Consider the following 109288-nt stretch of genomic DNA (forward strand, 5'->3'; position numbering starts at 1 on the left):
AACCAGTCGAACGACTCGGTCTGCAGAGCGAGAAGATCAGGAACTTCGAGGGGCTCCTGGATGCGCGCGAAAGAGACGCGACGGGGACCAGCGGGCACGGCGGAGGCGTTGAGCGAGGCTGCCAACAGTTGTCCTTCCGGAGGGCACGGACGGAATCGAACTGCGCGCACGCCAAACGCCCGGACCGAAATCCGGGGCGTCGAAGGGCGGCGCGAGGCAGCAGCATAACCCAACTGAGAAACGAATGTCCACACTTACTATAAGTGTCAACCTCGGTGCCGCCTTCAGCTTTTCACAGCAGGGCGCGCTCGTCAACTCCAAGCGCCCGTCGCCGCCGCCTGCGGCACCTGATCACCTGACGGAAGGGGCCCGGGTCCGCGCGGGTGGCGCGGGCCCGGGCCCGCGCGGTCAGCGTTCGCTGGAGGCCGCGCGGTAGTGCAGGTCCTGCACGTACGGCGTCGCGGTGATCGGGTACGGCGAGACCACCTTGGCCGCCGTCGCCGACCCCCTGGTGACGGTCGCCGACGCGGCCCCCGCCTTCAGCGGGAACGTCCTGGCCGACACGCCGGCGGGCGCGTCGTAGCTCTGCGTCGTGCCGCCGACGGTCACCGACACCTTGGCCGCCGCCGTCAGCATGGTGAGCACCTCGACGGTGTCACGCGCGGCCGTGCTGCCGCCGCGCAGCTTCATGAGCTTGGTCTGCGCGAAGGACGGCTGGGCCGCGACCGGCTGGACCCGGTGGGTCAGGTACGCCGCGTCGTTCGTGATCTTCGGGCAGCCGAGCTTGTGGCAGGTCAGGTAGTAGGCGTTGATGTCCAGGTACGTCCAGCCGGCGTTCCTGGACGGCGCGAACTGGGTGTTCTCGGAGTAGTCGTTCCAGGTGGTGAGCTGGACCCAGTCGGCCTTGCCGTCGATGGCGCCCTTCCACGTCGCCCGCAGGTTCTCGGTGTTGCCGGCCTCGTCGAAGACGCCCTGGTTGGGGCGTTCGTCCTGGATCGACACCGGCTGCATCCAGATCTTGCCCATGCCGTGCGCGCGGTCGATGTTGCCGCCCAGGGCGGCGTTGGCGGCGGGGTTGCGGTTGCCCCAGTTGGAGAAGCCGTAGCTGATCGAGGCGAAGGCGTCCCGGTACTTGTTGAAGTCGAGGAAGCAGGGCACCAGCGCGACCTTGACGCCGTGCTCGGTCTCCATCGTCTTCATCCAGGCCGCCCACCAGGCGGCGGTGCGCCCCTCGGCCTTGAACGGCGCCACCACCAATCGGTCGTCGGCCAGCCGGTAGACCGACGTCGAGGCGGCCAGCTTCGCCATCGCGGCGGCGAACGCGGCGCTGTCCACCGAGGCCAGGCCGTTCGTGTCCGGCATCAGCACGATCTTGAACCCGGGGTCCACGGCCTCGGCGGCCTTGATCAGGTTCTGCACCCGCGTCCAGTGGGCGCTGGTGATCGACAGGATGTCGACGGTGAAACCGTCCAGGCCGGCCGCGATGGCCTGCTTGACCTCGGTCTTGAAGTCGGCCAGCGCGTAGTCGCCGCTGATGGGGTCACGTCCGACCGGCCGGTCGCGCAGCAGGCCGCCGTAGGCGGCGTGCTTGCCGCTCTCGCCGTCCGGCTTGAGGTAGTTCCTGGCGTAGTAGTCGCCGGCCGGGGCCTGGTTGTCCAGCGACACCGGGTACGGCGTGAAGTAGTGCGCGAACACCTTCTTGGCCGACCCGCGCAGGGCCGCCTTCCCCGGCAGCACGAACGGCAGCGGCCCGTCGGTCTGGCCGCCGCCCTCGGTGTAGGTGACCGTGAGCTTCGGGCCGCGGTTCCCGGTCTCGCGCGAGGACATCAGCACGGTCGCGGTGGCGTCGCCGCCGGTGAGGGCGAAGGCGTACGTGCCGTCGCCCTCGACGGCGGCGGACACGTCCAGCTTGACCGTCGTCCCGGCGGTGAAACCGGTGTGCGAGGCGACGGGCGCGGCCCCGAACTCGGGGCGGGTGTTCCAGGTCGTGGCCGCCTCGGTCCAGGAACCCGTCACGGGACGGACCGACACGGTGGTGTCCGTCGTCCTGGCCGGGACGACGTCCAGGGTGACCTTGACGTCCTCGGCGTCCGCCGGGATCCCGGTGACCTTGAAGCGGGTCAGGCCGACCCGCTGGCCCGCGGCGGCGCTGCCGCACGCGGCTCCGCAGACGCTCATCCAGGTCGCGGTCGCGAAGCTCTTGGCCGGCTCGGCCTGGCTGATGAACACGTCCTCCGTGGCGGCGAACGTCACGGCGAGGGGTGCGGTGAGGGGTGCGACGGCGGACGCCTGCGCGGGCGCCGCCGCGCCGGCGGGCGCGGCCGCACCCGCCAGCGCGGTGAGCATCGCCACCGCGACCGGCAGGGCCCGATATCGGTTGAGCATGGAACTCCCTTGGCTTTCGGTACGCCTCCGCAGCAGCGGAGCCGCGTTGCATCGCCAACGATGGAGCAAGATCGAGTCCCCGGCCAGGACTTCCGGATAAATCCCCCATTTGGAACGATGCTATTTTCGGCCCCTCGGTATGTCATTGCGGTCAGACGGCCCGCCTCCGGAAGGTTCCCTGGCCGGGCATGGCGCGCAGGCCGCGACTCGGGCAAGATGGACCAGCCCTTTTCTGTCTCCGCTTGGCCTGCGCGCACGACCGGGTCGATGTCATCATGGGCACACGGTGTGTGATTTCGGGTAGGAGGGATCGATGTCCGAGCCTTCCCCCGGCGCTGCCGCAAGCTGGCCGATCAGCCGAGACCTCGCGGGGCTGCGGGAGCTCGTCCGCCGTCACGCGCTCCAGGCCGGGCTCGCCTCCCAGCGCGGTGACGACCTCGCGCTCGCCGCCAACGAGGCCGTCACCAACGTCCTCGATCACGCGGGCGGGGCCGGCTGGGTGCACATCTGGGCCGACGACGACTTCCTCACCGTCGACGTCGGCGACCACGCGGGCCGTCTGGGGCCCGACGCCTGCCCCGACGCCCGTCCCCAGATCGGGCCGGGCGGTTACGGCCTGTGGGTGATGCGCCGCCTCTGCGACGAGTTCGTCATCACCCAGACCGGCGCCTCCTCCCAGGTCCGCCTCCGCATGGCCCGCATCCGCCCCACCGGCCCCTGACCCGACAGCGGGCCGGGCGGGCGAGCGGCCGCCCCGGTCAGGCGGTCTCGCCCACGCTGCGCCGGTGCCATTCGGCCAGCTCGACCAGCAGCCCGTCGGCCGCGCCGCCGAACATCGCGGCCAGCTCCTCCGCGTCGTCGACCACCACCACGTGGTCCAGCAGGTCCGCGCGCAGCCGGGCCGCCCTCGGGTCGCCGGCGCCGTCCGGGTCGAAGGCGGTGGCGGCCAGGAACAGGCCGCCGACGCCGGCCAGCGCCGCGGTCTGCCGGGCCTGCGTGCCGAGCACCGTCGCCGCGTCGGCCGGTACGGCGGGCAGCGCCGGCCGCCCGTCGCGCAGCAGCAACGTCAGCGGACGGGCGGGCACCTGCTCCCCCGCCTCGCCCGCCGGCACGTGGGCGCTCCCGTCGGCGTGCCGCGCCGCGTGCCGGGGACGCCCCCAGGGCAGGCCGTCGGCCTCGTCCTGCGCACTCGCGCGCGTGAACAGGCCGCCGTCGGCGTCGACGACGAGGTCCCCAGGCTGCCACTGCTCGCCATCAAGCGGAATGTGCGCATTCGTCATGCCTGAACGCTACGCCCTGGTTGCGACAAATCTTCGTGGCGTGCGGAGGCGCGAGCTGGGCATCTGTCAGGACATGGCGCAGGCGCAGGATTGGGGCAGGCCGCGGGTGGCGGTGTCGAGCTGTCTGCTCGGCGAGCCGGTACGGCACAACGGCGGGCACAGCCGGGCCCGTTTCCTGACGCAGGAGCTGGCGCCGTTCGTGGACTGGGTGCCGATCTGCCCCGAGATGGAGATCGGCCTCGGCGCGCCCCGCGAGACGCTGCGCCTGGAGCGTTCGCCCACCGGCCCCCGCCTGATGACCCGGCAGAGCCGCCGCGACCTCACCGCGGCCATGGACGAGCTGGCCGCCGAACGTTCCCCGGCCCTGGCGGCCGACGGTTACGTGTTCAAGGCCAAGAGCCCGAGCTGCGGCATCCACGGCATCCCGCTGTACGCCGGTGACCACGCGGTGACCCGCGACAACCGGGGCCTGTTCGCCGACGCGGTGATCGAGGGCCACCCGCTGCTGCCCGTCGAGGACGAGGGGCGGCTCAACGACGCCGTCCTGCGGGAGGCGTTCGTCGAGCGCATCTTCGCCCACGCGCGGCTGCGCGAGCTGCTGGAGGGCGACTGGCGGCCGCGCGACCTGGTCGCCTTCCAGGCCCGGCACAAGATGCAGCTGCTGGCCCACTCCACCGAGGGCTACCGCGAGACCGGCCGCCTGGTCGCCGCCGCGGGCGTCCGGCCGCGCGAGGAGCTGGCCGAGGAGTACGGCACGGCGTTCCGGCGGGCGATGGCGGTCAAGGCGTCGATCGGGCGCAACGTCAACGTGCTGCAGCACTGCCTCGGCATGCTCGGCGACGAGCTCGACCCGGTGCGCCGCGCCGACCTGGTCGAGGTCATCGGCTCGTACGCGGCGCACCGGGTGGCGCTGAGCGTGCCGCTGACGTTGCTGCGCCACCACGCCCGCGGCGAGGCGGCCACCTACGTCCAGGACCAGACGTACTTCTCCCCCTACCCGGAGGAGCTGGGCCTGCGCAACCACGTGGTGTGACCCCGCCGCGCCGGACGGGCTGGCGCGGCGGGGACGCGCCTACGTGGGAGTGGGCTCGGTCGGCAGCGGGCCGTCCGGCTCAGGGGCGGCGGACGCGCGCGGCGGCACATGGTGCACCCGCGCCGAGCCGATTTCGAAGTACAGCCCCACCAGCGTCAGCTGCCCGGCCCTGACCTGCTCGTCGACCTTGCGGTAGGTCCGCAGGTTCTCCAGCTGCTGCTGGATGTTGAGCCGGCACAGCGCGTCGAGGGCGGCGTCCTCGGCGGAGGCATCGTGGCCGCCTTCGCCGAGCCGGTCGAGGCTGGGATGGCCGTGCCGGAGCCAGCGGCTCAGCTGCGGCAGGCCCTCGGTGGTCGCCGGGCCCTTCAGCAGCGCCGCCATCGCGCCGCAGCCGGAGTGGCCGCAGACGGTGATGGTGTGCACGCTCAGCACGCCGGTGGCGTACTCGATGGCGGCGGCCACCGAGTCGTCGTGCGGCTCGGAGCCGGCGCACGGCACCAGGTTGCCGATGTTGCGGACCGTGAACAGGTCGCCGGGCCCGCTGGAGGTGATCAGGCTGGGCACGACCCGCGAGTCGGCGCAGGTGATGAACAGGTGCGAGGGACGCTGCTGGGTGGCGAGCTGGGTGAAGATGGGCCGCAGCAGCGGGGCCGTGCGCTTGTGGAACTCGTCCGCGCCCTGGGCCAGGCGGCACTCGATCGCCGCCGTGGCCGACAGCGGACGGCCGCGGTGGGTCCACGGCAGCCACCAGCGGCCGGGCGCCTTGGGCGGGCTCTTGGCCGGGAACATGCGTCCGCCGCTGGCCGCCATCGTGTACCACTCGTCGTGCAGCTCGTCGATCGTGACGGTGCCGCCCAGGCGCTCGTGGTCCAGCCGCCAGGAGTGGATCGCGTCGAAGGCGGCGTTGTCCATGAAGTCGATGTTCAGGTCGAGGTCGACGGCGACGCCTGGCGGGATGGCGCGCAGCTCCTGGGTCAGCCGGGGCACGCCCAGGAAGGTGAGCGAGCCGGAGACCGTCGCGTGCATGACCCCGCCGGGTTCCTGCCGCTTGTCCACGGTCACCCGGGTCAGCCGCCGCAGCGCCAGCAGCGCGGCCAGCGCCAGCCCGGCCAGGACGCCCTCGGCCAGCCCGACCAGGATCACGCCGGACATGGTCATGACGTAGACGGGCACCTCGTTGTGGCCGTGGACCTTCCTGAGGTGACCGAGGCTGATGGTCTTGATGCCGATGAAGACCAGCAGCGCGGCCAGCGCCTCCATCGGGATCAGCTTGATCGTCCAGCCCAGGCAGAGGGCGAACAGCAGCACCCAGACGCCGTGCAGGATCGCCGACCAGCGGGTGCGGGCGCCCGCCTGGATGTTGGTGGTGCTGCGCACGATCACGCCGGCGACCGGGAGCCCGCCGAGCACGCCGCTCACCATGTTGGCCACGCCCTGGCCGGTCAGTTCGCGGTCGAGGTCGGAGCGGGGGCCGGTGTGCATGCTGTCGGTGGCCACGCAGCACAGCAGCGACTCCGCCCCGGCCACCAGCGCCACCAGCAGCACGCCCATGGCGATGTGCTGCCAGTCGCCGGCCGGCAGCACCGGCGGCGCCCACGCGGTGATCGCGCCGGACAGGTCGATGCGGGTGACGTTCCAGCCGAACACGGCGGCGGTGACGGCGGCGGCGAGCAGCGCGGCCAGCGGCGCGGGGATCATCCGGACGTGCTTGGGCATCCGGCTCCAGGCCAGCAGGACCGTGATGGTGAGGATGCCGACCATGACCTTGTGGCCGTGCAGGTCCATGATCTGGCTGGGCAGCTCGGCCAGGTTGGCCCACGGCGACTGCTCGGGGCTGCCGCCGAGGACGACGTGCAGCTGGGCGAGCGCGATGATGATGCCGACGCCGGCCAGCATGCCGTGGACGACCGCGGGCGAGACCGCGAGCGCGGCCCGCGCCGCCTTGAACGCGCCGAGCAGCACCTGCAGGCCGCCGGCCATGATCGTGATCAGGCAGGTGGCGCGCCAGCCGTAGGTCTGCACGAGACCGGCGATCACCACCGTCAGGCTCGCGGTCGGGCCGCTGACCTGCACCACCGAGCCGCCCAGCCGCCCGGCGACGATGCCGCCGACCGCGGCGGCGACGAGCCCGGCGGCCAGCGGCGCGCCCGCGGCCAGGGCGACGCCGAGTGAGAGTGGCACCGCGACGAGGAACACCACCAGCGATGCCGGCACATCGTGTCTGAGAGTACGCATGATGCTACTCTCCGTAGTTATATTCATGCGGCACACCTTAGTGCCAGATCAACCCCACGTCGGACGACGGTAAAACGCGCCGGACATGTCCCTGCTGTCCGGCACGCCGCCCTGCCGCTCCGCCCTACCGCGCGGCGTCCTCGCAACTCACGGTGACCAGGGCGAAGAACACGTGGGTGCGGGCGTCCTGGGAGACCACCGACTCGAACACCTCGCAGTCCGTGAACCCGCGGCTCAGCGCGTTGCGGCGGGCGTCGGACTCGGCGCCGGCGAGCGCGACGTTCTCGGCGAGGTCACGGCCGAAGCCGTCGAACAGCGTGCCCGTGGCGGCGGTGGCGGGCGTGGCGGCGCCCGCCAGGACGGCGGCCCCGGAACCGGCCAGGACCGCCGCGCACAGCACCGCCGGCAGCTTTCTTCTCAGGTACGTCATGATCTCCCCCTGGGTCGGGATGGGTGGGCCTGCACCCGTTGGGGCGTTCCAGGCCGTTCCATCCCGCGCCGTGGCTAGGAGGAGGCGCTGGGGATCTTCAGGGGGTCACGCGGGGCCTCGGCCTTGGCCTTGGCCATCTCCTCGCCCAGCTCCTGCAGCCGGTTGCGCCCCATGGACTCGCGCACCTGCGGGAACCACTCCTTCTCCTCCTCCTCGACGTGGTGGCGGACGTTCTCCATGAGCACCGTCATCTTGGCGTCGTAGCGCTCGTCGGCCGGGTCGAGGTCCTTCAGCTCCGACAACATCCAGACGACGACGTGGTGCTCCTCGACGCTCTCCAGGATGTGGTCGGTGGTGTCGGGGGTGCCCGAGCGGGCGGCCGGGTAGAAGATCTTCTCCTCGATGTAGGTGTGCGCGGTCAGCTCCTCGATGACCTGCGCGACGATCTTCTGCTTGGTCTTGTGGGCGTCCTGGCCCGCCTTCTCGAACTCCTTGAACAGCTTCTCCACGGTCTTGTGGTCCTCTTTGAGCAGCACGATCGCGTCCATGGACGGCCTCCCTGGGGTCGGGACGCCCGGCGGGACGAGGGATGCCGGGCGTCGGGTCCGCCCCAGGTACCCCGAGGTCAGGCGCTCACACCCGGCGCGCTCAGTGACGTTCCTGACGGGGCAGCACCACGTGGTTGACGATCACCTGGATGGCGGCGGCGACCGGGATGGCCAGCAGGGCGCCCACCACGCCGAGCAGGGCGCCGCCGATGAGGGCGGCCACGATCGTGGCGGCGGCCGGCACGTCCACGGACGACTTCATCACCTTGGGCGCGATCAGGTAGTTCTCGATCTGCTGGTAGACGACGAAGAAGATCAGGGTGGCGATGGCCACCGGGAGCGAGGCGAACAGCGCGACCAGCGTGGCGATGCCCGCGCCGATGAACGCGCCGATGAGCGGGATGAGGTCGGTGACGGCCACGATGATCGCCAGGGCCAGCGCGTACGGCACGCCCGCGATCGACAGGAAGACGAACGTGGTCACGCCCGCGATCAGCGAGATGATCAGGTTGCCGGCCACGTAGCCGCCGACCCGGTTGAGAATCTCGTCGCCGAGCAGCCGGGCCCGGTCCCTGCGGCTCCTCGGGATCAGCCGGTAGCCGGTGCGCGTGATGGAGCGCAGCGCGCCCAGGAAGTACAGGGTGAGGATGAGCACGGTCAGCGTGGAGAACACGGCGCTGACCACGATCGAGGCGATGCCGAGCAGCCCGCCGAACACCTGCCGGCCGAGGTCGCCGCTGGTCAGGTACGTCTGCAGCCGTTCCAGGAGCTGGTAGCGCTGGTCCAGGTCGCGGATCTGCGGGTTGTTCTGCAACTGCTGGATGTAGGTGGGCAGCTGCTCGGCGAACTGTCCCGCCTGCTCCGACAGCGCCGGGATGATCGCCATGGCGAACCCGGCGAACAGCACGATCACCGCCGTGAACACCGCGGTGATCGCCGCCCAGCGCGGCAGGCCGTGCTCCTCCAGCCATCGCACGGCGGGATCCAGGCCGACGGCCAGGAACAACGACACGATGATCAGCAGGAGCATCGAGGCGCTGGCGGTGAGCGCCTGGACCAGCAGCCAGGCGGTCAGCACGCCGAGCGCGGCGGTGAACCCGAAGACGAAGGGCGTGCTGCCGAACGGGCGTCCGGGCCTGCCGAAGGGCAGCCCCGTCGTCTCCGGGCGGGGGCCGGAGGCGTGGCCGTCGCGGGCGGCCGCGGACGCCGCGCCGGGTTCGCCCGGCGGGGCGGCGGAAGTGAACTGATCACCAGACATGGGGGCTCCTGAACCTGAGAAACCCCCTTCTCTGCCCGGCCGCGGCGCGGTCTATCGTCGCCGCCGCCCCTCGTGTCCCGGACGCGGCCGCCGGGCTGTGCGCGCCCGGCGATCAGGGCGCTGACCTGCGCCGTTTCGCCGTACCTGGCAGAAGGTAGGCCGCGCATCCCGGGGGCGGCGGGCGTCGCCAGGCAGCCGGGCGCGGCCGACCGGGTGGCCCGGTGGCGGGCCGAGCACGGCACCGATCCCGAGCACGCCGGTCTGAGCTTCTACCGCGACTCCGGCGGATAGGCGGGTCCGGCATGGGACCCGGTCAAGGGGGTACATCGTGGTTGCGGTCAACCCCCCGCAGGCGGCGCTCGTGCGAGCGGGCCCGCGCTGTGGCCTCGTCACCGGCCTCACACCACACGAAGGCGCGAACATGAGGACTTCACCACGGGGCCCGCGAGCGCTGCTGCTGCCCTTCCTGTCGGCCCTGTGCGTGCTGGCGCTGCTGCCGGCCTGCAACCCGGGGCAGCGGGAGTCGCCCCTTCCGCAGGGCACGGCCCGTGAGGGGCTGGTCGACGGGCAGGTGGGGGCGATGCGGCTGTTGCACGTCCACATCCTGGCCCCGTCCGTGGAACAGCAGAAGGCGGGCGACGACCTCGGCCTCTACCTGACGCTGGTCAACGAGAGCGACCAGCCCCAGAAGCTCGACGGCGTCAGCACCGTGCACGCCAGGAAGGTCGTCTACCGGGCGGGGCCGGGGGCGGCGCAGGAGGAGGTCAACGTGACCGTCCCGGCCCGCTCGACCGTCTCGCTGCAGGAGGGGCAGAGCCGTCCGCACCTGGAGATCCTCGACATCGACCGCCCGCTCGGGGCCACGCCGATCGACGTCACCTTCCGCCTGACCACCGGCACGACCACCCTGCGCATCCCGGTGCTGCCGCTGGAGCGGGGCGCCGGCACCCCCGTCCCCGGCCACAGCTGAGGCCACCGGAAGCGCGGACGGACGGCGGTCAGGAATCGAGAAGCGTCGTCCGGACCGGCGGAACTAGCGTGACCGGCATGGACATCACCATCCACTCCAGCTACCTCCCCCACGACGACCCGGACGCCTCCCTCGCCTTCTACCGCGACGCCCTCGGCTTCGAGGTGCGCGGCGACGTCGGCTACGACGGGAAACGCTGGATCACGGTCGGCCCCGCGGGCCAGCCCGGCACGTCGATCGTGCTCCAGCCACCGGTCGCCGACGGCTGCGGCATCACCGAGGACGAGCGCCGCACCATCGTCGAGATGATGGCCAAGGGCACCTTCGCCGGCATCAACCTGTCGACCGACGACCTCGACGCCGTCTTCGACCGGCTGGCGGCGAACGGCGCGGAGATCGTCCAGGAGCCGGCCGAGCAGCCGTACGGGGTGCGCGACTGCGCCGTGCGGGACCCGGCGGGCAACCTGATCCGCATCAACCAGCGGCTCTGAGCCGGGCAAGGTCAGGGGCGGGCCGGGTCGAGGAACCGGCGCGCGCCGCGCAGCCTGGTGCGCAGCAGCCGCTGGGTGGCGGCGCAGTCGAGGCGCACGTCGAGCGGGCCGGGCACGCCCGAGTCCGCGCGCCGGCCCGCCGGGAGCCGGGCCGGGTCGAGGCCGTCGCGGCGGGCGACGAGCACGCCCAGCTCGTACCGGCTCACCGCGTCGGCCCCGGCGACGTGGCGGACGCCGGGCGGCCCTGCGGCGGCCAGCTCCAGCAGCGCCGCGGCGAGGTCGGCGACGTGCACCGGGCAGCGCACGTCGTCGGTGAACAGCACGCCCTGCCTCGTGCCGGTGGCCAGGGCGTGCACCAGCGCCTCGTGCGACGAGCCGCCGTCGCCGAGGATCAGCGACGTCCTGGCGATCACCGCGTCCGGCGCGACCGCGGCCACGACGGTCTCGGCGGCCGCCTTGGCCGCGCCGTACGGGGTGATCGGGTCGGGGAGGCACGTCTCGTCGTAGCGGACCGCCGCGCCGGAGAAGACCGTGTCGCTGGAGACGTGCACCAGGCGGCCGCCCGCCGCGGCGGCGGCCAGGGCGACGTTCGCGGCCCCGGTGGCCGTGGTCGCCCAGTCGTGCTGCCGGAAGGCGGCGTTGACGACCGCCGCCGGCCGGACCGCGGCGACCAGCTCCTCGACGTCGGCGCGCCGGCGCACGTCGAGCGGCGACCAGGTGACGCCGGCCGCCTCCCCCGGGCGGGTGTGGCAGGTCGCGGTCACCTCGTGCCCGGCCGCCACGCCCTGCCGGACGAGTTCGGCGCCCAGGAAGCCGCTGCCGCCGACGACGAGCAGCCTCATGCGGACGTGCCGCCGACGTAGGCCGCCAGGTGCTGGCCGGTCAGGGTGGAGCGGGCGGCGACGAGGTCGGCGGGGGTGCCCTCGAAGACGACCCGGCCGCCGTCGTGACCGGCTCCGGGGCCGAGGTCGACGATCCAGTCGGCGTGCGCCATGACCGCCTGGTGGTGCTCGATGACGATCACCGACTTGCCGCCGTCGACCAGCCGGTCGAGCAGGCCGAGCAGCTGCTCGACGTCGGCGAGGTGCAGGCCGGTGGTGGGCTCGTCGAGCACGTAGACGTCGCCGCTCTTCTCGGCCATCTGGGTGGCCAGCTTGAGCCGCTGCCGCTCGCCGCCGGACAGCGTGGTGAGCGGCTGGCCGAGGCTGAGGTAGCCGAGCCCGACGTCGGCGAGCCGGCCGAGGATGGCGTGCGCGGCCGGGGTGCGCGCCTCGCCCGCGCCGAAGAACTCCTCGGCCTCGGTCACCGGCATCGCCAGCACCTCGCTGATGTTCCGGCCGCCCAGGCGGTACTCCAGCACCTCGGCCTGGAAGCGCCTGCCCTCGCACTCGTCGCAGACGGTGGCGACGCCGGCCATCACGCCCAGGTCGGTGTAGAGGACGCCGGCGCCGTTGCAATTGGGGCAGGCGCCCTCGGAGTTGGCGCTGAACAGGGCCGGCTTGACGCCGTTGGCCTTGGCGAACGCCTTGCGGATGGGGTCGAGCAGGCCGGTGTAGGTCGCCGGGTTGCTCCGCCGCGAGCCGCGGATCGGGCTCTGGTCGATCGACACCACGCCCGCGCCGGCCGGTATGGACCCGTGCACGAGCGAGCTCTTGCCGGAGCCGGCCACGCCGGTGACGACGACCAGCACCCCGAGCGGGATGTCGACGTCCACGTCACGGAGATTGTGCTTGTTCGCCCCGCGGATCTCCAGGGCGCCGGTGGGCTTGCGCACGTCGTCCTTCAGCCGGGCCCGGTCGTCGAGGTGGCGGCCGGTGACGGTGCCGCTGGCCCGCAGCCCCTCGACGGTGCCCTCGAAGCAGACCGTGCCGCCCTCCGTGCCGGCGCCGGGGCCGAGATCCACGACGTGGTCGGCGATGGCGATGGCCTCCGGCTTGTGCTCGACGACGAGCACGGTGTTGCCCTTGTCGCGCAGCCTGACCAGCAGGCCGTTCATCCGCTGGATGTCGTGGGGGTGCAGGCCGATGGTGGGCTCGTCGAAGACGTAGGTGGTGTCGGTGAGCGAGGAGCCGAGGTGGCGGATCATCTTGACGCGCTGCGCCTCGCCGCCCGACAGCGTGCCGGCCGGCCGGTCGAGCGACAGGTAGCCCAGCCCGATCTCGACGAAGGAGTCGAGCGTACGGCCCAGTGTGGTCAGCAGCGGCGCCACGGACGGCTGGTCGAGGCCGCGGATCCACTCGGCCAGGTCGGTGATCTGCATCCGGCACGCGTCGGCGATGCTGACGCCGTCGATCTTCGAGGACCGGGCCTCCGGGCTGAGCCGGGTGCCGTCGCACTCGGGGCAGGTGGTGAAGGTGACCGCCCGCTCGACGAAGGCGCGGATGTGCGGCTGCATGCCCTCCTTGTCCTTCGACAGGAAGGTTTTCTGGATCTTCGGGATCAGGCCCTCGTAGGTGAGGTTGACGCCCTCGACCTTGACCTTGGTCGGCTCCCGATGGAGGAAGTCCCGCATCTCCTGCTCGGTGAAGTCGCGGATCGGCTTGTGGGGGTCGAGCAGCCCCGACTCGGCGTAGACGCGCACGGTCCAGAAGCTGTCGGACTTCCAGCCGGGGATGGTGAACGCGCCGCCGGCCAGCGACTTGGAGTCGTCGTAGAGCTGGGTGAGGTCGATGTCGGAGACCGTGCCGCGGCCCTCGCAGTTGGGGCACATGCCGCCCAGGCGGGTGAAGCTCTGCCGGACCGTCTTGCTGGAGCCGCGCTCGACGGTGATCGCGCCGCTGGCGCGGACCGAGGGCACGTTGAAGGAGTAGGCGTTGGGCGAGCCGATGTGCGGCCGGCCGAGCCGGCTGAACAGGATGCGCAGCATGGCGTTGGCGTCGGTGGCGGTGCCGACGGTGGAGCGGGGGTCGGCGCCCATCCGCTGCTGGTCGACGATGATCGCGGTGGTCAGCCCCTCCAGGACGTCGACCTCGGGCCGCGCCAGCGTCGGCATGAACCCCTGGACGAACGTGCTGTAGGTCTCGTTGATCAGCCGCTGCGACTCGGCGGCGATGGTGGCGAACACCAGCGAGCTCTTGCCCGAGCCGGACACGCCGGTGAACACCGTCAGCCGGCGCTTGGGGAGCTCGACGCTGATGTCCTTGAGGTTGTTCTCGCGCGCGCCGTGGACGCGGATCAGATCGTGGCTGTCGGCGATCTGCCGCTCGGGCGGCGTGTGCGTGCTCATCGTCTCTCCATCTCTCGCGCGGGCCCCCGTAGGCGTCGCCGGGCCGAATCCGGCCGGCCACGAGGGTACGGCCTCACGTTAATGCCGGTCGCGGGGTGGATGCTTCTCCGATCCTGACCGGGTGGGCGCCAGCCCCCGCGCCAGCACGTCGAACGCCAGGTCGAGCGCCGCGACGTGGTCGGGAAGCACGTCGGCGGCCCGTTCCCCGGCCAGTTGGCGGGCCGCGGTGGCCAGGAAGGCCGAGCGGAAGGCGCCGACGAGCAGCGCCGCGGTCAACCGGCCGGGCAGCCCCTCGCCGGACTCGTCGATCAGGGCCGCGAGCACGGCCTCCAGCTCGTCGGCGATCTCCCTGGCGCGCGCCCGCAGCGCCGCGGAGCCGGCCACCACCCGGAAGAAGTGCACGAACCGGTCGTCGACCCCGCCGAGCGGGTGGCCCTCGCGCGCGTGCCGGACCAGCATGTCCCGCAGCGCGGACAGCACCGGCTCGCCCGCCCGGCGGCCCCGGACGGTGCCGGTGACCAGGTCGACCAGCTCGGGGACGCGGTCGAAGAAGATGTCCTCCTTGCGGGGGAAGTAGTTGAACACCGTCACCTTGGAGACGTCCGCCGCCTCGGCGATCTCGCCGATGGTCACCTCGTCGAAGCCGCGTTCGTAGAACAACATCGAGCCGTGGTCGGAGATGCGCCTGCGGGTCTCGGCCTTCTTGCGTTCGCGGAGCGATGGAGTCTCTTTCACGAAAAAAGTGTATCGCACTTAAAATTTAGTCGGGTATAGTTTTCGCCATGGACTACGACGTGATCATTTCCGGTGGTGGCCCCGTCGGCCTGATGCTCGCCTGCGAGCTGCGGCTGCACGACGTGCGCGTGGCGGTGCTGGAGCGGCTGACCGACATCGACCAGACGGTCAAGGCCGGCTCGATCAACACGCCCACCGCCGAGGCCTTCTACCGGCGCGGGCTGCTCCCGGTGCTGGAGGAGGCCCAGGCCGAGACCATGAAGGCCTTCCAGGCGTTCATGGCCCAGCGGGGCGGAGCGGCGGCGGCCGGGCAGCCCAAGATGTCGGCCTTCGCCGGGCATTTCGCCGGGCTGTGGCTGCTGACCGACCGGGTGGACGAGAGCGACCCCGACTTCGCCGACCGCGGGCCGGCCGCCCGCCTGAGCGGCATCCGGCAGCAGGACATCGAGCGGGTGCTCGGCGAACGGGCCGCCGAGCTCGGCGCGGACGTGCTGCGCGGCGTGGAGCTGACCGGCTTCGAGCCCTCCGCCGACGGAGTGGTCGTGCGGGCGGGCGAGCGGGAGTTCCGCTGCGGCTGGCTGGTGGGCTGCGACGGCGGCCGCAGCACCGTGCGCCGCCTGGCCGGCTTCGACTTCCCCGGCACGCCCCCGCAGATCACCGGCCACCAGGCCGTCGTGACGATGGAGGGCGCCGAAGGGCTCGGCACCGGCTGGACGCACACCGACACCGGCACCTACGCCAATGGGCCGACCCCCGGCCGCATCCTGACCGTGGAGTTCGACGGGCCGCCGGAGGACCGCACCGCGCCGGTCACCGCCGAGGAGCTGCAGGCCAGCCTGCGGGCCGTCTCCGGCGTGGACGTCACCATCACCGGCGTCAAGACGGCCACCCGCTTCACCGACAACGCCCGCCAGGCCACCACCTACCGGCTCGGCCGGGTCCTGCTGGCCGGCGACGCGGCGCACGTCCACTCGCCCTTCGGCGGTCAGGGGCTCAACCTGGGCATCGGCGACGCCGTCAACCTCGGCTGGAAGCTGGCCGCCGTCGTCCGGGGCCGCTCGCCCGAGGCGCTGCTGGACACCTACACCGCCGAGCGCCACCCCATCGGCGCGTGGGTGCTCGACTGGACCCGCGCCCAGGTGGAGCTCATGCGGCCCGAGGCCCGTTCCCGGGCGCTGCGGGCCGTCGTGTCCGACCTGATCGACACCACCGCGGGCACCACGTACTTCGTCAAGCGGCTCTCCGGCGTCTGGCACCGCTACGAGTTGCCCGGCGGCCACCCGCTGGTCGGCCGGAGCGTCCCCGACCTGGAGCTGGCCGACGGCACCCGGGTCGGCGACCACCTGCACGAGGGGCGCGGGCTGCTGCTGGACCTCGGGGCCGGTCTGGCGGCCGACCCGCGGGTGCCGGTGCTGGCGGCCAAGCCGGTGGACGTCCGGGACTTCGGCGGCCTGCTGGTCCGGCCGGACGGCGTCGTCGCCTGGGCCGGCGACGCGCCGGACGCCGCGCTGGAGGAGGCGCTGGCCGCCTGGTTCTGACGGCGCCCTACTCGCCGGCCGCCCAGTCCTGGTACGTGGTCCGGCCCAGGGTGGCGTCGTCGCCGGGCACCAGCGACCGCTCGGTCAGCTCGCTGCCGAAGTAGCGGGCGTGCTCGTCGGTGACCACCTCGCGCGGGTCGCCGAGGCCGGCCAGCGCGTCGCGGAAGAACTCGTCCATCCGGTACTGCTCGGGGCCGGCGACCTCGGTCCTGCCGTTCAGGGGCGTCCCGAGCGCGACCCGGGCGAGCGCCGCCGCGACGTCGTCCCCCGCGACGGGCCGGAACAGCACCGGCGCGATGCGCACCGCGCCGTCGGCGGCCGACTCGTCGGCGATGCCCCGCACGAACTCGAAGAACTGCGTCGCGTGCACCAGCGAGTACGGCAGGCCCGACTTCTCGATCAGCCGCTCCTGGGCGATCTTGGCGGCGAAGTAGCCGTTGTCGGGCATGCGCTCGGTGCCCACGACCGACAGCGCGACGTGGTGGCCGACGCCCGCCGCCGCCTCGGCGGCCAGCAGGTTGCGGGTGGAGGTCTCGAAGAACTCCAGCACCGCGCTCCGCTCGAACGACGGCGAGTTGGAGACGTCCACCACGACCCGCGCCCCCTCCAGGGCCTCGGCCAGCCCCTCCCCCGTGAGGGTGTCGACGCCGGTGCTCGGGGACGCGGCGACCGCCTCGTGCCCCTCTCCGGCCAGCCTGCGCACGAGCTTCGACCCGATCAGGCCGGTCCCGCCGACCACGACAACCTTCATGACGACCTCCCTCATCGCCCGGAGCACCTCGTGTGCCGTCCGGTCGCCGGCTGATGTCATGTCCAGCCGGCGGCCCGGCGGCACCCGTCGTGACGCCTCCATTACCCGGCGATGTCCTGTCATGTCCGTACGGCCGGGGCGGCGAGGAGGGCGGCCCGCGCCCGCGGTCAGTCGTGCGCGGGCGGCAGCACGCCGGCGACCAGGGCGCGCAGGGCGGCCAGGGCCGCGCCGGCGTCGACGCGCTCGGGGGCGACCAGCCACTGCTGGTGGATGCCGATGCCGGCGCCGATGAGCGCGACGGCCAGCGGCTCGACCGGCAGGCCCGGCGGCAGCGGCAGGCGTTCGAGCCAGCGCCTGCAGTGGTCGCGCAGCGTGTCGTGGATCTCGACGTAGCGGTCGCGGATGGGCGAGCCGGGCTCCAGCGCCTCGACCAGCAGGGTGACGAAGAGCTTGGTGGTCGGCAGGGCGAGCATCGCGCCGACGCCCTGGTCGAACGGCCCGAAGTCCGGCTCGCCCTCGGGGGCGTCGGTGAGGCCGTCGCGCACCCTGGCCACCGACCGTTCGAGCACGGCCAGCAGCAGGCCCTCCTTGCCGCCGAAGTGCCACGGGATGGACCCGCGGCTGATGCCCGACCGGGCGGCCACGTCGTGGAACGTGGTCTGCCGGTAGCCCTTCTCGGCGAACAGCTCGGCCGCCGCGTTGAGGATGAGCTCGCGGCTCTCGTTGCTGGTCTGTTCCCGTCGCGTTGTCACGCCACCTCCTCTGTGCTATCAATCGTATTCTATGTTGACCAACACAGAGGAGAGTCCCGTGCACGTCGCCATGATCGCCACGCACTACCCGCACGCCGCGCACCGGGAGGAGTTCGTCGAGCGGGTGCGCAAGGTGGCCGAGGCGTTCCGGAGCACGCCCGGCTGCCTGTCGGCGGAGTGCTGGCTGTCGGCGGAGGCGGTGGTGTCCATCGTGCGCTGGGAGTCGGACGAGGCGTTCGCCGCGTCGCTGGCCGCGCTCGGCGCCGCCGACGTCGACGTGGCCTTCGACGAGCGCGAGGCCCGGCCGCGCGAGATCGTCCGGCTGGCCGCCGCCTGAGGTCAGTAGCCCGAGGGACGGACCAGCCCCGTCTCGTACGCGAAGACCGCCGCCTGGGTGCGGTCGCGCAGCCCGAGCTTGACCAGGATCCGGCTCACGTGGGTCTTGACCGTCTGCTCGGCGATCACCAGGCGCTCGGCGATCTCGGCGTTCGACAGGCCCTGCGCGATCAGCGCCAGCACCTCGGTCTCGCGCTCGGTCAGGTCGCCCACGCGCTCCTTGAGCGGCGCCCGCGGCGCGCGGCTCACCCGGGCGAACTCGGCGATCAGGCGCTTGGTGACGTTCGGGGCCAGCAGCGCGTCGCCGGTCGCCACCACCCGCACCGCGTGGGCCAGCTCGGCCGCCGAGGCGTCCTTGAGCAGGAAGCCGGACGCCCCGGCGCGCAGCGCCTCGTAGACGTAGTCGTCGAGGTCGAACGTGGTCAGCACGAGCACCTTCGCCGACGCGTCCGGACGGGCGGCGATCCGCCGGGTGGCCTCGATGCCGCCGAGCTCGGGCATGCGCACGTCCATGAGGACGACGTCGGGGTCCAGCTCGGCGACCTTGGCGACGGCGTCGAGCCCGTTGACCGCCTGGCCCACGACCTCGATGCCGGGCTCGGCGTTGAGCAGCACGGTGAAGCCCTGGCGGACCATGACCTGGTCGTCGGCGATGAGCACGCGGATGCTCGTCATGAGGTGGCCTGGACGCCTTTCTGCGAGTCGACCGGCAGGAACACGCTGACCTCGTAGCCGCCGTCCGGCGTGGGCCCGGCGACGAGGTCGCCGCCCAGCATGGCGGCGCGCTCGCGCATGCCGAGCAGCCCGTGCCCGGCGCCCGGCGAGGGCCGCGCCGGCCTGGCGGGCGGCTCGTTGACGACCCGGATCGCCAGGGCGCCGGGCCGGTACGTCAGCCGGACCGCCACCGCCGCGCCGGGGGCGTGCCGCATGGCGTTGCTGAGCGCCTCCTGCACGATCCGGTACGCCGACAGCTCCACCCCCGGCGACAGCGGGCGCGCCCGCCCGGCGATCTCGGCGGTGAGCGTGACGCCCGCGCCGCGCACGTTGGCCAGCAGCTCCTCCAGCCGGTCGAGCGTGGGCTGCGGCGCGTCGGCCGGCTGGTCCTGCGCGCGCAGCACGCCCAGGACCCGGCGCAGCTCGGTCAGCGCCTCGACGGCGTTCTCCCGGATGCCGGCCAGGTTCTCCCTCAGCTCCTGCGGCGGGTCGTCCACCAGGTGCGGCGCGACCTGGGCCTGGATGGAGATCACCGACATGTGGTGGGCGACGACGTCGTGCAGCTCGCGGGCGATCCTGCTGCGCTCCTCCAGCAGCGTGCGGCGGGCCCGTTCCTCGGCCGTCAGCTCCTCCTGGGCCTCCAGCCGGGTACGGGTCGTCCTCAGCTGGCGCACCCCGGCCCCGACGGCGACCGCGACCGCGTCGGCCAGCAGGGCGGTGGCGCCCAGCCCGCCCCCGTTGGCCTCCGGCATGAGCACCACGATCGCCACCACGGTCAGCGTGGTGATCGCCAGCGCCTTGACGGCGACCCCCGGGCGTACCCGCAGCGCCAGCAGGAACAGCACGCCGGCCTGCAGGGCGACGCCCGAGCCCGTCCACGGGAAGGCGGTCGGGTCGGCGTGCGGGAAGGGCCGCCGCTCGAACGTCTCGGGATGCACCGTCCAGGGGAGGCTCAGGTGCTCCGACACGTACACCATGCCCGACCGCGCCCCGGCGACCACGAGGACGATCGTCGCCCACCAGGCGGCCAGCGGGCGCCACATCGCCAGCACCATGGCCGCCGCCATGGCCATGGCCAGCAGCGGGACGGTCGGGTCGATGCCCTCCCCGCCCGGGTACAGGCCCATGGCCAGCGCGTACAGGGCGACGGCGACGTGCGGGAGCCGGGACAGGGCGCGCGGGCCGCCCATCCGCGGCAGGGGGTCGGGGGCCATGGTCCCCAGGTCCGCGCCCAGCCTGGCGAGGGCCTTGCGCAGCCTGCTCATCCGCCCTCGCCCACGTTCGTACTGTCCTGGCTTGCACCCTTGGTCCAGCTTACGGGGGAGCCGGTCACGATCCGCGCGAGGTTCGCCAGCGCCGTCGATCCGGCCGCCAGGTAGTCGCTGTGGCCGCCGCCGCCCGCGTCGAACACCCGCGCCCCGAACCCGGGCGCGACCGGGTCCGCGCCCAGCCCCAGGGTGCCGGACGGCAGCTCGACGGACGCGTGCGGCAGCCGGCCGACCCAGTCCCCGGCCGTGCGCGCGGCCCACACCGGCGTCCGGGTGCGCAGCGCCGCGGCGTCGGCCACGCCCGCCCCGGGGCTGCCGAACAGGACGAGGGCGGCCACGTCCAGCCCCGGCGCGGCCCGGCCGCACACCGCCGAGCCGTAGGAGTGGCACAGCAGCGAGACGCGCGCGCCGGGGCGGAGGGCGCGCAGCTCGTCCAGGAAGGCGCGCAGGGCGGGGGCGGCCCGGTCGGCGCGGTCGAGGGTCAGCGCCTGGAGGCTCACGCTGCTCGGGGTGGCGTACCCGAGCCAGGCGATCACGGCCGACCGGTCGCCCAGCGCGGCGCTCAGGCGCATCGAGCCGCCGCGCAGCAGGCCGTACTTGTCGAGGGTGATGCCCGCGCCCGGGACCAGCACGGCGATCCGGGCGGCGGTGGCCAGGTCGCCGAACACCTCGACGGCCCGGCCGGCGTCGCGGCCGTCGAAGGACAGGAACCGGCGGGCGGGGTCGGCCATCTCGCGCAGCGCGGCGGCCCGGCGCCGGTGGCCGTGCCGGACGGCGTCGCGCCCGGCCGCCAGGATCGCCGCGCGCCCGGCGGCGTACCGCCCGGCGAGCCCGGACGGCGGCGCGACGCCGGGGACGGGCGCCGCCACCTCCCCCGACACGCACGCCGCCGGGCCCGCCACCGAGGCGGCGACGAGCGTGGCGAGCAGGAGGCGGCGGCCGCGGTTGCCCATGGGAACCCTTCCGACGGGGGGACGGTTCCCCCGACGCTACGGATCGCCCCCGGTCGCGCGCCTCCCGCTGCGGAGCTCACTTCCCGCGTAGCTCCCAGGTACTACGGGACGTACGCCGGCCCTCCCCCATGCCCCATGGGACGTACGTCGGCCTTCCCCAGGTCCTGCGGGACGTACGTCAGCGCTCTCCCAGGTCCTGCGGGCCGTGCGTCGCGCCCTCACCGGGCAGGTGCAGACGGCGGCCCCGCCAGCGGGCGCGCAGCCAGCGGTCGTGGCTGGCCACCACGATCGCGCCGGGACCGTCCGCGGCCAGGGCGGCCTCCAACTCGTCGGCCAGGCCCGGAGACAGGTGGTTGGTGGGCTCGTCGAGCAGCAGCACGTCGGGAGGGTCGGCGATCAGCAGCGCCAGCGCGAGTCGGCGGCGCTGGCCGACGGACAGTTCCCCCACGCGCAGGTTCGCGTCGCGGGCGCGGATCAGGCCGAGCGAGCGCAGCGGCACGGCCTCGGCGCGCTCCGGCCCGAGGGCCTGCTCGTAGGTCTCCCGGACCGTGCGGCCGGGGTGCTCGAACGTCGTGTCCTGGGGCAGCAGGCCGACGGTCAGCCCCGGCCGCGACCGTACCTGCCCGGCCGGCTCCAGGTCGCCGGACAGGACCGCGAGGAGGGTGGACTTGCCCGCGCCGTTCGGGCCGGTGACCAGCAGGCGGTCCCCTTCCCGCAGGTCGAGCCGGTCGAGCGCGAGCCGCCCCGCCACCCGGACGTCCCGCGCCGACACCAACGACCCGCCACCCCGGCCCACCGCGCCGCCACGGTCCACTGCCGGACCTTCAAGGGGAGGGACGGCCGCGTCGCCGCAGTCTCTGTCCGGACCTTCAAGAGGAGGGACGGCCGCGTCGTCACGGTCCCCCTTCGGGCCTTCGAGGGGAGGGAGGGGGGCGGTGAGGCGGGGGCGCAGGCGCAGTGGGGGCGGCGGGGCGGGGACCTGCTCGCGTTCCAGCTCGGCCAGCCGGCGCGCGGCCTCGCGCACCCGCCGGGAGATCTGCTGCTGCACCCGCCCGGCGCGGTGGCCGTAGCCCATCTTCTCGTTGTCGCGGCGCAACCTGTCCTGCGCCACCCGCCGCGCGGTCACCGCGACGGCGCGGCGCAGCTCGTCCAGTTCCTCCTGCTCGGCCGCGTGTCGCCGCTCCCAGCGTTCGCGCTCGGCGCGTTTCCCGGTCAGGTACGCGCTGTAGCCCCCGCCGTACCGGACGGGGCCGTCCACGGCGGGGTCGAGGTCGAGCAGGTCCGTGCAGACCGCGTCGAGGAAGGCCCGGTCGTGGCTGGCCACGACGACCACGCCGGTCATGCCGCGCAATTCCTCCTCCACGAAGACGGCGGCGTCGTCGTCGAGATGGTTGGTGGGCTCGTCGAGCAGGAGCGCGGCAGGCCGCCTGATCAGCAGCGCCGCCAGGGCGAGCCGGCCGCGCTGCCCGCCGGACAACGAGCCGAGCGCCCGCGTCCCCGGCACGCCGCCCAGGCCCAGCCGGTCGAGGACGATCTCCGCCCGCCGGTCGGCGTCCCAGGACTCGTGCTGCTGCGCCAGGTCGAGCCGGGCCCCGTACGCTTCGAGCAGCACGGCGTCCTCCGGCGACCCGGCCAGCTCGCGGGTGAGCCGGTCGAGCTCGGCCAGGTCCGTGCGCGCCTCGCGCAGGGCGTCGTCGAGCACGTCGGCGAGCGTGTCGCCAGCCGCGAACGGCAGCTCCTGGTGCAGGAAGCCCAGGTCGGCGGGGCGGACGACGGTCCCGGAGTCGGGCTCGTCCACGCCGGCCAGCAGGCGCAGCAACGTGGACTTGCCCGCGCCGTTCTCGCCGATGAGCCCGATCCGGCGGCCGGGGGCGACGGTGAGCGAGAGGCCGTCGAGCACGCGCCGCGTGCCCAGCGTCCGGACGAGATCGTGGGCCAGCAGGACGTCGCCGGCCGGCGGGCAGGGGTTGGAGAGCATGTGAACCTCGGAGGAGGGCGCGGGCGCGCCGAAGCCGCCCGGTGAAGGGGACAGGGTTTCGGGGAACGACGAAACGGCCCACGTCGGCGGCGCTCACATGCGCACGCCGGGGCCGATCACCCTCCGGTGTCACCCGGAGATGTCGTCGTCACCTGCCATGTCCGGTCTCCTGGCCGTAGATCACAAACGTTCCCACCGTAGCCTATCCCCGTACCGCGCGCCCTGTTCCGCGTCGGGCGCAACGCCGTCCGTAGGCTGCCGTTACGGCGTGAGCACGATCTTGCCGTGGGTGTGCCGACGTTCCAGCTCGCCGAAGGCGTCCCGGACCCGCTCCAGCGGGTACACGCGGGCGATCGGCACCTCCAGCTCGCCCCGCGCGGCGAGCCGGGCCAGCTCCCCGACCACGACCGCGCAGGCGGCCGCGCCTTCCCCATACGTCCGCGCGCCGACCCTGGCCGCGCCCGCCCAGTCGCAGATCGTGTCGATCCGGTCGGGCCGCACGCCCAGCTCGACCGCCAGATCGACGTAGCCGTCCCCGTAGGTGTCGATGAACGCGTCCACCTTCCCGCCGGTGGCCGACCGGATCCGCTCGGCCACGCCCTCCCCGTACGCGACCGGCACCACGCCGTGCCCCCGCAGCCAGGCGTGGTTGGCCTCGCTCGCCAGCCCGACCACCATCGCCCCCCGCCGCCGCGCGAGCTGCACGGCGATGGACCCGACGCCGCCCGCCGCCCCGGACACCACCACCGTCTCCCCCGGCCCGGGATCGACCGCGAACACCGTGGCGTACGCCGTCGTGCCGGCCACGTACAACGACCCGGCCACCTCCCAGGGCAGCCCCGCGGGCCGCAGGGTCAGCGCCACGTCGTCGGCCACGACGAACTCCGCGTGGCTCGCCCTGCGATGGGTGAAGCCGAGCACCTCGTCGCCCACCGCGAACCCGCGCACCTCCGGACCGGCCGCCACCACCACGCCGGCCAGATCGCTGCCCTGCCCGGACGGGAACGTCGCCGGCCAGCGCCCGTGCCGCGCCCCCTGGCGGATCATCGTCTCGCCGGGCTGGATCCCGGCCGCCCGCACCTCGACCAGCACCTGACCGGGCCCCGGCGCCGGACGCTCGACCTCCTCCACCCGCAGGACGTCGATCCCGCCGTACTCGTGGAACCGCACAGCCTTCATCGCGTGATCACCCTCCTCGTCCGGACCGGCCCTTCGCGCGGCCGCAGCCCACCCTGCCGCTCCCGCGCCGGCGGCGGAACGGACCGCTCTTCCCAGGACCGCTCTTCCCGGGACCGCCGATCCCAGGAAGCGGCTTGACTTCAAGCGCACTTGAAGCCGCAGGATCCCGCACATGACCAAGAACCAGACGACAGGCCGTACCGGCGAGGAGACCGACGCGCTCATCGCCCTCCTCGACCTCGCGGACCACCTGCCCGGGGCGGCCGAGCTGCGGGCGCGTTCCTACGAGTTGCTCGGCCTCGCGCCGCGGGCGGCGGTGGCCGACGTCGGCTGCGGCTCCGGCCGCGCGGCGGCGGAGCTGGCCGGGCTGGGCGCGCGGGCGATCGGCGTCGACCCCGACGAGCGGATGATCGGCGTGGCGGCCGGACGGTGGCCCGCCGCCGAGTTCCGGGTGGCGGAGGCGTACGCGCTGCCGTTCGCCGACGGCGAGTTGCACGGCTATCGCGCCGAGAAGGTGTACCACGTCCTGGACGACCCGGCCCGCGCCGTGGCCGAGGCGCGGCGGGTGCTCGCGCCCGGCGGGCGGATCGTGCTGCTCGGGCAGGACTGGGACACCATCGTCATCGACTCCGGCGACGCCGCGCTCACCCGCCGGATCGTGCACGCCCGCGCCGACCTCGTCAGGTCGCCTCGCGTCGTCCGCCGCACCCGCAACCTGCTGCTGGACGCCGGCTTCACCGACGTCACCGTCGAGGTGCACACCAGCGTCGTCACCGACGCGACGATGGTGCCCGTGCTGGCCGACCTGGCGGGGAAGGCGCGTTCGGCCGGGGCGGTCGGCGCGGCGGAGGCCGAGGGCTGGCTCGCCGAGCAGCGGGAACGGGCGCGGGCCGGGCGGCTGTTCCTCGCCCTGCCGCTGTTCGTGACCGCGGCCACGCGTTAGGCCCCAAGGGGCAGAGCCGGGCCGGGGCCGGGGCCGGGTCAGCGGCGGGGCGGGGCGAAGGCGGCGAGCTCGCCGCTTTCGTGCCGTTCGAGCAGGGCCTCGGCGCCGTGCTCAAGGGCGCGGGCCGCGTCCGCCGCGCGCGGGAGCATCGTGCTCTCGTACGCGGCCACGGCCTCGGCCACCGTGGCGGAGCCGGCCAGCGCGAGGGCGAGCTCGCAGGCGTCGAGCATGGCCAGGTTGGCGCCCACGCCGAGCGGCGGCATGAGGTGGGCGGCGTCGCCGAGCAGGGTCACGCTGGACGACCGCGCCCACACGTGCGGCACGGGCAGCGCGAACAGCGGGCGATCGACGTACGGCCCGTCGTTGCGGGTGATCATCCCGAGCAGCTCCGGCGACCAGCCGGAGAACGCGTCGAGCAGCCGGGCGCGGATCCCGGCGGTGTCGCCGGCGCTCAGGCCGCTCGCGGCGATCCACCCGGCGGGCAGGCGCTGGATGACGTAGACGCGGATGTGGTCGCCGCCGTTGCGCTGGGCGAACAGGGCGCGGTCGCCGTCGGCCGCGGTGGCGCCGCCCTGTCCGACGAGCGCGGCGAGGGCAGGGTGGGCGTTTTCGACGTCGTGGAACCACGCCTCCAGGAAGGTGACCCCGGTGTAGCGCGGCGCCGCGGCCGAGACCGCCGGGCGCACCCGGGAGAACGCGCCGTCGGCCCCGATGACCAGGTCCGCCTCGACGGACGTGCCGTCGCGGAAGTGCACCCGGCGCGGGCCGCCGGGCGGGCCGGTGACCTGCCCGACGGCGGCGCCCCACCGCACGGTCCCGGGCTCCAGCGAGCCGAGCAGCAGGTCGCGCAGCACACCGCGGTCGATCTCCGGTTTGAAGAGCTCGCCCGCGGCCGGGACGTGGTGGTCGAGCAGCCGTCCGGACGGGTCGAGCAGCCGCATCTCCTGCCCTTCCGGGCGGGCCAGCCGGAAGAAGTCGTCGAGCAGGCCGGCCTCGCGCAGGGCGGCCTGGCCGTCGTCGGCGTGCAGGTCGAGGGTGCCGCCCTGGTCGCGGGCCCGCGGGTGGGCGTCGCGGTCGTGGACGGTCACGGGGATGCCGTGCCGTTGCAGGACGCGGGCGCAGGTGAGCCCGCCGGGGCCCGCTCCGACGACGTGGATCCGCGCGGTGGCGGGTGCGGGTGAGCGCATGACTGGACCTCTCGTTCGTGATCAGGGTTGGGTACGGCGAGCGCCGCCGCTCCAGCGAAGCAGAACGAGTACAAAAGTGCAACCGGTCAACTAATTCATTGGTGCCACCTTTTGATAGGATGGCGGCATGGACACGCCACCCGTCGCCGGCCGCCGCGAACGCAAGAAGGCCGCCACCCGCCGAGCCATCGCCGACGCCGCCCTGCGCCTGTTCCTGGAGCACGGCTACGACCGGGTGAGCGTCAGGGACGTCGCCGAGGCGGCCGACGTGTCCACCACCACGCTGTTCAAGCACTTCCCCGGCAAAGAGGCGCTGGTCTTCGACGAGGAGGCCGACCGGGAGGCGGAGCTGGTCGCGGCGGTGCGCGGGCGTCCGGAGGGGCAGAGCGTCGTCGAGGCGCTGCGCGGGCACGTGCTGGCGTCCTGGCCGCAGGTCGCGGCCCATCCGCTGCGGGCGGGGTTCACCGAGCTGGTGGAGTCCACGCCGGCGCTGCTGGAGTACTACGAACGGATGTGGACCCGGCACGCCGCCGCCCTCGGCACGGCCATCGCCGAGGACGCGGGCGTGGCCCCGGACGACGTCGCCTGCCACGCGCTCGCCCGGTTCGTCCTGCAGACGCCGGCGCTCACGCGGGGGCGGCAGGACCTTCGCGGGGCCGTCGAGCAGGTCTTCGACCTCCTCGCGCACGGCTGGCGCCCGCCGCGCTAGCGACCGGCGCCGGCCCGCGCCCTCAGACGGTCCGGGACGACCGCCCGCCGTCGATCCCCCACGACACGATCCTGACGGGCGTGATCACGATGACCTCCTGCGAGAAGTACGGCACCGGCGGCTCGTGGTCGGCCAGGGCCACCGCCGTGCCCCGGATCTCGATGCCGCGCACCACCCACGGGTCGACCGAGGCCAGGTCGTCCACGACGAGGGCGACGGTGCTGCCCCGCTGGACGTTCCGGAACTTCTTGGAGGCGCCCATCGCGTGCCCGCCGATGGTGATCGTGCCCGTGGCGGCGTCCACGAAGAAGCCGACGGGGTTGTTCTGCACGTCTCCGGAGGGGGAGACGGTGGCCAGCCGGCCGAGGTGCTGTCCGGCCAGGTAGTCGAGCTCTGCCTGCGTGAAAATCATGCGGGGAAGTATGCAACCTTGACACCGGCGTCACCCCAAACGCACCCATTCCATCAGTTCGAGTCCGGGACGATGTGCCAGCATTCGGCCATGAGCGACGACGACCTGATCGAGTTACGGCGCGAGATCCACCGCCACCCCGAACCGGCCGGCCAGGAGCGGCGCACCGCGGCCCTGGTGGCGGCGGCGCTGCGGGAGGCGGGCCTGGAGGTCCGGACCGGCGTCGGCGGCCACGGCGTGGTCGCGATCCTGGACGCCGGCGACGGCCCCGCGATCGGCTACCGGGCCGACCTGGACGCGGTCGCCGTGCCCGGCGGCGCCGACCACCTGTGCGGGCACGACGTGCACACCGCGATCGGCGTGGGCGTCGCGCGGGCCCTGGCCCGCGAGCGGCCCCCGGGCCGGGCGGTCTTCTTCTTCCAGCCCGCCGAGGAGACCTGCGAGGGCGCCCGCGCCATGATCGGCGACGGGGCCATGACCCCGGTCCCGCCGCGCGAGGTGTACGCCCTGCACTGCGCGCCCCTGCCCACCGGAACGTTCGCGGTGGCCCCGGGCTTCGGGCACCCCGGCCAGGACGTCTTCCGCATCGAGGGCCTGTCGCCGGCGGAGGCCCGGCGGTTCGAGGCGCTGGTCGCGGGCCTGTCGACGGTGACGCCGCCGGCCACCCCGGAGGAGATGGCACAGCTGGAGGCCGACCTGCAGACCCCGGACGGCCCCCTGGCGACCTTCGTGTACGCCCAGGTCCACCGCGAGCACGACGCCGTGCAGGGATGGGTCCGGGCCTGGCCGGACAGCCGGTACGACGACATCCGCGCGTTGCTGCGCGCCGAGGCCGGGTCCCGCCTGCGGTTCGTCGACCATCACCCGTCGTCGGTCAACTCTCCGGAGCACGCCAGGGCCGGCGCGCGGCACCTGGACGCCCTGCTGCTGCACGCGTCCTATCCGTTCAACGGGGAGGATTTCGGGCTGTTCCTGGAGCGGGCGCCGGGGGCGATGTTCTTCTTCGGCGTGGGCGAGCAGGGCGTGCCGCACGACCCGGACTTCGTGCCGGACGAGCGGGCGATCGCCCTCGGCGTCGAGGCGATGGCCGGGTTCCTGCGCGCCCGCGGCGAGGCGCTCTGACGTTCCCCGGCCCGTCCCCCGGCCCGGCGGATCGGGCGTGGGACGGGCCGGGGACGGGCGGGTCAGCGGCGGGACAGCCGCAGCGGGAAGGTGCCGGGCCCGACGCCGCCGAGCGTGGTGGTGTAGGCCGCGAGGTACCGGTCCAGGTACGGCGAGCGGTCACCCTGGGTGGGCACGTCGTGCCGCGTGGCCAGCAGGTCCAGGCTCAGCCGCGCGCCGGAGACCCTGATCGTGTTGCCCGAGGGCACGTCCAGCCAGCCGTTGGACTCGATGGTGCCGATCTGCACGCCCAGCCGGTGGCCCGGCTCGAAGGTCCAGTCGGCCGACTTCAGGTCGAACGCGACCGGGCCAGGGCGCTCCAGCAGCGCCACGTTCTCGTCGAACATCGTCGCCCTGCCGTCGGGGGCGACGTCCCACAGGCGGACCATGACGTTGCCGTTCGCGCTCGCGTCGAGCCTGATCCGCGGCGTGCCGGTGAGCCTGAGCCGCTCGGCGGCGGGCGTGGACCAGGTCCAGAAGCTGCCCGAGGCGGCCGCGCTCTGCCTGGCCGAGCTCTTCTCGGCGGTGGAGAGCGGTTCGAGCGGCGGCGCGTGCTCCATGTCCCAGCGGCCGGAGGGGGCGGTGGTCGCCGTCGCCGCGGCGCCGCCGCCGTCGTCCAGGTACGCGCCGGCCGACAGCCGGGCCTCGTACGACGTCGTGACCACCGGCCAGGTCGGCTGGGCGCGCCACCCGCCGAGACTGTCCTCGATCGCGTACGCCGGGTCGACCGCCGAGGGGCGCACGCCGCGCAGGTACTGGTCGTAGAACCGCATCACCTCGTCGAACCAGCCGGCTCGTCCCTGCAGCAGCCGGCCCTGGGCGTCGGTGTCGTTGCCGCGCACGTGCTCCCACTGGCCGAGCCAGCCGCGTTCGCGCCCGCGGTGGTTGTCCAGGTAGACCTCCATGTCCTCGGGCTTGGTGTTGGGCTCGATGAAGCCCTGGGTGACCAGCAGCGGCGTGCTGGTGCCGGCCGCCCGGTCGGCCAGATTGCGCGCCCGCCAGTACGCCGAGCGCAGGTCGGGATTGTTGTTGTTGGTGATGTTGTCGGACAGGCAGGCGGGGTGGGCGGTCTCGTACTGGGCGTTCGCCTTGTACCGGTCGCTGTCGCCGGCCATCGGCGCCATCGTCGCGATCGAGTTGTACGCCTCCGGCGTGCCCGTGACGTTGGGCCGCGGGACCTTGTTGCTGAACAGGTAGTTGTACATGTTCCAGACCGGCTCCTGGGCGACGACCGCCTTCAGGCTCGGCAGCCTGAGGTTGTTGCCGACCAGGCCGGTGACCGCGTCGTACGACTTGCCGTACATGCCGACCTTGCCGGTCGACCAGGGCTGGGCCGCCGACCACTCGACGGCGGCCCGCACGTCGGCCTGCTCGCCCGGCCCGACCCAGTCGAGGCAGCCGGTGCTGCCGCCGAAGCCGCGCAGGTCGACCATCACGAAGGTGTAGCCGCGGGCCATCAGCCCGGCGCCGTCCACGAAGTCGCGGAACCGCGCCGACGGCCCGACCTGGTCCCATCCCTCCGGGCCGGTCTGCCCGGCGTGGGCGAAGTAGGGGCCGACCGAGACGATCACCGGCGTCCGCGCGCCGGCCGGCAGGTGCGCCGGGCGCAGCACGTCGGCGTGCAGCTCGACGCCGCTGCCGTCGGCGGAGGGGAAGTACGCCTCCGACCACGCGGCGCCCGCGGGGACGCGGGGGTTCTCCTCGTGCGTCACCCCCGAGGTCGTGGTCCGGACCGTGCTCCCAGCCGTGCTCCCAGCCGTGCTCCCAGCCGTGCTCCCAGCCGTGCTCCCAGCCGTGCTCCCAGCCGTGGTCCGGGCCGAGGCGGGCGGGCCGCCCGCGGCGAGGGTGGTGATCGTGACCAGGACGCCGGCCGCCACAGTGGCCGTCGCCTTCCCGCGGATGTTCATCGACTCTCCCCGTGCATAGGTGTGCCGGCGGCGTCCGAACGAGCGTGCATCACTCATATGCCAGCGGGCCCGCCCAGGCAAGCCCCGCCACACCCGTCCGGGAGGTCAGCGGGGGCAGCGGCGGGTCAGGCGCATGCGGATGTCGTGCTCGGCCCAGAGCACGAAACGTTCGACGGGCGTCACGGGATGGTCCTCGACCGGCTCGAAGGCGAACCTGGTGAGCAGCACGGCGAGCACCAGCTCGGCCTCGACCATGGCCAGGCTCGCGCCCTCGCAGCCGCGCGGCCCGAGGCCGAAGGGGAGGTAGGCGTAGCGGTGGCGGGCGGCCTGCTCCTCGGGGGTGAAGCGGTCGGGCCGGAAGGCGTGCGGGTCCGGCCAGTGGCGGGGGTCGAGGTGCACGGCCCAGAAGGGGTAGAAGATCGTGGTGCCGGCCGGGACGTGGTGGCCGTCCAGGGTGAGGTCCTCGGTGGTCTCGCGGGCGCCGTACGGGCCGGGCGGGTACAGCCGCATCGACTCCTTGAGCGCCATCTCCAGGTACGGCAGGCGCCGCAGGTCGGCGTATTCGGGGGCGGCGCGGTCGCCCAGCACGTCGTCCAGCTCGGCGGCCACCCGCGTGGCCGGGCCGGGGTTGCGCGCGAGCAGGTGCAGGGTCCAGGAGACGGCCACGCCCGTGGTGTGGTGGGCGGCGAGCATGATCATGAGTACGGTGTCCCTGATCCGGGCGGGCGACATGTCCGCCCGCGCCAGGGCGGCGACCAGCTCGCTCCCGCCGCGGGCCAGCACCCCGTCCACGACCTCGCGCAGGTACGCCAGCGCCCGGTCGCCGCGCGCGAGGTCGTCGTCGCGCTCATAGCGGCGGCCCAGGTGGACGGTCAGCACGGTCTCGAACGCGCTCACCACCCGCGCCGGGTCGGCGAGGCCGCCGCCCAGGGCGTACTGGGCGATCATGCGCAGGGACAGCTCGCTCAGGTCCTGCTGGAGCGCCACCGGGCCGTCGGCGGCGCGGCGCTCCCAGCGGTCGGCCAGCTCGGTGGCCAGGGTGACGAAGCCGGCGAAGTGCGCCTCGTGCGAGCGGCGGCCGGCGAGCACCGAGAGCAGGACCCGGCGGAAGGGGCCGTGCTCGTCGGCGGGGAGCGTCTGCAGGTTGCCGGCCTCGCACAGGGGGGCCAGGAACGCGAAGAGCTCGTCGGGGCGTGCGTCGATCGCGGCCGTGGCCTCCAGCAGCACGGGGTCGGCCACCGAGATCGCGGCCGGCGCGCCGGGGAGCTGGAGGCGCACCAGCGGGCCGTACCGCTCGTGCAGCCGCAGCTGGTAGGTGTGCAGGCCGCCGGCGGCCGCGACGGCGCTCAGCCCGCCGTCCGCCGCGGGAGGAGGGCCGGGGATGTCACGCATCCGGCCACCGTCTCGCGGACGCGCCCGCCCGGCAAGTGTCCCGGACCGGCCGCGGTCACCTTTCTCCGCTTCGCCGCGTCAGCAGAATGAGGACGCCACTTTGAGAGGAAGTATCGCTATGACTCCCCATGACCTGCTGGCTGACCGGTTCGAGGGGCATCGTCCCCGTCTGAAGGCGGTCGCCTACCGCATGCTCGGCTCGCTGACCGAGGCCGAGGACGCGGTCCAGGAGGCGTGGCTGCGGCTGGCGCGCTCGGACTCGGGCGACATCGCCGACCTGGGCGCTTGGCTGACCACCGTGGTGAGCCGGGTCTGCCTGGACGTCCTGCGCGCCCGCAAGGCCCTGCGGGAGGAGCCGCTGGAGGCGCGGCTGCCGGACCCGGTGGTCGGACGGGCCGAGGCCGCCGACCCGGCCGCGGGCCCCGAGCAGGAGGCGCTGCTGGCCGACTCGGTGGGCCTGGCGCTGCTGGTCGTGCTGGAGTCGTTGTCGCCGGCCGAGCGGCTGGCGTTCGTGCTGCACGACATGTTCGGCCTGCCGTTCGAGCAGATCGCGCCCATCGTGGAGCGCACGCCGGTGGCGGCCAAGAAGCTGGCCAGCCGGGCGCGTCAGCGGGTGCGCGGCGCGGCCCCGACCCCCGATCCCGACCTCGCCGGTCAGCGGCGGGTGGTGGAGGCGTTCCTGGCCGCGGCCCGCGAGGGCGACTTCGGCGCGCTGCTGGCCGTCCTCGATCCGGACGTGGTGCTGCGCGCCGACCGCGGCCTGCTCACCGGCGGCATGAAGGTCGTCCGCGGCGCCGCGGACGTGGCCGGTCAGGCGGTCGCCTTCCGCCGCTCGCCCATCGGCGCGGTGGCCCGTCCGGCGCTCGTCAACGGTCTGGCGGGCCTGGTCAACACCGTCGAGGGCAGGCTGTACTCGGTCATGAGCTTCACCGTCAGCGACGGCCGGATCGCCGCGATCGACATCCTGGCCGACCCCGACCGGCTGGCCGCGCTCGACCTCACGCCCCTGGAGCGCCGATCGCCGGACGGTGATTGACGAAGGTCGCCGCGGTGCTGCACGATCGGTCGCGCGGGGTCGTCCACCGGCCGCCACCTACGAAGGGTTCGCTGATGACGCTCGCCTCCCGGCTCGGCCACGCCCCCGACGACCGGCTGCTCATCGTCAACGCCGACGACTACGGCATGAGCCGGTCGGCCAACCTCGGCATCACCTCCCTCCTGCGGGCCGGGGCGATCAGCTCGGCCACGGTGATGACGCCCTGCCCGTGGGCGCCGCAGGCCGCCGCCGAGGCCGCGGGTTTCGACGTCGGGGTGCACCTGACGCTGACCAGCGAGTGGGAGGGTTACCGCTGGGGTCCGGTCACCCGCGACCGGCCCGTCCCCACGCTGGTGGACGAGACCGGCCACTTCTTCCGCGACTGCGCCTCCTTCGAACGGTCCGCCGACCCCGGCGAGGTCCGCGTCGAGATCGTCAACCAGATCCGCAAGGCCGTCGCGCTCGGCCTGGACCCCTCGCACGCCGACAACCACATGGGCAGCCTGTACGGCCTGGCCACCGGCCGCCACTTCCTGGACGTCGTCCTGCCGGTGTGCGCCGAGTTCGGCCTGCCCTTCCGCCTGCCCCGCTCGCTGGAGGGGACCGGCGCGCCGGAGGAGCTGGAGCCCGTGGCGCGGGCCCTGGCCGCGATGGCCGACGAGGCCGGGGTGGTCATCCTCGACCGCCTGTGGTCGCTGCCCTTCCAGCAGGCCGACGGCGAGGACTACGACTCGCTCAAGAAGGACATGATCGGGCTGCTGGGCTCGCTGCGGCCGGGCGTGACGGAGATCTACATCCATCCCTTCGAGGACACCGACGAGCTGCGCGCCATCATGCCGGGCGCGGCCAAGCGCGGCTGGGAGCTGGCCCTGTTCACCGACCCCGACGTCCGGGAGGTCCTGGACGCCGAGGACGTCAAGCTGATCGGCTGGCTCGACCTGCGGGCCGCGCAGCGCGGCGAACGCCCGTGACCTCGGGCCGCTATCCGGGCCCGGTCGGCACCAGGTAGCGGCGTTTGCGCTCGGTGAGGTCGAGGAGCCGGCCGCCGTTGGCCTCGATGACCCGCCGGGAGGCGGTGTTCGTCCGGTCGCACATGACCAGGGCGGGGTCGACGCCCAGCCGCCAGGCGATCGGCAGCGCCGCGGCCAGCATCGCCGTCGCGTGGCCCAGACGGCGGGCGCCCGGGCGCACGTCGTAGCCGATGTGGCCGCCGAGCCGCTCCAGCTCCGGGGTGAGCCGGTGGCGGACGGCCAGCCTGCCGAGGAACCGGTCGCCGTCGGCCCACCACAGCGTGGTCATCGGCACGAACCCCGCGCGCACGCCCGCCTGGGTGCGCTCGCCCAGCAGCCGCCGGACGTAGGCCGCGAAGGCCGCCGGATCGGTCAGCGCCGCGGGATCGACGTCCTGGACGAACCACGGGACCGGGAAGTCGCGGTCGGCCCGGAACTCGGCCATCGCCTCCAGGAACGACGTCCGCAACCCGGGCGTGGGATCGACGAGGGTCGGCATGCCGACCATGATGCCCGATGGCCGGTCAGGACGGGCGGGGTGTCCTCGCGGTGGCGCGGTCGAAGAGTTCGGCGAGTTCGTCGGCGCAGTGGTCGGGGTCGAGGCCTCCGGCGACCCGGTCGGCCACCGCGTCGATGCCGGCGCGCAGGGACGTGGCCATCAGGACGCTGTCGAACGTCCGGAACGCGCCGCTGCGCTGTCCGTCGTCGAACAGGGCGACCAGCCTGGCGATGGCGGCGTCCCGCTCGCCGCCCCCCACGGGCGCGCGGTTGAACGCGATCTGCTGGACCGCGCGCACGTGGGCCGGATGGGCGGCGATGAAGGCGATGTTCGCCCTGATGAACGCCTCCAGCTGGGCACGGGCTCCGGACGCGGCCTCGATCGCCGGCCGCATGAAGGCGGCCGCGTCGGAGACGACCTGCCGGACGACGGCCTCGAAGAGCTGCTCCTTGGTGGAGAAGTGGTAGGAGATCAGCCTCTTGCTGCTGAGCCCGGCATGGTGGCAGATGGCCTCGAACGTGGTCTCCGGGTAACCCCGCTCGGCGAGCACGGCGATCGCGGCCGAGGCGATCTGGGCCTTGCGGGCCTCGGTGGCCGCCTGACGGGTTCCGGAGCTCTCCATGTCAGCCCAGCTTGCCACGCTTCGGGAACGCCGCACGCACGGCACGGCGGTTGACGACGACCGCGACGGCGGCGACCAGGACGCCGACCACGGCCTGCTCGGCCTTCATCCACAGCGGGTAGCCGCTGTCCGGCGCGAGGAGGATGAGCACGACGCCGATGGGCGCGGCGACGGAGACGAACCGGATGCGCACGTAGGCGGCCCGCCTGCCGCGGGCGGCCTGCCCGGCGAGGGAGACGAGCCAGGCGGAGGCGGCGGCGACGGCGGCGGCGCGCAGCCACACCACCCAGTTGCCGCCGACGACGGCGGCCACGCCGAGCGTGGCGATCGACAGGAGCAGCACGGCGGCGAAGAGGATCCGGACGAGCCGCCAGACCTGATTGTTATCCATGAGGATAAATTTACACGCTCGGATAAAAAACTGCGCGGGATCCGCCGGGGAAAACTCATTGCCGCCGGCCGGGCGGGGCGGCCACGATCGATCATGACCGTGACCCGCGAGGTGCTCGCCTCCTACGCACAGGATCTGGAGCACGACCGGCTGCGCGAGGGGCGCGGCCGCCTGGAGTTCTGGCGCACCCAGGACGTGCTGCGCCGCACGCTGCCGCCGCCCCCCGCCCGGGTCCTCGACGTGGGCGGCGGCACCGGCGTGCACGCCGAATGGCTGCCGACCGTCGCCCATCGGCCCGGCTGAGTTTTCTTACACGCCCTTGATCTCCAAAGGTTCATAGTACTAGGAGCCTAGATAAATGGAGGAAAGGGTGATCGACTTCTATCTGGACGCCCGGTCCGGCGTGTCGCCGTACCTGCAGCTGGTCCAGCAGGTGCGGCACGCGCTGCGCCTGGGCCTGCTGCGCGAGGGCGACCGGCTGCCCACGGTCAAGGAGGTCGTCGCCGCGCTGGCGATCAACCCCAACACCGTGCTGAAGGCCTACCGCGAGCTGGAGCACGAGGGGCTGGCGGCGGCCCGGCCGGGGGTCGGCACGTTCGTCACCAGGACGCTGGCCGACGCCTCCCTGGCCGCGCACGGGCCGCTCCGCCAGGACCTGCGCCGCTGGCTGGCCAAGGCCCGCCTGGCCGGGCTGGACGACGAGAGCATCGAGGCGCTGTTCATGAGCACCTTCCGGGCCGCGGCGCGGCGGGACACGGCATGAGCGGCGTCCTGACCGCCCAGGGGCTGGGCAGGAGGTACGGCAGGCGCTGGGCCCTGCGCGACTGCGCGCTCGACGTGCCGGCCGGTCACGTCGTCGGGCTGGTCGGCCCCAACGGGGTCGGCAAGACCACGCTGCTGAAGCTGGCCGGCGGTCAGCTCAGGCCGTCCGAGGGCAGCATCGCGGTGCTCGGCGGGAACCCGCCGGACGCGCCGGGACAGCGGGCCAGGATCGGGTTCGTCGCCCAGGACGCCCCCGTCTACGCCGGGCTGAGCGTGGCCGACCACTTACGCCTCGGCGCGCGGCTCAACCCCGGCTGGGACGCCGCGCTCGCCGACGACCGCGTCAGGCGGCTCGGCCTCGACCCCGGGCAGCGGGCGGGCAGGTTGTCGGGCGGCCAGCGCGCCCAGCTCGCGCTCACCATGGGCCTGGCCAAGCGGCCCGAGCTGCTGCTCCTGGACGAGCCGGTCGCCGCGCTCGACCCGCTGGCCCGCCGCGAGTTCCTCCAGGGCCTGATGGAGGCCGTCGCCGAGCAGGAGCTGAGCGTGGTGCTCTCCTCCCACCTGGTCGCCGACCTCGAACGCACCTGCGACCACGTGGTCGTGCTGGTCGACTCGCGGGTGCGGGTCGCCGGCGAGGTCGAGGAGCTGCTGGCCACCCACCACCGGCTCACCGGGCCGCGCCGCGACCCCGGCCGGCTCCCCGGCGAGCAGCAGGTGATCTCCGCGCGCCACACCGACCGGCAGAGCACCCTGATCGTCCGCACGGACGCGCCGATCCACGACCCCGCCTGGACGGTCACCCCGCTCAGCCTGGAGGACCTGGTGCTGGCCTACATGGAGCGGCCGGCCGCCGCCCGTCCGCTCGCTCTGGAGGTGCAGCGATGATCTGGCTGACCTGGCGCCAGTTCCGCGCCGCCGCCGCGATGACGGCCGGGGCGCTCGCCGTGCTCGCCGCCGTCCTGGCCGTGACCGGGCCGGAGCTGGCCGGCGACTACTCCGCCGGCATCGCCGGCTGCGCCGCGAACGGCGACTGCGGGCGCTTCTTCGACCGGTTCTTCGACGAGCACCAGACCTCCTTCCTGGCCGTCACGCTCGTCGTGCTGGTCCTGCCGGCCCTGGTCGGGCTCTTCTGGGGGGCGCCGCTGATCACCCGCGAGCTGGAGAGCGGCACCCACCTGCTGGTGTGGAACCAGAGCATCACCCGCAGCCGGTGGCTGGCCGTCAAGCTCGGGCTCGTCGGGCTGGCCGCGATGGCCGCCGCCGGGCTGTGCAGCCTCGTGGTGACCTGGTGGTCCGGCCCGCTGGACAGGTCGGCCGCGCCGGGGTTCGGGCTGATGGACCCGCTGGTGTTCGGGGCGCGCGGGGTCGTCCCGATGGGGTACGCGGCCTTCGCGTTCGTCCTGGGCGTGACCGTCGGCATGCTGGTCCGCCGTACGCTGCCGGCGATGGCGATCACGCTGGCCGTCTTCGCCGCGCTCCAGATCGCCGTGCCGCTGCTGGTCAGGCCCCACCTGCTGCCGCCGGTCAGCGCGTCGTTCGAGCTCGGCCGCGACAACGTCGACGACTTCCTCGTGCCCGGCGGCGGCGCCGGCCCCGGCGCGCACGTGATGCTGGCCCCGGCGATCCCCGGCCGTCCGGGGGCGTGGGTGCTGTCCGGCGAGCTCGTGGACGGCTCCGGGCGCGTGCTCGGCGACGAGGGCGCCGGCGTCCTCGTCCCGGTGTCCCTGACCTCGGGACCCTGCGGGACGTCCGCGATGCGGGAACCGGGCGAGGGCGCCATGAGCGCGTGCCTGGTCGAGGTCAACCGGCTGGGGTACCGGCAGCGGGCGGTTTACCAGCCCTTCGAGCGCTTCTGGCCGTTCCAGTGGATCGAGACCGGGCTCTACGCCCTGCTCGCCCTCGGCCTGACGGCGTTCTGCTTCGACCGGCTCAGAAGGAGGCTGTCATGAGGGGTGGGACGCTGGCGGCGGGGCTCGTCCTGGTCCTGGCGACGGCCTGCGCCGCGCAGACGCCGCCGCGCGCCCGGCCCGGCGGCGCGTCCGCGGCCGCCCCGGCCTTGTGCGCGCCGCCGCAGGGCGGCGCTCCCCCCGGCGCGGAACGGCCGACGACGATCGACGTGGTGGGGCAGGCGTACCGGTGCGTCCTCGCCCGTTACTACGGCGCCGCCGCGCTGGACGGCCGGACGCTGCTCACCGCCGGGTTCGCCGCCTTCGTCCGGGAACTCAACCGGGCCGGCCACGACCTGCCCGAGGCCACGATGCCGGCGCTGACCGGCGACAGGACGGCCGACTGGGCCGCGTTCGAGGCGGCCTACCGGCGGGTCGCCGACCGGCTGCCGCGCGACGACGCCCTGCGCGCCCGGCTGGCCGCCGCCACCCTGGAGGCGATCGTGACCGCGCTCGGCGACGACCACGCCCGCTGGGAGCACGGCAGACCACGCCCGCCCGGCGCCTACGACGGCGACCAGTACGGCCTGGGCCTCAGGGCCAGCGCCCGCCCGGCCGACGCCCCCGGGACGGCGCTGCCGCCGCTGTTCGTGACCGCCGTGCCCGGCGGACCGGCGCGGGCCGCCGGAGTGCGCCCCGGCGACGTCATCGAGTCGGTCGACGGCTCGGCGCCCTTCGTCGGCGCGCAGGTCACCCCGGCCGTCGTCGCCGCGCTCCACCCGCGCTACCCGCAGGCCGCCCCGGTCCGGCTGCGGCTGCTGCGTCCCGACACCGGCCGCCGCCGCACCGTGACGCTGAAGCCCCGCCTGTTCCAGCCCGATCCGGACACCCTGCCGGTCGTGGCGGCCGGCCTGCTCGCCGGGGACGTCGCGCACGTGCGGATGAGCGGCTTCGCGCCCGACTCCGCCGACCGGGTGCTGCGGGCGATCGCCCGGCTGCGGACCGGCAGGACGCTCGCCGGGGTCGTGCTGGACCTGCGCGGCAACGGCGGCGGCAGCCCCGAGGAGGTGAACCGGCTGCTGGGCGGCTTCGCGCACGGCGCGGTGACCGCCTACCAGTGCGCCGCGGACGGCTCGTGCGAGACCATGCGGACCGAGGACACCGTCCCGCTGGTCGGGCTGCCGCTGGTGGTGCTGACCGACCGGGGGTGCGCCTCGGCGTGCGAGCACTTCAGCGCCGCCGTCAAGGACCTGCGGCTCGGCCGGCTGGTCGGGACGCGGACGGCCGGGGCGGTGTCGGGGCCGGCGCAGCCGTACGCGCTGGGCGACAACACCGTTCTCGCGTTCCCGTCCAGGCATCACCTGGCGCCGGGACGCGAGGTGATCGACCGGGTCGGCGTGCCGCCCGACGTGCACGTGCCGCTGACCCCGCGCGACGCCGCCGCCGGGCGCGACCCGGCCCTGGCCGCGGCGCTGAACCTGCTGCACCCCTGACCATTCCCGTGCCGACGAGGACGGACCATCTCATGAGCCATGCCGTCGTACCGAAGCCGATCATCCGCGCCGTGTCGACCCTCCTGACCGTGTCGTGCCTGCTGTCGGCGTGCGCCGCGCCCGCGCCGCCGAGGGCCGCCGCCGCCCGCCCGTCGGCCACGACCGCCACGCCCGCCGCTCCCCCGGCGCTGCCCCCGCCGACCGGCGGCCGGCCGGTCGGCGCCACCGTCCTGTACCTGAAGGACGCCTCCCGCGCCGACCCGTGGGCGCCCGAGGCGAAGGCCAGGGAGCTGATGGTCACCCTGTGGTACCCGGCGCGGACGCGGACGGGCGCCCCCGCGCCCTACATGTCGGCCAAGGAGTCCGAGCTGACGCTGAAGGGCAAGCGGGTGACCGGCGCGCCCTCCGACGTGCTGAGCAAGGTGCGGACCAACGCCCGCACCGGCGCCGAGCCCGCCGGACGGGCGGGCGGCCTGCCCCTGGTGGTGCTCTCCCCCGGCTTCACCCTGCCGCGCGGCACGCTGACCGCCCTCGCCGAGGACCTGGCCTCGCACGGGTACGTCGTGGCCGGTGTCGACCACGCCTACGAGAACTACGCCACGACCTTCCCGGACGGGCGGATCGCGACGTGCGTGGCCTGCGACAGCGACACCGACCCCGGGTTCGGGCCGAGGGTGACCGCGGTGCGCGCGGCCGACGTCTCCTTCGTGCTCGACCGGCTGACCGGCCCGGACCCGGCGTGGCCGGGCGCGCGGCTGATCGACCGGAGGAGGATCGCGATGGCGGGGCACTCGATCGGCGGGGCCGCGGCGGTGGAGGCCATGCTGAAGGACCGCCGGATCCGCGCCGGCCTCGACATGGACGGCACCACGTACGCCCGGATCCCCAGGGGCGGGCTGTCGCGGCCGTTCCTGTTCCTGGGGTCGGCGGGCCACCCGCCGGGCGGGCGCGACACCTCCTGGGACCGCGACTGGAAGCTGCTGTCCGGCTGGAAGCGGTGGCTCACCCTGCCCGGCGCGGACCACCAGGCCTTCACCGATGTGCCGCTGCTGGCCCGGGCGCTCGGCCTGGGCGCGCCGGGCTCCCTTGACGCGGCGCGGCCCACGCAGATCGTCCGCGCGTACGTCCGGGCCTTCCTCGACCTGCACCTGCGCGGCAGGCCGCAACCGTTGCTGGACGGGCCGTCGGCGCGCTACCCGGAGGTGCGGTTCTGCGTGCCCGGGAGGAAGGACTGCCGGTGACCGCCCGGCCGGGAGCCCGTGGTCAGGTGAGGCGGTCGAGCAGGTCGTCGAGCGTCCCGGCGAGGGCCTGCGAGCTGGCCGGGGTGAACCAGGTGGTGCGGACGCGTTCGTTGCTGCCGTTCGGGGTCTCGTGGTCGGCCGCGAGCCGCGCCAGCGAACGGCTCTCGTCGCCCAGGGCCCGCCCGAGCCCCTGGAACAGGCCGCGGACGTAGCCCTCCGCCACCTCGGGCGGCACGCCGTGCCCGGCGGCCCACGTGCTGAGCGTGGCCAGGTAGGACAGGTGGGTGGTGAGCGTGGCGGTCAGCGCGGAGAAGACGTTGAAGGCCGCCTCGTCCTCGGCCGCGAGCACGCCGCCCAGCCGTTCGAACAGGGCGTCGGTCACCGGGTGGGACGGCCAGGTCACCGTGACGGAGTCGCGGTCGCGGACGGCGGGCAGGGGAATGGCGCGCACCAGGGTGGCGCCGGTGTCCAGGAGCTTGCGCAGCTCCTCGACGGCGACGCCGGCCATCACGTTGACCACGATCGTGTCGTCGGCCACGCGCAGGCCGGCCAGCGCGTCGTGCCGGTCCGGCGGGCGCACGGCGATGACGACCAGCTCGGCGCGGTCCACCACCTCCTGGTTGGAGGCGCACACGTGCACGTCGGCGTAGCGCTGCGACAGCTCCGCCGCCGCGCGAGCGCCCCGCGGGGAGAGGAACACCTGGGGACGCTCGCCGGGCCCCTCGCACAGGCCCGTCACGATGGCCCGGCCGATCTCGCCCACCCCGATGACCCCGATCCGCTGCACCAAGTCTTCCTCCCGCTCCGTGGTCGTCCGTACTACAGCAGTCTGTACCGTTACTTCGGTTGCTGGCGGGATTCAGCGCGGAGACCTGCGTCCATAGCGTTGTCCTCATGAGCGATCCGTACAGAATTGACACATATGAGCGGCCGGCGCACAGCCCGCGGACCCGGCGGCGGCGACCGGTGTCGCGCGCCCTCCTGTGGATCATGGCGGTGTGCGGCGCGTCGGTGAACGTGGCGGCCAACCTCGTCATGCGGGGCGATCTGACCGCCCTCGGGCTGGCGTCGGGCGTGGTGGGCGTGGCGGGCATCGCCGGGCTGCTGATCCTGCGCTTCGCCGGCGGCCGGTCGTGAGCGCGGTCGTGCGGCCCGTCATGGAGGCGGTCGTCACGCTGGAGCGGGTGAGCAAGACCTACGGTGACGTGGTCGCCCTCGACGACGTCTCGCTGGCCTTCCCGCGCGGCCGGTTCGTGGCCGTGATGGGGCCGTCTGGCTCGGGGAAGAGCACCCTCCTGCAGGCCGCCGCGGCCCTGGAGCCGCCGACGTCCGGCGAGATCACCATCTGCGGCGTCGAGGTCACCCGCATGTCGGAGACCCGGCGCACGGAGTGGCGCAGGAAGCACCTGGGCTACGTGTTCCAGTCCTACAACCTGCTGCCCACCGTGACCGTCGAGGACAACGTCACGCTGCCGTTGCGGATGGCCGGGGTGCGCCCGGACCGGGCCTGGCTCGGCGAGCTGGTCGACCGGATGGGCCTGCGCGACCGGATGCGGCACCTGCCCACGGAGTTGTCGGGCGGCCAGCAGCAGCGGGCGGCGATCGTCCGGGCCCTGGCCGCGCGCCCGGACGTGGTGTTCGCCGACGAACCCACCGGCGCCCTCGACCTGCGCAGCGCCGCCCATGTGCTGGACCTGCTGCGCGAGCTGGTCGACGACCTGGGCCAGACCGTCGTCATGGTCACCCACGACCCGGCCGCCGCGGCCCGCGCGCACGACACCGTGCTCATGGCCGACGGGCGGGTCCTCGACGTCCTGCCCGCCCCGACCGCCGAGGACCTGGCCGTACGGCTGGCGCGGCTGAGCGCGGAGCGGGTCGCATGATCAGGCTCGCGCTGGCGCTCGCCAAGGCGGGCGGGCTGGTCGTGGTGTTCGCGGCGGTGCTGGGCGGGATGGCGCTGGTGACCGGGACCGGGGTGCTGGTGGACTCGGCCTTCCGGGCGCAGCCGCCCCTGCGGCTGTCGGGCGCGGACGTGCTGGTCTCGGCCCGGCAGACGATCCCGCTGAAGGAGGAGCCGGACATCGCGCTGCCCGAACGCGCCAGGATCCCCGGCTCGCTGGTCGCCTCCGCGTCCGGGGTGCCCGGCGTGGCGGCCGTGGCCGGCGACCTCGCCTTTCCCGCCGCCGTCGGGTCCGGGACGGCCGGGCGGACCGCCGACCCGGCCACCGCCGGGCACGGCTGGTCGTCCCTCGCGCTGAGCGGCCGCATCACCGCCGGACGGGCGCCGCGCGCCGCCGACGAGATCGCGGTGAGCGGCGCGCGGGTCGGCGACCGGCTGCGGCTGACGGCGGCCGGCACGCCGGGCACCTACCGGGTGAGCGCCGTGGTGGACGCCCCCGGCGTGTACTTCACCGACGCCGTCGCCACCGCCCTGGCCGCCAGGACGGCGGGCCGGGCGCGGACGGTGGACCTCGTCGCGGTCCGCGCGGCGCCCGGCGTCTCCCCCGAGACGCTGGCCGCCCGGCTGAAGGCCCGCCTGGGCGACGGCTACACGTACGCCACGGGCCGGGACCGGGCCGACGCGGAGTCGCCGGGCGCGGCGGCCGGCCGCGGGCTGCTGCTGGTCCTGCCCTCCTCGATCGGCGGGATCAGCCTGCTGGTGGTCGGGTTCGTGGTGGGCGGCGGCCTGGCGCTGTCGGTCAACCGGCAGCGCCGCGACCTCGCCCTGCTGCGCGCGGCCGGCGCGACGCCGCGTCAGGTGCGCAGGCTGGTGGCCGTCCAGGCCGCGGCGGCGGCGCTGCCGGCCGTGCCGTTCGGGGCCGCGCTCGGCTACTTCCTGGCCGCCCGCTTCGGCGAGCTGCTGGCCGGGATCGGGCTGGTGCGCGCGGACCAGCCGCTGGTGTACGGGCCGCTGCCGGCCGTGGCCGCGACGCTGCTGCTGCTCGGCGTCACGCGGGTGGCCGCGTGGGCGGGGTCGCTGCGGATCTCGCGCATGCCGGTGGTCTCCGGGCTGCCCGAGCCGCGCACGCCGTCGCCGGCGCGGACCCGGGCGGGGCTGCTGCTCATGCTCGGCGCGCTGGCGCTGTCCGTGACGCCGCTGTTCATGCGGGGCGAGGCGGGCATGATCGGTCCGGGCATCGCGTCGATCGTCGCGGTGATCGGCCTGGCGCTGGCCGGTCCGCGGCTGGTGCAGGGTGTGGCCAGGGCGGTGGCCGGGTCGCGGCTCATGACGCGGCTGCCCGGCCCGCTGTGGCTGGCGGTGCACAACTCCCACGGGTACGCGCTGCGCACCGCCGGGGCCGTGGCCGCCCTCGGCATGGTCCTCACGCTCGGCCTCAGCGTGGTGCTCTCCCAGACCACGATGGAGCGGGCGCGCGCCGACGAGGTCGCTTCGGGCCTGCGCGGTCTCGTCACGATCACCGCTCCGGAGCTCGGCGGCGTCCCGCGCGACCTGCTGGCCGACGTGCGGTCGCGGACGAAGGCGGCGGGCATGGCGATGACGACCGTGGTCACCGAGCCGCTGCTGACCGGCGACAGCCCCGCCCTGATGCCCACGCCCGCCATGGCGCTCGGCCCGGACGCCGAGGGCCTGGTCGACCTGGACCTCGCCGACGGCGGCCTGTCCGGCCTCAAGGGCGCGGCCGTCGCCGTGGAAGAGGGTCTGGGCCAGGTGGGCCGGACCATGGACCTGATCATGGGCGACGGCGCGCGGGTGCGGGCGCGGGTGGCCGCCACCTACCGGCGCGGCCTCGGGTTCGGCCCGATCGTGGTCTCCCGCGACCTGGCCGCCGCGCACACGACGACCGGCCTGGACAGCGCGGTGCTGGCCCGTCCTGCCGACTTCGGCGACCTCGCGCGCCGCCCCGGGCTGCACTTCGACAGCCGCGCCGCGGGACCGCAGGCCGCCATGGCCTCGGCCCAGACGCTGGTGAACGTGGCCGTGCTCGCCGTGCTGCTGGGCTACGTGCTGGTGTCGGTCGCCAACCGGCTGGTGGCGACGACGACCGCGCGCCGGGAGGAGTTCGCCGGGCTGCGCGCGATCGGCCTGACCCGGCGTCAGCTCAGGCGGGTGGTGCGCTGGGAGGCGCTGCTCGTGGGCGCCGGGGCGTCGCTGTCGGGGCTGGTGCTGTCGGCGGTGCCGCTGGTGCTGCTGAGCGTGGGCTTCCTGGCCCGCCCGCTGCCTGCCGGGCCGTTGTGGCTGGTCCCGGCCTCTATCCTGGCAGTGATGACGATTGTGTCCCTCGCCATGGAGCTACCCGCCCGGAAGATCATGACGTGACGTGAAAGCTCTGTGGCGGTTCGTTCGGTATCACTTGATGGTGTTCGCGTCGGCCCTGGCGGCGATGGTCTGGCTGGCGGTGCTCGTCGCGGGCGTCCTGCTCGTCCCGGTGGGCGGGGTGGGGCTCGTCCTGGTGCCGCGCATGACGGCGGTGCTCCACCGGTGGACCGAGTGGCAGCGCGCGCAGGCCGGCGCGGTGCTGGGGGTCGCCGTGCCGGCGCGTCCGGTGCCGCCCGCCGTGACCGGGGTGCGCGACCAGTGGCGGCAGCTCCTCATGGGCACGCGGGCCAGGCGTGACCTGCGCTGGACGGCGCTGCACGTCGTCGTGGGCCTGCCCGCCGCGCTGGCCGCGCTCGGGGTGGCCGGGCTGCTGGTGAACCCCGTGCTGGAGGCCCCGCTGTGGTGGTTGTTCCCCGCGGACGACCCGCTGCGGCTGCTGGTGGCCCTCCCGGTCACCGGATGGGAGCAGGCGATCGGCATGGGCGTCGCACAGGTCGTCCTGGCCGCGCCGCTGGCCTGGTTGGCGCTGCCGCGGCTGGCCCGGCTGCACGCCCACGCCTGCCTGGCCGCGCTCGCCCCCTCGGAGGCCGACCGGCTGGCCGAGAGGGTCGGCGAGCTGACCGAGAGCAGGTCGAACGTCCTCGACGCGCACGCCGCCGAGCTGCGCCGCATCGAGCGCGACCTGCACGACGGCACCCAGGCCCGGCTGGTCGCCATCGCGATGCGGCTGGCCATGGCCCGCGAGGCGCTCGACGACGACGGCGGGCCCGTCGGCCGGCTGCTGAAGGACGCGCACGAGGGCGCCGAGGAGGCGATGACCGAGTTGCGGCAGGTGATCCGCACGATGTACCCGCCCGTCCTGGCCGACAGAGGGCTGGCCGGCGCGGTGGCCGCCGTGACGGCCAAGGCCGGCCTGCCCGTCGAGACGGACGTGAGCGGCCTCGGCGCCGTGCCCGCCGCGGTCGAGACGGCGGCCTACTTCATCGTGGCCGAGGCGGTCACGAACGCCACCAAGCACAGCGGCGCCGGCCACGTCACCGTACGGCTGGCGTCCGGACGCGTGCTGCGCATCGAGGTCTGCGACGACGGCAAGGGCGGCGTGGACGAGAGCCGCGGCACCGGCGTCACCGGCATCCGCAGGAGGGCCGCCGCGCTCGACGGTACCTTGTCCATCGACAGCCCTCCCGGAGGGCCCACCCGTCTCGTCGTGGAGCTGCCGTGCGCGTCGTGATCGCCGAGGACAACGTCCTGCTGTCCACGGGGCTGGAACTGCTCCTGAACAGCAAGGACATCGAGGTGGCCGCGGTCGTGCCGGACGCCGGCGCCCTGCTGGACGCCGTCACCGAGCACCGGCCCGACCTGGTGATCGCCGACGTGCGGCTGCCGCCGTCGTTCCGCGACGAGGGGATCAGGGCCGCCGTCGCCCTCCGGCGCGCCGACCCCGCCCTGCCCATCCTGGTCCTGTCCCAGTACGTCGAGCGCATCTACGCCCGCGAACTGCTGGCGCACGGCTCCGGCGGCGTCGGCTACCTGCTGAAGGACCGGGTCAGCCGGGTGAGCCAGTTCGTCGAGGACGTCCGCCGGGTGGCCGCGGGCGGCACGGTCATGGACCCCGAGGTCATCGCCCAGCTCATGGTCGGGCGGGGCCACGGCCTGGACAGCCTCACCGGCCGGGAGCGGGAAGTGTTGTCCTGGATGGCCCAGGGCCTGAGCAACACCGAGATCGGCGAACGGCTGACGATCACCGACAACGCGGTGCACAAGCACATCGGCAGCATCTTCGCCAAGCTCGGCCTGGCCGTCTCGGACGGCGGCCACCGCCGGGTCATGGCCGTGCTCACCTTCCTCGACGACCAGTGACCCGCCTCCCCTACGCCGGGCCCAGGCGGGCGCGGACGGCCGCGTCCACGTCGGGCGGCAGGGGGCCCTTGCCGGCGGCGGCGACGTTGGCCCGCAGGTGTTCCGGCCGGGCCGAGCCGACGATCACCGAGTGCAGCTCCGGATGTCCGAGGATGAACCGGAGCAGCAGTTCGGTCACCGGCGCGCCGTCCGCCAGCTCCTCCAGGCGGGCGGCGGCGAGCCGGGCGTGGCGCTGCGCCAGCGGCCGGCGCACCGGCTCCGGCACGGCCTCGGGCGGCGGCGCGAGCGAGCGGGCCACCGCCCCGCGGGCGACCGTGCCCGCCCCGCTCGCCGCGGCGGCCCCGAGCAGCCCTTCGTGGGAGCGGTCGAGCGCCGAGTAGGGCAGCAGGAACACGTCGAACGCGCCCGTCGCGATGTGCTCGGGAAGGTGCGGCAGCTCCCCCGACATGCCGGTGAAGCGGATCAGGCCCTCGTCCTGGAGTTCCCGCATCCCGGCGATGGTGTCCTCGGCCGCCATCACCGAGACGCTCGGGCTGAGGTGCACCATCAGGACGTCGAGATGGCCGGTGCGCATCCGGCGCAGGCTCCGCTCGACGCCCGCGCGCACGTTCGCCCTCGTGTAGTCGTGCGCGGGGTCGCCGTCGGCGAGGGGGCAGCCGCACTTGCCCGCCAGGACGAACTCGTCGCGGCGGTGCGCGATCCAGCGGCCGATGTGCTCCTCGGCGTCGCCGTAGTCGGGCGCGGTGTCGATGAGGTTCACGCCGGCGTCGAGGGCCTCGTTCAGCACGGCGCGGGCCGCGTCGTCGGACACCGGCGGGCCCCAGGCGCGGGGGCCGCGCAGTTCCATGGCGCCGTAGCCGAGGCGGCTCACGCGCAGGCCGGTGCGGCCGAGCGTGGTGGTGGGGAGCGTCATGTCAGTGCTTCGCGTAGTGGCCGGCGACGGCGGCGAAGGCGGCCTTGGGGTCCCAGGGCAGGCCGGGGTAGGCGGCGCCGGAGCGGTCCTCGTAGACCTTGACGACGCCGTAGCTGGCCAGGTCCAGGTCGTCGCGGGGGTCGCCGTCGGGACGGTGCGGGTGGTCGCGCAGGGCGAAGGTGAAGACGAAGGTGCTGTCCACGCCGGCGGCGTCGAAGACCTCCAGCAGTTCGCGCACGTACGCGGCCTGGCCCTCCTCGTCGCGGACGTGCTCGCCGGTCAGCCGGACGGGCTCGCGGGTGCCCGGGGCGTACTCGACGATCTCCAGGCCGAGCGCGCCCCGGTCTCCCGCGCCGCGGTAGGTCGCCGAGCCGAACTCGGTGATCGCGACCGGCCTGCCCTCCGCGACGAGGCTGCGCACGCCCTGCTCGAACACGTCCACGATCTCGGCCGACCGGTAGAGGTCCACGGAGACGAGGTCGAACGGCGTCCAGTCGACGCCTTCGAGCGGCACGGAGGCGTAGGTCACCCGGCCGCCGAACCGCTCGCGCACGACGGCCACCGCCCGCCCGAGGAAGTCGTTGACCCGCGTGCGCACGCCGCCGACCAGCTCGCGCACCCGGTCCGGACGGCTCAGCAGGGCGACCCGCTCGTCGATGTCGTCCCCGGGCAGGAAGCCCTTGCTCATCAGGCACAGCTCGGCTCCGGTGACGAAGACCACCTCGGCGCCGCGCCGCCTGAGCCGTTCGGCGCGCTCGGCGCAGTCGGCGAACAGCGCCAGCATCTCCTCCTCGGTCAGCTCCAGCGGGTAGGGCGAGAACCAGACCTCCAGCCCGAGGTCGGCGGCATGACTGGCGGCGATCTCCAGGCGGTCGGGGTCGCCGCCCATGACGCGGACGGCCGTGCAGTGCAGGTCGTCCCGGATGACGCGCATCTCGCGCGCCACCACGTCGGGGTCGAACCCCGGGTGACCGATCGTCCCGTTGACGACGAAACCGGTGTCGTAACTGATGCCCTTGGCACGCATGGGTGTTCCTTCCAGCCTTACGGTACTGACCGTACCTTAGCCTATATGAGGTACGGTCAGTACCCTCAGACCGAGGAGGGTGGCGATGGCCGAGGCAGGCGGGCGGACACGGCGGCGCGGGGTGGCGCTGGAGGAGGCGATCCTGAGCGCGGCGGCCGACGAGCTCACCGAGTCGGGCTTCGCCGGGCTGACCATGGACAAGGTCGCCGCCCGCGCCGGCACCAACAAGAACGCCATCTACCGCCGCTGGCCGGGCCGCCTGGCCCTCGGCGTCGCCGCCTACAAACGGCTGGCCACGACGGTCTCGCCGCCCGACACCGGCGAGCTGCGCGGCGACGCCCTGGAGCTGCTGCGCCGGGCCAACCGCTACTGGAGCTCGCCGCTCGGCGCGATCCTGCGCGACCTGATCGCCGCCGCGGGCGGCGCCGCCGAGCTGCTGGCCGAGCTCCAGGAGCAGTCGGACGACGCGGTGGCCGCGCCCTGGCTGGCCGTCCTGGAACGGGCGGTGGCCCGCGGCGAGGCCGCCCCCGAGTCGCTGCGCCCGAGGGTCGCCACGGTGGCCATCGTGCTGCTGCGCAACGAGTTCGTGGTGCGGGGGGCGCCCAGCGCGCCAGACGACGTCCTCGTGGAGATCGTGGACGAGGTCTTCCTGCCGCTGGTCCGGCGGGGTCAGGACGCCTGAGGCCGGCTCACCAGAGCCGGTCGATCTCCCCCGGGTGGAGCTCGACGCGCGCGTGGTGGAACGACAGCCGGTGCGCCCGGCCGTGGGGTGAGGGGAAGTCGCCCATCGTGACCTTGTCGAACCCGGGCAGGTCGCTGGGGAAGGGCGCCTGCGGGGTGCCGCCGACCAGCACCGCGCCGGGGATCGCCGACCAGCCGGCGCTCTCGTAGAAGCCCTGGAGCGGCCGGTCGCAGGTGAACAGGGCGACGTCGAAGCCCGCGTCGGCGATGGCCGCGCGCGCGGCGCCCACCAGGCGGCGGCCGTGCCCCCGGCCGCGGGCGGCCTTCCTGGTCACCACGGTGCTCAGGCCCGCGGCGCGGAACCGGTGTCCGCCATGGGTGAGGGTCTTGGACAGGATGTCCAGGGCGGCCAGGACCGTGCCCTCGTCGCGCCCGTCGCCCTCGTCCCGCCCGTCGCCCTCGTCGCCCTCGTCGAGGAGGAGCATGGTGCGGGGGGCGAGGGCGGGGTCGTGCGCGGGGCCGCCGCCGTCGGGCGCGGGGAAGTCGTGGCCGGGCCAGGCCTCCCGTTGCAGGTCGCGCACCTGGGCCAGCAGGTCCGTGGGCACGTCCGACTCGGGGAACGACCTGATGGGCATGGTTCCCGAGTGTGCCGCGCGACGGCTCTCCGGGCAAACGGGGGCCGGTCGGACGGGTCAGGGGTGGGTGGCGGGCGAGGGGCGGTTGTCGTCGTCCTGGCCGCCGGGCGTGGCCGCCAGGATGTCGGTCAGGACCGCCAGGATGCGTTCGGCGTCGGTGAGCAGGCTGCCGCTCAGCGCCCAGCCGGCCGGGTGGGCGACCTCGCCCTTCTGGATCTCCGTCGTCATCTGGTCGTGGATGCGGCTCGCCTGCGCCTCCGCCCGGCCGAGCAGGGTGCGGGCCCTTCCGAGGTCCGGGTCGCGGCGTACGGTGGCGGTCAGGGCGTCGCCCAGCACGTCCAGGAGGTCGGCGTAGTCGCGGGCGTAGTCGGGGCTGACGTCGGTCGAGGGCCCGTCGTGGTGTTCCAGGTGGGCCAGGGCGTGCACGATCGTGTGCACGTGCGCGGCCAGCATGGTCAGCCGGCGCAGCACCTGCTCGTGGTCCTGGGCGGCCGTGACCGGGTGGAGGCTGTGGCGCAGGTTGTAGCGGCGGCTCTCGGCGCCGTCGGCCACGGCGGCGGCCGCGTCGGCCAGGTGCTCGTCCAGCCGGACGGCCTGGCGTTCCCAGTCGGGCAGCGCCGAGAGGTTCCACTCGTCCCGTAAGCCCTCGGCGACGGAGGTCAGCAGCGCGGCCGTCTCGCGGGCCAGGCGGCGCACGGCCGCATCGGGCCGGTCGCGGTACAGCGGCGGCCACAGCACGCTGTTGACCAGCGCCCCGCTCAGCGCGCCGATGGCCGTGGCCAGCACGTACGCCAGCAGGTAGCGCTCCTGGGAGGCCGCGGCGAAGGAGAGCAGCAGCACGGCGGTGGTGGCGACGTCGGAGCCGTGGTTGCCCATGCGGTGCCAGCGGGCGGCGACCAGCGCGGGCGGCACGACCAGGACCAGGCTGAGCACGCCCAGGCCGAGCAGGTGCCCGATGCTGCCGGCCAGGATGACCCCGGCGCCGACCGCGGCGACCCGGCGCAGGCCGTTGGTGAGCGTGCGGTACACGGTGGCGTGCACCATGATCACCGCGGTGGCGGGGGCGATCCAGGTGGCGCCGAGCGCCAGCAGCCGGCTGGCCGTCAGCCAGGCCAGCACCGCCGCCAGCGTCGCCTTGGCGATCTGCAACGCCTGCAACCGCTGGTACGACCCCGGCTTGGCCAGCCCGGCGGCCTGCCCGCGCACGTACGACAGCTCACGCTTGACGGCCGCGGACAACCGGCCACTCCAGCCACGCCACATGACGTGACATTTACCCACATTTAGGGCAAGCCGCAAGATCTTCCCCGCCGGAGGGCCCGCCCGCGCCGGCATGAGAGGATCACGGGCCATGGAGATCATCGACAGCGGCCGGTTCGAGCCCGCCCCGGACGGTTCCGCCAACTTCGCCGAGCACCTGAGCGTGCCCGCGCTCAGCTTCGGCACGTACTCCATCCCGGCCGGCGCCGTCGACGGCCAGTCGCCGCACGCCGAGGACGAGATCTACGTCGTCACCAGCGGGCGCGCCTCCTTCACCTCGGGCGGCGTCACCGTCGAGGTGGGCCCCGGCACCACCCTGTTCGTCCCGGCCCGCGAGGAGCACCGCTTCCACGACGTCACCGAGGACCTGGTGACGCTGGTGTTCTTCGGGCCCGCCTACAGCGGCGTCCCCGCGTCCTGACGCCCCCGGCCGTCAGGCGCGCGAACTCGTGGGCCGCGAGCGCGCCACGAGCGCGCCGCGCTGAGGAGACTGGAGGGCGGGGGCGGCCGGCCGGCCGTCCCGTCGCGTGACCGTCGCCCACCGTTGCCGCCCGGCCCTGACGAGATGAGAGCCCTCATGACTGTCACCCCCGCCCAGCTGCGCGACCTCGCGCGCCGCGCTCAGGACCTCGCCGCCGAGGTGCGCTCGCTGTGCGACACCGAGCCCGCCGGATCCCCCGAGGGCGACCAGCTCCGGGCCGCGCGGCACGCCGCCGACTGGCTGGACCGGGGCGGCGAGGACCTGCAACGGGCGGCCGGCGACCTGGCCCGGCTGCGGGCGCAGCGCGAGCAGGTCTGCGGCATGCCGTGGGGCGTCTGCCCCGAGCACGGCAACACCCTGTCCTACCGGGCCGACGTCACCGAGTGCCGGGTCTGCCACCGCACCTGGCCGCAGGACCGGGCCGGCCGGCCCTGCCAGGAGCTGGTCCGGTGGAAGGTGACCGACCAGGCCGGGACGGTGACCAGGATGTGCGACGGGCACGTGCTCGGCGCCCGCGCCGTGCTGCACGGGGCCACGTTCACCCGGCTTGATGCCGAGGGCGCCCAGGCCTGAACCTGCCCGACAGCACGGTGGCGCTGTTGATCACCGAGACGTGGCTGTAGGCCTGCGGGAAGTTGCCGACCTGCCGGTGGTGCACGGTGTCGTACTCCTCCGACAGCAGGCCGACGTCGTTGCGCAGGCCGAGCAGCCGTTCGAACAGCTCGGTGGCCCGGCGCCGGCGGCCGGTCGCGGCCAGGGCGTCGGCCAGCCAGAAGGAGCAGGCCAGGAAGGTGCCCTCGCCGCCGGGCAGGCCGTCGATGTCCTCGTCCTCGGCCCGGTAGCGCAGGACGAGACCGTCGTGGACGAGGTCGCGGGCGATCGCGTCCACGGTGCCGACGACGCGCGGGTCGTCGGGCGGCAGGAAGCCGAGGCGCGGGATGAGCAGCAGGGCCGCGTCCAGGCCGGTCGAGCCGTAGTACTGGGTGAAGGTGTTGCGTTCGGCGTCGTAGCCGTGGGCGCAGACGTCCTGGTGGATGCGTTCGCGCAGGGCGCGCCAGCGGCCGACCGGGCCGTCGCGGCCGAACGCCTCGACGGCCTGGATCATGCGGTCGGCCGCGACCCAGGCCAGCACCTTGGAGTGCACGAACTGGCGGCGCGGCCCCCGGGTCTCCCACAGCCCGTTGTCGGGCCGGTCCCAGATGCCTTCGAGGTAGTTCATCAGGGCGTTCTGGACGTCCCAGGCCTCGTCGTCGATGGCCAGGCCGGACCGGCGGGCCAGGTGCAGGCAGTCGAGGGTCTCGCCGTAGACGTCGAGCTGGAACTGGCCGGAGGCGGCGTTGCCGACGCGTACCGGCTGGGATCCCTCGTAGCCCGACAGCCAGTCGGCGGTCCATTCGGCGATGCGCCGGCCGCCCTCGACGGTGTACATGATCTGCAGGTCGGCGGGGTGCCCGGCGACGGCCCGCAGCAGCCATTCGCGCCAGGCGCGCGCCTCGGCGTCGTAGCCGGCGGTCATCATGGCCTGGAGGGTGAAGCTGGCGTCGCGCAGCCAGCAGTAGCGGTAGTCCCAGTTGCGCGGGCCGCCCAGCCGCTCGGGCAGCGAGGTGGTGGCGGCGGCGACGAGCCCGCCGGTGGGGGCGTAGGTGAGGGCCTTGAGGGTGAGCAGGCTCGTGCGGACGGCCTCGTCGTAGTCCCCCTGGTAGCCGCACCGGCGGGCCCACTCGCGCCACAGCCGTTCGGTGTCGGCCAGGGCCTCGGGCGGGTCGACCGGTTCCGGGCGCGGCAGCCACGACTGCTGCCAGGTCAGCGCGAACGGCACCCGCTGCCCCTCCCCCACCGTGAAGGAGGCGGTGGTGCGGTGCCGGTCGGCGTCCGGGCACAGCTCGACGGGGGTGCGCAGCCAGGTGGCGTCGCCGCCGGCGACCGCGGCCAGCACGCCGGGCTCGTAGCGCAGCCAGGGGACGTCGTGGCCGTAGTCGAAGCGCAGCACCAGTTCCATGGTCATCTCGACCCGGCCGCGCACGCCCTCGACGATCCGCACCACGTCGGGGGCCTCGCCGCGGGGCGGCATGAAGTCCACCACCCGGACGCTGCCGCCGGGGCCGTCCCAGGTGGTCTCCAAGATGAGGGTGCCCTCGCGGTAGCCGCGGGAGGTGGCCCGGCCGCCGCCGGCGGGGGCCAGCAGCCAGCGTCCGGCGGACGGGCCGTCGAGCAGCGCGGCGAAGCAGGCGGGCGAGTCGAAGCGGGGCAGGCACAACCAGTCGATCGAGCCGTCGCGGCCGACGAGCGCGGCGGTGTGCATGTCGCCGATCAGGGCGTAGTCCTCGATCCGCATCGGCGCCCGCTCCTTCCGTCAGGCCACGCGGTGGGGTTCGGCGGCGGCGGCGCGCAGCTCCAGCCCGTGGCCGGGGGCGTCGGGCCGGGGGCGGGCCAGGCCGCCGGAGGGGTCGGCGGCGCCGTCGAACAGCTCGGCCTCGATGCGCTGGTGGTCGTGGAACCATTCGACGTGGCGCAGGTTGGCGGTGCTCGCGGCGGCCGGGAGGTGCAGGTTGGGCGCGCAGTGGGCGGACACCTGCAGGTTGTGGCCCGCGGCGATCGCGGCGGCGGCGAACCAGCCGGTGTAGCCGCCGCAGCGGGTGGCGTCGGCCTGGAGGCAGTCGACGGCCTGGGCCTGGCACATGCGAGTGAAGTAGGCGGGGTCGCAGCCGTACTCGCCGGCGGTGACGTCGGGGGCGGCCCGCTCGCGGACGAGCCGCAGGCCCGGCAGGTCGTCGGAGGAGACGGGCTCCTCGAACCAGGTCACGTCGTGCTCGCGCATGCGCGCGGCCAGGCGGACGGCCTGTTTGGCGGTGTAGCCGCCGTTGGCGTCGACGTACAGCTCGGCCCGGTCGCCGATGACGCGGCGGGCCAGGGCCACGCGGTGCAGGTCGCGGTCGGGCTGGGTGCCGGACGACTCGCCGATCTTGATCTTGACGCGGCCGATGCCCCGCTCGTGGACCCAGTGGGCGAGCTGGGCGGTGGTGGCCTCGTCGTCGTAGGTGGTGAAGCCGCCCGAGCCGTACAGCGGGACCTCGGGCCGGGCGGCGCCGAACAGGCGGGTCAGCGGCAGGCCGAGCAGGCGCGCCTTGAGGTCCCACAGCGCCACGTCGGCGGCCGAGACGGCGTAGCCGGCGACGCCGGGACGGCCCGCGTTGCGCACCTGCCGGACCATCGCGGCGTGCAGGGCGGGGATGTCGGCGGCGTCCGCGCCGGTCAGGACGCCGGCCAGCAGCTCGGTGACGACCGAGGCGGCGGCGGCCGGGGCGTAGGTCCAGCCGGTGCCGGTGACGCCCGCGGCGGTCAGGGTGACGACGACCATGGTGGTGGACCGCCAGGCCAGCGTGCCGTCGCCTTCCGGCTGGTCGGTGGGGATGCGGTAGGCGGCGGCCCCGACGTTCTCGATCGTGCTCATGACATCCCTGGCCCTACCCGGTGGCTCCCGGTATGACGCATCGGCCCCCGTTCAAGCAACCTGAATTGCCTGTCCCGGGGCGGACGCCTAGGGTGGCTGGAATGTCAGTCAAGGAGCCCGCGGACGCGCTCGCCGCCGTGGTCGCGCTGCGTCGCCTGGCCGACCAGCTGGAGGACGCCGCCGTGGAGCAGGCGATGCGGGCGGGCTGGAGCTGGCCGCAGGTGGCCGAGGCGCTCGGCGTCACCCGCCAGGCGGTCCACAAGAAGCACGCCAAGCGGCTCATCGCGGCCGGGGTCGAGCTGAGGAGGCGGGCATGAGCGGCGCGTTCGACCGCTACCTGCACGACGTGCTGATCCGGGGGGAGGCCGAGGCGCGCGCGGAGAGCTCCCCCACGATCGAGGCCCACCACGTGCTGCTGGCCATGGCGGCGCCGCAGGACACCGCGGCGCGGGCGATCCTCGCCGAGGCCGGGCTCGACCAGGCGGGGGTGCGGGCGGCGTTGCGGCGGGAGTTCGAGCACAGCCTCGCCGCGGCCGGGGTGTCGGCGGCCGCCTTCGACCTGCGTTCGACGCCCGACCCCGAGCGGCGTCCGCAGCTCGGGGCGTCGGTCAGGCTGGCGATCGAGCGGCTGGCCGCCGCCCATCGCAAGAAGGACCTGCGGCCGGTCCACGTGCTGCTCGGCGTCCTGCAGGCCGAGGTGGGCACGGTCCCGCGGGCGCTGGCCCTGGCGGGGATCGACCGCGCCGCGCTGGCCGAGCGCGCCCGCGCCGCCCTGTAGATCCGGCGCGGATCTTTTTCCTCCCGGCGATGTCGATCCGGGCCCCCGCCCTTCGTGTAGAGGGCAGAAGGAGGCATGACGACATGACCGAGACGAAGACATTGGTGACCGGGCTGTGCGTGGGCGAGTCGCCGCGCTGGCACGAGGGCAGGCTGTGGTTCTCCCACTGGGGGGTGCAGGAGATCGTCGCCGTCACCCCGGACGGCGAGCGCGAGGTGGTCGCCCGCGGCCCGAAGCCCGCCGGGTTCTGCCTCGGCCGGCTGCCCGACGGCCGCCTGCTGGTGACCGGCGAGCACGAGCTGCTGCGCGTGGAGCCGGACGGCACGACGTCCGTCCACGCCGACCTGGGCGCGCTGCCGGCCGGGCCGAACGAGGTCGTCGTGGACGGCCGCGGCCGGATCTACGTGAACTGCGTCGGCTTCGACTTCGGCCGGGCCGACTTCGCGCCCGGCGTGATCGCCCTGGTCGGCCCCGGCGGCGAGGCCCGGGTGGTCGCCGAGGACCTGTACTTCCCCAACGGGATGGTGGTGACCCCGGACGGCTCCACGCTGATCGTCGCCGAGTCCTGGACGCGGCGGCTGACGGCGTTCGACATCGACGCGGACGGCGGGCTGTCCGGCCGCCGGGTGTGGGCGCCCATCGGCGGCGACGGCATCTGCATGGACGCCGAGGGCGCGATCTGGACCCAGGTGGACGACGAACAGGGGTCCGCCTGCGTACGGGTGCGCGAGGGCGGCGAGGTGACCGATCGGATCGACCTCGACCGGGCCTGTTTCGCCGCCGCGCTCGGCGGCCCGGACGGCCGGACGTTGTTCATGACCGTCGCGGTGTTCCCGGGCGTCGAGCGGATGGCGGAGATGTTCGCCGGCCGGACGGGCGAGGTCAGGACGGCCGACGTGGCCGTCCCCGGGCTCGTCTGAGCCAGTGGGGCGGGGGCCCGCGCCGTCAGCCGAACTCGGCCTGGAACAGGTCGGTGCAGGTCCCCAGGAAGTCGCCCCAGTCGCCGTTCACGTTGGCGACCAGGGCGTGGCTGCCCTGCCGGTCGCCCATCGCGTACGTCATCGACCCCTGGATGTAGCCGCCCCCGCCCCAGAGCGTGACGCCGGACGGGAACCGCTGGGAGTAGACGCCGAGCCCGTACCGGGCGCCGGGCACCCAGCCGGCGCCTTCCGTGGGCACGGTGGTGAACATCTCCTTCTGCTGGGCGGGCGGGAGCAGCCGCCCGCCCAGCAGGGCGGCCAGGAAGCGGTGGAGGTCGGCCGTGGTCGAGACCATGCCGCCGGCGGCCCAGGCCCATGACAGGTCGGCGTCGGTCACGTCGTGGCGGACGGTCTCCTGGCCGGTCTCGTCCTGGCCGGAGTAGTGGCGGGCGTGCGGGTCGCGCAGCCCTTCGCCGGCCGCGGGCAGGTACGTCCCGGTCAGCCCCAGCGGGGCCGCGACGCGGCGGTCGATCTGCTCGGCGAGCGTCGAGCCGGACGCCGCCTCGACGATCATCCCGGCCAGGTTGTAGTTGACCTTGGAGTAGACGAACCGCTCGCCCGGCTCCCCGGCGGGCGGGGTCTCCTGGCCGGGGATCGCGTCCGGCAGACCGCTGGTGTGGTTGAGCAGCAGCCGCGGGGTGATGCGGGCGGCGTCGGCGCCGGGGAAGTACTCCTCGACGACACCCGGCAGCCAGGTGGTCACCGGGGCGTCCATGGCCAGGTCGCCGTCGGCCGCCAGGCCCAGCACGACGGTCCCGACGAACGCCTTGGTGAAGCTGCCGATGCGGAAGTGCTCCCCGGGCCCGCGGGGGCGGCCGGTCTCCAGGTCGGCCACGCCCGCGGCGCCGAACCACGGCGGGTCGTCGCCGTCCCGGACCTCGGCCACGACGCCGGGCCCCCGGTCGCCGGCCACCAGCCGGTCGAGCACCTGCCGCAACCTCGGACGATCGGCGTGAATCATGGACATGCTGCCTCCAGCGACACGAAACGGATCCGCGAACGCGAGCAACCGTAGTTGACTATTCTGCAAGTAGTCAACTACGGTTGCTTATCGAGGCGTGCGGCGGGCGGGGTCAGGCGTCGCGGCGGGCCGAGGCGATCAGGCGCATCAGTGCGGCGTGCAGGTCCTGGAGCTCGTCGAGGTCCATGCCGAGCCGGGCGACGATGGCCGGCGGGATCTTCTCCGCCTCGGCCCTGAGCTGCCGCCCGGCGGGCGTCAGCGTGACGGCCAGGGCGCGCTCGTCCTTGCTGTTACGCTCGCGGTGGACGTAGCCCAGCGCCTCCAGCCGCTTGAGCAGCGGGGACAACGTGCCGGGGTCGAGTTGCAGGAGCTCGCCCAGTTCCTTGACCGACAGCGGCTCGTGCTGCCAGAGGGCCAGCATCACCAAGTACTGGGGGTGGGTCAGCCCGAAGGGTTGCAGCAGCGGCCGATAGAGGCCGATCACGCTGCGCGAGGCGATGCTGAGGGCGAAGCACACCTGCCGGTCGAGCGCCAGCAGGTCTGTCGCCTCTGTCACAGGCTCCATGCGTGTACGCCTCCGATGCCGTCTGGTAACTTACTTTGTGTACAAACTAATAGCCTGCAAATCGATGCCACACAAATCGTACCCGTGGCCGGGCCGCCGAAAGAGGGACACCTCATGTTTCACCGCAAGCCGCTGGAGGAGCGCATCGCCGAGCGTCAGGCCAAGCTGCCTCCGCTGAAGGAGGGCAAGCACTTCGAGCACGGCCCGGCCAAGTTCGTGTTCGTCACGCTGCTGGTCGTGGTGGTGGTCACGCACCTCGTCGGCCTGGCCATCGTCATGCACTTCGCCTGATCTGCCGGGAACATCCCGGCGGCGGCCGCCGTTACATCCTCGTGGCCGGTGTGCCCAGTGTCCCCGGGCCTCACCTATCGCCTTCGCGGACTACCGTTCGGCTGGAGCCGCGTTGTGCCCCTCGCCGAGAGGCGACACGCACACCGGTGCCCACGCGTTGAGGGCCCCCCGCCCGTCCCGGCGGGGGGCCCTCGCGCGTGTCCAGGACCGGGCGACCCGGCTCAGGCACGCGGCCAGGGACGGCCGGCCAGGCGTTCGATGTCGGTGTTGAAGCGCCTGAGGTAGGCGGCGAAGGCGGCGACGTCCTCCGGCGACCAGTCGGCCATCACCTTCTCCAGGCCGCGCACGTTCCGCTCGCGCTCCTCGGTGAGGCTGCGCTCGCCCTCCGCGGTGAGGCGGAACTTGCGGGCGATGCCGCCCTCGGGGTCGGGGATGCGTTCGACCAGGCCGGCGCGCAGGAGGGCCGAGGTGTGCCGGTTGAGGGTGGAGACGTCCAGGCCGAAGGCGTCGCTGAGCTGCCCGATGGACATCGGGCCCGAGCCGTGCAGCCGCCGCAGCAGGAGGTGGGCACTGCGGTCGTAGTGCCGGTGCCGGCCGAGCAACATCGTCTCGAACTCGATGAGATGTGTGGGCTTTTCCATCCCAATCCCCCCTTTCGCGAGATATGTGCACCTTACATGAATTGTGTACTTAACACATGATGTGTAGCGTGCACATCCTTCGACGACGGGAGAACAACGTGGGGGGCTCCACATCCACCGCCCGCCCCGGCGGCATCGTCAGCGTGATGGCGGTGGCCGGCATCGTCGCCTCGCTCATGCAGACCCTGGTCGTGCCGCTGATCGGCGAGCTGCCGCGGCTGCTGCGCAGCACCGCCTCCGACGCCTCCTGGGTGATCACCGCCACCCTGCTGGCCGGCGCGGTCGCCACGCCGGTCACCGGACGCCTCGGCGACCTGTACGGCAAGCGCCGCATGATGCTCGTCTGCACCGCGCCGCTGATCGCCGGGTCGGTGATCTGCTCGCTGGCCGGGTCGCTCGCCCCCATGATCGTCGGACGCGGGTTACAGGGCATGGGCATGGGCCTGATCCCGCTCGGCATCAGCGCCCTGCGCGACCTGCTGCCGCCCGACCGGCTCGGCCCCTCGATCGCGCTGATGAGCTCGTCCATGGGCATCGGCGGGGCCCTCGGCCTGCCGATCTCGGCCGCGGTCGCCGAGTACGCGAGCTGGCGGGTGCTGTTCTGGGGCTCGGCCGTGCTGAGCGTGCTGATCGCGGTGCTGATCCGGGTGCTGGTGCCGCCCACTCCCCCGCTGCCCCGCGAGGGCGCGGCCGGGCGGCTGGACGTGCCGGGCGCGCTCGGCCTCGGCGCGGGGCTGGTGTGCCTGCTGCTGGGGGTCTCCAAGGGCGCCGACTGGGGATGGGCGAGCGGCACCACGCTCGGGCTGCTCGGCGCTGCCGCGCTGGTCCTGCCGGCATGGGCCCTGTGGGAGCTGCGCGCCGCGGAGCCGCTGGTGGACCTGCGAGTGACCGCCCGGCGGCAGGTGCTGCTGACCAACCTCGCCTCCATCATGGTCGGCTTCTCGATGTACGCCCAGGCGCTGATCGTCATGCAGATCCTCCAGCTCCCCGCGGCCACCGGCTACGGGCTGGGCCAGTCGATGCTGGCCGCCGGCCTGTGGATGGCCCCCTCCGGCCTGATGATGATGGTGGTCTCGCCGCTCGGCGCCCGGCTGTCGGCCGCCCGCGGCCCGAAGGTCACCCTGATCGCCGGGAGCCTGGTCATGGCGCTCGGCTACGGCTCCTCCATGGGCCTGCTGGGGTCGGCCTGGGGCATGCTGGTCGTCACCTGCGTGTGCAGCCTCGGCGTCGGCCTGGCCTACGGGGCGATGCCCGCCCTCATCATGGGCGCGGTGCCCCGGTCGGAGACGGCCGCGGCCAACAGCTTCAACACCCTGATGCGCTCGATCGGGACGACGGTCTCGGCGGCGGTCGTCGGCGTGGTCCTGTCGCAGCTGACGATCCGGCTGGGCGCGCACACGCTGCCGTCGGAGGCCGGCTTCCGTACCGGGATGCTGGTCGGCTGCGGGGCTGCGCTGGCCGCGGCGGCCGTCACCATGGCGCTGCCCGGCCGTCGCGGCGGCCGGACGGCCGGGGACGAGGCCACCGCGTCCGTCTCGCCCGCCCGGCGGTGACGTCGCGGGAGCCTCTTGGCTTCCTACACTTTTGGTAGGAAAATCAGGCAATACCGGTTCTCGTCACTGGGAGGCTGACGGTGCCCTTGCCCGATTTCCTGATCGCGGGAGTGCCCAAAGCGGGGACGACGGCGCTGCACACCGCGCTGCACCCGCACCCCGACCTGTTCCTGTCGCCCATCAAGGAGCCGAAGTTCTTCCTCACCGACGGGCCACCGCCCGGACGGGGCGGACCGGGCGACGCCGAGACCTACCGGGAACACGTCTGGCGGCGCGCGGACTACGAGGCGCTGTTCGCCGCCGCTCCCCCCGGCACCCGCGCCGGCGAGTCCACCCCCTTCTACCTGTACGACCTGGACGCCCAGCGCCGCATCCGGGAGACGATCCCGCACGTCCGGCTCATCGTGAGCCTGCGGGACCCGGTCGAGCGCGCCCACTCCAACTGGACCCACCTGTGGTCGGCCGGTCTGGAGCCGATCGGCGACCTCGTCCGCGCCTGCGAGGCCGAGCCGGAGCGCATCGCGGCCGGCTGGGCGCACTTCTGGCACTACACCGCCCTCGGCCGGTACGGCGGGCAGCTCGCCCACCTGTTCACCCTGTTCCCCCGCGACCAGGTGCTCATCTTCCGTTACCGGGACATCGTGGACCGTCCGGCCGAGACCCTGGACCGCATCTGCGGCTTCCTCGGCGTGCGGCAGGGGCTGCTCACCGGCGTCCCGAGGGAGAACGTGACCGCGCACCCGGACCCCGGCGCGCGGCACGCGTTGCTGTCCACCCTGCGCCGCGCCCTTCCCGCGGCCCTGTCCGGGCCGCTGGAGCGGCTGCTCCAGCGGCGCGGCCGGGCGCGGCGGCCGCTGGAGTGGGCGCAGCGGCAGCGGCTGATCCCCTACTTCGCGGCGGACGTCGAGCTGCTCCAGCAGGTCACCGGCGAGGACTTCAGCGACTGGCTGCGGCCGCGGGAACGTTCGGGCGGGCTGGTCGGCAGCCGGCCACCCGGCCAGCGCCAGGCCAGAAACGGCCGCGCCCCCTGACCACGGGCCCCCCACCACGGACCCCTGACCGCGCCCCCTGACCGCGCCCCCTGACCGCGCCCCCTGACCGCGGCGCCGCACCGGGACGGGCCCGGCCGGCGAGCGGGCCGGTCAGTGGGGCGGGCGGAGTTCCGTGCGCAGGTCGTGGGCGCCGTCGGCGCGCGTGTACTCGTAGTAGAGGCGCAGGCCGCCGTCCGGCAGGTCGACGAAGGTGAGGTAGCGCAGGCCGCCGCCGTGGTGCGGCGACATCGCGGCGGGCCGGTCGCCCAGGGCGGCCAGCGCGTCGGGGTCGGCGCCCACGGCCACGCCGGTGCGCTCCTCGTAGTTCTCCTCCGCGCTGCCGCGGCCGTCGTAGAAGGCCACGACCCGGTCGCCGTCGAAGCGCACGGCGCTGATCCGGACGCCGCGGGCGTCCCACAGGCCGGGGCGGCCGGTCAGGGCGGTGCCGTGCCAGGTCCAGTCCAGGCCGTCGGCGCTGGTGGCGTAGTCGGTCACCATCCGGTCGGCCTCGTCGGGGTCGGCCAGCGGGTGGCAGGAGGCCCACAGGTGCCACACGTCGCCGCGCCGCACGATCACGGTGTCCTTGACCCCGGTCTTGGGGTCGCCGGGCAGCACCGTCGTACGGGTGCGCGGGTCGAACGCGGCGGGATCGGCGGCCTCGACGACCTCCACCCGCCAGTGCTTGGTGCCGGGCGTGGCGCAGCTCAGGTACAGCCGCCAGCGTCCCTGCGGGGTGCGGACCAGCGCAGGCCGCTCCAGCGACTCGGCGTCCATCTCCTCGCGGGTGATCGTGGTCAGCGGCTCGAAACGCTCGCCGTCGGACGAGCGGGCGACGACGACCGCGTAGCCGCGGCCCTCGCCGACCGGGCGGCGCAGGCGGTAGGCGAGGTAGATCAGCCCGTCCGCGGCGACGGCGCTCGGCGCCCCGGCCCAGTGGCCGTGCGCCGGGACCGGCGGCTCGACCGCCACGACGGCGCGGCCGGGATCGGGGAGCAGGGCGTTCTCGTCGATCGACATGGAACCGAGGCTAGGCCAGGACGTGGAGCCGGACATGGCTGCTTACCTCTCCTTGGGATTATCCTTATTACCTATAGACTTTATGGGGTTATGGCCGTCCGCCGCATGCCCGGCACGCCGGAAGTGCGGGCGCGTTTTCGCGACGCCGGGCGCGCAGCGACCCCTCCGGTGGCCGGCGTCCCACGCATATGCTGGTCCGATGCCCACCCCTGAGTTCGTCCTCGCGCTGCGCGAGAAGATCGGCACCGAGCCGCTGTGGTTGTCCGGGGTGACCGCGGTCGTGCTGCACGAGGACCAGGTGCTGCTGGTCCGCCGGAGCGACACCGGCGCCTGGACGCCCGTGACCGGCATCATCGACCCGGGCGAGCAGCCGGCCGACGCCGCGTTGCGCGAGGTGGCCGAGGAGACCGGAGTGCGGGCCGTCGCGGAACGGCTGGCCCTGGTGCACGTCACGCGCGAGGTCACCTACCCCAACGGCGACCGGGCCCGCTACCTCGACCTGGTGTTCCGCTGCCGCTGGCGGTCCGGCGACCCCCATCCGGCCGACGGCGAGAACAGCGAGGCCCGCTGGTTCCCCCTGCGGGAGCTGCCGGACCTGAACGCCGACATGCGCGCCCGCCTCGACGCCGCCCTCGGCGACGCCCCGGCCGCCCGCTTCCACACCACCGACCACTGACCGCGCCCCCCATCCCTGACTGCGGGCCCTTCACCGCGCGGCCCTTAACTGCGCGCCCCCTCATCGCGCGCCACCTCATCGCGTGACCCCTCACCGCGCGGCCATGGGCCGGCCCGGCGTGGCGGGTGCGCTGCCCCGCGATCTATGGTGGGGGCCGGATGCGGAAGGATCGGGCCCATGGCGGGAAAGACCATCGTCCTGACCGGCGCCAGCGACGGCATCGGCCGTGCCGCGGCACGCGCCCTGCGACAGCGGGGCGACGAGGTCGTCCTCGTCGGCCGGTCGGCCGGCAAGACCGCGGCGCTGGCGAAGGAGCTCGCGGCCGACCACCACGTGGCCGACTTCGCGCGCCTGTCAGAGGTACGCGACCTGGCGGCCACCCTGCTCGACCGCCACCCGGCCATCGACGTGCTGGTCAACAACGCCGGGGCCATCATGGGCTCGCGCACCACCACGCCCGACGGCCACGAGGCGACCTTCCAGATCAACCACCTGGCACCGTTCCTGCTGACCACGCTGCTGCTGCCCCGGCTGCTGACCGCCGGCGGCACGGTCGTCACCACGTCCAGCCTGCTCAACACCCGCGCCCGGCTCGACCTCGACGACCTCGACGCGGTGCGCCGCTACTCGGGCAACCGGGCGTACGCCAACTCCAAGCTGGCCAACATCCTGTTCACCCGCGAGCTCCAGCGCCGCCACGACGCGGACGGCCTGGCCGCGGCCTCCTTCCATCCCGGCGTGGTGGCCACCAACTTCTCCGGCGGCGGCGACAGCGCGGCGCGGCTGCTCTACCACACGCCGCTGAAGCGGTTCCTGCTCACGCCGGAGCAGGGCGCCGACACCCTGGTCTGGCTGGCCACCTCGCGGCCGGGCGCCGACTGGGCCCCCGGCGGCCACTACGAGAAGCGCCGACCTTCGGCCGTCCACCGCCTGGCGGACGACCCCGGCCTGGCACGCCGCCTGTGGGAGCGCAGCCAAGCGCTCGTCGAGCTCGCCTGACCGGTCCCACGGCCGCGGGTGTGAGTGGTGGGCGGCGGAGGGCCGACCCCGTCATGCCGGTGTTAGGTCGGTGGCGGCATCCTGGAGTTCCCGAAAGGAGACAGATGCCGCCACGTCCCAGGCTGCCCGCACGTACGGTCCGGCTGCGCTTCACCCTCCTGTACGGCGGGCTGTTCCTGGCCTCCGGCGCGGGCCTGCTGGTCCTGGTCAACCTCGTCGGCATGCCGCTGTCGCGGACCGTGCCGGTGCCGGGCCGGCCCGGCGGCCGGCCGGCCCCGGCCGCCGCCGAGGAATACATCGCCCTGCTCCAGGCCCAGCTCGCCGACGTGCACGCCACGCAGTCGCGTCAGCTCCTGGCCGGGTCGGTGCTCGCGCTGGCCGTCATGGCCGTGGTGTCGATCGTGCTCGGCCGGGTGGTCGCGGGCCGGGTGCTGCGCCCGCTGCGCACGATCACCGCCGCCACCCGCCGCATCTCCGCCGACAACCTGCACGAACGCCTGGCCGTGCCGGGCCCGGCCGACGAGGTCAAGGACCTGGCCGACACCATCGACGGGCTGCTCGCCCGCCTGGAGGGCGCCTTCGCCGCGCAGCGCCGGTTCGTCGCCGACGCCTCGCACGAGCTGCGCACCCCGCTGGCCACCATGCGGGCGCGGCTGGACGTGGCCGTGGCGAAGCCGGAGCCCGTACCGGCCCAGACGCTGGCGCTGGCCGACCGGCTGCGCACCGACCTCGACCAGGTCGACCGGCTCCTGGAGGGCCTGCTCGCACTGGCCCGCGCCCAGCACGGCAGCCTGCCCGACGCCGCCGCGATCATCCTCGGCGACCTGGTGCGGCACACCCTGGACGCCCGCGCCACCGACCTCGCGGCCCGTCGCCTCGCCCTGGACGACGAGGGCGTCGCTGAGGGAGTGCGGACGCGGGGCAGCGTCGCGCTGGTCACGCGTATGGTGCACAACCTCGTCGACAACGCGATCGTCCACAACCAGGACGGCGGCTGGATCAGGGTCGAGGCCGCGGCCGACGGCCGGTGGGCACGCCTGGTCGTGGAGTCCGGCGGGGGCCGGCTCGACCCCGAACAGGTGGCGCGGCTGGCGCGGCCGTTCCAGCGGCTCGGCGCGGACCGCACCGGGTCGGCGGACGGCTCGGGGCTCGGCCTGTCGATCGTCGCGGCCGTCGCACAGGCGCACGGCGGCGCCCTCGACCTCGCGGCCCGCCCCGAGGGCGGGCTGCGCGCCACCGTGCGGCTGCCGGCATGAGGGTGCTGGTGGTGGAGGACGCGCGGGCGCTGGCCGCCGTGCTCGCCGAGGGTCTGCGCGACCAGGGCATGGCCGTCGACGTCGCCCACGACGGACTGGAGGCGGCGGCCAAGCTCGACCTCGCCCCCTACGACGTGGTGCTGCTCGACCGCGACCTGCCGGGCATCCACGGCGACACCCTCTGCCAGATGCTCACCGACCAGGACGAACGCCCCATGGTCCTGATGCTGACCGCGGCCGGCTCGCCCGGCGACCGGGTGAGCGGGCTGACCCTGGGCGCCGACGACTACCTGGCCAAGCCCTTCCACTTCCCGGAGCTGGTGCTGCGGGTGAGGGCGCTGGCGCGCCGCCGTCCCGGCGCCCGGCCGCGCACGTTGCGCGGGGCCGGGATCGAGCTCGACCCGCTGCGGCACACCGTCACCCGGGACGGCCGTCCGCTGGAGCTGTCGGTCAAGGAGTTCGCCGTGCTGGAGGCGCTGCTGCGCGCGTCGCCCGGCTTCCTGAGCACCGAGGCCCTGCTCGAACAGGTCTGGGACGAGCACGCCGACCCGTTCACCAACACCGTGACCGTCACCGTCGGCCGCCTGCGCCGCAAGCTGGGCGAACCGCCGGTGATCAGCACCCGGCCGGGCGTGGGGTACCGGATCGGGTAGCGGGGCCGTCCGGTGCTCCCAGGTGATCTTCACCGGCGGGGGTGCAAGGTCAGACCAGGGGCTGATGCGCGGCGGGGTTCCGTCTGCGATCGTGAGGGCGTGAGGGCGTGAGGGCGTGAGGGCGGCTGGGGGCGCACCCTGGCGGTGATCGTCCGCGCGACGGGGCCGGTCCGCCCCTGGTGAACAGGCAGGAGGAGACGCCGTGATCAGATTCGGCTATGCCGACACCCCGTTCGGCCAGATCCACCACGCCTCGTGCGGCACGGGCGAGCCGGTGCTCCTGCTGCACCAGACCCCCCGCTCATGGGACGAATACCGCGAAGTGCTCCCCCTGCTCGGCCGCACCCGGCGGGCCATCGCCATGGACACGCTCGGCTTCGGCAACTCCGCCCGCCCGCCCGAGCACTCGATCGAGACCTACGCCGCCGGCGTGTTAGCCCTGATGGACGCCCTCGGCCTGCCGCGAGCCGCCGTGGCCGGGCACCACACGGGCGGCGTCATCGCGGTCGAGACGGCGGCGCGCGCGCCCGACCGCGTCACCGCCCTGGTGCTGTCCTCCACGCCGATGGTCGACCCCGACGGGCGGCGGCGTCGTGCGGGCCATCCCTCCATCGACGCCGTGCGCGAGCAGTCCGACGGCTCCCATCTGGGCGAGTTGTGGAGCCGGCGGGCCCCCTACTACCCGTGGCCGCTGCTGAGCCGGTTCGTCCGCGACGCGCTGACGGTCCTGCCGGAGGTGGAGCGCGGGCACGAGGCGGTGGCCGCGTACCGGATGGAGGAGCGGGTCGGGCTGGTCCGCTGTCCGGTGCTGGTCGTCGGAGCCACCGACGACCCCTTCGCCTTCCCCGAGCTCGAACGCCTGGCCGCCGCCCTTCCCCACAGCACCCAGGCCGTGGTCAAGGGCGGCGTGATCCCGCTGGAGCACCAGGCGGCGGAGTTCGCGGCGCTCGTGGCGGACTTCCTCGACGGCCCGGCCCGCGAGACCGGCTGAGGCGGCCCCGGTCAGGCGGGAGTCACCCACTCGACGAACTGGATGACGATCCCGTTGGGGTCGGTCACCTGGAACAGGCGCTCACCCCAGGGCTCCTCGCGCAGCGGCATGGTGATCTCGACGCCCGCGTCACGCAGCAGCTTCTCCTGCCCGTCCAGGCCGCCGTCCAGGGTGAAGGCCAGGATGAGACCGGAGGCATGCTGGTCGCGCTGCTCCGGCGGCAGGACTTCGATGCCGCGGGCGAGCAGCACGATGTCCATCGCGTCGGCGCGGGTGAGCGAGGCGAACCCGTCCGCGGCGACCCGGACGGTGTAGCCCAGGTGTTCGGTGAAGAACGCCTGGGAGGCGGCGACGTCGGCAACGGTGAGCGAGACGGTGGACGTGGTGATCTGCAAGAAGGTCTCCAAGAGGGATGAGAACGGCTGAACGAAACACGAGCCGCCGGTTAGGACGGCCCTGCCTGCGTCGACCACGACGGCCGACGACCCCAGCGGACGTGGCCCGCCATAGACGGCGTCGGTGGACGGCGTCGGCGCTGAACGTGGTCAGGGTGAGGGACGGTCGTCGCGGGAGGGGGGTCAGTGAGCGCGGCGGCGGGGGAGGTTGCGGGTCACTTGCGGGTCCTGCCATCCCCGTGCGCCATGGTCGACGGACGGTCTGCGGACTCCGCCGCCCGGGAGGGAAGAGTGCTGCGACTTGCGTTCGCGGCCCTCCGACGCCCCGAGGTCGATCTTGAAAGCTACAGCCGGGAAGAGCTTGAGTTCCAAGCAGGTTCTCCTTTTCGTTCGTCGGTCGTAAACTTACGACGGGTGTAAATATAGCCCGAGGATTCGAGGGGTGTCAACGTAAAAATACGACGAGGGTAAGATTCCTTCATGGCTCACGAGACCTCGCCCGCACCCGGCCTCCGCGAATCCAAGAAGCAGGAGACCCGGCAGCTCATCTCCGACCACGCCACCAGGCTGTTCATCGCCCAAGGGTTCGAGCAGACCACCATCGCCGAGATCGCCACCGCCGCCCGCATCGCCAAGAAGACGGTGACCAACTACTTCCCGCGCAAGGAGGACCTGGCCTTCGACCATCAGGAGGCGTTCACGTCCGCCCTGGCCGACGCCGTCGCCGCCCGCGGTCCCGGCGAATCGGCCCTGTCCGCTCTACGACGTGCCTTCCTGGCCTCCGTCGCGGCTCAGGACCCGGTGGCGGGGTTCTCCGGACCGGAGTTCGCCCGCATGATCGCCGACAGCCCCACCCTGACGTCCTGCCTGCGCGGCCTGCACGACCAGCGCGAACAGCACCTCGCCCGGGCCCTCGCCGACGCCACCGGCACGACGGCAGACGACATCACCGTCCAGACCGCCGCCGGGCTGCTGGGAACCGTGCACCGGGTGCTGTTCCAGCGCATCCACGAGCTCACCCTGGCGGGCCTGCCCAACGACCGCATCGCCGACACGATCGCCCCCGACGCCACTCGCGCCTTCGACCTCCTAGAACCCGCACTCTCCAACTACGCCCCCGCCTGAAGACCCGCCTGAGTCTCAGAAGGCCGCCTCCCCAGTTCCGGTAGGCCGCCCCTGGTCTCAGGAGCCGCAGAGTCCTGGGCAGCGCCGCCGAGGTCAGAGCTGGCCCGAGCCTCGTGGGCGGCCCCCAGAATCCGCCACCCACTTAGGGGCCGCCCGTTCAGGAGCCGCTGGCCGCTCAGGGGTCGTCCCAGTGTCAGGAGTCCTCCGGGTCGGGGGCCAGCGGTGGGGTGGGTGGGAGGTGCCAGGTCGTCAGGAAGGCTTTGGCCAGGGCGCAGGCGCCGGCGTACGGGCCCTCGGCATGGGACAGGGCGGCGGCGGTGATCTCCGCGACACGGTTCTCGACCAGGTGGCCGACCTCGTCCGCGGTGGAGACCGTTCCCGCCCGTTCGGCGAGGTAGCCGATCGTGGCACCCGCGCCGCAGACGAAGTCCGCCAGCGTCACCACACCCCGCTCCCCCAGCGTCCGCAGCCCCCGCGCGGTGTAGGGCACGTTCGCGGCCGGCGCGACCAGGCCGGCCCGCACCGTCGCCGCCCGCCGCGCCGACAGGACACCGGTCCGCGCCCCGGGAACCAGCACGTCGGCGGGCGCCTCGTACAACGCCTCGGGTGGCAGCACGGGCAGGCCGAGCCGGGTCACGCAGGCGTCGCCGTACTCGGCGCGCAGTTCCTCCAGGGCCGCGACGTCCAGGCCGGCGGGGTCGCTGACGCATCCGTGCAAGGTGGACAGGGCGACCAGGCGCGCGCCGCGCCGCGCCGCCTCGCGCACGACGGCGCTGCCCACCTTGCCGAAGCCCTCCACCGCCAGCGTCCGCCCGGCCAGGCCGCCGAGCGCCGTCGCGGCGGCCACGACCACGCCCAGCCCGGTGACGACGGTGTCCACCAGCTCGCCGCCGGCCTCCTCATGCATGATCGAGTCGGCCCGGTACCCGGGCAGCGGCGCGAAGTCCTGCGTCCGCGTGCCCAGGTCCGAGGAGGTGAGGAAGGTGCCCTTCTCGACCAGCGGCGCGACCTCCTGGCAGAAGCGCGCCACCGTGCCCGCCCGGTCGGCCGGCGAGGCCCGGAGCACCGCCTTGGCCCCGCCGATCCGCTCGCCGAGCACGGCCAGCTTGTACGTCATCGCCCGAGCCAGCAGCCCCGCCTCCTCGCGGGTGACGTCCGGCGCCAGCCGGGTGCCGCCCGCGCTGACCGGGCAGTCCAGGTCGAAGGCGATGCAGCCGTCCACCGAGACGAGTTCCATGATCCTCATCCGCGCTCCCCGCGTCCGTGCGAACCGTGCCTGCCGCCCAATCTCTGCGCCGCCCGGCCGCCTGTCCATGGGTCACCGCCGATCGGAATGGGCGCCCGGAACGCACTCCAGCGCCCGGGCCCTTGGCCATGGGTCAGCCCTGGCCGGGAAGCCCGGACGCCTGTCCGGGGTCAGGGAGCGTTGTATCCCAAGGTGTACGGACCGGTGCCGGAGTAGGAGTGCACCCGGTAGCGGTAGTAACCGGCCGCGCCGGTGTAGGTGAGCGTCTCGTCGGCTCCCGACCCGGCGCTCTGCGCGACCGTCGCCCACGTGGACCCGTTCCAGCGCTGCAGGTACAGGTCGAAGTCGGCGCCGGACGGGCCGTCCAGGCACGCCTGGTGCGGGCCGGTGACGGTGGTCTGCAGATACCCGCCGTCGGGCTGGTACTGCTCCGCCCCGGAGGCCAGCGTCCCGGACTTGGTGGTCTCGTAGCCGGAGCAGCCGCCCGCGACGGCCACGGAAAGGGCGAAGGCGACCGTGTGCGTGGCGGCGGGGCCGGTGGCGGTGACCGTGATCGTGTACATGCCGCCGGGCGTCTGCGCGGAGGTGGAGACCGTCATGACGGACGTGCCGCCCGACTGGACGGTGGGCGGCGCGAACGTCGCGGCGGCCCCCGCCGGCAGCCCGGCGGCGGCGAACTGCATCTGCTGGGGCCCGCCGCGCGTGACGGCGGTGGAGATGGTGCTCGTGGTCGACCCGCCCGGCGTGACGCCGCCGCTCGTGGGCGAGAGCGAGATGGCGAAGTCGTCGCCGCCGCCGTTCGGCGGGGTGTTGTCGATCATGCCGGAGATCTCGTTGTACACCTCGGTGATGCGCGTCCCCCAGTTGGGGCAGCCGCCGAGGTGGTGCAGCGCGATCACCTTGTGGCTGGAGGCGGCGATCACCGGGGAGCCGGAGTTGCCGCCGGAGGTGTCGCAGCGGTAGCCGGTGTTGACGCCCGACGACACCACGTCGATCTTGCAGGCCGCGCCGCCCTGCGTGTCCTCGTACAGGGACAGGCGCTTGGGCAGGGTGTCGCCGTGGCCGGGGATGTAGATGCGCTCCCCCGCCACCGGGGGACGCGGATCGAGGTACAGGGTGCCGAACTGCTGGATCGCGGCGAAGTCGGCGACGCTGAAGAGCGTGTAGTCGAGCGCTTCGAGTGCGCTGGTCTTCAGGAACTGGCCGCCGCCGACCTTCGTCCCGGCGCCCGGGTTGTCGCCGCCGCAGGTGGCGCAGTCGTAGTCGAACTGGAACTCGCTGGCGCTCAGGTCAGCGGCGCTCTCCATGCAGTGGTGGTTGGTCAGCATGCGGTTGGTGTTGCCGACCCGCCAGGCCGTGCAGTAGCCGAGGCCGTTGAGCAGCTGGCGGGCCACGGCGCGGCTGCGGGCGTACTCGGTGGGGTTGCTGTCCTTGTAGCAGACCACGTCCCGCCGCGCGTCGGTGCCGCAGACGCTGAACGTCCGCGGCGTCAGGGCCGCGGCCTCCTGGGTGGTGTAGCCGCGGAAGTACCGGTCGATGCGCACGCCGAAGCCCTGCCGGGCCAGCCGGACGGCGTTGCGCGGCCCGGACGCGTGCAGGGTGACCACGGCCGTGTCGCCGTCCACGGAGAGCGCGGCGAAGCCGGGGACGCCGTGCAGCGTGTACCCGGAGCCGGTCGGGTAGCGCCCGCGGGTGGGGTCGCCGTAGTAGGTGTGGGTCTCGCGGCCGTCCGGCGAGGCGACGGTGACGTAGTCGCCGGGCACGAGGGTGAGCGCGGCGAAGTGCACCTTGACGTACCGGGAGCCGGGCCGGGTGACGCGCGTGCTCCAGCTCCGTCCGGCGGCGCCGTAGGGCAGGGACAGGTCGGCGAGCACCTCCTCGCCTGCCGGGGAGACCCGGCTGTCGAGCTGCGCGTGCAGGGGCGCGGCGGCGGGGGCCTGCGCGAGGGCGGGGGCCGGGGTCGCCGGCGCGACGACGGCCAGCGCGGCGATCAACGCCGTGGCCGCCGCTCTCCATCGGGAAGGACTCATGCGGGGGACACCTCCACGTGAGGGGTGACCGAAGCAGGCCGCCGGTCGCCGGGAGCCGGGCCCGGTCCGGGCGCGTAGGCCGCGCCGGCCAGGGGCCGGCGGAGCCGGCGAACAGGCGGCCCGCCGTGGTGGGGGGTGGGCAGAGGGTAACTCCGCCTCCCATCCGTACCGTTATCGGTAGCGATACCGATATTTCGGGTTATCGGGTGGAAAGCTCCAGCGCGTCACATCAGACAGCCCTCCCCGAGCCGGCTGATGTACAAAATCATTGACATCATGTCCGCCTTCTTTTACGTTCATCATGTCTACTTTCTTTGACATGGAGACCTGCCTTGAAGGCCATCACCCGGCACGTCTACGGCCCCCCGGCCCTCACCGACCTCGACCGTCCCGCCCCCGGCCCCGGCGAAGCGCTCCTGCGCGTGCACGCCGCCTGCCTCGACCACGGCGTCTGGCACCTCGGCGCCGGGCTGCCCTACCCCGTCCGCCTCGCCACCGGGCTGCGCCGCCCCCGCTCGCCCCTCCTCGGCCGCGACGTCGCCGGGACCGTCGAGGCCGTCGGCCCGGGGGTCACCGGTCTGGCGGCCGGCGACGAGGTCTTCGGCGTCTGCGACGGCGCGCTCGCCGAGCACGCCGTCGCCCGCGCGGACCGTCTCGTCCCCAGGCCGGCCGGTCTGTCGTCCGAGGCCGCCGCCGCCGTCCCGACCAGCGGGCTGACCGCGCTCCAGGCGCTGCGCGACCACGCCCGCCTGCGCCCCGGGCAGCGCGTGCTGGTCATCGGCGCGGGCGGCGGGGTGGGGACGTTCGCCGTCCAGCTCGCCAAGGCGCAGGGCGCGCACGTCACGGGCGTCTGCGGCCCCGGCAAGGGCGACCTCGTCCGCTCACTCGGCGCGGACGAGGTCGTCGACTACACCCGCGAGGAGCCGGCCACCGGCCGCCACGACGTCGTCCTCGACACCGCGGGCAACCGTCCCCTGCGGGACCTGCGGCGGATGCTCACCCGCCGGGGCACGCTCGTGATCGTCGGCGGCGAGAACGCCTCCGGCCGCTGGCTGCACGGCACCGGCCGCCAGCTCCGGGCGACGGCGCTGTCGCCGTTCGTCCGGCAGACCCTGCGCGCCCCGATCACCCGGACCGATCCGGCGGACCTGCGCCACCTGGCCGGCCTCGCCGCGACCGGCGAGCTCACCCCCGTGGTCGGCAGGACGTTCGAGCTGGCCGGCTTCCCCGACGCGATGGATCACCTGCGGGCGGGCCACGTGACCGGCAAGGTCGTCATCGTCATGCCCGGCCCGAGGTAGGTCACCAGTCGCCGGCCTCGACGCGGGTGTTGCGCAGCGGTTCGCCCGCGCCCCCGGCGGGCGCGGCCCACAACACCGCGTTGGCCAGGATCCGCCGCACGCCCGGCTGGTGGAAGACCGGGTAGTTCTGGTCGCCGGGGCTGAAGTAGAAGACGCGTCCCTTGCCGCGCCGGTAGCAGCAGCCGCTGCGGAACACCTCGCCCCCGGAGAAGGAGCTGACGAACACCAGCTCGTCGGGCGCCGGGACGCCGAACGGCTCGCCGTAGGTCTCCTGCTCGGGGATGACCAGCGGCTGGGGCACGCCCGCGGCGATCGGGTGGGCCGGCTCCACCGTCCAGACCAGCTCGCGGTCGGCGCTGTCGCGCCAGTTGACCGTGCAGGTGGTGCCCATGAGGGCGCGGAAGACCTTGGAGTAGTGGCCCGAGTGCAGCACCAGCAGGCCCATCCCGGCCCAGACGCGCTCGCACACCCGCGCCACGACCTCGTCGTCCACCTCCTCGTGCGCCGCGTGCCCCCACCAGGTGAGCACGTCGGTGCCGGCCAGCGTCGCGGCGTCGAGGCCGTGCTCGGGGTCCTGCAACGTCGCGGTGCGCACGCGCACCCGCTCCCCCAGGTGCTCGCGCAGGCCGCCGGCGACCGCGCCGTGCATGCCCTCGGGGTAGCGGCGGCGCACCTCCTCCTCCTGCTGCTCGTGTACGTTCTCGCCCCAGACGGTCACGTTGATGCTCACGCGCGATGTTCTCCCTCCGGACCTGCCGCACCTGCCGTCCGGTCCTTACCCGCCCGCCCGCCGGTTCCGCCTCCGATGGGCGGGCGGAAAATGTCTCGCGGGAGGAAGGACGGTTTGGGTAGGTTCGCCAGTGACCATGGAAGTCATGCGAAGCCGCGCGCCCGACGGCCCTCCTGTCGAGATCGCCTGCGACGAGTCCGGCGCGGAGGGCGAGAAGCTCGTCGGCGGCAACACCGACGTGTTCGCCCACGCCGGCGTCTCCCTCGACGTGGCCGCCGCGGCCGACTGCGTGCGCGAGCTGCGCCTCAGGGCGCCCTCACCGGTCACCGAGTTCAAGGCCGAGCACGTGCTGCGCGAGAAGAACCGGGCCACCCTGGTCTGGCTGCTCGGCCCGTCGGGCCCCATCCTCGGACGGGCCTGCGTGCACCTGACCGACAAGGCGTACTTCGCCGTCAGCAAGGTGACCGACCTGCTCGCCGGCCACCACTCCAGCCTCGGCCTCGACCGGCACGAACGCTCGGCCGCCCTGGCGGCCACCCTCTACCAGGAGGGCCGCCACGCCTTCGGCCCCGCCCGCTGGACGGCCTTCCTCGACGCCTTCAACCACCTGCTGCGCGCCAGGAACGGCCGCGGCCCCGAGATCTCCGCCGAGTCGGCCTTCGCGCTGGTCGCCGACCTGCGCACCACCCCCGGCCCGGCCGGCGAGATCATGGACGAGCTGTGGGCCGCCCGGCCGCTCGTGGACGCCTTCACCACCCGCCTGCTCGACGCCCCGCACGTCTTCCCCGCGCTCGACCCGCTGATCCCGGCCATCGCGCACGCGGTCGCCCACTGGGGCGCGGGCGGCCGGCCCGTCTCGGTGGTGCACGACCGGCAGACGACGCTGACCGAGGAGCGCATCGAGCGGCTGCGGCTGCTGCTGGCCCGCCCGGACGGCCCCGCCGGCCCGTTGGTGCTGACCAGCCTGACGCTGGTCGCCTCGCACCTGGACCCCCGCGTCCAGGTGGCCGACATCGTCGCCGGAGTGGCGCGCAAGATCGCCTCCGAGGAGCTCAACGGCCGCGGCGACCCCGAGCTGACCGGCCTGCTCCGCCCGTACGTGGACCTCGCGTCGGTCTGGCCGGACGAGCGCAGCCGGGCCGCGCTGATCGCGGGTCAGCCGAGCCAGGCGCGCGCCTCGGCGGCGGCCTCCGGGTCGAGCACCGGCTGGGAGTAGACCTCGATCAGCGTGCGCATCAGCAGGCGCTCGCCCTCCGGCGTGGACAGGTCGGCGCCCATGCCGCGGCAGACGTGCGGGTACAGGACCGTGACCGACAGCGCCATCGCGGCCATCACCGCCGCCCGCGCCCGCGGCGGCACGTCGGGCGGATCGGCGCGGTCCTGGTCGGCGGCGGCCAGCCAGCGCTCGCCGAGCCGGGTCATCTCGTCGAACAGCGGCGCGGCCCAGCCCTCGGTCAGCGCCCGCGCCAGATAGGCGCGGTAGGGGCCGAGCGCGGCCACCGGGTTGAAGCCGGCCGGCGGACGGCCGGCGGCCTCGGCGTTGAGCCGGCGCACCGTCTTCATCAGGTGCTCGTCGCACGCCTCGCGCAGCGCCTGCTTGGAGCCGAAGTGGTGGCGGACCAGGCCGAGCGAGACCCCCGCCGACTCGGCGATGTCGCGGATCGTGGCCCGCTCGAACCCGTGCTCGCCGATGTGCCGGATCGCCGCGTCGCGGATGCGGGCCCGCGCGGTGAGGTCCTCAGGGTCCTGGACGGTTGTCATCACACCACCGATTCGTACAGCGGACTGTTCACCGGACAAGCATCCTATACCGGCGTACAGCCCCGCCCGGCCCCGGTCGCGCGGGAGGGGCCGCCGGCGACTACGCTCCTGCCCTGTGCCGACGTTCGAACTGCCCCTGCGCCTGGACACCACGATCCGGCCCTACGACTGGGGTTCCGTCACCGCCATGCCCGAGCTGTTCGGCACCGAGCCGACCGGCCGCCCGCAGGCCGAGCTCTGGATGGGCGCCCATCCCGCCGACCCGTCGATCGCCGGCGGCGTGCCCCTCGACCGGCTCATCGCGGGCGACCCCGTCGCCGCCCTCGGCGCGCCGGCGGTCGCGAGGTTCGGGCCCGCGCTGCCGTACCTGCTGAAGGTGCTCGCGGTCGCGCGGCCGCTGTCGCTCCAGGTCCACCCCACGATCGCGCAGGCCGAGGCCGGGTTCGCCGCCGAGGAGGCGCGCGGCGTGCCGATCGGCGACCCGGCCCGCACCTACAAGGACCGCTCGCACAAGCCGGAGATGGTCTGCGCGGTCACGCCCTTCCACGGGCTGTGCGGCTTCCGCTCCCCCGTCGTCACCGCCGGGCTGCTCGCCCGGCTCGGCGTGCCGGGCCTGCAGCCCTGGATCGACGCGCTCGCCGTCCGGCCCGCCGGGCAGGCCCTGCGCGCGGTCTTCGCGCAGATGCTGGACGAGGCCTCCGCGCCGCTGCGCGCCCAGGTCGAGGACGCCCTCGCCGCCGGCTCCGACCCGGACCTGGCCCCGTACGCCGACATCGCCGCGGCCTGCCCCGGCGACCCCGGAGTCGTGGCCGCCCTGCTGCTCAACCACGTCGACCTGCGGCCCGGCCAGGCTCTCTACCTCGGCGCCGGCGTGCCGCACGCGTACCTGGGCGGCGTCGGCGTGGAGATCATGGCCAGCTCCGACAACGTCCTGCGCTGCGGGCTGACCACCAAGCACGTCGACGCGCCCGAGCTGATGCGGGTGGTCGACTTCACGCCCGCCGAGCCGCACCTGGTCGAGCCCGAGCGCCCGGCCGACGGGGAGCGGCGCTACGTCCCGCCGGCCCCCGAGTTCGCCCTCACGCGTTACGACCTGGGCGAGGCCGCCTCCTTCGAGCTGCCTGCCGGGCTGCCCCGGATCGTGTTGTGCCTGGAGGGCGAGGCCCGTCTCGGCGAGCTGACGCTGCGGCCGGGCGAGTCGGCGTTCGTCCCGGCCGTCGCGGGCGCGAGCCTGTCCGGCAAGGGCGTGGCGTACGCGGCCCAGCCAGGCGCCTTTACGATGTAGATCAGCACGACGGGGACATTTCGGCCTGTGGTTGAACGTCGTCTTCCTAGGCTCCTGCCATGAACACGGCAACCCTCGGCCACGTCGCCATCGAACCCAGCATCCTCTACTTCGGCACCCCGGTCGTGCTGCTGAGCACGGAGAACCCCGACGGCACGGCCAACCTGGCCCCGATGTCGTCGGCCTGGGCGCTCGGCCGGACCGTCGTGCTCGGCCTCGGCGCCGACGGGCAGAGCGCGCGCAACCTGGCCGAGCGGCCCGAACTGGTCGTCAACCTGCCGGCCCCGCACCTGTGGCCGCAGGTGGAACGGCTCGCGCCGCTCACCGGCCGCGACCCCGTGCCCGACACCAAGGCGGCCGGCTGCCGCTTCGAGCCCGACAAGTTCGGCGCGGCGGGCCTGCGCCCCGAGCCCTCGCAGACCGTACGGCCGCCGCGCGTGGCCGAGTGCCCTCTCCAGCTGGAGGCGGCCGCGGCGCGGATCACGCCGAACGAGTCCGAGGACTTCGTCATCGTCGAGGCCGTCGTGCGCAGGGTGCACGCCGACCCGCGGATCGTGATCCCCGGCACCCAGCACGTGGACCCGTCCGCGTGGAGCCCGCTGCTGTACAACTTCCGCCACTACTTCGGCCTCGGCCCGGAGCTCGGCCACTCCTACCGGTCGCAGACGGCCTGAGCGCCGCGGCGGGTCAGCCGGCCCCCGAGGCGCACCCGGCGTACGACCCGACCGCCGACGAGACGGACGACTGGGCCGAGGCCAGCGCAGAGGGCTCCTCCAGCCCGCGCGGCGGCGGCGTGGGACGGTCGGCCGCCACGGTCAGCACGAGCGGCCCGAACCGGCGCCACCACCCGTGCGCCACCCCGCGCCCGCCCGCGCGCACGGTCAGCCCGCTCCACCCGTCGCGGGGCCGCCCGCAGCCCAGCGACACCTCCAGCGCCCGGTGCTCGGCGCGGCGCAGCACCTGCGCCGCGCTCTCCTTGGCCGACCACAGCAGGCTGCCCAGCAGCGGGTCGTCGCCGGCGATCCGCTGCTCCTGGCGGGTGAACCGGTCGGCGACGAACCCCGGGCCGCGCGGCTCGACCAGTTGCAGGTCACAGCCGACGGCCCCCGGCTCCAGGCCGAGCAGGCACACCGCCCATCCGGCGCGGCTGGTGATCGAGATGCCCACCGGCAGCGGGCGGCCGTCCCGCCACGCCTGCGCCGCGCCGTCGGGACGGCGCCGCACGTCGGGGTCGCCGGCGGGGCCGGGGCAGACCAGGTGCAGCGCCTGACTGACGGTCCAGCGGGCGAGCGGGTGCTCGGCGGGCCGCCCGTCGCCCGTCCGGCCCTCCCCCGCCGGGAGTTGCCCCTCCCCGCGAGCCAGCCACCTCATCGAGCCTCCATTCCGCGCTCCCGCGCTACGGATGACCTCCGGCCGCGGCACGGCGGCCGGGATCGTGTGATCGACCGACCCGGCCGCCACGCCCGGACGGCCGTCTCGCGCAGCTTCTCCGCCCGCACCTCCTCGAACGTCTCGAACGCCTCGCGCGGCGGCGGACGCGCCGAGCGCCGCCCCGCGTGCGTGCATACCCGTACGTGCCCGCGCTCCGCCGCCGGACACCCGCGGGACCTCTCGACTAGTGTGATCTTGTGACCGGAATTTTCACAGTGTTCCCAGCCTCGCCGGGCGACGGTGAGACGCTGGGAGAGATCCACGCCGAATCCTGGAAGGCCGCCTACGCCGGCTTCTTCTCCCCCGACTTCTTCGACCAGGCGGTGCGTCACCGGCGCGGCAAATGGCACGACGTGCTCGCCGAGACCCCGGCGGGCCTGGTGCTGGCCGCGCTCGACGGGCGCCGGCTGGCCTTCGCCCACTTCGGGCCCTCGCCGTCCCGGGCGGGCGCGGCGGAGCTCCTCGGCTTCTACGGCCATCCCGACGGCTGGGGCACGGGCGTGGCCGCCGCCCTGATGACCGACACCCTGCGCCGCATCCGCGACGAGGGCTTCACCCGGGTGCACCTGTGGGCGCTGCGCGACACGCCGCGGGCCCGCCGGTTCTACGCCAAGAGCGGCTTCACCGAGTCCGGCGCGGCCCGCACCCACGACTACGGCGACGGCAACCCCGTCGAGCAGGTCGAGTACGAGCTGTCCTTCCTCTGACCGCAGCCTCCTTCCCACGCGTGCCGACTTGACAGAGTTCCCCGGCGTATTTCGCGGTGAATACCCCGGCGCGGGCTCTTTCGTTGACCGTCTCCATGGCCCATGGCAACCATTCTTGAGTATGGCCAAGCGGGCACGAGAAACGGTCGAGTGATCGCGTGAGAGGAATGGCATGAGCGCGAATGCTTTGTACGCCGGTCGAGACTGGAAACTCGACCACGACAAGCGAGTCAAGGTCAGCAACGCGGAACTTCGTTACACCGTCGTGGGGCGCGGCGAGCCCGTCCTGTGCATCCACTGCACCTCCATTTCGGACGGTCTCATCACGCCGCTCCTGAAGTACAACCCGGAGCTGCTGGACAAGTACCAGTTCATCAGCTATTACCGCGCCGGTTACAACGGCAGCACGCTGGAGAAGGACAGCCTCAGCATCGAGGAGGGCGCCGAGCACGCCAAGCAGCTCCTCGACCACCTCGGCATCGACAAGGCGCACGTCATGTCGTACTCCTTCGGCGGGGTGATCGGCTTCCAGTTCATGCTCTCCTACCCCGAGCGCACGCACTCGGCGGTGCTGCTGGAGCCGTACCTGCCGCGTGAGGGCGCCGAGGCCGAGAAGGCCAACAACGACGCCGTGATGACGGCCATCGAGCTGGTGCAGAAGGGCGACAAGCTCACCGCCGCCTGCGACTTCATGGCCGCCGTCTGCGGCCCGAGCTACCTCGGCTCCGTGGACATGACCTGCCCCCTCGACGTGTGGGAGCGGGTCGAGGAGTGCGCGGACGTCACGTTCAAGGTCGACTTCCCGGCGCTGGGCGGCTGGGGCTTCCGCATGTCCAAGGCCGACCAGCTCGTGCCGGACAAGCCGCGGATGCCGGTGCTGGCCGTGATGGGCCTGGACAGCGAGGCGGCCATGCCCGGCTTCCGCGAGGCGCAGCACTTCCTCATGAACTGGCTGCCCCAGGCCGAGCGCTGCGGCATCGTCGGCGCCACCCACGGCCTGCAGATCATGAACCCGAGAGCGGTCGGCGAAGGCGTCTCGGCCTTCCTCGCCAAGCACCCGATGCAGTAGCACCCGAGGCAGTGAGAGGAGAGCGATGTCGGATCTGACGGCTGAGCGACTGGCGGCGGCACATCAGGCGCTGCGGTCCGGCGACCGCGAGCGCGCGCTGGAGTACTGGCACCCCGACGTGCGGTTCCAGTCCCCCGGCAACCACCCGTACGCCGGCTGGCACGACGGCCTGGACGCCTTCATGGGCTTCATCAAGACCTGGCAGCGGCTGGCCGGCGGCACCCTGCGCATGGAGCAGATCGCCTGCCTGGTCAACCCGGTGGACGGCTACACCATCGACGTCAACCGGTGCACCGCCGTGCGCAAGCGCACCGGCTCGGACGGCACCTCCTTCTACGAGCACCTGCAGATGGAGGGGGTGGACCTGATGCGGTGGGAGAACGGCCGCATCGTGGAGGGCCGCGGCGGCATCTTCGGCGACGGGACCGCCAACTTCAGCTCGTTCTTCGGCCCGATCGGCCCCGACGGGCGCAGATCCGACGACTGAGCGGGCGATCCCCGGCGGGCCGGTCGGTACCGGCCCGCTTTCTCGTGCCCGGGGCCCGTCCCGGCCCTCCTTCGTGCCCCTTTTTCCGCAGGAACGCGCCCACAGGAGAAGACATGACCCGTTTCCGTGGCGTCCTCCGCGCCTCCGCCGCCGCCCTGGCCGTCACCGCCGCGCTGGCGGCGGCGACGCCGGCCCAGGCGCTCCTGGCGCCGTCCTTCCGGGCCGTGGACCCGCCCGGCGACCCCACCACCCTCTGGAACGTCGACGTGCTGGACGCCTCCCACGCCTACGCCGTCGGCTGGCGCGGCTACGACGGCTCGCCGGACACCTCCGTGCTGCGCTGGGACGGCTCGTCCTGGAGCAGGCTGCCGCTCACCGCCGGGTACGACGTGCCGAGCCCGTGCTGCGTCGCGGCCGTCGCGCCGGACCAGGTGTACGTCACCGGCAGCAGGACCATCGCCGACGTCTCCTGGCCGCGCTCGGCGTACTGGAACGGCTCGGCCTGGTCGGAGATCCCGCCCCCGCCCGGCTGGACGCCCCCGCTGCCCGGCGACGAGTGGACCGGCCCGATCGCCGCCACCAAGGACGGCTCGCTCTGGTCGATCAGGTTCAAGAACACCTCCGGCACCGACATCCTGCGCCTGCGCCAGGGCTCCTGGACGGTCTACCCGCGCACCGAGAACCTGGGCCTGCTGCGCGCCGTGGACGGCGGCGACCAGATCGTCTTCGCCGCCGAGAACGGCGTCGTCCTGTGGGACGGCACGGCCATGCGCTCGCTGGGCAGGCCGGGCGTCAGCCCCCGGGGCGTGTACGTCGAGGGCCCCGGCCGGATCTGGATCAGCGGCTACCAGCCCCGTCCCAACCGGCCCGCCACCCCGGCGATCGCCCGCTACGACGGCGCCCGCTGGACCGTCTCGGCGCTGCCCGGCGACCCGGGCAACGGCTCGGCGAGCATCAGCGGCGACGGCGAGGGCCACCTGGTCATCCCGACCGGCGGCGGCACCACCTCGCCCGCCTACCTGTACTTCGACGGCGCCTCCTGGACCCGGGTCAGCGGCCCGGCCCGCCCGTCGGCCGGATACGCGGGCGCGTACGCGGTGGACCGCGTGCCCGGCACGTCCACGATCCTGTCGGTGGGCGGCGCCAACGTGACCAACCTGACCGGGTTCGCGATCAGTGAGCTGATCAGCCCCCGCTGAGCGGGCGGCGCGGACCCCGTGAGCGGGGAGGGGCGGCAGGCCCCTCCCCGCTCACGCGCGCCCGCGGGCCGCGCCGCCGGCGCGGATCGCCGCGAGGAGCGTGCCGGCCAGCAGCAGCGCCGAGGTGACCGTCAGGACCACGCCCAGCCGGTGCAGCCCCTCGTCGGTGGCGCGCTCGCCGTAGGTCACGCTGATGAGCAGCGCCGAGCAGATGGCCCCGGCGTACTGCGAGGTGCGCAGCAGGCCGGCGGCCATGCCGATCAGGGCGGGCGGCGCCTGGGCGTACATGGCGGCCTGGTTGCCGACGATGTTGAGCCCGTTCTGCACCCCGAAGACCATGCTGAGCAGGCACAACGACAGGATGGACGCGCCGCCGTCGAGCGCCGGCAGCCAGGCGCAGCCCGCCAGCAGGGCCGCGGCGCCGGCCGGCAGCATCCAGCGCGCCCAGCCGGACGCGCCGTCGGCCCGCGCGGCCAGCCCCGAGACCACCGCGCCCACGGCCGAGGTGGGCATCAGCAGCAGCCCGGCGACCGCCGCCGTCAGCCCCCTGCCCTGCTCCAGCCACTGCGTCCAGCCGTACAGGAAGCCGTAGGTGGCCATGAAGGTCACCGCGTTGCGCAGGTAGGTGACCAGCAGCGGCCGGTTGCCGGCCAGGTCGCGCAGGCTGCCGCCGCCGCCCGCGCCGGAACGCTCGTACGGCTCGTCGCGCGGCAGCCACAGCAGCGCCGAGACCACCCCGGCCACGGCCATCGGCAGGTTGACCAGGAAGATCCAGCGCCAGCCGCCGAGCGCGTCGAGCAGCCCGCCGAGCGGCGGCCCGAGCACCATGCTGACCTGCCCGGCCATGGCCAGCGCGCCCATCACCGAGGCGGGCGCGGCGCCGCCGGACCGCTGCGACCTGCGGCGGACCATGCTCATGGCGGCCGGGTAGGCGGCCGAGGTGCCGAGGCCGATCACCACGCGGGCGGCCACGAGCAGGCCGAGGGTCGGCGCCCAGTAGCCGAGCAGGCCGCCGGCCGCGACCGTGACCAGCCCGGCCAGGTAGACGCGGCGCGGGCCGAGCCGGTCGGCCAGCCGGCCCAGCACCGGCTGGCCGATGGCGGTGGCCAGGTACAGGGCCGACACCAGCCAGGAGGTGGCATCGGCGCCCACGCCGAAGTGGTGGGCGATGGGCACGAGCGCGATGGCGATGATCGAGGAGTTGATCGGGTTGAGCAGCGAGCCGACCGAGACCGCCGTGACGAAGCGGGGGCCGAAGGCGGCCTGGCCGGGCTCGCTGTCCGGCCGCGGCGGCGCGGTCACAGCTGGTACTTCTCCTCTAGCTTCTCGTAGATGTCGATCTTGTAGTCGATGGCGGCCAGGTCGTCCTTGAGCTGGTCGATGCGCTTGGCCACCTCCTCGCGGTGGGTGAGCAGGATCTGCTTGCGCTCGGCGGTGGTGCTCTCGCCGGCGCGGACCAGCTCGGCGTAGCGGCGGACGTCGGCGATGGACATCCCGGTGCCGCGCAGCCTGGTCAGGAAGCGGATCCAGGCCAGATCACGTTCGGTGTAGCGGCGGTGCCCGTTACCGCCGCGCGGCGGCGTCTCCCGCATCAGGCCGGCTTTCTCGTAATAGCGCAGCGCGTGGGCGCTGAGGCCGGTCTCGGCTGCGACTTCCGCGATCGTCAGGCTCTGACTCATACCGATCATTGTCGCCCTTCGAGCGCGATCCAAGTCAAGTGCATTCGCCGGAATTCCGGTGAATGCGGGTTCGGACTTGACGGAATGGGACCGGCTACCTCCATACCGCCCGGTCACCGCGGGGCGGCGCGTTGACGCGTTTTCCGGCAGCTGAACATGATTCATCCGTAGCGCCGGACGAAATGGTGGTGCCAATGGCGAAGAGCGAATTCGTGAGATTCCTCGGCGACCTCCGGGAGAATCCGCAAAGACGCGCTGAGTATAGCGCGAGAAATCTCAGTCAATTGTTGTTCCACGCCTCCGACGAGGGCTTCAGGTTCACCGCCGAGGAGCTGGTGTCGGTGGTCGGGGCCCTGGAGATCGAGGTCATCGTCGCCAAGGACGGCGAGTCCGTCGACGGCGGCAGCACGCTCTGGCGGCACATGTGGGGCAGGCGTTACCTGGACTACCTGCTCGATCACGTGGTGGCCAGGTTCGGCGAGCAGGAGCTGCGCGGGTTCGCGACCGACGAGAGGCGGCCGGTGGCATGAGCGGGACGAATCTGATCGCGTTCCTGCGCCTGGCGGGCTCGCGCGCCGACGTGCTGGAGTCGCTGAAGGCCAAGAGCAAGGCGGAGGTCGTCGCCGCCGCGGCCGAGCACGGGCTGCCGTTCTCCGAGGCCGACTTCAACGGCGTGGTGTGGGAGCTGGAGGAGCGCCTGGCCGACCTGCGCGGCGACGCCTTCGACGCCACCTTCCCGCTCTGGCGGACGATGTGGGGCCAGCACTACCTGGAGTTCCTGGTCGGCGACCTGCTGCCCGCGCTGGAGCGGGCCCGGCTGCTGGAGCCGTCGTGAGCGCCTACGACTACATCGTGGTGGGCGCGGGCAGCGCCGGCTGCGTCCTGGCCAGGCGGCTGCTGGACGCGCTGGGCTGCCGGGTGCTGCTGCTGGAGGCCGGCGGCCCGGACGACGCCGAGTGCGTGCACCGGACCGACGTCCCGTCGATGACGTCGATGTGGGGCTCGCCGGAGTTCGTGTGGGACTACGCCAGCACCCCGCAGCGGGAGCTGGGCGGCCGCGTCGTGCCCATCCCGCAGGGCCGCGTGACGGGCGGCGGCAGCTCGGTCAACGCCATGATGTACGTGCGGGGCAACCGCCGCGACTTCGACGGCTGGGCCGCGCTGGGCAACGACGGCTGGTCCTACGACGAGGTGCTGCCCTACTTCAGGCGCTCGGAGGACTACCCGGGCGGCTCGCCGGAGTACCGGGGCGGCGGCGGCCCGCTGAAGGTCGTGGACTACGGCTCGCCGTCGGACGCCTCGCGCGCCTTCGTCCGGGCGGCGATCGCCCGCGGCCGCGCCGACGGCACGGGCGACTACAACGGCCCCCGGCAGGAGGGTCTGGCCTTCTTCTACCAGTCCACCCGGGACAAGGACGGCCGCCGCTCCAGCACGTCGGAGGCGTTCCTGAGGCCGGTGTTCGGCGAGCCGAACCTCACGCTGGAGACCGGCGCCGTGGTCACCCGCCTCACCGTCGAGGGCGGCCGGGCCACGGGCGCGGAGTACGTCAAGGACGGCCGTGCGCACCGGGCCACGGCCGCGCAGGAGGTCGTCGTGGCCTGCGGCGCGCTGGGCTCGCCGGCGCTGCTGCTGCGCTCGGGCCTCGGCCCGGCCGCGCACCTGCGCGAGCACGGCGTCGAGGTGGTCGCCGACCTGCCGGGCGTGGGCCGCAACCTGCAGGACCACGTGCTGTTCGGCATCGGCTACGAGAGCCTGCGCGAGCTGCCCTTCCCCGAGCTGCTGGCCGAGGCGGGGCTGTTCACCAACATCCTGGGCGGCGACGGGCCGGACCTGCAGTTCTTCTTCGGCCCGGTGCAGTTCATCGACGACCGGTACAGGACGGACGGCCCGGGGTTCACCTTCGCGCCGATCCTGCTGCAGCCGCAGAGCAGGGGCGAGGTGCGGCTGCGCCCAGGCGACCCGCTGCGTCCCCTCGTCGACCCGCACTACCTGGAGGCCGCCGCGGATCTGCGGCTGCTGACCGAGGCCGTCGTCCTGGCCAGGGAGCTGGTCTCGGACGCGGCCTTCGACTCCCTGCGCGGGCGGGAGCTGGCCCCCGGGCCCGGCGTGACGAGCCGGGCCGCCCTGGCCGAGTACGTGCGGGCCAGCGCCTCGACCGTGTGGCACCCGGCCGGCACCTGCCGGATGGGCCGCGACGACGAGGCGGTCGTCGGGCCCGACCTGCGGGTCCGCGGCGTGGACGGGCTGCGCGTGGCCGACGCCTCGGTCATGCCGGTCATCACCCGGGGCAACACCAACGCGGCCACGATCATGATCGCCGAGAAGGCCGCCGACCTGGTCGCCGCATCGGCGCGGAGGTGAGCTGAGATGACACAGAGCTTCGACTTCGTCGTCGTCGGCGGCGGCACGGCCGGATCGGTCATCGCCGCCCGGCTGAGCGAGCTGCCCGGGGCCAGCGTGCTGGTCCTGGAGGCGGGCGACACGAAGGTCACGGACGCGGTCGAGGACCCGAGCCGGTGGAACGAGGTGCTGCTGACCGAGCTGGACTGGGCGTACATGAGCGAGCCGCAGCCGGGGCTCGGCGGACGCCAGGTCTACTCGGCGGCGGGCCGCGGCCTGGGCGGGACCTCGAACGTCTACCACATGATCCACACGCGCGGCCGTCCGGCGGACTTCGACGCCTGGGCCTACGACGGCTGCCCCGGCTGGTCCTACGCCGACGTCCTGCCCTACTTCCAGCGCCTGGAGGGCCAGCGGGACGCGACCAACCCCACGGCGGGCCACGACGGCCCCATCAAGATCGTCAACGCCCGGGACATGGGCAACCCGGTCTCCCAGACGTTCGTGGACGCCTGCGTGGAGCTGGGTTACCCGCAGGTCGAGGACTTCAACGCCGACAGCTTCGGCGTCAGCTGGCACCACGTCGACATCGACATGGACATCGACGCCGACAAGGGCACCCGCTGCGGGGTGCGCGCCTCCTACCTGGAGCCGGCGCTGGAGCGGCTGAGCGTCGAGGTGGGCGCGCTGGCCACCCGGCTGCTGTTCGAGGGCGAGCGCTGCGTGGGCGTGGAGTACCTCAAAGACGGCGAGCTGCGGACCGTCAGGGCCGAGCACGAGGTGATCGTCAGCGCGGGCGCGATCCAGTCGCCCAAGCTGCTGCAGCTGTCCGGCATCGGCGAGGCCGGGGCGCTGGCCGCGCTCGGCCTCCCGGTGGTCGCCGACCTGCCCGGCGTGGGCGCCAACTTCCACGACCACCCGCTGGTCATCGGCCCGATCGGGTACATGGAGGAGGCCGCGCCCGACCCGCGCGGGCAGGTGACCGAGGTCGGCCTGTTCTGGGGGTCGGAACCGGGGCTGCCGGTGCCCGACATGGAGATCTGCCTGGTGCACCGGGCGCCGTTCGGCGACCAGTTCTTCGCCAACGTCATCAAGCGGGTGGAGACCGGGCAGCCGCTCACGCCGGTGCGCGAGCTGGTCGACCCGAAGATCGTGCTCACCCTGCCGGGGCTGGTCCGCCCGCTGTCACGGGGCAGCGTACGGCTGGCCGGCACCGACCCGACGGCCTACCCGCGGGTCAGCGCGAACTACTTCGCCGAGCGCTCGGACCTGGAGCGCACGGTGACGATGGTGCAGATCGCCCGCGACATCTACGCCAGCTCGGCCTTCCGGCGCGACTGGGGGCTGACCGAGGTCGCGCCCGGCCCGGACGTGCGCACCCGGGAGCAGCTCAGCGCCTGGGTGGTGGAGAACGTCGGCTCGTACTACCACTTCGCCGGCTCCTGCAAGATGGGCTCCGACAGCCTCGCCGTGGTGGACACCCGGCTGCGGGTGCGCGGCGTCGAGGGGCTGCGCGTCGCCGACGCCTCGATCATGCCGACGATCGTCTCGGCCAACCCCCACACCACCACCGTGATGATCGGCGAGCGCGCGGCCGAGTTCGTCGCGGCGGACTTCCTCCCGGCCCGACAGGAGGCCACGCGATGATCCACCAGTTCATCTTCGGCGCCCCCAAGCCCGGCTTCACCGCCCAGCAGTTCCAGGACTACTGGGTCAACGTGCACGCGGTGAAGTTCGCGAGCAAGATCAAGCAGATCAGGCAGTACCTGGTCGACACCCGCATCCCCTTCGACGGCGACGTGGGCCGGCCGGCGCTGCCGCACCAGGGCATCGCCGAGATCTGGCTGGCCAGCGCCGAGGAGCAGCTCGCCTCGCTGCAGAGCGAGGAGTTCCTCCAGGGCGCCCGGCTGGACGAGCCCAACTGGGCGGCGTTCTGGTCGACGATCGTGGTGGACACCGTCGCCCACGAGCTGGTGCCCGGCCCCAGGCCGCGGCCGGACAGCTGGGTGAAGGTCACCACGCTGATCAAGCGGCGGCCCGGCCTGCCGCTGGACACCTACCGCAAGCAGTCCCTGGAGTCCTACGCCGCCGCGGTGGCCGGGCTGCCGGGCCTGCGCAGGCACCTGCACTGCCACACCGTGGACGGCGCGTACACCTTCGGCGAGGCCGGCTTCGACGCCGTGGACCAGCTCTGGTTCGACGACGTGGACGCGCTGCGCGCCGCGCTGGCCTCGGCCCACCACGCCCGCCGGGTCAAGCCGGAGCTGGAGGCGATCGCCGACCCGGCCCACGTGTTCTCCATGACCTGCAAGGAAAACTGGATCATCCCCGGGGAGTCGGCATGACCAAGCGCGTTCTCGTGATCCTCTCGGAGTTCGGCTACTGGGGGGAGGAGCTCGTCGGCCCGCTGTCGGCCTTCGACGAGCGCGGCTACGACGTCGTGTTCGCCACGCCGACCGGCAAGCAGCCGCACGCCCTGCCGCCCAGCATGGACCCCGACTACGTCGACCCGCCGCTCGGCCGCTCGGTCACCACGCCCGAGGTGGCCAAGCTGACCCGCGACCTGGACGAGTCGGGCCGCCTGGCCAACCCGCTCAACCTGTCGGCCTGGGCGCCCGAGCGTCCCTACACCAGCAGCCCCGACTACCTGCGCCGGCTGGAGTCCTACCACCGGGCGGTGGCCAAGCTGGAGGCCGAGCTGGTGCCCTACGACGCGGTGCTGATCGTGGGCGGCAGCGGGCCGATCGTGGACCTGGCCAACAACGAGCGGGTGCACGAGATCGTGCTCGCGTTCGTGCGGGCGGGCAAGCCGGTGGCCGCCGAGTGCTACGGCGTGGCCTGCCTGGCCTTCGCCCGCGACTGGGAGGACCGCAAGAGCATCATCTGGGGCAAGCACGTCACCGGCCACTGCAAGGAGTACGACTACAAGGACGGCACCGGGTTCCTCGGCGTGCCCGACTTCAACATGGGGCCGCCGCCGTACCCGCTGGAGTACATCCTGCGGGACGCCACCGGGCCGCAGGGCCGCTACATCGGCAACTTCGGCAGGGAGACCTCGGTCATCGTGGACTTCCCGTTCGTCACCGGACGCTCCACGCCCGACTCGTTCCTGACCGGGCAGAAGATCGTCGAAGTGCTCGAGGGCGGCCTGCGCCGCTTCGGCTGGTGATGGCGGGCCATGGCCAGGGACGGCAACACCGCGATCATCGAGCAGTTCCTCAGCGACGGCATCACGTACATGTTCGGCAACCCGGGGACCGTCGAGCAGGGCTTCCTCGACGCGCTGGAGGGCTTCGAGGACTTCCACTACATCCTCACCCTGCAGGAGACGGTGGCCGCCGGCATCGCCGACGGGTACGCCCGCGCCACGGGCGGCCCCGCGCTGCTGCAGCTCCACAGCGGTGTGGGGCTGGGCAACGCGATCGGCATGCTGTACCAGGCCAAGCGGGGGCACTCCCCGCTGGTGGTGGTCGCCGGTGAGGCCGGGGTCGGCTACGACGCGATGGACGCCCAGATGGCCGCCGATCTCGTGGCCATGGCCCGGCCCGTCACCAAGCACGCCATGCGCGTGATCGACCCGGGCTCGGTGCTGCGGGTGCTGCGCCGGGCGGTCAAGATGGCGATGACGCCGCCGCGCGGCCCGGTGTTCGTGGCGCTCCCGCTCGACGTGCTGGACCAGCCCAACCACGAGCCGGTCCAGCCGTCGGTGGTGCCGCACTCGGCCGCGCTGCCCGCCCCCGAGCTGGTCCGCCGGGCCGCCGGGCTGCTGTCCGGCGCCCGGTCCCCGATCATCCTGGCCGGCGACGGCGTGTCGGTCTCCGGCGCGCAGGCGGAGCTGACCCGGGTGGCCGAGCAGCTCGGCGCGGACGTGTGGGGCGTGGAGTTCTCCGAGGCGAACATGGACGGCCGGCACCCGCTCTTCCGCGGCCAGCTCGGCCACATGTTCGGCCAGGTCAGCGCGGACGCCGTCAAGGACGCCGACGCCGTGCTGGTGGTGGGCACGTACCTGTTCCCCGAGGTGTTCCCGTCGCTGAGCAGCCCGTTCGGCAAGGACGCGCGGATCGTGCACATCGACCTGGACTCGTACGAGATCGCCAAGAACCACCCGGTCACGCTGGGCCTGGTGGCCGACCCCCGGCTCACGCTGGCGGCGCTGTCGGCGGAGCTGGAGGGCACGCTCAGCAAGGCCGACCGGCAGGCGGCGGCGGCCCGGCTGGCCCGGCGGACGGCGGCGCAGCAGCAGCGGGTCGGCCCGGCGCCGGCCGAGGACTCGATACTCAACGCGTTCATGCGCGAGCTGGCGGCGCGGGCCCCCGAGGACGTGATCGTCTTCGACGAGGGGCTGACCGCCTCCGGCGTGATCGGCTCCTACTTCCCGCCGCGCGGGCCGGGGAGCTGGTTCCTGACCCGCGGCGGCTCGCTCGGCGTGGGCATCCCGGGGGCGATCGGCGCCAAGCTCGCCCATCCGGACCGCACGGTGATCGGCTTCACCGGCGACGGCGGCAGCATGTACACCTTCCAGGCGCTGGCCACCGCCGTCCGGTACGACATCGCCGCCAAGTTCGTGATCTGCAACAACCACAGCTACCGGCTGCTGGACAACAACATCGAGGAGTACTGGCGCGGCCGGGGCATCCCCGGTCACCGCTTTCCTCGCTCCTTCGACCTCTCCTATCCCGACCTCCAGTTCACCGACCTGGCCAGAGGCTGCGGCGTGGACGGGCTGCGGGTGGAGAAGGCCGACCAGATCGAGGAGGCCGTCGAGCGGCTGCTCGGCCACGACGGCCCCTTCCTCATCGACCTCGTCACCGAACCGGGGAGGCCATTGTGAGCGGCATCGAGCCACGGGCCGGCGCGGCGCTGAACGGCCGCAAGATCGCTGTCCTGATGGAGAGCGACTACGTCGAGCCGGAGATCTTCTACTACGAGCGGCGCTTCGCCGAGGCCGGCGCCGAGGTGCACTTCATGACCCGCCTGTGGGGGCAGTCGTCGATCACCTTCACCGGCCACGAGTGGCGGGTGCCGTTCACCGTGGACCGCGGGTTCGAGGGCATCAGCGACCGTGAGCTGCGCTCCTACGCCGCGGTGATCGTGCCCTCGGGGATCGTCTCGGACCGGCTGCGCTTCACCGACGACGTCAACCGGCTGGCGCCGGCCACCGCGTTCGTGCGGCGGGCGCTGGAGGAGCCGTCGATCATCACGGGCGTGATCTGCCACGGCCTGTGGCTGATGGCCGCCGCCCCCGAGACGATGCGCGGGCGCAAGGTCGTCGCGCACAACAACCTCGTGGGCGACGTGCGGAACATGGGCGCCGAGTACGTGGACCAGGACGTGGTCATCGACGGCAACCTGATCACCGGGCGCAGCGTGTACCACTGCCATCTGTTCGCCCACACCATCATCGGCCAGCTCGCCGAGACGCTGTAGGAGCAACGATGAACTTCACCTTCATGGACACCGTGGCCGGGCGGGTCGAACGGTTCGACGCCGGCTCCGGCTCCTTCCGGCTGGCGACCATCGACGGCCGTACGGTCGAGGTGCGCCTGGACGGCGAGGTCTCGGCCGAGCTGCTGCGCAACCTGGGCGAGCCGTACGTGGACGCGGGCGACCACGTGCGCGACATGCTGACGCCGGGCCGCCACCTGTTCGTCTACGGGATCTTCTACCCCGAGGGCGAGGAGCCGGTCTTCTCGGCCAAGCGGCTGATCTTCCTGGGCCGCGGCTCCGGCGAGTACCGGTTCGAGCAGCCCGACTGGTGGATCAACCAGCTCGACGAGATCGCCGCGTTCTACCGCCGCGCCCAGTTCGGGCAGGGGCCGGTCGACTTCCGCGACTACCGGACGATCCTGCGCCTGGGCGGCGACAAGACCGCCAGCCACGTGCAGGAGACCGACACGATCTCGCGGCTGGTGTACGGCATGGCCTCGGCGTACATGCTGACCGGCGACGACGCCTACCTGGAGGTCGCCGAGCGCGGCACCCGCTACCTGCGCGAGCACATGCGCTTCGTGGACCCCGAGAACGACGTCGTGTACTGGTACCACGGCATCAAGGTGGACGGCGAGCACGAGAAGAAGCTGTTCACCTCGGAGTTCGGCGACGACTACGACGCCATCCCGATGTACGAGCAGATCTACGCCCTGGCCGGCCCGACGCAGACCTACCGGGTCACCGGCGACAAGCGCATCGCCTCCGACGTCGACGCCACGCTGCGGCTGTTCGAGAAGTTCTTCCGCGACCACCGGCGCGGCGGCTACTACTCGCACGTCGACCCGATCCTGCTCAGCCCGCACCACGAGTCGCTCGGGCCGAACCAGTCGCGCAAGAACTGGAACTCCATCGGCGACCACGCCCCGGCCTACCTGATCAACTACTACCTGGCCACCGGCGACGAGCGCCACCTGGAGATGCTGGAACGCACCTTCGACACGATCGTCGAGCACTTCCCCGAGCCGTCGAGCCCGTTCGTCAACGAGCGCTTCCACGACGACTGGAGCCACGACCTGACGCACGGCTGGCAGCAGGACCGCGCGGTCGTCGGGCACAACCTGAAGATCGCCTGGAACCTCATGCGCATGCACGGCGCCCGCCCCAAGGACGCCTACCGGGACCTGGCCGAGCACCTGGCCCGCACCATGCCGGCGGTCGGCAGCGACCAGCAGCGCGGCGGCTGGTACGACGTCGTCGAGCGGCACCGGGCCGAGGGCCAGCGGTGGCACCGCTTCGCCTGGCACGACCGCAAGGCGTGGTGGCAGCAGGAGCAGGCGATCCTGGCGTACCTGATCGTGGCCGGCGAGCTGGGCGGTGACGACCACCTGGAGCAGGCGCGCCAGGCGGCGGGCTTCTACAACGCCTTCTTCCTCGACCACGACGAGGGCGCGGTCTACTTCAACGTGCTGGCCAACGGCCTGCCGTACCTGCTCGGGACCGAGCGGTTCAAGGGCAGCCACTCGATGAGCATGTACCACTCCTCCGAGCTGTGCTATCTGGCGACCGTCTACACGCGGCTGCTGGTCACGCGGCAGCCGCTCACCCTGCACTTCAAGCCGGGCCCGGACGCCGAGCGCATCCTGCGCGTCGCGCCCGACCTGCTGCCGGCCGGGCGGGTGCTGCTCACCGAGGCCGAGGTGGACGGCAAGCCGTACGAGGTGCTGGACCCGGTGGCGATGACCGTGGAGCTGCCGGACTCCACCGAGGCGCTGCGCGTCAAGGTGACGCTGACCCCGGTGCAGGAGTGAGCGTGCCGGCCATGGAGATCACGACGGACACGATCGGCCCGGTCACCGTGATCGGGCTCACCGGCCAGCTCGACAGCAGGTCGGCCCCGGCCGCGCAGGAGCGCATCCTGGCGCTGCTGCCGGACAGCCGCCCGGTGCTGCTCGACCTGACCGGCGTCAGCTACCTGTCCAGCGCGGGCCTGCGCACGATGCTGCTGGTCTACCGGCAGGCGCGGACCCTGGACAGCTTCATCGCCCTGGTGGGCCTGTCGGACGAGCTGCGCGGGGTGATGGCGGCGACCGGGTTCCTGCGCTTCTTCGTCGTCGCCGACTGCGTGGCGGACGCGCTGGAGATCGTCCGGGCCGCCGAGCCGCGGGAGGAGGCCACATGAGTGTGGAGACGCAGGGCGTGCCGGGCCGGATCGACTCCTTCCCGACGGCCGAGCTGGCCGGGTTCGGGGTGCGGGCGGGCCATCCGATGCCGTTCGGCGCCACGCTGGTGCCCGGCGGGGTGAACTTCTCGGTCTACTCCAGCGGCGCGAGCGCGGTGTCGCTGGTGCTGTTCCGGCGCGGCGAGCGGGAGCCGTTCGCCGAGCTGCCCTTCCCCGGCGAGTACCGGATCGGCGGCGTGTGGGCCATGACCGTGTTCGGCCTGGACCACGAGGGCGTCGAGTACGGCTACCGCGTCACCGGCCCGGAGACGCCGGCCCCCGGCGACCGGTTCGACCCGGCCAAAATCCTGGCCGACCCGTACGCCAGGGTCATGTCGGGCCGGGACGTGTGGGGCGCCGAGGTGGACTGGGACGACCCCTACCCCTACCGGTCGGTGCTGGTCTCCGACGACTTCGACTGGGAGGAGGACCGGCCGCTGCGCGTCGCGCCGGAGGACCTGGTCGTCTACGAGCTGCACGTGCGCGGCTTCACGGCGGACCCGTCCTCGGGGGTGTCGGCGCCGGGCACGTACGCGGGGCTGATCGAGAAGATCCCCTACCTGAAGGCGCTCGGCGTCAACTGCGTGGAGCTGATGCCGGTCTTCGAGTTCGACGAGTTCGACATGAGCCGGGTCAACCCGGTCACCGGCGAGCGCCTGTACAACTACTGGGGCTACTCGACGCTGGGCTTCTTCGCGCCCAAGGCCGGCTACGCGGCCACCGGCCGGTACGGCATGCAGTCCGACGAGTTCAAGAACCTGGTCAAGGAGCTGCACCGGGCCGGGATCGCGGTGGTGCTGGACGTGGTCTTCAACCACACGGCCGAGGGCAACGAGAACGGCCCGACCATCCACTTCCGCGGCCTGGACAACGGCACGTACTACATGCTCACGCCGGAGGGTTACTACTACAACTTCAGCGGCACCGGGAACACCTTCAACTGCAACCACCCGGTGGTGCGCGACTACGTGCTCGACTGCCTGCGCTACTGGGCCGGCGAGTACCACATCGACGGCTTCCGCTTCGACCTGGCCGCGATCCTGGACCGCGGCCAGGACGGCGCGCCGCTGGCCAACCCGCCGCTGATCGAGACGCTGGCCCACGACCCGCTGCTGCGCGACTGCCTGCTGATCGCCGAGGCGTGGGACGCGGGCGGCCTGTACCAGGTGGGCTCCTTCCCCGGCTACCAGCGCTGGTCGGAGTGGAACGGCCGCTACCGCGACGCGCTGCGCCGCTTCCTGAAGGCCGCCCCCGGCTCGGCCGGCGAGCTGGCCACCCGGCTGGTCGGCTCGCCCGACCTGTACGCCTCCCGCGGCACGCCGGCCTCGGTCAACTTCGTCACCTGCCACGACGGGTTCACGCTGGCGGACCTGTTCGCCTACGACGGCAAGCACAACGAGGCCAATGGCGAGGACAACCGCGACGGCAACGACGACAACCAGAGCTGGAACTGCGGCGCCGAGGGCCCGACCCAGGACGCCGAGGTGCTGGCGCTGCGCGGGCGGCAGGCCAGGAACGCGATGCTGCTGCTCCTGCTCAGCCAGGGCATCCCGATGATCCTGGCCGGCGACGAGGTCGGCCGGACCCAGCAGGGCAACAACAACGCCTACTGCCACGACGGCCCGCTGTCGTGGTTCGACTGGGGCCTGACCGAGCGCAACGGCGAGCTCCTGCGGTTCGTGCGTGAGTGCGTCGCCTTCCGCGCCGCGCACCCGATGGTGCGCGACCGCCGCCACCCGTGCGGCGACGAGGGCGCCGGCGGGCTGCCGCAGGTGTCCTGGCACGGCGAGCGGGCCGGCCGGCCCGACTGGTCGCCGGACAGCACGCTGGTGGCGATGCTGCGCAGCGGCCCGGCGGCCGGCGGCGGCGCGGAGCATCTGTACCTGGCCGCCAACACCCACTGGCAGGCGCGGGAGCTGGAGCTGCCCGCCCTGCCGGACGGCGCGGTGTGGCACCTGTTCGCCGACACCGCGGCCGCCGCCCCCGGCGACGTCCACTCACCGGGCCAGGAGCCGCCGCTGGCCGACCAGCGGCGGATCGTCGTCGGCCCGCGGGCCGCGGTCGCGCTGGTCGGCCGCGCCCCTCACTGAAATCCCCGAAGGAGATCCCATGTCGTTCAACGCGATCCTGACCCACGACGGCAGCACCGCACTGATCACGCTGGAGGGCGAGCTGGACGCCCTGACAGCCGAGACCTTCAGGAGGGAGGTGGAGCGCGCGGCCGAGGCCGCGGCCGAGCTGCTGGTGCTGGAGATGTCGCAGCTCAGCTACATGTCCTCGGCGGGGCTGCGCGGGCTGGTGTTCGCCCGGCAGAAGCTGGCCGACGACGTGCGCATCGTGCTGGTCGGCGCCAACGACGCCATCGAGCAGACCATCCGGCTGGTCGGCTTCCACCACAGCGTGGACTTCAGCGATGCGATCCCCGAGTAGGCAGGCGATGGAGCGGCTCAGGCTTCCCGCCGAACCCGAGTCGCTGGACGAGCTGATGGCCTACGTGCAGACGCTGAGCGCGCTCGGCGGGCTGACCCGCACGCGCGCCCACTGGCTGCGGCTGGCCGCCGAGGAGCTGATCGTCAACATCATCACCCACGGCCACCGCGACCGGCCGGGCGAGCTGGAGCTGACCGGCGGGGTGGAGCCGGGCCGGGTGTGGCTGCGCCTGACCGACTCGGCGCCGCCGTTCGACCCGACCGCCTACGAGGCCGTTCCCGACCTGGACCGGCCGCTGGGCGAGCGCCGGCCGGGCGGGCTGGGCGTCTACCTGGCCCGTACGGTCGCCGACCAGGTCCGCTACGAGTACAGCTCGGGTCGTAACCGGACGACCATCATCATGAACCGCGTCTAGGAGGTACCGATGGATGCGGAGGTGACCCTCGTCGTCAGTGGCCCATCACCAGCAGCGGAAGAGCTGTGCCTGCTGCTGGCCGCCGACGGCGCTCCCGTGGCCAGGCGCACCCCCGAGCAGCTGCTGGCCGAGGCGCCTCCGCCCACCGGTCTGCTGCTGGTGAACGCGAGCCTCGACGTGGAGGTCGTGCGCGAGGTGACGCGGGTCGTCCAGGCCGGCGCGCGGCCGCCCGTCGTGGTCGCGTTCACCGACGGCGACCTGCGTCAGCTCGAACCGCACGTGCTGGCCGGGCTGGACTACGTCGTCCCGCCCTTCGTGCCGGAGCTGCTGCACCGCAGGCTGCGGGCGGGCCAGGTGTTCGGCCGCTTCCCGGGCGCCGAGGAGGAGGCGCTGCTGAAGTACGAGCGTGAGCTGCAGATCGGGCGGGAGATCCAGGCGGGCTTCCTGCCCGACGCGCTGCCGGCCCGCGCCGGCTGGCAGCTCACCGTCCGGTTCCAGCCGGCCAGGGAGGTCGCGGGGGACTTCTACGACGCCCTGGAACTGCTGGGCGGGTCGCGGATCGGGCTGGTGGTGGCCGACGTGTGCGACAAGGGCGTCGGCGCCGCCCTGTTCATGGCCCTGATCAGGACCCTGCTGCGGCACACCGCCGCGCACGTGGGGACCGGCGAGGCCGACACCGTCCAGGACGACGCCACGCCGCTGCTGCGCGCGGTGATCGCGACCAACGACTACCTGACCGCCAACCACCTGCGCCAGGGCTACTTCGCCACGCTGTTCTTCGGCGTGCTCGACCCGGTCACCGGCGCGCTGGTCTACATCAACTGCGGGCACAACCCGCCCATCATCCGCCACGCGGGCGGCGGCCACACCCTGCTGCGTCCCACCGGGCCGGCGCTGGGGCTGGTGCCCGACTCCGTCTTCGAGGTCGGCAGGGCCCACCTGGACCAGGGGGACCTGCTGTTCGCCTACACCGACGGCGTGCCCGAGGCCAGGGACGAGTCCGGCCGCTTCTTCAGCGAGGAGCTCATGCTGACCCTCGTCTCGCAGCCCGCCACCGGCGCGGACGACCTGCTGGACAGGCTCGAACGGGAGATCAGCGCGCACATCGGGTCCGCCGAGCAGTTCGACGACATCACCATGATCGCTCTACGTAGGACACCCACGGGGAAGTACGGACAATGAACGAGATCGCCGGAATCGCATTGGCGGGCGGACAGGGTCTCAGGGCCCGGCCGCTCACCCTGGAGGCCCCCGGCCACCTGCGGAGCAAGGCCACGGTCTGCTTCGCCGGACGGCCGGTCATCGAATGGCAGATCATGGCCCTGCGCGACCAGGGGGTCAGCGACTTCTACCTGATCGCCAACGGCCGGGAGAACCGCTACCAGGCCAAGGACGTGCTCGGCCACGGCGAGGGGCTGGGCGTGCGCGTGCGCTACTCGCGGCCCCGGATGGACTGGACCAACACCGGTTCCGGCGAGGCGACGCTGAGCAGTTTGGACTACTGGGAGCTCGACGGGCTGGCGCTGGTCTTCCCGACCGACTCGCTGTTCGAGTTCGACCTGGACGAGCTGGTCCGCCGCCACCGCGACAGCGACGCGGTGGTCACCGTGGCCGTGGTCGAGCGGCCGGCCGAGGAGGTGGCGGGCAAGTACGGCACGATGGTCACGGACGCGTCCGGGCAGATCCGGCGTTTCGTGGAGAAACCACCGCTGGCCGAGGTGCACGCCCTGGCCGCCGACCCGGCTCGGGTGCCCGTCAACGCCGGGCTCTACCTGGTCGACTGCGGGCGGCTGCGGAAGCTGGCCGGGGAGCCGGCGCTGGCCGAGCTGGCCCGCCACCGGCTCGACTGGGGGCACGACCTGCTCCCGTGGCTGGTGGAGGCCGGGCACCGGGTCGGCATCGCGCCCATCGCCAAGCTGGGCGACCTGGGCAACCTGCGCGACTATCTCGGCACGCTGACCGACGCGCTGAGCGGCGGCTACCCGCACGTGCTCAAGGGCATGCTGCGGGCCTACCCGGGCAACGTGCGCATCCACGAGTCCTCGCTGCGCCAGCGGGACGCGACGTCGGGCATGACGCTGGCCGAGAAGATCAGCGCGGGCCTGGTCAGGATCGGGCCGAACGTGCACATCGGCCGGGACGTCGAGATCGGCCCCGGCGTGGTCGTCTCCGACTCCGCGATCGGCGACGGCGTCGACCTGCACACCGGGTGCCGGCTGCAGCGGGTGGCCTGCCTGGACGGCGCGATCATCGGCCCCTGGGCGCGGCTCACCGACACCCATGTGGGGACGATGGTCACCGTCGAGTCGTTCGTGGACTGCGTGACCGTGCTGAGCGGCTACAGCGCGCTGGGCAACGGAGTGACGGTTCAGGCCGGCGTGCGGCTGTCCGGGGTGACGGTGTACCCGGGGCTGACCGTGCCGGCGCACTGCGAGGCCGCCGCCGGCACCTCGTTCGAGACCATCGCCGACCTGCAGGACGCGTGACACATGACTGAGACGCTGGTGTTGACCGAGATCTCCGAGATCGCCGCGGGCCGCGTGCCCGTCGTGGGGGTCCGGCCCGTCGTGGCGGGCGGGTGCCGGCCCGCGCGCGCGGTGCCGGGCGAGCCGTTCGAGGTGTCGGCGACGCTGTTCCGTGAGGGGCACGGCGTGGTGGGCGCGAACGTCGTGCTCACCGACCCCGACGGCAAGCAGGCCGCCTGGATCCCGATGGCGGCCGTCTCCCAGGGCTCCGACCGATACGCGGCCGAGGTGGCCGCCCACCGGGAGGGCGAGTGGACGTTCCGGGTGGAGGCGTGGAGCGACCCGGTGGCGACCTGGCTGCACGTGGCCGAGGTGAAGATCCCCGCCGCGCTCGACGTGGCCGTCACGATGGAGGCCGGCGCCCGGCTGCTGACCAGGGCCGCCGCCCAGCCCGAGGTGCCGCCCGCCGACGCCCGGCTGCTGCGCGTGGCCGCCGCGACGCTGCGCGACGGCGAGCTGGACCCCGAGGCGCGGCTGGCGATCGCGCTGGCCGAGCCGGTGCTGCGGACGCTGGCCCGCCGGCCGCTGCGCGACCACGTGACGGCCGGTGAGGACCTGCCGCTGCTGGTGGAGCGCGAACGGGCGCTGTACGGGGCCTGGTACGAGTTCTTCCCCCGCTCCGAGGGCGCCGTGGTGGACCCCACGGGGTGTCACCCGCCGCGCTCGGGCACCTTCCGGACGGCGGCCGAGCGGCTGCCCGCCGTCGCGGCGATGGGTTTCGACGTGGTCTACCTGCCGCCGATCCACCCGATCGGCCGGACCAACCGCAAGGGGCCGGGCAACTCGCCCATCGCCGGGCCGCACGACCCCGGCTCGCCGTGGGCGATCGGCTCGGCGGCGGGCGGGCACGACGCCGTCCACCCCGACCTGGGGACGATCGACGACTTCGACTTCTTCGTGGCCAGGGCCGCCGAGCTGGGCCTGGAGGTGGCGCTGGACTTCGCGTTGCAGTGCTCGCCCGACCACCCGTGGGTACGGGAGCACCCGCGGTGGTTCGAGCACCGGCCCGACGGCAGCATCGCCTACGCCGAGAACCCGCCCAAGAAGTACCAGGACATCTACCCGATCTCCTTCGACGCCGACCCCGGCGGCATCCTGGCCGAGTCGCTGCGGGTGCTGCGCCACTGGATGGGCCACGGGGTGCGCATCTTCCGGGTGGACAACCCGCACACCAAGCCGGTGTTCTTCTGGGAACGCCTGATCGCCGAGATCAACCGCACCGACCCGGACGTCGTCTTCCTGGCCGAGGCGTTCACCCGACCGGCGATCATGCACACGCTGGCCGCGGTCGGCTTCCAGCAGTCCTACACCTACTTCACCTGGCGCAACGCCAAGCCGGAGCTGGAGAGCTACCTGGGCGAGCTGGCCGGGGAGGCGGCGGCGTACATGCGGCCGAACCTGTTCGTCAACACCCCGGACATCCTGCACGCCTACCTGCAGGAGGGCGGGCCGGCCGCGTTCCGGGTGCGGGCCGCGCTGGCCGCGACGGCATCCCCCACCTGGGGCGTGTACGCCGGGTTCGAGCTGTGCGAGCGGGAGCCGGCCGCGCCGGGCAGCGAGGAGTACAAGGACTCGGAGAAGTACCAGTACCGGCCGCGCGACTGGTCGGCGGGCGGCACGCTGGCGCCCTTCCTGGCCGCGCTGAACCGGGTCCGCCGCCGCCATCCGGCCCTGCGCCTGCTGCGCAACCTGCGTTTCCAGCACGCCGACGACGACGCCGTGCTCTGCTTCGCCAAGCAGGCGGGCGAGGACACCGTGATCGTCGTGGTCAACCTCGATCCGCACCACGTGCGGCAGGCCACGGTGACGCTGGACCTGCCCGACCTCGGGCCGTCCTTCCGGGTGCGCGACGAGTTGACCGGCGAGGTCTACCAGTGGGGGGCGCGCAACTTCGTGCGGCTGGACCCGTCCAGGCAGCCGGCGCACATCCTGACGGTGGAGCGGTGATGGACGTCCTGACCGGCGGGGGGCCGTCCGTGCTGGGCGAGCTGGACCTGCACCTCATCGGCGAGGGCAGGCACGAGGAGCTGTGGCGGGCGCTGGGCGGGCGCACCCGGACGGTGGGCGGCGTGGCGGGCGTCTCGTTCGCGGTGTGGGCGCCGGGCGCGCGCGAGGTGCGGCTGGTGGGCGACCTGAACGGCTGGGACGGCGCCGGGCACGCGCTGCGCCGGGCGCCCGGCGGCGGCCTGTGGGAGCTGTTCGTGCCCGGGGCCGGCGACGGCTGCCGGTACATGTTCGAGATCACCGGCGCGGACGGCCGTACCCGGCGCAAGGCCGACCCGCTGGCCCTGGCGGCCGAGCACCCGCCGCGCACCGCCTCGGTGGTGTTCACCTCGCGGCACCGCTGGCGCGACGGCGCGTGGCTGGCCGCCCGCGGCGACGGCCCGGCCCGCGAGGCGCCCATGAGCGTGTACGAGCTGCACCTGGGCTCCTGGCGGCGCGGCCTGACCTACCGCGACCTGGCCGAGCAGCTTCCGGGGTACCTGCGCGGCATGGGCTTCACCCACGTGGAGCTCATGCCGGTGGCCGAGCATCCCTTCGGCGGCTCGTGGGGCTACCAGATCTCCTCCTACTACGCGCCGAGCTCCCGCTACGGCACCCCGGACGACTTCCGCGCCCTGGTCGAGGCGCTGCACCTGGCCGGGATCGGGGTGATACTCGACTGGGTGCCCGCGCACTTCCCGCGCGACGACTGGGCGCTGGCCCGCTTCGACGGCGGCCCCCTGTACGAGCACCCCGACCCGCTGCGCGGCGAGCAGCCCGACTGGGGCACGCTCACCTTCGACCTGGGCCGCCCGCAGGTGCGCAACTTCCTCATCGCCAACGCCCTGTACTGGTGCGAGGAGTTCCACGTCGACGCGCTGCGCGTGGACGCCGTCGCCTCGATGTTGTACCTGGACTACTCCCGCCCGGACGGCGCCTGGCGGCCCAACGCGCACGGCGGCAGGGAGCACCTGGAGGCGATCGCGTTCCTGCGGGAGCTGAACGACACCGTCCACCGGCGCTGTCCCGGGGTGCTGACGATCGCCGAGGAGTCCACGGCGTGGGAGGGGGTGACCCGGCCGACGTCCGCCGGCGGGCTGGGGTTCGACTTCAAGTGGAACATGGGCTGGATGCACGACACACTCGGCTACATGCGGCGCGACCCGGTGCACCGGCCGTACCACCATCACGCGCTGACGTTCGGGCTGACGTACGCGTACGCGGAGGACTTCGTGCTGCCGCTCAGCCATGACGAGCTGGTGCACGGCAAGGGCTCGCTGGCCGGGAAGATGCCGGGCGACGAGTGGCAGCGGCTGGCCAACCTGCGCGCGTACCTGGCCTTCATGTGGGCGCATCCGGGCAAGAAGCTGCTGTTCATGGGCCAGGAGTTCGCGCAGCGCAGCGAGTGGTCCCATGACCGCGAGCTGGACTGGGCGCTGCTGCGCGACCCGCGGCACAAGGGCGTGCGCGACCTGGTCAGGGACCTGAACCGGCGCTACTCCGCCACCCCCGCGCTGTGGCGGCTGGACTGCTCCCCCGGCGGCTTCACCTGGATCGACGCCGACGACGCCGGTTCCAGCGTCTACTCCTTCGTGCGCTGGGACCGGTGGGGGGCGCCGCTGGTGTGCGTGAGCAACCTGTCGCCGGTGCCGCGGCACGGGCACCGGCTGGCGCTCCCCTCCGGCGGACGCTGGCAGGAGGCGCTCAACACCGACGCCGCCTGTTACGGCGGCGGGAACCTCGGCAACCTGGGCTCGGTCACCTGCTCGGAGGGGGGTGCGGTCGCCGAGGTGCTGCTGCCGCCGCTGGCGACGCTCTGGCTGGTCCCCGGAGAGGAGGCGTCAGAACGTCAGCGGTGACGCGGCCATGGCGGAGGAGGCGTCAGAGCGTCAGCAGTGAGGCGGCCATGGCCTTGTTCACCGCGTCGAGGCGGGAGGTGGCGTCGAGCTTGGTGAAGATGTTGCGCAGGTGACGCTTGACCGTGCCTTCGGCGATCATCAGCCGGGTGGCGATCTGGGCGTTGCTGAGGCCCTGGGCGGCCAGGGACAGCACGCTCAGCTCCCGCTCGGACAGCTTCCCGGCGCGCGGCCGGCCGGACATCATCAGGCTCTCCCGCGACACCGACAGGACGACGCGCTCGGCGTCCGCGCAGACGCCGCGGATGGCCTGCACCAGCTCCTCCCGGCCGACGCTCTTGAGCAGGTAGCCGCGCACGCCGTGGGCGATGAGCTCCTGCACCAGCACCGGGTCGTCGTACATGCTCAGCACGATGACGCGGGACCGGGGCGAGACCCGGTGGATGTGGGTGGTGGTGCGCACGACGCCGTCGCCGGGCATCTCCACGTCGAGCACCACGACGTCCGGCCGCAGCGCCTCGGCCGACTTCACCGCCGCGCGCGCGTCCCCCGCGGTGGCGACGACACGAAGGTCGGGTTCGAGCTCCAGCGTCTGCTTGAGCGTCTCCCGCAGGATCGTGTGGTCGTCGGCGATGAGGACGTCAATGCTGCCTTCTCTTTGCATCCGATGTTTCCTTCGGCCGCTCGTCCCGGACAGGCCGGACAGGGGCACGGAAGACGACCTCGGTGCCCTTCCCGGGGGTGCTCTCTATGGTCACCAGGCCGCCCAGAGCGACCCCGCGCTCGCGCATGGAGGTCAGGCCGTTCCCCTGTTTCGCGCGCCAGCCCGAGAAACCCCGGCCGTTGTCCCGCACAATTGCTGTGATCCGGTCGTGCGCAATCTTGACGCACACTTCGAGCAGGTCGGCGCCCGCGTGGGAGATGCTGTTGGTAATGGCTTCGCGTAATATCAGGAATAACTCGTCCCGAATGCGCGGAGGCAGGCCCTCGACATCGCCGATAAGGGTGATGCGATGCTCCAGCCGCGGGTCCACAATGGTCGTCATGAGCCGCACAAGCGCTTGCTCCATTCCCGGCCAATAGGCGTGAACGCGCAGGTCGGATATGACGTCGCGGATTTCCTGGTGGGCTCTCAGCAGCGCGGCCTTCGCCTCCTTCACATGCACCGGGAAACCGTCCGTACCACGTGCGTGACCGATTTCGGCGAGCTCCAGCTGCCGGCTCGCCACGCTGATCTCGTGGCCCACCCGATCGTGCAGGTCGCGGGAAATTCGCCGCCATTCCCGGGCGTCGGCGCGGCCGCCGTCCGTCGCCCCGGCCAGGGCTCCGGGAGAGCGGTCCGTACTGGCCTTGAGCCGGGCCACCATCAGGTCGAGGAGCTCTTCCGCCAACTCCGCGCACTCGCCGGGAGCGGCCCCGGAAGTTGATTCTTCAATTTCGCCGCACAGCTGTGCCAAGATCGCAGCCTTATGGGCCTCGATCCGTTCGGCTATCACAACCGTGGGCTGGATGTTGCACTGCACTGGTCATCCCCCGTAGTGTGTGTCGCCTTACTCAGTCACCGGCGCAGATCCCCGCATCATATGATCACATGATTCCGGCGGATGCAAGAGTGCACTCCAGACTCATCGGGCGGCAAGTCCTTTACCCGCACATCCTGACTGAGGCCGCGTGTGATGTAATACCGGGTTATCGATGAGCACCCGGTAGATGCCTCCGGGAGTACTCCCTTTAATACTCCCGGACAGCTGCGCTGCCACCTTGGTGTTACTCTCTTGTGCGAACCAAAACTTAACTGCGATCCTGACCGCGTTCGCCATTACGGATCTTCTCTAATGCAGGTGAGGGGCGGTCATGAGAGAACTCGCGGTGAACGAGCGTGAAGAGTTCGCAGAATTCTTCGGTACGATATTCGGTTCGCTGCCGCGCTCCGACCAGCGTAGCGCGGCCGAGTCGTACGTGCTGGGGCTGCTGCACGCGGGCGGGCGCAAGTCCATCCAGCGCATCGCCGACGAGGTGGGCGGCCCGCACAACGGCCAGTCGCTCCAGCAGTTCGTCAACCAGAGCCGCTGGGACCCGCGCCCGGTCCGCCGCACCGTCGCCGACGTGCTGGCGGCCGGCGCGCCCCCGGCCGCCTGGCTGGTGGAGGAGGTGGCCTTCGCCAAGCACGGCCGCTGGTCGGCGGGCGTCGAGCGCCAGTACGTGCGCGGCCTCGGCCGCACGGTCAACTGTCAGGTGGGCGCGGCCGTGCTGATGAGCTCGGGCGAGGCGGCCGTGCCGGTCAACTGGCGGCTGTGCCTGCCGCGGTCGTGGGAGGCCGACCACGACCGGCGGGCCCGGGCGCACGTGCCCGACCAGGAGCGGCACCGGCCCTTCGGCGAGCACGTGATCGACCTGGTCGACGACCTGACGCTCGACTGGGGCACGCCCGTCGCGCCGCTGGTGGCCGACCTCACCCACGTCCGGGGCGTCGCCGACCTGCTGCGCGGCCTGGAGGACCGCGGCCTCGACTACGTCGTCGAGGTCGACGCCCGCCACCGGGTCCGGGCCTCGATGAGCGTGGTGCGCGGGGGCGGCCCGCGGGCCCGCGTCGCGCTGGCCGAGGCGGCGCAGGCCGCGGCCGGGGCGGAGCGGCGCACGGTGGCCTGGTGGGAGGGGCCGCGGGGGCGGTCGCTGCGTTCGCAGTTCGTCCTCCTGCCGGTCTCCGACGACCACGCGCGCTCGCGCAGGCTGCTGGTGGAGTGGCCGCTCGGCCGGCCGCGGCCGCGGGCGTTCTGGCTGACGAACATGTCCGTGCCGGCGCAGGAGCTGGTCGCGCTGGCCAAGTCCCGCTGGCGGGCCGCCCACGCCATCGGCGAGCTGGCCGAGGGCTTCGGGCTGTTCGACTACGAGGGCCGTTCCTTCCACGGCTGGCACCACCACGTCACGCTGGCCTCGGCCGCATACGCCTTCGACGTGCGCTGGCGGCTGGCCGCGGGCGCCGAGCCCGCGCTGCTGCCCGCGTGAGCACCCGCACGACGTACGAGGAGTCACACCGCTCGATGAAGCCGAAAGCAGACAAGCAAGTCACCTGGGTCGAGCTCTTCTTCGACCTGGTCTTCGTGTTCGCCGTCACCCAGCTGTCCGACCTGCTCCACCGCGGCCACGGCTGGGGCAGCGTGGGGCAGGCCGTCGTCGTGCTGGTGCCGACGTACTGGGCCTGGGTGGGCATGGCGGTGCACGCCAACACCCGCGACGTCAACAACACCCCCGACCGGCTGGGCATCCTGGCGCTCAGCCTGTGCGGCCTGTTCATGGCGCTGGCCACCCCCCTGGCCTACGAGGAGCGCGGGCTGATGTTCGGCGCCGCGTACTTCGCCCAGCGCTCGCTGCTGGCCGCCCTGTACTTCCGCGGCCGGCCGTTCGAGCTGGTCAACCCCTTCACGCTCTCGGTGTGCGTGACCGGGCCGCTGCTGCTGGCCGGGGGCCTGCTCGACAGCGGCGCCCGGGTGTGGGTCTGGGCCGCGGCCGCCGCCATCGACCTGGCCGCGCCGGTGCTGACCCGCAGCCACCTGGTGCGAGTCACCTTCCACCCCCATCACTTACCCGAGCGGTTCGGCCTGTTGCTGATCATCGCGATGGGCGAGCCGATCCTGGCCATCGGCGCGCAGGCGTCATCGGCGCGCCCGCTGGCCGTGGGCTCGATCGGCGCGGTCGCCGCGACGTTCGTGCTGGCCTGCGCTCTGTGGTGGGTGTACTTCATCTTCGCCGCCGAGTCGCTGCCCAAGGCCCTGGACGAGGCCGTGATCCGCACCGACCTGATCCGGCGCGTCTTCTCCTACGGCCACCTGGCCTTCATCGGGTCGATCATGGCGATGGCGGTGGGCATGGCCGAGGTCGTCTCCCATCCGGGCCAGGTCTTCGCCCCACCCGTGACCGCGCTGCTGTTCGGCGGCTGCGCCCTGTACTTCGCGACGTTCTGCTACGCCCGCTGGCACATCTTCGGCAAGTGGTCCGGGCCGCAGCTCGCCATGCCGGTGGCCAGCCTGGCGATCATCCCGATCGCGTTGCAGGCGCCGGCGCTGCTGTCCGTGGCCGCCCTGGTGCTCGTGGTGATGACGTTCAACTTCCTGGAACATTCGCGAGCCAGATCCGAGTCCGACGCCTTGACTTAGCGCGCGCTCTAACCGGCAGGGTGAGGGCGGCGGCGCCCGTCGTGCGGGCCGCCACCAGGACCTGAGCCGGGTGGACAACTGAGGAGCGTCATGAAGAATCCCGCTGTTCGAGTCGCGGTCGCCTACCTGGTGTCCGCGGTCGTCGGCGCCGTGATCATCGGTTCGTTCGTCGGAGCGCTGCACCACCCGGTTCCGCACGGGGTGCCGCTCGCCGTGGTGGGCCCCGACGCCGCCCGGCTGGAGCAGGCCGCGGGCGGGGCCGTGGACGCGCGCCCGTACGCCGACGCGGCCGCCGCGCGGGCGGCGGTGCTCCGGCGCGAGGTCGAGGCCGCCTACCTGGCGGGCGAGGGCCGGCTGCTGGTCGCCAGCGCGGGCGGCGACACGGCGGCCCCGCACTTCATCGCCCTGATGCAGCGCGCCGCCGGACGGCAGCTCGCGGTCGAGGACGTGCGGCCGCTGGCCGAGGGCGACTCCTCCGGCGTGTCCGGCATGTTCTACGTGCTGGGCCTGCTGCTGACCGCGCTGGCCACGACCGTGCTCACCATGCGCATGCAGCCGATGATGCACCGGGGGCTGCGCCTGGCGGTGCTCGCGCTCGGCGCGGTGACCGGCGGCCTGGCGCTCACCTGGGTCGTCGACGGCCTGCTCGGCGCGCTCACCGGCGCCCCGCTCGGGCTCCTGGCCGTCTCCGGCGCGGTGATCTTCCTGGTCTCGGTGGCGGTGAACGGGCTGATGCGCCGCTTCGGGCCGCGCGGCGTGATCGCGGCGGCCGTGCTGTTCATCCCGATCGGCCTGCCGGCCAGCGGCGGCCCGTTCGGCGCCGCGTTCATCGAGCCCTGGTACGCGGCGCTCGGCTACGTGCTGCCCACCCGGTCGGCGCTCGAACTGGTGCGCAGCGTGGTCTACTTCGACGGCGCCGCCCTGGCCGTCCCGCTGACGGTGCTCGGGCTGTGGGCGGTGCTCGGCCTGGCGCTGATGGCGCTGCCGCCGCGCCCGATGCCCCGGCCCGCCGCGCCCGCCACGCCCGCGGTGCCCGTCGCCGGGGCTCACTGACCGCCGGACAGGCCACCGGCCCCATGACCGGCGCGGCCGCGGGTGCGGGGGTCCGCGCCCGTGGTCGCGCCCTCAGTGTCAGGTCACGCGCTCGGGGGCAGCGCGAGGACCAGCCGCACGCCGGGCCGCAGCGGCTCGGCGCGCACCGATCCGGCGTGCGCCTCGGCTATCTGGCGGACGATGGCCAGGCCGAGCCCCGAACCTGGCAGGGAACGGGCCGACTCGGCCCGGTAGAACCGGTCGAACACGAACGGCAGGTCATGGGCCGCGATGCCGGGGCCCTGGTCGGCCACCGACAACGAGCCCGCGGCGTCCACTCGTACCAGGACCACGCCGCCGGGCGGGCTCCACTTGATCGCGTTGTCCACCAGGTTGGAGACCGCCCGTTCGATCGCGTCGGCGTCGGCCGTCACCAGGCACTCGGCCAGCTCGCCGCGCAGCCGTACGTGCGGGGCGCGGGCCGCGGCCCTGGCCAGCACACGTCCGGCCACCAGGTCGAGCCGCACGTCCTCCAGGTGCAGCTCGACGTCGCCGTGCCTGGCCAGCTCGACCAGGTCGTTCACCAGCACCCGCAGCTCCTCGGCCTGGACGCGGGCCTCGTGCACCAGGGCCGGGGCCTGCGGGTCGGCCGTGCCGCGCCCCTCCTCCAGCAGCTCCAGGTTCGTGGTGAGGCTGGTCAGCGGCGTGCGCAGCTCGTGGGAGGCGTCGGCGACCAGGCGCCGCTGGGCCAGCACCGACTCGCGCAGCGC

Annotated in this window: 111 protein-coding genes (1 of these 111 cut by a window edge); 66 read left to right on the forward strand and 45 right to left on the reverse strand. The window is 73.5% G+C overall.

Features of this window, described 5'->3' with window-relative positions; all coding sequences use genetic code 11:
* Positions 1-408 precede the first annotated feature (408 nt).
* Complete coding sequence (locus AB0C33_RS38935; RefSeq protein WP_358297313.1) at positions 409-2385, reverse strand: endo-1,3-alpha-glucanase family glycosylhydrolase; 1977 nt, start codon at positions 2383-2385, stop codon at positions 409-411.
* 313 nt (positions 2386-2698) lie between these two features.
* On the opposite strand from AB0C33_RS38935, the gene AB0C33_RS38940 reads away from it, so the two are divergent.
* Complete coding sequence (locus tag AB0C33_RS38940; protein ID WP_358297316.1) at positions 2699-3106, forward strand: ATP-binding protein; 408 nt, start codon at positions 2699-2701, stop codon at positions 3104-3106.
* Between the two features lie 37 nt (positions 3107-3143).
* Here the strand turns inward: AB0C33_RS38940 and AB0C33_RS38945 are convergent, their stop codons facing one another.
* On the reverse strand, positions 3144-3665 hold the full coding sequence (locus AB0C33_RS38945; RefSeq protein WP_358297318.1) for a hypothetical protein: 522 nt from the start codon (positions 3663-3665) through the stop codon (positions 3144-3146).
* A 73-nt stretch (positions 3666-3738) separates the two neighbouring features.
* On the opposite strand from AB0C33_RS38945, the gene AB0C33_RS38950 reads away from it, so the two are divergent.
* Positions 3739-4698: a DUF523 and DUF1722 domain-containing protein gene (locus AB0C33_RS38950; RefSeq protein ID WP_358297763.1), complete on the forward strand. Its 960-nt coding sequence runs from the start codon at positions 3739-3741 to the stop codon at positions 4696-4698.
* 39 nt (positions 4699-4737) lie between these two features.
* Here AB0C33_RS38950 and AB0C33_RS38955 read toward each other — a convergent pair whose 3' ends face one another.
* The 4 genes from AB0C33_RS38955 to AB0C33_RS38970 form a co-directional block, all read right to left on the reverse strand.
* Positions 4738-6933, reverse strand: a complete 2196-nt coding sequence (locus AB0C33_RS38955; RefSeq protein ID WP_358297324.1) for a SulP family inorganic anion transporter — start codon at positions 6931-6933, stop codon at positions 4738-4740.
* A gap of 124 nt (positions 6934-7057) precedes the next feature.
* Complete coding sequence (locus AB0C33_RS38960; RefSeq protein ID WP_358297327.1) at positions 7058-7363, reverse strand: hypothetical protein; 306 nt, start codon at positions 7361-7363, stop codon at positions 7058-7060.
* Between the two features lie 74 nt (positions 7364-7437).
* Positions 7438-7911 carry a hemerythrin domain-containing protein gene (locus AB0C33_RS38965; protein WP_358297330.1) on the reverse strand — a complete coding sequence of 158 codons (474 nt, stop codon included), beginning with the start codon at positions 7909-7911 and terminating at the stop codon, positions 7438-7440.
* A 100-nt stretch (positions 7912-8011) separates the two neighbouring features.
* Entirely contained in the window at positions 8012-9169 is a 1158-nt protein-coding gene (locus tag AB0C33_RS38970) for an AI-2E family transporter (protein WP_358297333.1), read from the reverse strand.
* A 72-nt stretch (positions 9170-9241) separates the two neighbouring features.
* On the opposite strand from AB0C33_RS38970, the gene AB0C33_RS38975 reads away from it, so the two are divergent.
* From AB0C33_RS38975 to AB0C33_RS38985, 3 genes are all read left to right on the forward strand, one after another.
* Complete coding sequence (locus AB0C33_RS38975; protein ID WP_358297336.1) at positions 9242-9460, forward strand: hypothetical protein; 219 nt, start codon at positions 9242-9244, stop codon at positions 9458-9460.
* A 130-nt stretch (positions 9461-9590) separates the two neighbouring features.
* Positions 9591-10139: a copper chaperone PCu(A)C gene (locus tag AB0C33_RS38980; RefSeq protein WP_358297339.1), complete on the forward strand. Its 549-nt coding sequence runs from the start codon at positions 9591-9593 to the stop codon at positions 10137-10139.
* 77 nt (positions 10140-10216) lie between these two features.
* Positions 10217-10630, forward strand: coding sequence for a VOC family protein (locus AB0C33_RS38985; protein ID WP_358297342.1), 414 nt, complete (start codon positions 10217-10219; stop codon positions 10628-10630).
* A gap of 11 nt (positions 10631-10641) precedes the next feature.
* Here AB0C33_RS38985 and AB0C33_RS38990 read toward each other — a convergent pair whose 3' ends face one another.
* The 3 genes from AB0C33_RS38990 to AB0C33_RS39000 all read right to left on the reverse strand — a co-directional run bounded on the left by AB0C33_RS38990 (position 10642) and on the right by AB0C33_RS39000 (position 14591).
* Positions 10642-11472: a sugar nucleotide-binding protein gene (locus AB0C33_RS38990; RefSeq protein WP_358297345.1), complete on the reverse strand. Its 831-nt coding sequence runs from the start codon at positions 11470-11472 to the stop codon at positions 10642-10644.
* On the reverse strand, positions 11469-13856 hold the full coding sequence (locus AB0C33_RS38995; RefSeq protein ID WP_358297348.1) for an excinuclease ABC subunit UvrA: 2388 nt from the start codon (positions 13854-13856) through the stop codon (positions 11469-11471). The genes AB0C33_RS38990 and AB0C33_RS38995 overlap by 4 nt, the downstream gene beginning before the upstream one ends.
* 78 nt (positions 13857-13934) lie before the next feature.
* Positions 13935-14591 carry a TetR family transcriptional regulator gene (locus AB0C33_RS39000; RefSeq protein ID WP_358297351.1) on the reverse strand — a complete coding sequence of 219 codons (657 nt, stop codon included), beginning with the start codon at positions 14589-14591 and terminating at the stop codon, positions 13935-13937.
* 47 nt (positions 14592-14638) lie between these two features.
* Here AB0C33_RS39000 and AB0C33_RS39005 point away from each other — a divergent pair, with 47 nt between their 5' ends.
* The gene (locus tag AB0C33_RS39005) at positions 14639-16129 is read left to right on the forward strand and encodes an FAD-dependent oxidoreductase (RefSeq protein ID WP_358297354.1); all 1491 of its coding nucleotides are present in this window, start codon (positions 14639-14641) and stop codon (positions 16127-16129) included.
* A gap of 7 nt (positions 16130-16136) precedes the next feature.
* Here AB0C33_RS39005 and AB0C33_RS39010 read toward each other — a convergent pair whose 3' ends face one another.
* Together AB0C33_RS39010 and AB0C33_RS39015 are read right to left on the reverse strand one after the other, a co-directional pair.
* Entirely contained in the window at positions 16137-16880 is a 744-nt protein-coding gene (locus tag AB0C33_RS39010) for an SDR family oxidoreductase (protein WP_358297357.1), read from the reverse strand.
* 167 nt (positions 16881-17047) lie between these two features.
* A complete protein-coding gene (locus AB0C33_RS39015; RefSeq protein ID WP_358297359.1) occupies positions 17048-17632 on the reverse strand; it encodes a TetR/AcrR family transcriptional regulator in 585 nt (194 codons plus the stop codon).
* Positions 17633-17690: 58 nt separating this feature from the next.
* Between AB0C33_RS39015 and AB0C33_RS39020 the strand changes: the two genes are divergently transcribed.
* Entirely contained in the window at positions 17691-17969 is a 279-nt protein-coding gene (locus AB0C33_RS39020) for an antibiotic biosynthesis monooxygenase (RefSeq protein WP_358297362.1), read from the forward strand.
* Positions 17970-17971: 2 nt separating this feature from the next.
* Here AB0C33_RS39020 and AB0C33_RS39025 read toward each other — a convergent pair whose 3' ends face one another.
* The 5 genes from AB0C33_RS39025 to AB0C33_RS39045 form a co-directional block, all read right to left on the reverse strand.
* A complete protein-coding gene (locus AB0C33_RS39025) occupies positions 17972-18643 on the reverse strand; it encodes a response regulator transcription factor (RefSeq protein WP_358297365.1) in 672 nt (223 codons plus the stop codon).
* Complete coding sequence (locus AB0C33_RS39030; protein ID WP_358297368.1) at positions 18640-19947, reverse strand: sensor histidine kinase; 1308 nt, start codon at positions 19945-19947, stop codon at positions 18640-18642. Before AB0C33_RS39030 ends, AB0C33_RS39025 begins: the two co-directional genes overlap by 4 nt.
* Positions 19944-20903: an alpha/beta hydrolase gene (locus AB0C33_RS39035; RefSeq protein WP_358297370.1), complete on the reverse strand. Its 960-nt coding sequence runs from the start codon at positions 20901-20903 to the stop codon at positions 19944-19946. Before AB0C33_RS39035 ends, AB0C33_RS39030 begins: the two co-directional genes overlap by 4 nt.
* A gap of 178 nt (positions 20904-21081) precedes the next feature.
* On the reverse strand, positions 21082-22881 hold the full coding sequence (locus AB0C33_RS39040; protein WP_358297373.1) for an ABC-F family ATP-binding cassette domain-containing protein: 1800 nt from the start codon (positions 22879-22881) through the stop codon (positions 21082-21084).
* A 261-nt stretch (positions 22882-23142) separates the two neighbouring features.
* Positions 23143-24060, reverse strand: a complete 918-nt coding sequence (locus tag AB0C33_RS39045; protein ID WP_358297375.1) for an NADP-dependent oxidoreductase — start codon at positions 24058-24060, stop codon at positions 23143-23145.
* A gap of 172 nt (positions 24061-24232) precedes the next feature.
* Here AB0C33_RS39045 and AB0C33_RS39050 point away from each other — a divergent pair, with 172 nt between their 5' ends.
* Positions 24233-25003: a methyltransferase domain-containing protein gene (locus AB0C33_RS39050; protein WP_358297377.1), complete on the forward strand. Its 771-nt coding sequence runs from the start codon at positions 24233-24235 to the stop codon at positions 25001-25003.
* A gap of 38 nt (positions 25004-25041) precedes the next feature.
* On the opposite strand, the gene AB0C33_RS39055 is transcribed toward AB0C33_RS39050, so the two are convergent.
* Positions 25042-26190 (reverse strand): NAD(P)/FAD-dependent oxidoreductase, encoded by a 1149-nt coding sequence (locus AB0C33_RS39055; RefSeq protein WP_358297380.1) that lies wholly within the window; start codon positions 26188-26190, stop codon positions 25042-25044.
* A gap of 127 nt (positions 26191-26317) precedes the next feature.
* On the opposite strand from AB0C33_RS39055, the gene AB0C33_RS39060 reads away from it, so the two are divergent.
* Complete coding sequence (locus AB0C33_RS39060) at positions 26318-26899, forward strand: helix-turn-helix domain-containing protein (RefSeq protein ID WP_358297383.1); 582 nt, start codon at positions 26318-26320, stop codon at positions 26897-26899.
* A 22-nt stretch (positions 26900-26921) separates the two neighbouring features.
* Here the strand turns inward: AB0C33_RS39060 and AB0C33_RS39065 are convergent, their stop codons facing one another.
* The gene (locus AB0C33_RS39065) at positions 26922-27311 is read right to left on the reverse strand and encodes a PPOX class F420-dependent oxidoreductase (RefSeq protein WP_358297386.1); all 390 of its coding nucleotides are present in this window, start codon (positions 27309-27311) and stop codon (positions 26922-26924) included.
* Between the two features lie 90 nt (positions 27312-27401).
* Here AB0C33_RS39065 and AB0C33_RS39070 point away from each other — a divergent pair, with 90 nt between their 5' ends.
* On the forward strand, positions 27402-28433 hold the full coding sequence (locus AB0C33_RS39070; RefSeq protein ID WP_358297388.1) for a M20/M25/M40 family metallo-hydrolase: 1032 nt from the start codon (positions 27402-27404) through the stop codon (positions 28431-28433).
* A 62-nt stretch (positions 28434-28495) separates the two neighbouring features.
* Here the strand turns inward: AB0C33_RS39070 and AB0C33_RS39075 are convergent, their stop codons facing one another.
* Together AB0C33_RS39075 and AB0C33_RS39080 are read right to left on the reverse strand one after the other, a co-directional pair.
* Positions 28496-30379, reverse strand: coding sequence for a CocE/NonD family hydrolase (locus tag AB0C33_RS39075; RefSeq protein ID WP_358297390.1), 1884 nt, complete (start codon positions 30377-30379; stop codon positions 28496-28498).
* A 105-nt stretch (positions 30380-30484) separates the two neighbouring features.
* Positions 30485-31771: a cytochrome P450 gene (locus tag AB0C33_RS39080; protein ID WP_358297391.1), complete on the reverse strand. Its 1287-nt coding sequence runs from the start codon at positions 31769-31771 to the stop codon at positions 30485-30487.
* Between the two features lie 118 nt (positions 31772-31889).
* Between AB0C33_RS39080 and AB0C33_RS39085 the strand changes: the two genes are divergently transcribed.
* Entirely contained in the window at positions 31890-32807 is a 918-nt protein-coding gene (locus AB0C33_RS39085; protein WP_358297393.1) for a sigma-70 family RNA polymerase sigma factor, read from the forward strand.
* 74 nt (positions 32808-32881) lie between these two features.
* Positions 32882-33778, forward strand: a complete 897-nt coding sequence (locus AB0C33_RS39090; protein WP_358297395.1) for a polysaccharide deacetylase family protein — start codon at positions 32882-32884, stop codon at positions 33776-33778.
* Positions 33779-33788: 10 nt separating this feature from the next.
* On the opposite strand, the gene AB0C33_RS39095 is transcribed toward AB0C33_RS39090, so the two are convergent.
* The 3 genes from AB0C33_RS39095 to AB0C33_RS39105 are packed head-to-tail and all read right to left on the reverse strand — an operon-like array spanning position 33789 to position 35329.
* Entirely contained in the window at positions 33789-34316 is a 528-nt protein-coding gene (locus tag AB0C33_RS39095) for a GNAT family N-acetyltransferase (RefSeq protein ID WP_358297397.1), read from the reverse strand.
* Positions 34317-34341: 25 nt separating this feature from the next.
* The gene (locus AB0C33_RS39100; protein ID WP_358297399.1) at positions 34342-34938 is read right to left on the reverse strand and encodes a TetR/AcrR family transcriptional regulator; all 597 of its coding nucleotides are present in this window, start codon (positions 34936-34938) and stop codon (positions 34342-34344) included.
* Position 34939: 1 nt separating this feature from the next.
* Entirely contained in the window at positions 34940-35329 is a 390-nt protein-coding gene (locus AB0C33_RS39105) for a hypothetical protein (RefSeq protein ID WP_352330754.1), read from the reverse strand.
* A gap of 93 nt (positions 35330-35422) precedes the next feature.
* Here AB0C33_RS39105 and AB0C33_RS39110 point away from each other — a divergent pair, with 93 nt between their 5' ends.
* From AB0C33_RS39110 to AB0C33_RS39135, 6 genes are all read left to right on the forward strand, one after another.
* Entirely contained in the window at positions 35423-35632 is a 210-nt protein-coding gene (locus AB0C33_RS39110; RefSeq protein WP_358297401.1) for a hypothetical protein, read from the forward strand.
* A 67-nt stretch (positions 35633-35699) separates the two neighbouring features.
* Positions 35700-36092, forward strand: a complete 393-nt coding sequence (locus AB0C33_RS39115; protein ID WP_358297403.1) for a GntR family transcriptional regulator — start codon at positions 35700-35702, stop codon at positions 36090-36092.
* Positions 36089-36976: an ABC transporter ATP-binding protein gene (locus AB0C33_RS39120; RefSeq protein ID WP_358297405.1), complete on the forward strand. Its 888-nt coding sequence runs from the start codon at positions 36089-36091 to the stop codon at positions 36974-36976. The genes AB0C33_RS39115 and AB0C33_RS39120 overlap by 4 nt, the downstream gene beginning before the upstream one ends.
* The gene (locus AB0C33_RS39125; RefSeq protein WP_358297408.1) at positions 36973-38040 is read left to right on the forward strand and encodes an ABC transporter permease; all 1068 of its coding nucleotides are present in this window, start codon (positions 36973-36975) and stop codon (positions 38038-38040) included. Before AB0C33_RS39120 ends, AB0C33_RS39125 begins: the two co-directional genes overlap by 4 nt.
* The gene (locus tag AB0C33_RS39130) at positions 38037-39470 is read left to right on the forward strand and encodes a S41 family peptidase (RefSeq protein WP_358297410.1); all 1434 of its coding nucleotides are present in this window, start codon (positions 38037-38039) and stop codon (positions 39468-39470) included. Before AB0C33_RS39125 ends, AB0C33_RS39130 begins: the two co-directional genes overlap by 4 nt.
* Positions 39471-39541: 71 nt before the next feature.
* On the forward strand, positions 39542-40711 hold the full coding sequence (locus tag AB0C33_RS39135; RefSeq protein WP_358297413.1) for an alpha/beta hydrolase: 1170 nt from the start codon (positions 39542-39544) through the stop codon (positions 40709-40711).
* Between the two features lie 22 nt (positions 40712-40733).
* Here the strand turns inward: AB0C33_RS39135 and AB0C33_RS39140 are convergent, their stop codons facing one another.
* Positions 40734-41498 carry an NAD(P)-binding domain-containing protein gene (locus tag AB0C33_RS39140; protein WP_358297416.1) on the reverse strand — a complete coding sequence of 255 codons (765 nt, stop codon included), beginning with the start codon at positions 41496-41498 and terminating at the stop codon, positions 40734-40736.
* A 107-nt stretch (positions 41499-41605) separates the two neighbouring features.
* Here AB0C33_RS39140 and AB0C33_RS39145 point away from each other — a divergent pair, with 107 nt between their 5' ends.
* The 5 genes from AB0C33_RS39145 to AB0C33_RS39165 are packed head-to-tail and all read left to right on the forward strand — an operon-like array spanning position 41606 to position 46850.
* A complete protein-coding gene (locus tag AB0C33_RS39145; protein ID WP_358297419.1) occupies positions 41606-41848 on the forward strand; it encodes a hypothetical protein in 243 nt (80 codons plus the stop codon).
* A 20-nt stretch (positions 41849-41868) separates the two neighbouring features.
* The gene (locus AB0C33_RS39150; RefSeq protein WP_358297766.1) at positions 41869-42594 is read left to right on the forward strand and encodes an ABC transporter ATP-binding protein; all 726 of its coding nucleotides are present in this window, start codon (positions 41869-41871) and stop codon (positions 42592-42594) included.
* Positions 42591-44990, forward strand: a complete 2400-nt coding sequence (locus AB0C33_RS39155; protein WP_358297422.1) for an FtsX-like permease family protein — start codon at positions 42591-42593, stop codon at positions 44988-44990. Before AB0C33_RS39150 ends, AB0C33_RS39155 begins: the two co-directional genes overlap by 4 nt.
* Before the next feature lie 37 nt (positions 44991-45027).
* Positions 45028-46221, forward strand: a complete 1194-nt coding sequence (locus tag AB0C33_RS39160) for a histidine kinase (RefSeq protein WP_358297425.1) — start codon at positions 45028-45030, stop codon at positions 46219-46221.
* The gene (locus AB0C33_RS39165) at positions 46209-46850 is read left to right on the forward strand and encodes a response regulator transcription factor (RefSeq protein ID WP_358297428.1); all 642 of its coding nucleotides are present in this window, start codon (positions 46209-46211) and stop codon (positions 46848-46850) included. The genes AB0C33_RS39160 and AB0C33_RS39165 overlap by 13 nt, the downstream gene beginning before the upstream one ends.
* A gap of 10 nt (positions 46851-46860) precedes the next feature.
* Here AB0C33_RS39165 and AB0C33_RS39170 read toward each other — a convergent pair whose 3' ends face one another.
* Positions 46861-47763, reverse strand: a complete 903-nt coding sequence (locus AB0C33_RS39170) for an aldo/keto reductase (protein WP_358297431.1) — start codon at positions 47761-47763, stop codon at positions 46861-46863.
* 1 nt (position 47764) lies between these two features.
* The gene (locus AB0C33_RS39175) at positions 47765-48790 is read right to left on the reverse strand and encodes a hypothetical protein (protein WP_358297433.1); all 1026 of its coding nucleotides are present in this window, start codon (positions 48788-48790) and stop codon (positions 47765-47767) included.
* An 85-nt stretch (positions 48791-48875) separates the two neighbouring features.
* On the opposite strand from AB0C33_RS39175, the gene AB0C33_RS39180 reads away from it, so the two are divergent.
* Positions 48876-49472, forward strand: a complete 597-nt coding sequence (locus tag AB0C33_RS39180; protein WP_358297436.1) for a TetR/AcrR family transcriptional regulator — start codon at positions 48876-48878, stop codon at positions 49470-49472.
* Between the two features lie 7 nt (positions 49473-49479).
* Here the strand turns inward: AB0C33_RS39180 and AB0C33_RS39185 are convergent, their stop codons facing one another.
* Both AB0C33_RS39185 and AB0C33_RS39190 read right to left on the reverse strand, forming a co-directional pair.
* Positions 49480-50106, reverse strand: a complete 627-nt coding sequence (locus AB0C33_RS39185; RefSeq protein WP_358297439.1) for a GNAT family N-acetyltransferase — start codon at positions 50104-50106, stop codon at positions 49480-49482.
* A gap of 57 nt (positions 50107-50163) precedes the next feature.
* Positions 50164-51345, reverse strand: coding sequence for an aromatic acid exporter family protein (locus AB0C33_RS39190; protein WP_358297442.1), 1182 nt, complete (start codon positions 51343-51345; stop codon positions 50164-50166).
* Between the two features lie 112 nt (positions 51346-51457).
* Here AB0C33_RS39190 and AB0C33_RS39195 point away from each other — a divergent pair, with 112 nt between their 5' ends.
* Positions 51458-51787, forward strand: coding sequence for a cupin domain-containing protein (locus tag AB0C33_RS39195; protein WP_358297444.1), 330 nt, complete (start codon positions 51458-51460; stop codon positions 51785-51787).
* A 156-nt stretch (positions 51788-51943) separates the two neighbouring features.
* On the forward strand, positions 51944-52420 hold the full coding sequence (locus AB0C33_RS39200; RefSeq protein ID WP_358297447.1) for a hypothetical protein: 477 nt from the start codon (positions 51944-51946) through the stop codon (positions 52418-52420).
* Here the strand turns inward: AB0C33_RS39200 and AB0C33_RS39205 are convergent.
* Positions 52386-54182, reverse strand: a complete 1797-nt coding sequence (locus AB0C33_RS39205; RefSeq protein WP_358297449.1) for a glycoside hydrolase family 15 protein — start codon at positions 54180-54182, stop codon at positions 52386-52388. The two genes, AB0C33_RS39200 and AB0C33_RS39205, sit on opposite strands and share 35 nt — an antisense overlap.
* Positions 54183-54200: 18 nt before the next feature.
* Positions 54201-55298: an enolase C-terminal domain-like protein gene (locus tag AB0C33_RS39210; RefSeq protein ID WP_358297452.1), complete on the reverse strand. Its 1098-nt coding sequence runs from the start codon at positions 55296-55298 to the stop codon at positions 54201-54203.
* Positions 55299-55399: 101 nt separating this feature from the next.
* Between AB0C33_RS39210 and AB0C33_RS39215 the strand changes: the two genes are divergently transcribed.
* The 3 genes from AB0C33_RS39215 (at position 55400) to AB0C33_RS39225 (ending at position 56996) form a co-directional block, all read left to right on the forward strand.
* Positions 55400-55615: a hypothetical protein gene (locus AB0C33_RS39215; protein WP_352324434.1), complete on the forward strand. Its 216-nt coding sequence runs from the start codon at positions 55400-55402 to the stop codon at positions 55613-55615.
* Positions 55612-56076, forward strand: a complete 465-nt coding sequence (locus AB0C33_RS39220; protein WP_358297456.1) for a Clp protease N-terminal domain-containing protein — start codon at positions 55612-55614, stop codon at positions 56074-56076. The genes AB0C33_RS39215 and AB0C33_RS39220 overlap by 4 nt, the downstream gene beginning before the upstream one ends.
* 83 nt (positions 56077-56159) lie before the next feature.
* The gene (locus AB0C33_RS39225) at positions 56160-56996 is read left to right on the forward strand and encodes an SMP-30/gluconolactonase/LRE family protein (RefSeq protein WP_358297459.1); all 837 of its coding nucleotides are present in this window, start codon (positions 56160-56162) and stop codon (positions 56994-56996) included.
* 25 nt (positions 56997-57021) lie between these two features.
* Here the strand turns inward: AB0C33_RS39225 and AB0C33_RS39230 are convergent, their stop codons facing one another.
* The gene (locus tag AB0C33_RS39230) at positions 57022-58023 is read right to left on the reverse strand and encodes a serine hydrolase domain-containing protein (RefSeq protein WP_358297462.1); all 1002 of its coding nucleotides are present in this window, start codon (positions 58021-58023) and stop codon (positions 57022-57024) included.
* Positions 58024-58129: 106 nt separating this feature from the next.
* On the reverse strand, positions 58130-58573 hold the full coding sequence (locus tag AB0C33_RS39235; RefSeq protein ID WP_357697133.1) for a MarR family transcriptional regulator: 444 nt from the start codon (positions 58571-58573) through the stop codon (positions 58130-58132).
* 123 nt (positions 58574-58696) lie between these two features.
* On the opposite strand from AB0C33_RS39235, the gene AB0C33_RS39240 reads away from it, so the two are divergent.
* On the forward strand, positions 58697-58873 hold the full coding sequence (locus AB0C33_RS39240; RefSeq protein ID WP_189650423.1) for a hypothetical protein: 177 nt from the start codon (positions 58697-58699) through the stop codon (positions 58871-58873).
* Between the two features lie 221 nt (positions 58874-59094).
* Here the strand turns inward: AB0C33_RS39240 and AB0C33_RS39245 are convergent, their stop codons facing one another.
* Positions 59095-59514, reverse strand: coding sequence for a MarR family transcriptional regulator (locus tag AB0C33_RS39245; protein WP_358297465.1), 420 nt, complete (start codon positions 59512-59514; stop codon positions 59095-59097).
* Between the two features lie 98 nt (positions 59515-59612).
* Between AB0C33_RS39245 and AB0C33_RS39250 the strand changes: the two genes are divergently transcribed.
* Positions 59613-61067 carry an MFS transporter gene (locus AB0C33_RS39250; RefSeq protein WP_358297468.1) on the forward strand — a complete coding sequence of 485 codons (1455 nt, stop codon included), beginning with the start codon at positions 59613-59615 and terminating at the stop codon, positions 61065-61067.
* An 80-nt stretch (positions 61068-61147) separates the two neighbouring features.
* Complete coding sequence (locus AB0C33_RS39255; RefSeq protein ID WP_358297470.1) at positions 61148-62098, forward strand: sulfotransferase; 951 nt, start codon at positions 61148-61150, stop codon at positions 62096-62098.
* A gap of 111 nt (positions 62099-62209) precedes the next feature.
* On the opposite strand, the gene AB0C33_RS39260 is transcribed toward AB0C33_RS39255, so the two are convergent.
* Positions 62210-63115 carry a hypothetical protein gene (locus AB0C33_RS39260; protein ID WP_358297473.1) on the reverse strand — a complete coding sequence of 302 codons (906 nt, stop codon included), beginning with the start codon at positions 63113-63115 and terminating at the stop codon, positions 62210-62212.
* Positions 63116-63314: 199 nt separating this feature from the next.
* On the opposite strand from AB0C33_RS39260, the gene AB0C33_RS39265 reads away from it, so the two are divergent.
* The 5 genes from AB0C33_RS39265 (at position 63315) to AB0C33_RS39285 (ending at position 67690) form a co-directional block, all read left to right on the forward strand.
* Positions 63315-63791, forward strand: a complete 477-nt coding sequence (locus AB0C33_RS39265) for an NUDIX domain-containing protein (RefSeq protein WP_358297476.1) — start codon at positions 63315-63317, stop codon at positions 63789-63791.
* Positions 63792-63968: 177 nt separating this feature from the next.
* On the forward strand, positions 63969-64790 hold the full coding sequence (locus tag AB0C33_RS39270) for an SDR family NAD(P)-dependent oxidoreductase (protein ID WP_358297479.1): 822 nt from the start codon (positions 63969-63971) through the stop codon (positions 64788-64790).
* A 104-nt stretch (positions 64791-64894) separates the two neighbouring features.
* Entirely contained in the window at positions 64895-66046 is a 1152-nt protein-coding gene (locus tag AB0C33_RS39275; RefSeq protein ID WP_358297481.1) for a HAMP domain-containing sensor histidine kinase, read from the forward strand.
* On the forward strand, positions 66043-66699 hold the full coding sequence (locus AB0C33_RS39280; protein ID WP_358297483.1) for a response regulator transcription factor: 657 nt from the start codon (positions 66043-66045) through the stop codon (positions 66697-66699). The genes AB0C33_RS39275 and AB0C33_RS39280 overlap by 4 nt, the downstream gene beginning before the upstream one ends.
* A gap of 202 nt (positions 66700-66901) precedes the next feature.
* Complete coding sequence (locus tag AB0C33_RS39285; RefSeq protein WP_358297486.1) at positions 66902-67690, forward strand: alpha/beta hydrolase; 789 nt, start codon at positions 66902-66904, stop codon at positions 67688-67690.
* A gap of 11 nt (positions 67691-67701) precedes the next feature.
* On the opposite strand, the gene AB0C33_RS39290 is transcribed toward AB0C33_RS39285, so the two are convergent.
* Positions 67702-68085, reverse strand: a complete 384-nt coding sequence (locus AB0C33_RS39290) for a VOC family protein (protein ID WP_358297488.1) — start codon at positions 68083-68085, stop codon at positions 67702-67704.
* 480 nt (positions 68086-68565) lie between these two features.
* On the opposite strand from AB0C33_RS39290, the gene AB0C33_RS39295 reads away from it, so the two are divergent.
* Entirely contained in the window at positions 68566-69210 is a 645-nt protein-coding gene (locus AB0C33_RS39295; RefSeq protein WP_358297491.1) for a TetR/AcrR family transcriptional regulator, read from the forward strand.
* A gap of 193 nt (positions 69211-69403) precedes the next feature.
* Here AB0C33_RS39295 and AB0C33_RS39300 read toward each other — a convergent pair whose 3' ends face one another.
* Positions 69404-70456 (reverse strand): Glu/Leu/Phe/Val dehydrogenase dimerization domain-containing protein, encoded by a 1053-nt coding sequence (locus tag AB0C33_RS39300; protein WP_358297494.1) that lies wholly within the window; start codon positions 70454-70456, stop codon positions 69404-69406.
* A gap of 170 nt (positions 70457-70626) precedes the next feature.
* Positions 70627-72486 (reverse strand): serine protease, encoded by a 1860-nt coding sequence (locus tag AB0C33_RS39305; protein ID WP_358297497.1) that lies wholly within the window; start codon positions 72484-72486, stop codon positions 70627-70629.
* A gap of 332 nt (positions 72487-72818) precedes the next feature.
* Between AB0C33_RS39305 and AB0C33_RS39310 the strand changes: the two genes are divergently transcribed.
* A complete protein-coding gene (locus AB0C33_RS39310; RefSeq protein WP_358297499.1) occupies positions 72819-73787 on the forward strand; it encodes an NAD(P)-dependent alcohol dehydrogenase in 969 nt (322 codons plus the stop codon).
* A 1-nt stretch (position 73788) separates the two neighbouring features.
* On the opposite strand, the gene AB0C33_RS39315 is transcribed toward AB0C33_RS39310, so the two are convergent.
* Positions 73789-74517: a ThuA domain-containing protein gene (locus AB0C33_RS39315; RefSeq protein WP_358297502.1), complete on the reverse strand. Its 729-nt coding sequence runs from the start codon at positions 74515-74517 to the stop codon at positions 73789-73791.
* A gap of 145 nt (positions 74518-74662) precedes the next feature.
* On the opposite strand from AB0C33_RS39315, the gene AB0C33_RS39320 reads away from it, so the two are divergent.
* Positions 74663-75733 carry a hypothetical protein gene (locus tag AB0C33_RS39320; RefSeq protein WP_358297505.1) on the forward strand — a complete coding sequence of 357 codons (1071 nt, stop codon included), beginning with the start codon at positions 74663-74665 and terminating at the stop codon, positions 75731-75733.
* On the opposite strand, the gene AB0C33_RS39325 is transcribed toward AB0C33_RS39320, so the two are convergent.
* Positions 75673-76278 (reverse strand): helix-turn-helix domain-containing protein, encoded by a 606-nt coding sequence (locus tag AB0C33_RS39325; protein ID WP_358297507.1) that lies wholly within the window; start codon positions 76276-76278, stop codon positions 75673-75675. The two genes, AB0C33_RS39320 and AB0C33_RS39325, sit on opposite strands and share 61 nt — an antisense overlap.
* 115 nt (positions 76279-76393) lie before the next feature.
* Between AB0C33_RS39325 and manA the strand changes: the two genes are divergently transcribed.
* Both manA and AB0C33_RS39335 read left to right on the forward strand, forming a co-directional pair.
* Positions 76394-77563, forward strand: a complete 1170-nt coding sequence (gene manA, locus AB0C33_RS39330; RefSeq protein WP_358297510.1) for a mannose-6-phosphate isomerase, class I — start codon at positions 76394-76396, stop codon at positions 77561-77563.
* Between the two features lie 59 nt (positions 77564-77622).
* Entirely contained in the window at positions 77623-78237 is a 615-nt protein-coding gene (locus tag AB0C33_RS39335; protein WP_358297513.1) for a flavin reductase family protein, read from the forward strand.
* A 13-nt stretch (positions 78238-78250) separates the two neighbouring features.
* On the opposite strand, the gene AB0C33_RS39340 is transcribed toward AB0C33_RS39335, so the two are convergent.
* The gene (locus AB0C33_RS39340) at positions 78251-78934 is read right to left on the reverse strand and encodes a hypothetical protein (protein WP_358297516.1); all 684 of its coding nucleotides are present in this window, start codon (positions 78932-78934) and stop codon (positions 78251-78253) included.
* A gap of 257 nt (positions 78935-79191) precedes the next feature.
* On the opposite strand from AB0C33_RS39340, the gene AB0C33_RS39345 reads away from it, so the two are divergent.
* From AB0C33_RS39345 to AB0C33_RS39360, 4 genes are all read left to right on the forward strand, one after another.
* A complete protein-coding gene (locus tag AB0C33_RS39345; protein WP_358297519.1) occupies positions 79192-79701 on the forward strand; it encodes a GNAT family N-acetyltransferase in 510 nt (169 codons plus the stop codon).
* A 172-nt stretch (positions 79702-79873) separates the two neighbouring features.
* Positions 79874-80770 (forward strand): alpha/beta hydrolase, encoded by an 897-nt coding sequence (locus AB0C33_RS39350; protein ID WP_352363708.1) that lies wholly within the window; start codon positions 79874-79876, stop codon positions 80768-80770.
* 25 nt (positions 80771-80795) lie between these two features.
* On the forward strand, positions 80796-81257 hold the full coding sequence (locus AB0C33_RS39355) for a nuclear transport factor 2 family protein (RefSeq protein ID WP_352328301.1): 462 nt from the start codon (positions 80796-80798) through the stop codon (positions 81255-81257).
* A 113-nt stretch (positions 81258-81370) separates the two neighbouring features.
* A complete protein-coding gene (locus tag AB0C33_RS39360) occupies positions 81371-82456 on the forward strand; it encodes a hypothetical protein (protein ID WP_358297522.1) in 1086 nt (361 codons plus the stop codon).
* Positions 82457-82507: 51 nt separating this feature from the next.
* Here the strand turns inward: AB0C33_RS39360 and AB0C33_RS39365 are convergent, their stop codons facing one another.
* Entirely contained in the window at positions 82508-83758 is a 1251-nt protein-coding gene (locus AB0C33_RS39365; RefSeq protein ID WP_358297524.1) for an MFS transporter, read from the reverse strand.
* Positions 83755-84135: a MerR family transcriptional regulator gene (locus AB0C33_RS39370; RefSeq protein ID WP_352330857.1), complete on the reverse strand. Its 381-nt coding sequence runs from the start codon at positions 84133-84135 to the stop codon at positions 83755-83757. The genes AB0C33_RS39365 and AB0C33_RS39370 overlap by 4 nt, the downstream gene beginning before the upstream one ends.
* A 284-nt stretch (positions 84136-84419) precedes the next feature.
* Between AB0C33_RS39370 and AB0C33_RS39375 the strand changes: the two genes are divergently transcribed.
* From AB0C33_RS39375 to glgB, 17 genes are read left to right on the forward strand one after another with little or no spacing between them, the layout of a single operon-like run.
* The gene (locus AB0C33_RS39375; protein WP_358297527.1) at positions 84420-84665 is read left to right on the forward strand and encodes a hypothetical protein; all 246 of its coding nucleotides are present in this window, start codon (positions 84420-84422) and stop codon (positions 84663-84665) included.
* Positions 84662-84970, forward strand: a complete 309-nt coding sequence (locus AB0C33_RS39380; protein ID WP_358297530.1) for a Nif11 family protein — start codon at positions 84662-84664, stop codon at positions 84968-84970. The genes AB0C33_RS39375 and AB0C33_RS39380 overlap by 4 nt, the downstream gene beginning before the upstream one ends.
* Positions 84967-86496 (forward strand): GMC family oxidoreductase N-terminal domain-containing protein, encoded by a 1530-nt coding sequence (locus AB0C33_RS39385; protein WP_358297533.1) that lies wholly within the window; start codon positions 84967-84969, stop codon positions 86494-86496. Before AB0C33_RS39380 ends, AB0C33_RS39385 begins: the two co-directional genes overlap by 4 nt.
* A 6-nt stretch (positions 86497-86502) precedes the next feature.
* On the forward strand, positions 86503-88122 hold the full coding sequence (locus AB0C33_RS39390; protein ID WP_358297536.1) for a GMC family oxidoreductase N-terminal domain-containing protein: 1620 nt from the start codon (positions 86503-86505) through the stop codon (positions 88120-88122).
* A complete protein-coding gene (locus AB0C33_RS39395; RefSeq protein ID WP_358297539.1) occupies positions 88119-88820 on the forward strand; it encodes an EthD domain-containing protein in 702 nt (233 codons plus the stop codon). Before AB0C33_RS39390 ends, AB0C33_RS39395 begins: the two co-directional genes overlap by 4 nt.
* Positions 88817-89644, forward strand: a complete 828-nt coding sequence (locus AB0C33_RS39400) for a type 1 glutamine amidotransferase domain-containing protein (RefSeq protein ID WP_358297542.1) — start codon at positions 88817-88819, stop codon at positions 89642-89644. Before AB0C33_RS39395 ends, AB0C33_RS39400 begins: the two co-directional genes overlap by 4 nt.
* Positions 89645-89653: 9 nt before the next feature.
* On the forward strand, positions 89654-91306 hold the full coding sequence (locus tag AB0C33_RS39405) for a thiamine pyrophosphate-binding protein (RefSeq protein WP_358297545.1): 1653 nt from the start codon (positions 89654-89656) through the stop codon (positions 91304-91306).
* Complete coding sequence (locus AB0C33_RS39410) at positions 91303-91902, forward strand: DJ-1/PfpI family protein (RefSeq protein ID WP_358297548.1); 600 nt, start codon at positions 91303-91305, stop codon at positions 91900-91902. Before AB0C33_RS39405 ends, AB0C33_RS39410 begins: the two co-directional genes overlap by 4 nt.
* Before the next feature lie 8 nt (positions 91903-91910).
* Positions 91911-93713, forward strand: a complete 1803-nt coding sequence (locus AB0C33_RS39415) for an AGE family epimerase/isomerase (RefSeq protein WP_358297550.1) — start codon at positions 91911-91913, stop codon at positions 93711-93713.
* An 11-nt stretch (positions 93714-93724) separates the two neighbouring features.
* Positions 93725-94084: an STAS domain-containing protein gene (locus AB0C33_RS39420; RefSeq protein WP_358297553.1), complete on the forward strand. Its 360-nt coding sequence runs from the start codon at positions 93725-93727 to the stop codon at positions 94082-94084.
* Complete coding sequence (gene glgX / locus AB0C33_RS39425; protein WP_358297556.1) at positions 94081-96213, forward strand: glycogen debranching protein GlgX; 2133 nt, start codon at positions 94081-94083, stop codon at positions 96211-96213. Before AB0C33_RS39420 ends, glgX begins: the two co-directional genes overlap by 4 nt.
* Before the next feature lie 19 nt (positions 96214-96232).
* Positions 96233-96553 carry an anti-sigma factor antagonist gene (locus AB0C33_RS39430; protein ID WP_352329001.1) on the forward strand — a complete coding sequence of 107 codons (321 nt, stop codon included), beginning with the start codon at positions 96233-96235 and terminating at the stop codon, positions 96551-96553.
* Positions 96537-96968 carry an ATP-binding protein gene (locus AB0C33_RS39435; RefSeq protein WP_358297559.1) on the forward strand — a complete coding sequence of 144 codons (432 nt, stop codon included), beginning with the start codon at positions 96537-96539 and terminating at the stop codon, positions 96966-96968. The genes AB0C33_RS39430 and AB0C33_RS39435 overlap by 17 nt, the downstream gene beginning before the upstream one ends.
* Before the next feature lie 9 nt (positions 96969-96977).
* A complete protein-coding gene (locus tag AB0C33_RS39440; protein WP_358297562.1) occupies positions 96978-98150 on the forward strand; it encodes a PP2C family protein-serine/threonine phosphatase in 1173 nt (390 codons plus the stop codon).
* Positions 98147-99454, forward strand: a complete 1308-nt coding sequence (locus AB0C33_RS39445; RefSeq protein ID WP_358297565.1) for an NDP-sugar synthase — start codon at positions 98147-98149, stop codon at positions 99452-99454. The genes AB0C33_RS39440 and AB0C33_RS39445 overlap by 4 nt, the downstream gene beginning before the upstream one ends.
* A 3-nt stretch (positions 99455-99457) precedes the next feature.
* Positions 99458-101440 carry an alpha-1,4-glucan--maltose-1-phosphate maltosyltransferase gene (locus AB0C33_RS39450; protein WP_358297568.1) on the forward strand — a complete coding sequence of 661 codons (1983 nt, stop codon included), beginning with the start codon at positions 99458-99460 and terminating at the stop codon, positions 101438-101440.
* Positions 101440-103335: a 1,4-alpha-glucan branching protein GlgB gene (glgB, locus tag AB0C33_RS39455; RefSeq protein WP_358297571.1), complete on the forward strand. Its 1896-nt coding sequence runs from the start codon at positions 101440-101442 to the stop codon at positions 103333-103335. The genes AB0C33_RS39450 and glgB overlap by 1 nt, the downstream gene beginning before the upstream one ends.
* Positions 103336-103357: 22 nt before the next feature.
* On the opposite strand, the gene AB0C33_RS39460 is transcribed toward glgB, so the two are convergent.
* On the reverse strand, positions 103358-103996 hold the full coding sequence (locus AB0C33_RS39460) for a response regulator transcription factor (RefSeq protein ID WP_358297574.1): 639 nt from the start codon (positions 103994-103996) through the stop codon (positions 103358-103360).
* Positions 103974-104855, reverse strand: a complete 882-nt coding sequence (locus tag AB0C33_RS39465; protein WP_358297577.1) for a histidine kinase — start codon at positions 104853-104855, stop codon at positions 103974-103976. Before AB0C33_RS39465 ends, AB0C33_RS39460 begins: the two co-directional genes overlap by 23 nt.
* A 331-nt stretch (positions 104856-105186) precedes the next feature.
* On the opposite strand from AB0C33_RS39465, the gene AB0C33_RS39470 reads away from it, so the two are divergent.
* The 3 genes from AB0C33_RS39470 (at position 105187) to AB0C33_RS39480 (ending at position 108539) form a co-directional block, all read left to right on the forward strand.
* A complete protein-coding gene (locus tag AB0C33_RS39470) occupies positions 105187-106338 on the forward strand; it encodes an IS701 family transposase (protein ID WP_358297580.1) in 1152 nt (383 codons plus the stop codon).
* A gap of 35 nt (positions 106339-106373) precedes the next feature.
* Entirely contained in the window at positions 106374-107486 is a 1113-nt protein-coding gene (locus AB0C33_RS39475; protein WP_358297583.1) for a low temperature requirement protein A, read from the forward strand.
* A 90-nt stretch (positions 107487-107576) separates the two neighbouring features.
* On the forward strand, positions 107577-108539 hold the full coding sequence (locus AB0C33_RS39480) for a hypothetical protein (RefSeq protein WP_358297586.1): 963 nt from the start codon (positions 107577-107579) through the stop codon (positions 108537-108539).
* A gap of 83 nt (positions 108540-108622) precedes the next feature.
* On the opposite strand, the gene AB0C33_RS39485 is transcribed toward AB0C33_RS39480, so the two are convergent.
* On the reverse strand, positions 108623-109288 hold the end of the coding sequence (locus AB0C33_RS39485; RefSeq protein WP_358297587.1) for a HAMP domain-containing sensor histidine kinase. The gene runs 669 nt beyond the window's last position; only the last 666 of its 1335 coding nucleotides appear in the window; the start codon falls outside the window, past its right edge; its stop codon occupies positions 108623-108625.

It is taken from the genome of Nonomuraea sp. NPDC048881 (assembly GCF_040649795.1).
Classification (GTDB): domain Bacteria; phylum Actinomycetota; class Actinomycetes; order Streptosporangiales; family Streptosporangiaceae; genus Nonomuraea.

Excerpts from the sequence above, each read along its gene's own strand:
- AB0C33_RS38935 (WP_358297313.1), bottom strand. The coding sequence starts at position 2,385 with ATGCTCAACCGATATCGGGCCCTGCCGGTCGCGGTGGCGATGCTCACC.
- AB0C33_RS38940 (WP_358297316.1), top strand. The coding sequence starts at position 2,699 with ATGTCCGAGCCTTCCCCCGGCGCTGCCGCAAGCTGGCCGATCAGCCGA.
- AB0C33_RS38945 (WP_358297318.1), bottom strand. The coding sequence starts at position 3,665 with ATGACGAATGCGCACATTCCGCTTGATGGCGAGCAGTGGCAGCCTGGG.
- AB0C33_RS38950 (WP_358297763.1), top strand. The coding sequence starts at position 3,739 with ATGGCGCAGGCGCAGGATTGGGGCAGGCCGCGGGTGGCGGTGTCGAGC.
- AB0C33_RS38955 (WP_358297324.1), bottom strand. The coding sequence starts at position 6,933 with ATGCGTACTCTCAGACACGATGTGCCGGCATCGCTGGTGGTGTTCCTC.
- AB0C33_RS38960 (WP_358297327.1), bottom strand. The coding sequence starts at position 7,363 with ATGACGTACCTGAGAAGAAAGCTGCCGGCGGTGCTGTGCGCGGCGGTC.
- AB0C33_RS38965 (WP_358297330.1), bottom strand. The coding sequence starts at position 7,911 with ATGGACGCGATCGTGCTGCTCAAAGAGGACCACAAGACCGTGGAGAAG.
- AB0C33_RS38970 (WP_358297333.1), bottom strand. The coding sequence starts at position 9,169 with ATGTCTGGTGATCAGTTCACTTCCGCCGCCCCGCCGGGCGAACCCGGC.
- AB0C33_RS38980 (WP_358297339.1), top strand. The coding sequence starts at position 9,591 with ATGAGGACTTCACCACGGGGCCCGCGAGCGCTGCTGCTGCCCTTCCTG.
- AB0C33_RS38985 (WP_358297342.1), top strand. The coding sequence starts at position 10,217 with ATGGACATCACCATCCACTCCAGCTACCTCCCCCACGACGACCCGGAC.
- AB0C33_RS38990 (WP_358297345.1), bottom strand. The coding sequence starts at position 11,472 with ATGAGGCTGCTCGTCGTCGGCGGCAGCGGCTTCCTGGGCGCCGAACTC.
- AB0C33_RS38995 (WP_358297348.1), bottom strand. The coding sequence starts at position 13,856 with ATGAGCACGCACACGCCGCCCGAGCGGCAGATCGCCGACAGCCACGAT.
- AB0C33_RS39005 (WP_358297354.1), top strand. The coding sequence starts at position 14,639 with ATGGACTACGACGTGATCATTTCCGGTGGTGGCCCCGTCGGCCTGATG.
- AB0C33_RS39010 (WP_358297357.1), bottom strand. The coding sequence starts at position 16,880 with ATGAAGGTTGTCGTGGTCGGCGGGACCGGCCTGATCGGGTCGAAGCTC.
- AB0C33_RS39025 (WP_358297365.1), bottom strand. The coding sequence starts at position 18,643 with ATGACGAGCATCCGCGTGCTCATCGCCGACGACCAGGTCATGGTCCGC.
- AB0C33_RS39030 (WP_358297368.1), bottom strand. The coding sequence starts at position 19,947 with ATGAGCAGGCTGCGCAAGGCCCTCGCCAGGCTGGGCGCGGACCTGGGG.
- AB0C33_RS39035 (WP_358297370.1), bottom strand. The coding sequence starts at position 20,903 with ATGGGCAACCGCGGCCGCCGCCTCCTGCTCGCCACGCTCGTCGCCGCC.
- AB0C33_RS39040 (WP_358297373.1), bottom strand. The coding sequence starts at position 22,881 with ATGCTCTCCAACCCCTGCCCGCCGGCCGGCGACGTCCTGCTGGCCCAC.
- AB0C33_RS39045 (WP_358297375.1), bottom strand. The coding sequence starts at position 24,060 with ATGAAGGCTGTGCGGTTCCACGAGTACGGCGGGATCGACGTCCTGCGG.
- AB0C33_RS39050 (WP_358297377.1), top strand. The coding sequence starts at position 24,233 with ATGACCAAGAACCAGACGACAGGCCGTACCGGCGAGGAGACCGACGCG.
- AB0C33_RS39055 (WP_358297380.1), bottom strand. The coding sequence starts at position 26,190 with ATGCGCTCACCCGCACCCGCCACCGCGCGGATCCACGTCGTCGGAGCG.
- AB0C33_RS39060 (WP_358297383.1), top strand. The coding sequence starts at position 26,318 with ATGGACACGCCACCCGTCGCCGGCCGCCGCGAACGCAAGAAGGCCGCC.
- AB0C33_RS39065 (WP_358297386.1), bottom strand. The coding sequence starts at position 27,311 with ATGATTTTCACGCAGGCAGAGCTCGACTACCTGGCCGGACAGCACCTC.
- AB0C33_RS39070 (WP_358297388.1), top strand. The coding sequence starts at position 27,402 with ATGAGCGACGACGACCTGATCGAGTTACGGCGCGAGATCCACCGCCAC.
- AB0C33_RS39075 (WP_358297390.1), bottom strand. The coding sequence starts at position 30,379 with ATGAACATCCGCGGGAAGGCGACGGCCACTGTGGCGGCCGGCGTCCTG.
- AB0C33_RS39080 (WP_358297391.1), bottom strand. The coding sequence starts at position 31,771 with ATGCGTGACATCCCCGGCCCTCCTCCCGCGGCGGACGGCGGGCTGAGC.
- AB0C33_RS39085 (WP_358297393.1), top strand. The coding sequence starts at position 31,890 with ATGACTCCCCATGACCTGCTGGCTGACCGGTTCGAGGGGCATCGTCCC.
- AB0C33_RS39090 (WP_358297395.1), top strand. The coding sequence starts at position 32,882 with ATGACGCTCGCCTCCCGGCTCGGCCACGCCCCCGACGACCGGCTGCTC.
- AB0C33_RS39095 (WP_358297397.1), bottom strand. The coding sequence starts at position 34,316 with ATGCCGACCCTCGTCGATCCCACGCCCGGGTTGCGGACGTCGTTCCTG.
- AB0C33_RS39100 (WP_358297399.1), bottom strand. The coding sequence starts at position 34,938 with ATGGAGAGCTCCGGAACCCGTCAGGCGGCCACCGAGGCCCGCAAGGCC.
- AB0C33_RS39105 (WP_352330754.1), bottom strand. The coding sequence starts at position 35,329 with ATGGATAACAATCAGGTCTGGCGGCTCGTCCGGATCCTCTTCGCCGCC.
- AB0C33_RS39110 (WP_358297401.1), top strand. The coding sequence starts at position 35,423 with ATGACCGTGACCCGCGAGGTGCTCGCCTCCTACGCACAGGATCTGGAG.
- AB0C33_RS39120 (WP_358297405.1), top strand. The coding sequence starts at position 36,089 with ATGAGCGGCGTCCTGACCGCCCAGGGGCTGGGCAGGAGGTACGGCAGG.
- AB0C33_RS39125 (WP_358297408.1), top strand. The coding sequence starts at position 36,973 with ATGATCTGGCTGACCTGGCGCCAGTTCCGCGCCGCCGCCGCGATGACG.
- AB0C33_RS39130 (WP_358297410.1), top strand. The coding sequence starts at position 38,037 with ATGAGGGGTGGGACGCTGGCGGCGGGGCTCGTCCTGGTCCTGGCGACG.
- AB0C33_RS39145 (WP_358297419.1), top strand. The coding sequence starts at position 41,606 with ATGAGCGATCCGTACAGAATTGACACATATGAGCGGCCGGCGCACAGC.
- AB0C33_RS39150 (WP_358297766.1), top strand. The coding sequence starts at position 41,869 with ATGGAGGCGGTCGTCACGCTGGAGCGGGTGAGCAAGACCTACGGTGAC.
- AB0C33_RS39155 (WP_358297422.1), top strand. The coding sequence starts at position 42,591 with ATGATCAGGCTCGCGCTGGCGCTCGCCAAGGCGGGCGGGCTGGTCGTG.
- AB0C33_RS39160 (WP_358297425.1), top strand. The coding sequence starts at position 45,028 with ATGGTGTTCGCGTCGGCCCTGGCGGCGATGGTCTGGCTGGCGGTGCTC.
- AB0C33_RS39170 (WP_358297431.1), bottom strand. The coding sequence starts at position 47,763 with ATGACGCTCCCCACCACCACGCTCGGCCGCACCGGCCTGCGCGTGAGC.
- AB0C33_RS39175 (WP_358297433.1), bottom strand. The coding sequence starts at position 48,790 with ATGCGTGCCAAGGGCATCAGTTACGACACCGGTTTCGTCGTCAACGGG.
- AB0C33_RS39180 (WP_358297436.1), top strand. The coding sequence starts at position 48,876 with ATGGCCGAGGCAGGCGGGCGGACACGGCGGCGCGGGGTGGCGCTGGAG.
- AB0C33_RS39185 (WP_358297439.1), bottom strand. The coding sequence starts at position 50,106 with ATGCCCATCAGGTCGTTCCCCGAGTCGGACGTGCCCACGGACCTGCTG.
- AB0C33_RS39195 (WP_358297444.1), top strand. The coding sequence starts at position 51,458 with ATGGAGATCATCGACAGCGGCCGGTTCGAGCCCGCCCCGGACGGTTCC.
- AB0C33_RS39200 (WP_358297447.1), top strand. The coding sequence starts at position 51,944 with ATGACTGTCACCCCCGCCCAGCTGCGCGACCTCGCGCGCCGCGCTCAG.
- AB0C33_RS39205 (WP_358297449.1), bottom strand. The coding sequence starts at position 54,182 with ATGCGGATCGAGGACTACGCCCTGATCGGCGACATGCACACCGCCGCG.
- AB0C33_RS39210 (WP_358297452.1), bottom strand. The coding sequence starts at position 55,298 with ATGAGCACGATCGAGAACGTCGGGGCCGCCGCCTACCGCATCCCCACC.
- AB0C33_RS39215 (WP_352324434.1), top strand. The coding sequence starts at position 55,400 with ATGTCAGTCAAGGAGCCCGCGGACGCGCTCGCCGCCGTGGTCGCGCTG.
- AB0C33_RS39220 (WP_358297456.1), top strand. The coding sequence starts at position 55,612 with ATGAGCGGCGCGTTCGACCGCTACCTGCACGACGTGCTGATCCGGGGG.
- AB0C33_RS39225 (WP_358297459.1), top strand. The coding sequence starts at position 56,160 with ATGACCGAGACGAAGACATTGGTGACCGGGCTGTGCGTGGGCGAGTCG.
- AB0C33_RS39230 (WP_358297462.1), bottom strand. The coding sequence starts at position 58,023 with ATGTCCATGATTCACGCCGATCGTCCGAGGTTGCGGCAGGTGCTCGAC.
- AB0C33_RS39240 (WP_189650423.1), top strand. The coding sequence starts at position 58,697 with ATGTTTCACCGCAAGCCGCTGGAGGAGCGCATCGCCGAGCGTCAGGCC.
- AB0C33_RS39245 (WP_358297465.1), bottom strand. The coding sequence starts at position 59,514 with ATGGAAAAGCCCACACATCTCATCGAGTTCGAGACGATGTTGCTCGGC.
- AB0C33_RS39260 (WP_358297473.1), bottom strand. The coding sequence starts at position 63,115 with ATGTCGATCGACGAGAACGCCCTGCTCCCCGATCCCGGCCGCGCCGTC.
- AB0C33_RS39265 (WP_358297476.1), top strand. The coding sequence starts at position 63,315 with ATGCCCACCCCTGAGTTCGTCCTCGCGCTGCGCGAGAAGATCGGCACC.
- AB0C33_RS39270 (WP_358297479.1), top strand. The coding sequence starts at position 63,969 with ATGGCGGGAAAGACCATCGTCCTGACCGGCGCCAGCGACGGCATCGGC.
- AB0C33_RS39275 (WP_358297481.1), top strand. The coding sequence starts at position 64,895 with ATGCCGCCACGTCCCAGGCTGCCCGCACGTACGGTCCGGCTGCGCTTC.
- AB0C33_RS39280 (WP_358297483.1), top strand. The coding sequence starts at position 66,043 with ATGAGGGTGCTGGTGGTGGAGGACGCGCGGGCGCTGGCCGCCGTGCTC.
- AB0C33_RS39295 (WP_358297491.1), top strand. The coding sequence starts at position 68,566 with ATGGCTCACGAGACCTCGCCCGCACCCGGCCTCCGCGAATCCAAGAAG.
- AB0C33_RS39300 (WP_358297494.1), bottom strand. The coding sequence starts at position 70,456 with ATGAGGATCATGGAACTCGTCTCGGTGGACGGCTGCATCGCCTTCGAC.
- AB0C33_RS39305 (WP_358297497.1), bottom strand. The coding sequence starts at position 72,486 with ATGAGTCCTTCCCGATGGAGAGCGGCGGCCACGGCGTTGATCGCCGCG.
- AB0C33_RS39320 (WP_358297505.1), top strand. The coding sequence starts at position 74,663 with ATGCGAAGCCGCGCGCCCGACGGCCCTCCTGTCGAGATCGCCTGCGAC.
- AB0C33_RS39325 (WP_358297507.1), bottom strand. The coding sequence starts at position 76,278 with ATGACAACCGTCCAGGACCCTGAGGACCTCACCGCGCGGGCCCGCATC.
- AB0C33_RS39335 (WP_358297513.1), top strand. The coding sequence starts at position 77,623 with ATGAACACGGCAACCCTCGGCCACGTCGCCATCGAACCCAGCATCCTC.
- AB0C33_RS39340 (WP_358297516.1), bottom strand. The coding sequence starts at position 78,934 with ATGAGGTGGCTGGCTCGCGGGGAGGGGCAACTCCCGGCGGGGGAGGGC.
- AB0C33_RS39350 (WP_352363708.1), top strand. The coding sequence starts at position 79,874 with ATGAGCGCGAATGCTTTGTACGCCGGTCGAGACTGGAAACTCGACCAC.
- AB0C33_RS39355 (WP_352328301.1), top strand. The coding sequence starts at position 80,796 with ATGTCGGATCTGACGGCTGAGCGACTGGCGGCGGCACATCAGGCGCTG.
- AB0C33_RS39360 (WP_358297522.1), top strand. The coding sequence starts at position 81,371 with ATGACCCGTTTCCGTGGCGTCCTCCGCGCCTCCGCCGCCGCCCTGGCC.
- AB0C33_RS39370 (WP_352330857.1), bottom strand. The coding sequence starts at position 84,135 with ATGAGTCAGAGCCTGACGATCGCGGAAGTCGCAGCCGAGACCGGCCTC.
- AB0C33_RS39380 (WP_358297530.1), top strand. The coding sequence starts at position 84,662 with ATGAGCGGGACGAATCTGATCGCGTTCCTGCGCCTGGCGGGCTCGCGC.
- AB0C33_RS39390 (WP_358297536.1), top strand. The coding sequence starts at position 86,503 with ATGACACAGAGCTTCGACTTCGTCGTCGTCGGCGGCGGCACGGCCGGA.
- AB0C33_RS39395 (WP_358297539.1), top strand. The coding sequence starts at position 88,119 with ATGATCCACCAGTTCATCTTCGGCGCCCCCAAGCCCGGCTTCACCGCC.
- AB0C33_RS39400 (WP_358297542.1), top strand. The coding sequence starts at position 88,817 with ATGACCAAGCGCGTTCTCGTGATCCTCTCGGAGTTCGGCTACTGGGGG.
- AB0C33_RS39405 (WP_358297545.1), top strand. The coding sequence starts at position 89,654 with ATGGCCAGGGACGGCAACACCGCGATCATCGAGCAGTTCCTCAGCGAC.
- AB0C33_RS39415 (WP_358297550.1), top strand. The coding sequence starts at position 91,911 with ATGAACTTCACCTTCATGGACACCGTGGCCGGGCGGGTCGAACGGTTC.
- AB0C33_RS39420 (WP_358297553.1), top strand. The coding sequence starts at position 93,725 with ATGGAGATCACGACGGACACGATCGGCCCGGTCACCGTGATCGGGCTC.
- glgX (WP_358297556.1), top strand. The coding sequence starts at position 94,081 with ATGAGTGTGGAGACGCAGGGCGTGCCGGGCCGGATCGACTCCTTCCCG.
- AB0C33_RS39430 (WP_352329001.1), top strand. The coding sequence starts at position 96,233 with ATGTCGTTCAACGCGATCCTGACCCACGACGGCAGCACCGCACTGATC.
- AB0C33_RS39435 (WP_358297559.1), top strand. The coding sequence starts at position 96,537 with ATGCGATCCCCGAGTAGGCAGGCGATGGAGCGGCTCAGGCTTCCCGCC.
- AB0C33_RS39440 (WP_358297562.1), top strand. The coding sequence starts at position 96,978 with ATGGATGCGGAGGTGACCCTCGTCGTCAGTGGCCCATCACCAGCAGCG.
- AB0C33_RS39445 (WP_358297565.1), top strand. The coding sequence starts at position 98,147 with ATGAACGAGATCGCCGGAATCGCATTGGCGGGCGGACAGGGTCTCAGG.
- AB0C33_RS39450 (WP_358297568.1), top strand. The coding sequence starts at position 99,458 with ATGACTGAGACGCTGGTGTTGACCGAGATCTCCGAGATCGCCGCGGGC.
- glgB (WP_358297571.1), top strand. The coding sequence starts at position 101,440 with ATGGACGTCCTGACCGGCGGGGGGCCGTCCGTGCTGGGCGAGCTGGAC.
- AB0C33_RS39460 (WP_358297574.1), bottom strand. The coding sequence starts at position 103,996 with ATGCAAAGAGAAGGCAGCATTGACGTCCTCATCGCCGACGACCACACG.
- AB0C33_RS39470 (WP_358297580.1), top strand. The coding sequence starts at position 105,187 with ATGAGAGAACTCGCGGTGAACGAGCGTGAAGAGTTCGCAGAATTCTTC.
- AB0C33_RS39475 (WP_358297583.1), top strand. The coding sequence starts at position 106,374 with ATGAAGCCGAAAGCAGACAAGCAAGTCACCTGGGTCGAGCTCTTCTTC.
- AB0C33_RS39480 (WP_358297586.1), top strand. The coding sequence starts at position 107,577 with ATGAAGAATCCCGCTGTTCGAGTCGCGGTCGCCTACCTGGTGTCCGCG.